The organism is Yersinia similis (genome assembly GCF_001053095.1).
Lineage (GTDB): Bacteria > Pseudomonadota > Gammaproteobacteria > Enterobacterales > Enterobacteriaceae > Yersinia > Yersinia similis.
The window spans coordinates 115344-230686 of the sequence record NZ_CGBP01000004.1 but is presented as its reverse complement, the minus strand read 5'-3'; the positions used below and the strand labels follow the sequence as shown (position 1 = coordinate 230686).

Sequence of the window (115343 nt, the reverse complement as noted above, 5' to 3'; positions counted from 1 at the left end):
CAAAAATATCATAACGAACAGCGGCTTCTGCCAGTTGTTTGTCATCCATATGCTCCAGTTGGTTGCCAGTGATGGAGTCTGTACCGTTGCCAATACCCAACATGGCCCCGATCGCCATCGCCGTTTCCTGATGATCGCCAGTGATCATTTTCACCCGAATGCCGGCCTGTTGGCAGGTGGCAATCGCATCGATAGCTTCAGGTCGTGGTGGATCCATCATGCCGGCGATACCAACAAACACCATGCCTTGTTGGATATCTTTGTGATCTAATTCGTTGACCGGTTGGTCCGTTGGGCGGAATGCCGCTGCCACCATACGCAAGCCTTGTTTGGCATAGCGCGCCATTTCTGCTTCCCAATAATCACGACGGAACGGCGCAACACCGCTGTCGGTCAGTTCTTGTTGGCAGAAGGTGAACAAGACATCCGGTGCACCGGTTAGGAAGATACTGTTATCTGACTGAACCTGATGGCTGGTAGCCATGTATTTATAGGCAGAGTCGAAAGGAATTTTGCCGTGTTGGGTAACGTGTTCCAGCTTGATCCCAGATTTTGCCGCCAGAACTTTCAGCGCCCCTTCAGTTGGCCCACCAGTAATGGTCCAATGGCCTTGTTCGTTTTTCTGAATCTGGCTGTCATTACATAGATTGACCGCAGTAATAAATGTTTTTAGCGCCTTATTGGTGCCCAACTCAGCTTGCTGCTCACTACCTTCTGGGTAAATATTACCTACTGGCTCATAGCTTTCACCTTCCACGCGGTAGCAATGATCTGCCAGAATCACGGCTTTAACCGTCATTTCGTTCATCGTCAGCGTACCGGTTTTATCGGAGCAAACGACGGTCATGGCACCTAAGGTTTCTACCGTTGGCAACTTGCGGATAATTGCGCGGTTGCGCGCCATCGCTTGCACACCCAGAGACAGAATAATCGAAATGATCGCCGGTAAACCTTCCGGTACTGATGCGACAGCCAAGCTGATTAAGGCCAGCAGCAGTTCATCGACCGGTAGGTCACGTAAGATAAAGGCGAAGACGAACAATATCGCCATCATCACCAAAATCAGGATGAAAATGGCTTTTCCCAGACGGTCCATCTGTTGTAACAAAGGGGTGCGGGTCGACTCCACGGTCGCCATCATCTGATTGATATGGCCCAGCTCGGTATCTCCACCGCTGGCGATGACGACGCCTTTGGCCGTACCGGCACTGATGGTGGTGCCCGAGAATAGTAGGTTCTTGCGATCACCGATGACGGATTCACTCTCAATGACGCCGATCTGCTTTTCAACAACCGTAGATTCACCGGTCAGAATAGCTTCTTCAATCTGGAGATTATGGGCCTCCAGTAAACGCAGGTCTGCGGGGATTTTATCCCCTGGTCGCAAGGTGACAATATCTCCCGGCACCAGATTCTGCGCATCAATAGTTTGTGCCTTGCCATCCCGAATGACCACGGCTTTGCTGGAAAGCATGTTTTGGATGCTTTTCAACGATTTTTCAGCTTTATTTTCCTGAATAAAGCCAATTAACGCGTTAATCACCGCGACACAAAGGATAATAATGGTATCAACTGAGTGCCCCATCAAACCTTTTACTAACGCTGCGGCCAACAGAATATAAATCAGGACATCGTTAAAGTGTGCTAAGAATTGCAGTAGAGGATGTTTTGTTTTTCTGGCTGGTAGTGCATTGGGACCATATTGCGCGAGGCGCTCTTGTGCCTCTTTCTGGCTTAATCCTTCTTCGCGGCTATTTAGATGCTGCAAAGATTCTTCCACAGTAAGTTGATACCAAGCCTTACCATCTGGAGGGGGGGCGGCACTTTTAGGGTTTGATGAGTTTTGCATTGAAAGAACCTTCTAAAAATTAATAAATCTATCTAACCGTTTTCATCTATTCAGCGGCACGAAAAAGGAAGAATAATCTTGACTCTCCCTTACAAAATTTTATTTCTGAATGATAAGACTTTTATTAAAAATCAAAAAAATTATGTTGAATGAGATATTTACAACAGCATAGTTATATTCAGCAAGGATAGTAGGTTTTTATCAAAATACTGCCTTGAGCTAAGATAATAAATACGAGGCACTTAGTGATGGCTATACTATAACTAAATGAATAATAAGTAATTAATAACTTCATTATCCCGCCAATTATCTTTTGTCTTGTTCTGAGTACTCTTACCTTGGTAAACCATAGCCCATAAAGATTAATCTTCCTTTTCTATTAGCTTGTGTAATCGCTGGCTATCAGGTGAAACTCTTAGTTAGTATGTCTTACTGCCTACCCGCGACGCGGGGATCAGGCGGTGTGAGTGCGGCAAGAAAGAAGATGAAACCGTAGTCGGTAAAGCATTCGGTAAAATACCGTGGCCGGTAAAATGTAGTGCCAACAACCAGTGAGGAAAAGGTAAATATGGGTAAGTGGCGATATCTGGCGATTGGCGTGTGTCTGATGGCGACTTCAGGAGTGACATTCGCCGACTCTCTTGATGCTCAGCGGCAGCGCTATCAGCAAGTTAAATTAGCTTGGGACAGCAATCAGATGGATACCGTGGCACAACTGATGCCAACGTTACGTGATTATCCTCTGTACCCTTATTTGGAATACCGTCAGTTGACGCAAGATTTAAGCCAGGTGAGTACGGCGCAAGTGAAGGATTTTCTGAACCGTCACCCCACATTACCACCGGCGAAATCACTGCCATCTCGCTTTGTGAATGAATTGGCTCGCCGCGAAGATTGGCGCGGGTTGTTAACGTTCAGCCCGACAGCGCCTAAACCGGTTGCCGCCCGTTGTAACTATTACTATGCCAAATGGGCCACTGGTGAGCAGTCCGTTGCTTGGGAAGGGGCCAGTGAAGTCTGGCTCAATGGCCAGTCATTACCGGGCAGCTGCGATAAACTATTCAGTGTCTGGCAACAAGCCGGGCACCAGACACCACTGGCAACACTGGCACGTATGAAGCTCGCGCTTAAAGAGGGTAATGCCAGCCTGGTGAGTTACTTACTCAAACAACTTCCTGCGGATTACCAAACCATGGGGACTGCGCTGGCAAAACTGCAAAGTGACCCCAGCAGTGTAGAAAACTTTGCCCGCACCGTCGGGCCGACCGATTTTACCCGTTCAGCGACAACAATTGCTTTCACCCGTTTGGCACGACAGGATGTGGAAAATGCGCGATTGATGATCCCAACATTAGCGCGGTTACAAAAAATGAGTGACAGCGAGAAGCTGGAACTGGAGGAAGTCGTCGCTTGGCGTTTGATGGGTAATGATGCGACTTACGAACAAGCTAAATGGCGGGATCAGGTTGCATTACGCAGCCATTCAACCTCGCTGCTGGAGCGTCGTATCCGTATGTCACTGGGCAGTGGTGATCGGCAGGGGCTGGCAACTTGGCTGGCTCGCCTCCCGCCAGATGCGCAAGATAAAGATGAGTGGCGTTATTGGCGTGCATCGTTGTTGTTGGAACAAGGGAAAAAAGCGGAAGGTGAGGCGATACTGCGTAGCCTGACGAAAGAACGGGGTTTCTATCCGATGGTGGCAGCCCAAAAACTGAATATTCCTTACCCGATTAAGGTTCAGGTGGCGACCAAGCCAGATTTGTCGCTGGCGCAACGGCCTGAAATCGCCAGAGTTCGCGAGTTAATGTATTGGAATATGGATAACCAGGCGCGCGCTGAATGGAGCTATTTGGTGGCCAGCCGTAGTAAAGCTGAGCAAGAGGCTCTGGCACGCTACGCATTTGACCAGAACTGGGCTGATCTGAGTGTGCAAGCTACCATTGTTGCCAAGCTTTGGGATCATCTGGAGGAGCGATTCCCAATGGCATGGACGAAAGAGTTCCGTCAGTCTACGGAAGATAAGGGGATCACGCCGAGTTATGCGATGGCTATTGCACGTCAGGAAAGTGCCTGGAACCCGAAAGCACAATCACCAGTAGGAGCAACGGGGTTAATGCAGGTGATGCCGCGTACCGCAGAACATACCGTAAAACGAAATAATATCAGTGGGTATCTGAATAGCAGCCAGTTGCTGGATCCGGTGACTAATATTGAGATAGGTACCTACTATCTGGAGGAGGTTTATCAGCAATTTGGGCGTAACCGTATTTTATCCAGCGCGGCTTATAATGCGGGTCCGTCACGGGTGAATACTTGGTTGGGTAACAGTGGTGGGCAGGTGGATGCAGTGGCTTTCATTGAAAGTATCCCGTTCTCTGAAACACGTGGCTACGTGAAGAATGTGTTGGCTTATGACGCTTTTTACCGTCACTTTATGAATCGCCCCGCAAAAGTGCTGAGTGACGCCGAGTGGCAGAGGCGTTATTGATCGATACCCATTGTCTTTATTGATACCTATTGTCTTTATCGATACCTATTGTCTTTTAAGTTGCAGGTGTGTTGGCGGGTGTTAGTTACTTGCCTATCCACGGGCCTCGTCGTTACGAGGCCGTTGCAAGCAGCGTCCAATCTGTTTGTCGTAGTTAACTAAAATTGCACCTTCTTACATCTTGAAATCTATTGGGTATAGATAACTCTATGGTATGCTTGCTGTACTAGTTAAATAGTACTTTTGGGGGCCTATCATGACAAAACAATCTTTGACTGACGAAAAGCAAGTGTCGAATTTACTTAATGTGCAGACGGCTGGGAACCATTACTCCGTCGCTGATCCGGCATTGTCTGCTGAAGATAATCAGCAGTGGTTGAGCTTTGTGGCGCTGCTGCAAAACGCGATTACACAAGATCTTCATCTGCCTTTACTGCAATTGATGCTAACACCTGATGAGCGAACCGCCTTGGGGACGCGTGTGCGCATTATTGAAGAGTTAATGCGCGGTAAGCTAAGCCAGCGTGAGCTGAAAAGTCAGTTGGGTGCAGGTATTGCGACGATCACCCGTGGTTCTAATAGCCTGAAAACGGCTCCACCACAGTTGAAAAGCTGGCTCGAAGCCCAGTTGCTAGCCAACAAACGCTAAATGGCCGGTTTAGAGGGCGATAGGTGTTGGTAAATCTCATTGTGGAACGGCACCAGTGCCAACAATAGGGCCTGGTGATAGACACTGGTTCGGGTTAATTTACCTTGGGTAAAAATCCCGATCGCGCCGCCTTGCTGTTTTACATTTGAAATACCGCTTAAAGCCGCCATTTCGTCGCCCAGCTCACGTCCTTGGCGGATCCCTTGTAATATAATGCCAGGCAGCATTAAGCTGGCAGAACGGGATTCTCCCCGTGCCTGCAAGTGTTCAATTACCATCCACGCAAAGGTCATATTATCTTCAATGCCCGCTTCAATCCCAACCCAAAAATCAGCCTCCGGGCGAGCCTGGCGCGCGTTCTTAACCCGTTGACGGGCACCAATACGTGTCTCAGTGCTGCCTATGGGTTGCAGGGGAACACCGCTGTCGACATTGACACCTTCAATGCGATATTGGCCTGGGCCGTAAACATCATCAAAGGCGAGGGTAATAGCTTTAATTTTTGCAGGATTGGTAGTTGCAGCGACAACATGGTACATAATGAGTGTGAGTATCCTTAAAAGCCTATTTAAGATAAATTTTATCTAAGATAAGTTTTGTGCTTATTTTACGCAGTATAACGGAAAAATGACATGTTACAGGTATACCTCGTGCGTCACGGCGAAACCTTATGGAACGCGGCACGCCGTATTCAGGGCCAATCAGACAGTCCACTGACCGAGATTGGTATTCGTCAGGCTCACTTAGTGGCGCAGCGGGTTCGTAACCAAGGTATCACGCATATTATCAGCAGTGATCTTGGGCGTACTCAGCAGACGGCAAAAATTATCGCCGATGCTTGCGGGCTAACAATGGTGACAGACCCTCGACTACGTGAGTTGAACATGGGGGTGTTGGAAAACCGTCCTATTGACAGCCTAACACCCGAAGAAGAGCAATGGCGTAAGCAAATGATCAACGGCACCGAGGGGGCTCGCATCCCCGAAGGCGAATCAATGACGGAACTGGGGCGGAGGATGCATGCCGCGTTGGATAGCTGCCTAGAGTTACCTGCTGGCAGTAAACCGCTGTTAGTTAGCCATGGTATGGCGCTGGGGTGTTTGTTGAGCACGTTGCTGGGGTTGCCTGCTCATGCTGAGCGGCGTTTACGTTTACGCAACTGCTCGTTATCCTGCGTTGATTATCAGGAAAGCCCGTGGCTGGCGTCAGGTTGGGTGATTGAAAGTGCTGGCGATACCGCTCATTTAGATATGCCAGCACTTGATGAGTTACAGCGTTAACGGCGAATAGGAATGAGATAGTCACATTTCAGCGTAGTAGGAGGCCCGTCTTTCGGCCTCCCCTGCGGGAAGAAACGTTCAATATCATAGCCATGTCTGCGGATCAGAGCCAACTGAGGCAGAATAGTGCCATACAGTGTCAGTATGAAATTTTGTAACCCATCGAGCGGCCCATCATAGCTGAACTGTACATACTCACCTCCCTGCAAGATAACCGGCTGACCCTCGGGTACGTTACACGGAACATGCTGTGGCTCAATTGCCGTCGTGTAGAAAATTTCTTGCTCGTCATCTTTCTCCGGACTTGGCCGGGAGTGATGTAATCCATAGAGAACTGGGGGTAATTGATCGGCTTCGCCGAGGTATTCTTGCCAAAAACATAAGCGTAATTCAGCACGGTGTGTTGAAATTTGTTCAAGCGTACAAGAATAACTTTGGGTTATCCCTACCAAATGTTGCTCGGGTAAGGTAATAAATTCAGGTTGAGGTAGGGTATATGTTCCCAAGCGGATAGGTGGGCATATTCCAGATGAGTGCCAGTCTTCAGCCCGTCGGTATAATGCGGGAGTCTGTGCAAATTGTTTTTTAAACGCACGGGTAAACGTTTGCTGCGAATCAAAACGATATTGCAGAGCGATATCCAAAATAGGGCGACTGGTTAAACGTAACGCGACAGCGGCTTTTGATAGCCTTCTTGCACGGATATAAGCACCGATAGCATTTCCGGTGACATCCTTGAACATTCGCTGCAAATGCCATTTCGAATAACCCGCTTTGGCAGCAACATTGTCCAGAGCTAAAGGCTGGTCTAAATGACTTTCTAGCCAGCTAAGCAAGTCACGAATGATACTGGCTTGATCCATAAAACTTCCTCGTAAAACAGCTTAAATTTAGGGTATTAGTAATATGAACAGAATAGCTCTGGCGCATAGTAGCAACTTTTTATGTTCCCGACTGCTTAAGAATTTACTGGTACAGTGTGTTAAAAAGCGTCTAGATTTTAATAGAAAGGCTTTTAACAAGTCCTTAATTACGAGTACAAAAAAATTAACGTTGAATAACGTTGTTCAATGGAATGGAGTAAGTGTATGAAAAAAAGTTGGATATTCCTTGGCGGTTTACTTTCTTTGGTGGCGATAACTGCTCATGCGGAGGAAATTGGTTCAGTTGATACGGTATTTAAATTGCTGGGACCCGATCATAAAATCGTAATTGAAGCCTTTGATGACCCAGATGTTAAAAATGTAACTTGTTATATCAGCCGGGCAAAAACCGGCGGTATTAAAGGCGGATTGGGGCTGGCAGAAGATACGGCTGATGCGGCAATTTCCTGCCAGCAAGTTGGGCCGATTGAGCTAAGTGATAAAATTAAGAACAAAAAATCAGAAGGTGCCGTGGTGTTCCAAAAACGCACGTCTCTGGTATTTAAAAAGCTACAGGTTGTCCGTTTTTACGATCCCAAACGTAATTCATTGGTCTATCTGACATATTCGGATCGAATTGTTGATGGTTCACCGAAAAATGCTATTAGTGCCGTGCCGATCATGCCTTGGTAATAAAATTAGCCAGGGCGATACCTGCCATATTTTAAGTTACCTTCGTTAGAGGTTTTGATTCACCCCAGTGATATCATCGATGTGGGCTTCTGGGGATTGGCTCTGCCGCCTTGATATAAAGACAAAAAAGCCCAGACTGCTGACAAACCCCGATGACGCGATCTTGAACGGTGAGGATAGGCAGAGGAGTAAAGAGTCCGCGCCAAGGATGGCGCGGCTCGAGCCTACATGGATGTATTTACGGCGTCTTTACGATCTGCCTGTTCTCTCCGTCGCGGGCACTTTGTCAATAACCTCAAAGCCAGCATCTGTGTGCTGGCTTTTTTAGTCTATATTTGCGAAAGATTACTCTTCTAGATCGCCACAGAAACGATAGCCTTCACCGTGGATGGTGGCGATAATTTCTGGTGTATCCGGTGTAGATTCGAAGTGTTTACGAATACGGCGGATAGTGACATCGACAGTACGGTCATGAGGTTTCAACTCGCGACCGGTCATTTTTTTCAACAATTCACCGCGGGATTGAATTTTCCCTGGGTTTTCGCAGAAATGCAGCATGGCACGGAATTCACTACGTGGCAGTTTGTAATGCTCACCCGTAGGGCTGACCAGTGAGCGGCTGTTGATATCCAGCTCCCAACCATTAAATTTGTAGCTTTCAACCAAACGGCGTTCTTCACCTACACTGCTCAGATTCATGGTGCGTGATAGCAGGTTACGGGCACGGATGGTTAATTCACGTGGGTTGAAAGGTTTCGTGATGTAATCATCAGCACCAATTTCTAAACCAAGGATCTTATCAACTTCGTTATCACGACCAGTGAGGAACATCAGAGCGACACTGGCTTGCTCACGGAGCTCCCGTGCCAGCAACAGGCCATTTTTGCCTGGTAGATTAATGTCCATGATCACTAAGTTGATGTCATTTCCGGACAGGATATGGTGCATTTCTGCCCCATCATTGGCTTCATGAACAACGTAGCCTTCCGCCTCGAAAATGCTCTTCAGTGTGTTGCGAGTGACTATCTCGTCTTCTACGATCAGAATGTGGGGGGTCTGCATGTTTGCTACCTAAAATTGCCAACAAAATAGAAATAGGAAGTACAGAAGTCTTTGTTATATCAGGATTTTTATTGACTGATTACTCGTCATCCCATTCATCACATGACTAAAGTACGTAAACGCGTTCTTGATGCACTTTCCATCAACGTCAACAACATCGCTAGCTTGGTCAGGGTGTTACTCCCTACAGCCCCAAAGGTGACAAAAGCGGCGCATATCCTAACCTTATTAACAGCAATATAACAGTGCGAACCGAATTTACCACCCAACAAAATTACGCTTTGTTGACATATATCAAATTCAATTGTAGCACGTTAACACTTTTGTGAAAAAGACTTACAAGAATACTAGCTTAAGGGATAGTAGACTAAATTATGTGACTGATTTTCACTACTATTAACATTAAAATCAGAAGTTCACTCATATTCAGAAAGAGTGATTTCTAATATATTGATTTTTATTGGTAAAAATCAATATTCTCTTGGCATTATGGCTATAAGTAGTTTTATCTCTTCAGTACCTTATTTAGCACGAAAGTGTAAGAGAAATTATTGCTAATGTTAGAGGAATGTAAAGGTAATAGCAGGGTATCTTATTTTACTATTTTTAAAATCACTAACGCCAATAAGCCTTCTTGGCACGTCAATGGTTCTGAGTGTGAGTAATATATTTTCAGTAAATAGCAGTAAAAAAAGTTAAAAAAATATTATAGGGAATAATCGACTTAGAATGGATTTATCATCTGCTTTTTTGGGGTATTTTTTCATCAAATCCCCTGATAATTTCCTGCTGGTTAGTGAATTACGCAGAAATACCCTCTTAATTTATTTGGCTGTTTAGATGAAAAAATTTGACTTGAGGGGGCGATTGCTTTAACCAATAGGGGGACAGCTTCAATAATGAGACAGACAGATAGCATGCGATACATCAGCCTGAACACAACAATTATTACCACCACCGAAACCACAGGTTACGGGGCGGGCTGACGCGTATAGGAACAACAGAAAAAAGCCCGCACCTAGACAGTGCGGGCTTTTTTTTTCAATCAAATCTTTGCAAAAAAGTTTGCGATAAAAAGCGCGAAAGCGGGAGAGAATCAGAAATGCGAGTGCTGAAATTTGGCGGGACATCAGTGGCAAATGCAGAGCGCTTTATGCGTGTTGCCGATATCATCGAAAGTAATGCGCGTCAGGGACAAGTGGCGACGGTGTTATCCGCTCCCGCGAAGATAACGAACCATCTCGTTGCCATGATCGATAAAATGGTCGCAGGGCAAGATATCTCCCCGAACATCAGCGATGCTGAGCGGATTTTTGCTGAGCTATTGCGTGGATTAGCTGATGCTCAGCCAGGCTTTGATTACGATCGCCTAAAAGCCTTGGTCGCCCATGAGTTTGCGCAACTCAAACACCTACTACACGGCATTTCGTTGTTGGGGCAGTGCCCGGACAGCATTAATGCTTCAATCATTTGCCGTGGCGAAAAACTCTCCATCGCCATTATGGAGGCGTTATTTCAGGCTAAGGGCTATCATGTTACGGTGATTAATCCAGTCGAGAAATTGTTGGCGCAAGGCCATTATCTCGAATCCACTGTTGATATCACGGAGTCTACCCGCCGTATCGGTGCCAGTGGTATTCCATCTGACCACATTATCCTAATGGCAGGCTTTACCGCGGGTAATGATAAAGGTGAATTAGTGGTGTTGGGGCGTAATGGCTCTGATTATTCTGCCGCGGTGCTAGCTGCCTGCTTACGGGCAGATTGTTGTGAGATCTGGACCGATGTTGACGGAGTCTATACTTGTGACCCACGTACCGTACCAGATGCCAGATTACTGAAATCTATGTCATACCAAGAGGCAATGGAGCTTTCCTATTTTGGTGCTAAAGTTCTTCACCCCCGCACTATCGCTCCTATCGCCCGCTTCCAAATCCCTTGCCTGATAAAGAATACCTCTAACCCGCAAGCCCCCGGTACTTTGATTGGTGGCGAAAGTATTGATGAAGACTCCCCAGTCAAAGGTATTACCAACCTGAATAATATGGCGATGATTAACGTTTCAGGGCCTGGCATGAAAGGGATGGTCGGTATGGCCGCCCGCGTTTTTGCGGTGATGTCGCGCAGCGGTATTTCAGTGGTGCTAATAACTCAATCCTCTTCTGAATACAGCATCAGTTTTTGTGTGCCACAAGGTGAGTTATTGCGCGCCCGCAGAGCGCTGGAAGATGAGTTTTATCTGGAGTTGAAAGATGGTGTCTTGGATCCTCTGGATGTGATGGAACATCTGGCGATTATCTCTGTAGTCGGTGATGGTATGCGCACCTTGCGCGGTATTTCTGCCCGTTTCTTCTCGGCTCTGGCGCGCGCCAACATCAATATTATTGCTATCGCTCAAGGCTCGTCTGAGCGCTCTATTTCTGTGGTTGTTAATAATGATGCGGTCACCACCGGGGTGCGAGTTTGCCACCAGATGCTGTTTAATACGGATCAAGTCATTGAGGTGTTTGTCATTGGTGTGGGTGGTGTGGGGGGGGCATTAATCGAACAAATCTATCGTCAGCAACCGTGGTTGAAACAGCGTCATATCGATTTACGTGTTTGTGGTATCGCGAATTCAAAAGCTATGCTGACTAACGTGCATGGCATTGCATTAGATAACTGGCGTCAGGAACTGGCTGAAGTCCAGGAGCCATTTAACCTGAGTCGCTTGATCCGTCTGGTTAAAGAGTATCACTTACTGAACCCAGTCATTGTTGACTGTACCTCAAGCCAGGCGGTTGCTGATCAATATGCTGATTTTCTGACCGATGGCTTCCATGTGGTGACGCCAAACAAGAAAGCCAACACTTCATCAATGAATTATTACCGCCAAATGCGCGCCGCCGCGACAAAATCGTGCCGTAAATTCTTGTATGACACTAACGTTGGGGCTGGGCTACCGGTGATCGAGAACTTACAGAACCTGCTCAATGCGGGTGATGAGCTGATGCGCTTCACCGGCATTCTGTCCGGGTCACTTTCCTTTATCTTCGGTAAATTGGATGAAGGGATGTCATTGTCAGAGGCAACACGGCAAGCCAAGGCGCTGGGGTATACCGAACCCGATCCACGTGATGACCTCTCTGGTATGGATGTCGCCCGTAAATTGTTGATTTTGGCCCGTGAAGCAGGGTACAAACTTGAGTTGGCTGATATCGAGGTTGAGTCCGTCTTGCCAACAAGCTTTGATGCTTCAGGTGATGCTGATACCTTCCTGGCGCGCCTGCCATCACTGGATGCTGAATTTACCCGCTTGGTAGCGAATGCTGCGGAGCAGGGCAAAGTGCTGCGTTATGTCGGGGTGATTGAAGACGGGCGTTGTAAAGTGCGGATGGAGGCAGTTGACGGTAACGACCCGTTGTATAAAGTTAAGAATGGCGAGAATGCGTTGGCTTTCTATACCCGCTATTATCAGCCAATTCCGTTGGTGCTACGCGGTTATGGCGCGGGTAATGACGTGACTGCCGCTGGGGTGTTTGCCGATCTTTTACGCACATTATCATGGAAGTTGGGAGTTTAAATATGGTTAAAATCTATGCTCCTGCATCGATTGGCAATGTCAGCGTCGGCTTCGATGTATTGGGTGCGGCGGTTTCGCCGATAGATGGCACATTGCTCGGTGATTGTGTCAGCGTAACGGCCGCAGAGCGTTTTAGTCTGCATAATGAAGGCCGTTTTGTCAGCAAATTGCCTGATGATCCCAAACAGAATATCGTTTATCAGTGTTGGGAACGCTTTTGCCAGGAGATGGGCAAAGAGATCCCCGTCGCCATGGTGTTGGAAAAGAATATGCCGATCGGATCGGGGCTAGGTTCCAGCGCCTGTTCAGTGGTCGCAGGCTTGATGGCGATGAATGAGTTCTGCGGTCAACCGTTGGATAAAGTCACATTACTCGGCATGATGGGGGAACTGGAAGGGCGGGTCTCGGGCAGTATTCATTTCGATAATGTCGCACCTTGTTATTTAGGGGGCATGCAGCTGATCCTTGAGCAGGAAGGTTATATCAGTCAGGATGTTCCTGGTTTTAGCGATTGGTTATGGGTGATGGCCTATCCGGGGATCAAAGTGTCTACCGCAGAGGCGCGGGCGATTTTACCGGCGCAGTACCGCCGTCAGGATTGCATCACTCATGGGCGTAATTTGGCGGGGTTCATTCACGCTTGCCACACTCAGCAGCCAGATTTAGCCGCTAAAATGATGAAGGATGTTATCGCGGAACCTTATCGCACTCAATTGCTGCCAGGTTTTGCTGCTGCACGACAAGCAGCACAAGATATCGGTGCGCTGGCCTGTGGTATTTCCGGATCCGGCCCCACGTTGTTTGCCGTCTGTAACGACCAGGCAACCGCACAACGCATGGCGGGCTGGCTACAAAATCATTACCTGCAAAACGACGAAGGTTTTGTTCATATTTGCCGTCTGGATACCGCAGGCGCACGACTACTGGGATAACGCATGAAACTGTATAACCTTAAAGATCATAACGAGCAGGTCAGCTTCGCACAGGCGATCAAACAAGGCTTGGGCAAACAGCAGGGGCTATTTTTCCCGTTGGAGTTGCCCGAGTTCGAACTGACTGAGATCGATAAACTGCTGGATCTGGATTTTGTGACCCGCAGTAGCCGCATTTTGTCGGCTTTTATTGGTAGCGAAATCGCACCAGATGTCTTAACCAAACGTGTACAGGCGGCTTTTGAATTCCCAGCCCCTGTTGCACAGGTTGAAAATGATATCGCCGTTCTGGAGCTGTTCCACGGCCCGACCTTGGCGTTTAAAGACTTTGGCGCACGTTTTATGGCACAGATGCTGGCCGAAGTTGCTGGCGATCAACCCGTCACTATTTTAACGGCAACATCGGGTGATACCGGTGCGGCGGTGGCCCATGCATTCTACGGGCTGAAAAATGTCCGAGTGGTTATCCTTTATCCACGTGGCAAGATTAGTCCGCTGCAAGAAAAGCTGTTTTGTACTCTGGGCGGTAATATTCACACGGTGGCGATTGATGGCGATTTTGATGCTTGTCAGGCACTGGTTAAGCAAGCTTTTGATGATGAAGAACTGAAAACCGCGCTGAGTTTGAATTCCGCTAACTCAATTAATATCAGCCGGTTACTGGCACAAATTTGTTACTACTTTGAAGCTATAGCCCAGTTGCCACAAGAGGCGCGCAACCAACTGGTTATCTCTGTACCAAGCGGTAACTTTGGTGATTTGACTGCCGGTTTGTTGGCAAAATCTTTAGGGCTACCGGTGAAGCGCTTTATTGCAGCCACTAATGCTAACGACACCGTGCCACGCTTTTTGGTTAACGGCCAGTGGCAGCCAAAGCCAACTGTTGCCACGTTATCGAATGCCATGGATGTCAGTCAGCCAAATAACTGGCCACGTGTGGAAGAGCTATATCGTCGCAAAATCTGGCAGTTGAAGGATTTAGGGCATGGCGCGGTTAGCGATAAAACCACAAAAGATACGATGCGTGAATTAGCTGGTTTGGGGTATATCTCTGAGCCTCACGCGGCGATTGCTTACCGTGTATTGCGTGATCAGTTGCAAGATGGTGAATTTGGCTTGTTTATCGGAACCGCACATCCCGCGAAATTCAAAGAGAGCGTAGAGGCAATTCTGGGTCAGGAATTACCTTTACCAAAACCACTGGCCGTGAGAGCGCAATTACCGTTGCTATCCCATGATTTGCCCGCAGACTTTGCACAAATGCGGGCATTTTTGATGGCATTGCCGAAGTGATCGGTTATTAGCGTTAAAGATTCTGCCATTAGCGTTAAAAGATAAAGGAGCCATTGATTGGCTCCTATAGCTCAGAAAGTAAAGGGGTCACCGCACATTTTAGTGCTGTTCAGCCCGTTTAAACACGAGTTCGTTTTTCGCCGATAATCCCGCATCAAATTCATAGCCTTCCAGATTAAAATCAACCAATTGCTCTGGTTTGGTTAACTTATTCTGAATAATAAAGCGGCTCATCAGGCCACGGGCTTTCTTCGCGTAGAAACTGATTATTTTGTACTTACCGTTTTTCTCATCCAAAAATACCGGTTTAATCAGTGAACCGCTTAATTTAGCGGGTTTAACAGCCTTAAAATACTCATCGGACGCCAAATTAATCAGAATATTATCGCCTTGCAGTTCCAGCGCCTGATTAAGTTTCTCGGTTATCTGATCGCCCCAAAAGGCATAAAGATCTTTGCCGCGTGGGTTAGCCAGCTTAGTCCCCATCTCTAAACGATAAGGTTGCATTAAATCTAGCGGGCGCAGCAGACCGTATAAACCTGACAACATACGCAAATGCTGTTGTGCAAAGTCAAAATCAGCTTCACTAAAACTTTCGGCCTGCATCCCGGTATAGACGTCGCCTTTAAAAGCCAGAATAGCCTGACGCGCATTTGCGGGTGTGAAATCAGGCTGCCATTCACTGAATCGAGCGGCATTTAAACCTGCCAGTTTATCGCTAATCCCCATAAGGCTACTGATTTGAGCTGGGGTTAGCTCGCGGCATATCTCAATCAATGCTTGTGATTTGTCCAACATTTCAGGTTGGCTAAATTTCGTTGTCGCTAAGGGGCTTTGATAATCAAGCGTTTTGGCCGGGGAGATAATAATAAGCATCACGACATCCTATTTATACCGTCATACTTCAAGCTGCATATGCGTTTGGCGATCTTCGTTTATCCCAGTCACTTGACTTAAGTCAGCGCGCTAGGGTTCGCTCTGTTGCTATCTGCCTGCAATTCGAATTATTTAGGGTATATCCAAATAATACACTGTAGCAAAAAGTACCGGCTAGCCAAAAAAAGATTAGACGATTGCTAAGATAGGCAAGCGGGTGGGTAAGAGATGATATAGTTTATCGTAAATATAGCTTGGCTAAATCGTCTCAGCACAGCAATAGTGGACGAGTTTGCTATTAACCTACTCGTTTTCAGCTATTTTAGTCAGCGAAAACGGTTGCGAGCGGAAAACGACAAAATTGGTTTTTTTTTAATCAATTTAACGGCCTTGCACCAAGGCTTCCGCATGTTATTATCAAGACAAGGCAAGGCTTCGAAATCGCCAATATTGCGAAATGGCTAACATTTCGAAAGGCCAGAATGTAATGACATGCCAAAAGTTCATGCACAAACGATGAGAAACGACAACATGACCGATAAACTTACTTCCCTACGTCAAATCACCACTGTAGTCGCCGATACTGGGGATATTGCGGCGATGAAACTGTATCAGCCGCAAGATGCAACGACTAACCCATCGATTATTCTGAATGCTGCCCAGATCCCTGAATACCGTAAATTGATCGATGAAGCTATTACCTGGGCGCGTGAACAAAGCAGCGAGCATGCTCAGCAGATCGTTGATGCGACGGATAAACTGGCGGTAAATATTGGTTTGGAAATTCTGAAACTGATCCCAGGCCGTATTTCTACCGAAGTTGATGCTCGCTTGTCTTATGACACCGTCGCCAGTGTGGCAAAAGCCAAACGTCTGATCAAGCTGTATAACGAAGCCGGTATCAGCAATGATCGCATTCTGATCAAATTGGCCTCAACCTGGCAGGGCATCCGCGCTGCGGAGCAACTGGAAAAAGAAGGTATCAACTGTAACCTGACACTGTTGTTCTCCTTTGCGCAGGCACGTGCTTGTGCTGAAGCGGGTGTGTTCCTTATTTCTCCTTTTGTTGGTCGTATTCTTGATTGGTACAAAGCCAATGGCGATCAAAAAGAGTTCGCACCAAGCGAAGATCCAGGTGTTGTTTCCGTCACCGAGATTTACCAATACTACAAAAAACACGGTTATAAGACTGTGGTGATGGGCGCAAGCTTCCGTAACTTGGGTGAAATCATTGAATTAGCCGGTTGTGACCGTTTGACTATCGCGCCTTCACTACTGAAAGAGTTAGCAGAGAGCGAAGGCCCGGTAGAACGTAAACTGGCTTACACCGGTGAAGTTCAGGCGAAGCCTGCTCCATTGACTGAAGCGGAATTCTACTGGCAGCATAATCAGGATCCAATGGCGGTTGATAAACTGGCAGACGGCATCCGGAAGTTTGCTATCGACCAAGGCAAACTTGAGAAAATGATCTCCGACTTGTTGTAATTGACACCGCTGTGGGTTACTTGCAGATCAGTATCTGAATGAGGTGGCGCAAGCCACCTTTTTTATTGCCGATTTACCGGTTCAGGTGGCTTATGAAGCCAGCAAAAATAGGCTAAATACAGCTATGCTTGCATTAATACGGTTTTTTTATCCATGTAATGTCATCGCTGAATAGTGAATTTTGTGAACGCCAGCGGTTGAGCTAATCCGGTCACGTAGTATCATCCACTCCAGATAAAAAGGCATTTCGTTGAGGTAATTACATGAATATATTGCGTATAGGTTTAGTCTCAGTTTCAGATCGGGCATCCAGTGGGATTTATCAGGATAAAGGTATTCCCGCATTGGAAGAGTGGCTGACGAGTGCGTTAACCACACCTTTTGAAGTAGAAACTCGTCTTATTCCCGATGAACAAAGCCTAATTGAACAAACACTCTGTGAATTAGTCGATGAGATGGGCTGCCATTTGGTATTGACGACAGGTGGAACTGGCCCGGCAAGGCGTGATGTCACTCCCGATGCGACATTGGCTATTGCAGATCGGCAGATGCCAGGTTTTGGCGAGCAAATGCGTCAAATTAGCCTGCATTATGTGCCAACCGCGATTTTATCCCGTCAGGTAGGTGTTATTCGTAAACAAGCACTTATCATCAATTTGCCGGGGCAGCCTAAATCAATTAAAGAAACCTTAGAAGGTGTTAAAGACGCTCAGTCTAACGTGGTGGTGGCTGGTATCTTCGCCAGTGTGCCTTACTGCATTCAACTCTTAGATGGGCCTTATATAGAAACTAATACTGATGTGGTAGTGGCTTTTCGCCCAAAAAGTGCCATTATCGATATAAAAAACTAAATAGAAAATTTCTATGATATAAGATGCCATTGTGTGCGTGTGGGGAATTTTGTACGGTATAGTAATGTTAACTTTACAAAGAGTAGAAAACTTTTTCTTCCCCAACTCTGGCTTACAACGGTGTCATATGTCTCAAGATCACAATTCATCTCAAGTCGGCTCATCCCAAATCGACTCATCTCAACATCATGTTGATCAACAACATAATCATAATCGTCGATTGAATAAGCAAGATTACAAAACACTCACCTTAGCCGCATTAGGTGGAGCGTTAGAGTTCTATGATTTTATTATTTTTGTCTTCTTTGCTGCGGTTATTGGTGATCTTTTCTTCCCGGTTGACATGCCTGAATGGCTCCGTCAGGTGCAGACGTTCGGTATTTTTGCTGCTGGTTACTTGGCTCGCCCATTGGGTGGCATCATCATGGCGCACTTTGGTGATTTGGTTGGGCGTAAAAAGATGTTTACCCTTAGCATCTTATTAATGGCGTTGCCAACACTGGCTATTGGCATGTTGCCGACATATGCCACTATCGGTATCACAGCACCTTTACTGCTACTGTTAATGCGGGTATTACAAGGTGCTGCTATTGGTGGCGAAGTTCCCGGTGCATGGGTCTTTGTGGCAGAACATGTGCCACGTAAACGTATTGGCATTGCCTGCGGTACCTTAACCGCCGGTCTGACTGCTGGGATTTTGTTAGGATCGCTGGTTGCCACAGTGATGAACACTACGCTGGGCCATCAGGCTATTTTGGAGGGGGGTTGGCGTATACCGTTCTTCTTGGGCGGTATTTTCGGTTTGTTTGCCATGTACTTACGCCGTTGGTTGCAGGAAACCCCGATCTTTAAAGAAATGCAGGCGCGTAAAACATTGGCTGAAGAATTGCCGCTGAAATCGGTGGTGGTAAACCATAAGAAAGAGGTGATTGTTTCGATGCTGCTGACTTGGTTACTTTCCGCTGGCATCGTCGTCGTTATTTTGATGACACCAACCTATCTACAGAAGCAATTTAATGTACTGCCAGAGTTGGCATTGCAGGCAAACAGCTTGGCGATTATCGCATTGGTTATCGGTTGTGTGGTTGCCGGATTGGCAATTGACCGCTTTGGGGCCAGTAAAACTTTTATCGTTGGCAGCCTGATGTTAGCGATATCGACATGGGCGTTCTATCATACCAATCTGACCAATCCAGCTCAGTTATTTCCCCACTATATGTTGGCTGGCTTCTGTGTCGGTATTGTTGGTGCAGTGCCTTATGTCATGGTGCGTGCCTTCCCGGCAGAAGTCCGCTTCACGGGCATCTCTTTCTCGTACAATGTGGCCTATGCCATTTTTGGTGGTTTAACGCCTATTCTGGTGACCTTATGGATGAAGTCATCTGCAATGGCTCCGGCGTATTACATGCTGGTGCTATCGCTGGTGGGGTTGTTATTGGGAATTTATCTGCGTAACGACATTAATAGTGAAGTGAAAGTTCAGATGCCTAAGAGGGTGATGAACTGAGTTAATTAAGTCAATTCTCCTTAAAAAGCCCATAATTTTATCAATAAGTTATGGGCTTTTATCTTTTCTGCTATACCTTAAAATTCTGATTTAAAGGTAAATCCGACTTTTTGTTTGACACGGGCTGATGGCTGGGAAATAGTCTCAGAAAATAATGTCTTGGCACCTTGTTGTTGTAAGTATCGAGCTAGTTCGTAAACTGCGGCAGTGCCTGCCCCTCTTACTGTACCTTCATTATCGGGCGATAAGACATAGTCAGGCAACGTTGCTGAGGCTACCAGTTCAACTTCATCCCTATTATTAAAACGATCTGCCAAGACAATTGCGATTATCTCTCCCCTTAATTTTGCCACTACATAAATTTCCCCAGGGCGGTTAAGAATTAATCTACGATGAATAATGCCAGTAACAATATGTCCGGCATGGAGAAGTTTACTTAAGGCGGCATTTTCATCAGAGTTGATCTCTGTATCAACATCATCATTTATATGAGCACCTTGGTACTGCTGCCCCCATTGAGCGATAGTTTCACTGATTTTTTGTCGCAATTCTCGGGCATGTTCAATTTCAGTATCGGAAAGTCTTGCATCTTCAGGGAATGGGCTTGGTGAAATTTCTATTTCAAAAGCTAACTCATTTTGTTCTACTCGTTCGCTATTTTCAATAATAGTTGGTGGTATTGGTCTATAGATGAACGATGATAATAATAGCTCATAGATACCGAGTGGTAGTTGTTCTACCTGAGATGGCGTATCTTCTGACATATAAAAAAGGTTATAGTCAAAGTAAGTTAGCTGAGCATAGTCAAATGCAGTCTTAATGTGGTCAAGAGTGCTATCTATTGATAGTGACATAATGGATTTTTTTACCGCATGACTGAGCCTTTTTTCTGCCTCTGTATTTTCTACTGCAACACCGGTACTTCCTGTTGTAATAATAGACTGTATAATTCTACCGAAATATTCTGTATTCCAAGTCCGTAGACTGCTACCGAATAATAATGTGAAGTCAGTCATTATTTCTAGCGTCCAATCGATACACGGAGGTCTAATTTGGCGAGTCTGGCGCGTGCTAAGTAGAGAGTGAATCGATACCCCACAAGTTTTTGCAACAGCAGGTAAACTGAGCGACTGATTGTTATTTACACTGTCAATATAAGTTAACATCATTTTATTTTTATGTCGCCCATCAGTGCTTGCTTCTGTTAATAAACTAGGTTTTAATGGGAGGCTTTTTCCTGCTATATGTAACGTTTTTCCTTTCGTATTACTGTTGAAGTATTGATCTGCGTTGAAAATAATTCCATCTAGTTGTTGGCATGTTCCTTGTACAATATAATTATAAAGGTTTAGGAATGGAGTGAATGCACATATTATTTTACTTGTATTTGTGATATCTCTCTTGTCCCAGTTTCTATCACCTGTATCTGCGGTAATAATGGATTTGTTAAGAATTAATGGGGTGTTTGTATTTTTATTTGTGAAGGTTAGTATGAGTGTATTACCAATCGTGTGTTGCCATTTAAATGAGATAATAGGTGATAGATCGATTAGTTGATCATCTAATGTTTGGATATATTGAACTTGCACGATATCTTTTTCTATTTGTAAAATAAATGAAAGTTTATCCAATTTATCAATGCGATCAAAAGAAAATTTAGTAATCATATTATAGTCAGAAAAAATAATTTCATTTTTTAATATGCTAATACTAGGGCCATTTGTTAAATTAATTGTATAGTCATCATTAATTCCATTTTCTTGACTATTAAAAGACAGTATAACTTGTTTGTTTACTAAACGAGGATCATGCCAGTACTCACCGAAAGCCTCAGGTAAATTTATTTCGTGTTTTTCTAAAATAATACATTTTTGATTACAGTGTAGACCTTTTATTTCCGATGCCTTAAGGCTTGTGAGTTGGTTATCCATATCCAGAGTTTTTAATGTTTCTAAGTTAATACTTTCTGTTAATTCGAAGAAAGGAGCATTGAAATGGTCATGCTTATATATTGTTGTCATCATTCCAGGAGGAACTTTTATTGATTTTATGCTGTCATTATTAATAGGTAACACGATACGATTAGAGTTAGCAAACCCTTCTGTATCACTATATAAATCTATATGTTGACTTGACGCTAAACAAGTACTGTCTCCTTGAAATTCATCTTCTGTATAAAAACATACTGCAGGTTCTATACGATATGAATTTATTTTGTTATATAACCCAAATGTTTTTATATCATTAAGATTAGTGTCGTTTTTTAATTTTTTTTCGACTCCAGAAAAATTAATGCCATCATAAAGAGTGATTACCATCCCTGGAGGAATTGAAATTGATTTAATTTTGTTGTCAAAATCACTATTGATAGGGGATTGTGATTCGTTCTCATAGGCGCAAAATGATTCACCAGAAAAATTTTCCAACTCATAAAAACAGACCTTTGCATCATTTATATCATTTGAGTAAGCTGAGAATGATATTGCGGAAACAATACTGATTAATAGTTTGTTGGTTGTTTTCATCGGCGCTCCTTGTCTGTGTTAGTTTAAATATTACTTTTCGCTATCGAGTCGCCGAGGATTATATGATGATTCGTTTTTTTTACTTTATCTATTTTTCGTTACTAGGATTGACTATTCTATAGTGTGTTTGCCATTGGGATGTTAATTAAGTGGGGTTGTACTTGGATTTGATAGGTAATTAATGGGGGCGTATTTTAAATGGCTGATAGGGAAAGTAAAAGCACCTTGAGTATTAATTTTTACCTAACATTCAAAGTGCTTTGTAATACAAGCTTTCTAATTGTGTTGTAATTAAATTACAGCTTGGGTTTGTAAGGTTTGGCTCGGTTCACCAATAGGTAATATAGTACGGCCATACTGTTCGTTCAGTACTTCTGCCATTGCTAAATAAATCGCGCTGGCGCCACAGATAATGCCTTCAAAACCGGCGAACATTAACAGCGCATGATTATCGGTGAAGTTCCCCACGGCCAATAGAGCAAACAATATCGTCAGGCTGCCGAAAACAAACTGTAATGCGCGGTTAGCGGGTAATGTGCCGATGAACATAAACAGTGTGAAAATACCCCACAGACCTAAATACACGCCCAAGAACTGGGTATCAGTAGCTTCTGCCAAGCCCATTTTAGGCAGCATCAACAGGCCGACTAAGCTTAACCAGAATGCGCCATAAGAGGTAAATGCGGTAGCGGCAAATGTGTTGCCTTTTTTATACTCCAATAGACCCGCGAGAATTTGTGCCAGGCCGCCGTAAAAAATACCCATGCTCAAAATAACAGAGCTCAGTGGGAAGAAACCTGCGTTGTGCAGGTTTAGCAAGACGGTAGTCATCCCAAAGCCCATAAGGCCTAATGGGCCAGGATTCGCCAACTTGATGGTGTTCATAAGTCCTCTGCAATTAACAGAACGCTAAAAAATGGATATTTATCCGAATAAGTATAAGGCTACTGAATGAACGAAAAGTCGTCGAAATCCCTCAGTGCGCGCCGCATCATAATGATCCGCGTCGCTAGAGACAATGATCTTGAGTGGGATAAAAAGTAATTTTTTTTCATCATCCCCCTTGATGCTGAGTTTCGTGGCCCCATCTTATTTCCAACCACAAGGACTAATCGTGGATCAGCGGATACATACATCAGTAAAATGCTGGGTGTGAAAAACATTGATTATGAGAATGCGGGCAGTTGAAAATAAACAATCCGCCCATATATAGATTAGTAACTTGACCGAATATGACTTTTTAGTGGAGGCGTTTTAGATGGGTAAAATTATTGGTATCGACTTGGGTACTACCAACTCTTGTGTAGCAATTATGGATGGTACTAAAGCACGTGTGCTGGAAAACAGCGAAGGCGATCGCACAACGCCTTCTATCATCGCTTATACCCAAGATGGTGAAACTCTGGTTGGTCAACCGGCTAAGCGTCAGGCTGTCACTAACCCTCAAAATACACTGTTTGCCATCAAGCGTTTGATTGGCCGTCGTTTCCAAGACGAAGAAGCACAGCGTGATAAAGACATCATGCCGTACAAAATTATTGCTGCAGATAATGGTGATGCTTGGCTGGAAGTTAAAGGCCAGAAAATGGCACCGCCGCAGATCTCTGCTGAAGTGCTGAAAAAAATGAAGAAAACGGCTGAAGATTATCTGGGTGAGCCAGTAACTGAAGCGGTTATTACCGTACCTGCTTACTTTAACGATGCGCAACGTCAGGCAACTAAAGATGCGGGCCGTATTGCAGGTCTGGAAGTAAAACGTATCATCAACGAACCAACCGCAGCTGCACTGGCATACGGTCTGGATAAAGAAGTTGGTAACCGTACTATCGCGGTCTATGACCTCGGTGGTGGTACTTTCGATATCTCAATTATCGAAATCGACGAAGTTGATGGCGAAAAGACCTTCGAAGTATTGGCAACCAACGGTGATACCCACTTGGGTGGTGAAGACTTCGATAGCCGTTTGATCAACTATCTGGTTGAAGAATTCAAGAAAGACCAGGGTATGGATCTGCGTACCGATCCACTGGCAATGCAGCGTTTGAAAGAAGCCGCTGAAAAAGCAAAAATCGAGCTGTCTTCTGCACAGCAGACCGATGTTAACCTGCCGTACATCACGGCGGATGGCAGCGGTCCAAAACACATGAACATCAAAGTGACTCGCGCTAAATTGGAGTCACTGGTAGAAGATTTGGTAAACCGCTCTATTGAACCACTGAAAGTGGCTCTGCAAGATGCTGGTTTGTCTGTTTCCGACATTCAGGACGTTATCCTGGTGGGTGGTCAGACTCGTATGCCAATGGTTCAGAAGAAAGTGGCTGACTTCTTCGGTAAAGAACCACGTAAAGATGTGAACCCAGATGAAGCGGTAGCAATTGGTGCCGCTGTGCAGGGTGGGGTTCTGTCTGGTGAAGTGAAAGACGTTCTGCTGTTGGACGTTACTCCACTGTCACTGGGTATCGAAACCATGGGTGGTGTGATGACTCCGCTTATCACTAAAAACACCACTATCCCGACCAAGCACAGTCAGGTGTTCTCTACTGCTGAAGACAACCAGTCTGCGGTAACTATCCATGTGCTGCAGGGTGAGCGTAAACGTGCTCAGGATAATAAATCTCTGGGTCAGTTCAATCTGGATGGTATTCAGGCTGCACCTCGTGGCATGGCGCAAATCGAAGTCACCTTCGATATCGACGCCGACGGTATTTTACATGTGTCTGCTAAAGACAAGAATACTGGTCGTGAGCAGAAGATCACCATTAAGGCCTCTTCTGGTTTGAACGAGGAAGAGATTCAAAAAATGGTACGTGATGCTGAAGCAAACGCAGAAGCTGACCGTAAGTTTGAAGAACTGGTTCAGACCCGTAACCAGGCTGACCACCTGATCCACGGAACTCGTAAGCAGTTGGAAGAAGCCGGTGATAAATTACCAGCAGAAGACAAAACCGCTATCGAAGAAGCAATGAAAGGCTTGGAAGCTGCACTGAAAGGTGAAGATAAAGCTGAAATCGAAGCGAAAACTCAGGCTCTGGTACAGGTTTCCGGGAAATTGCTGGAAATGGCTCAACAGCAACAAGCTGCCGCAGGCGGCGATGCTGGCGATACCAGTGCCAAGAAAGAAGACGACGTTGTAGACGCCGAATTCGAAGAAGTAAAAGACAAAAAATAATCGCCCTTAAGCGGGCACGGCAGTGGTAGACCTTACTGTTGCTGGAAACCAGCACGGGCGTCGAGGAAACTCTACGCCCGTGCACGCATGTTAAGGGTAGGAAAAAAGAGAATGGCGAAGAGAGATTATTACGAGGTTTTAGGCGTCAGCAGGGACGCCGAAGAGCGTGAAATCAAAAAAGCCTATAAACGCCTGGCAATGAAATTCCATCCGGATCGTAAATCGGAGGATAAGAACGCCGAAGAGAAGTTTAAAGAAGCCAAAGAAGCCTATGAAATTCTGACCGACGCACAAAAGCGTGCGGCATATGATCAATACGGTCATGCAGCCTTTGAACAAGGTGGTATGGGAGGCGGTGGTTTCGGTGGTGGTGGCGGCGGCGGCGGTGCTGATTTCTCCGATATCTTCGGTGATGTTTTTGGTGACATTTTTGGTGGTGGCCGGCGTCAGCAGCGTGCATCCCGTGGTTCAGATCTACGTTACAATATGGATCTTACACTGGAAGAAGCCGTACGTGGTGTAACCAAAGAGATCCGAATCCCAACGCTGGATGAATGTGATGTTTGTCACGGTAGCGGCGCTAAACCGGGGAGTTCACCGGTCACTTGTCCAACTTGCCATGGGGCAGGTCAGGTACAGATGCGCCAAGGGTTCTTTACCGTACAACAGGCGTGTCCTCATTGTCATGGCCGTGGTCAAATCATTAAAGACCCGTGCAACAAGTGCCATGGGCATGGTCGTGTTGAGAAATCTAAAACGCTGTCGGTCAAAATTCCGGCGGGTGTTGATACTGGTGATCGCATTCGCTTAAGTGGTGAAGGTGAGGCGGGTGAGCATGGCGCACCGTCAGGTGATTTGTACGTCCAGGTACAAGTTAAGGCGCATCCAATCTTCGAGCGCGAAGGCAACAATCTGTATTGTGAGGTTCCTATTAACTTTGCAATGGCGGCATTGGGCGGCGAAATCGAAGTCCCTACATTGGATGGGCGGGTTAAGTTGAAAATCCCTGCTGAAACCCAAACAGGTAAAATGTTCCGCATGCGCGGCAAAGGCGTTAAGTCTGTTCGTGGCGGTAGCCAAGGCGATTTGTTATGCCGAGTTGTGGTTGAAACGCCGGTTAGCCTGAGCGAAAAACAAAAACAACTGCTGCGTGAGCTGGAAGAGAGCTTTGTAGGTGCTGCTGGTGAAAAAAATAGCCCGCGAGCTAAAAGCTTCTTAGATGGCGTTAAAAAATTCTTTGACGACCTGACACGCTAATTGCGTGGTTAATTAGCGGCTAGCTAGCTAATAAAGTAAAATTAAAGAAATCCTCGATTTATATCGAGGATTTTTTTCATTATTTGAATATGGGTAAAGTGATATGCGTTATCAATAGATCGGTTTTTACGATCATTGTGCGTGATAAAAATGAATTTTTTCGATCTGATAATTATCTTAAAATTCGTGACTTGATTTGTCGAGCAACAGCTCTCTGTCCGATGTAAGGAGTTATTCATTGTGACAAATATCATTCGTCAATTTTTACGCCAAGAGGCAGCCGGCGGCCTGATTCTGATTATTGCTGCCGCTATCGCGTTGTTGATGGCGAACAGCTCCCTACAAGGGGTTTATCAATCATTTCTTGATATACCCGTCTCGATAAAAATAGCTTCGCTGGATATCAGTAAGCCGTTATTGCTGTGGATTAACGATGGTCTAATGGCTGTGTTTTTCCTGGTGGTAGGGCTGGAAGTTAAACGTGAGTTGATGGAAGGCTCTCTGGCGGGCCGCGATAAAGCAGTTTTCCCCGCGATAGCTGCATTGGGGGGGATGTTAGCCCCAGCGCTGATTTACTTACTGTTCAATGGAGCTGATGAGGTGACTCGCCAAGGGTGGGCGATCCCGGCAGCGACTGATATTGCGTTTGCATTGGGAGTGATGGCGCTATTAGGTAACCGGGTTCCAACCGGGCTGAAGGTCTTTTTACTGGCATTAGCCATTATTGATGACCTTGGCGTCATTATTATTATTGCGTTGTTCTATACCCAGCAGGTTTCATTGCAATCCTTGGGTATTGCTGCTGCGGCTATTGCTTTGCTGGCGTATATGAACTGGCGTGGTGTAGGGAAAACATCAGCTTATCTGCTGGTCGGCTTGGTGTTGTGGGTCTGTATTCTTAAATCGGGTGTACATGCGACTTTGGCTGGGGTGATTGTTGGCTTTATGATCCCGCTGCATACCAAAGACCAACGATCTCCTTCTGAATCGCTGGAGCATGGTTTACATCCGTGGGTTGCCTATTTAATTTTGCCACTGTTTGCTTTTGCCAATGCGGGTGTCTCTTTACAAGGAGTCTCTCTTGCAGGGCTGACGTCACTACTGCCGATGGGGATTGCAACAGGTCTGTTTATCGGTAAACCGTTGGGAATTTTCGCTTTTAGTTGGCTCGCGGTTAAGTTAGGGATTGCTAAACTGCCCGATGCAATAAACTTTAAGCAAATTTTTGCAGTTTCAGTGTTGTGTGGGATCGGCTTTACTATGTCGATATTTATCGCATCACTGGCATTTGAAGGCACAGATATCGCTCTGACGACCTATTCCAAACTAGGTATATTACTAGGCTCTACTACCGCGGCTGTTGTGGGTTACAGCTTACTGCGTTTGGCTTTACCCGCTCGTCGGAAGGCCGTTAACGTAAGGTAATGTACCATCACGTTATTGATCCAGCATTGCTGCCAATATGCAGGCAGCAATGCCTGGTGGAGTTTTAGACTCTCGTTATGCGTAGTCTCATAACAAAGATGGTTTGTCGTGCATGAGGCCATGTATCTGGCTTGGCGGTATGTTAAGGAGATAACAACATGCGAATGTCACATATTAATTTCAATCATCTTTATTATTTTTGGCAGGTTTGTAAAGAAGGCTCGGTTGTTGGAGCCGCAGAGGCACTGTTTCTGACTCCACAAACAATCACCGGCCAAATTAAAGCGCTGGAAGGGCGCTTAGGCGGTAAGTTATTTAAACGGCGGGGGCGGGGATTGGTCCCTTCAGAACTGGGGCAACTGGTTTTCCGCTACGCGGATAAAATGTTTATGCTTAGCCAGGAAATGCTGGATATCGTTAACTACCGTAAAGAATCCCACCTGTTATTCGATGTCGGCGTCGCCGATGCATTATCGAAGCGTTTAGTGAGTCAGGTACTGGAAACTGCTGTGGTTGAGCATGAAAAAATTCATCTACGCTGTTTTGAATCCACCCATGAGATGTTGTTAGAACAGCTCAGCCAGCACAAATTGGATATGATTTTGTCTGATTGCCCGGTTGACTCCAGTCAGCAAGAGGGGTTGTTTTCAGTAAAATTGGGGGAGTGCAGTGTCAGTTTCTATTGTCGCCAGCCTGTCCCTGATCTACCTTTCCCTGCCAGTTTGCAGCAAAAGCGTTTGTTGATCCCTGGCCGCCGCTCAATGTTAGGGCGAAAATTACTCAACTGGATTAACAGTAAAGGCCTGCAGGTAGAGGTTTTGGGTGAATTTGATGATGCTGCCCTGATGAATGCATTTGCTGTTTATCACGATGCTATTTTTGTCGCCCCAACGATATACGCCGCTGATACTTATGCTAAAGATAGTGAAATTATTGAAATTGGCCGTTTAGATAACGTACAGGAAGAGTACTACGTTATTTTTGCTGAGCGCATGATCCAACATCCGGCAGTACAGCGGGTATGTAACAAAGATTTTTCAGCGTTGTTTAACTGTTAAGTCAAGTCGTTGTAAACAGGCCCACTGCTGCTGAGTGGTGGGAACATCACTGAACATCGTAATGGCCAAACGATAGATATAAAAAAACCGGCCTAAGCCGGTCTTTTTACAAGCACACTCAATGTAATGCAATTACTGCATTGCGTTGATTTGCGCGACCAAGTTTGACTTATGACGCGCTGCTTTGTTTTTGTGGATCAGACCTTTACAGGACTGACGATCCACGATTGGTTGCATTTCATTAAATGCTTTTTGCGCTGCGTCTTTATCGCCAGCTGCAATTGCCGCATACACCTTCTTAATGAAGGTACGCACCATTGAGCGACGGCTAGCGTTATGCTTGCGGCGTTTCTCAGACTGTACGGCGCGTTTCTTAGCTGATTTGATATTAGCCAAGGTCCAACTCCCAAATATATTCTATTGAGGACAATTCAAAGGCCGAGGAATATGCCCTTTTAGCCTTCGTTTGTCAATGGATTTGTGCAAATAAGCGCCGTTTGTACGGGCGGCACTTGCTACGTTGTGATGGAGCGGGATTTTACCAGCTTCGCGCTGCGGAATACAGTCTTTCGAAAGAAAATTCCACAGTTCACTGCCTCGAAGGGATTCGACGGTGGTTCTTGTAAAAATCTCAGCCTGCTTCTGTATTCAACGGCGTACGTATTCTACAGGATAAAGTGAGTAAAAGGGATTTTACCTGCAGATTATTGGCAAAATGGTATGACTTTCGGTTAAAGGTGCCAATCGCGGGTTAACCTTAACCGCTGTACAAGGTATAATCCGGCGATTTCCACTGTTTTGAGCCAGCTATGGAGCTAATTCGCGGTATACATAATATCCGGGCACGCCACCATGGTTGCGTGCTGACTATCGGTAACTTTGATGGTGTCCACCGTGGACATCAGGCTTTATTAGAGCAACTAAAGCGCGAGGGGCAGCGTTTAGGCTTACCCGCTATGGTGATGATATTTGAACCGCAACCACTGGAATTGTTTGCAGCAGATAAAGCACCAGCCCGATTGACACGCTTGCGTGATAAAGCCAAATATCTGGCTCAGGCTGGGGTTGATTATTTATTGTGCGTTAAGTTTGACCCACGTTTTGCCGCCAATACAGCACAAGCTTTTGTTGCTCAGTTGCTGGTAGAGAAGTTGGGTGTTAAATTTTTAACGGTAGGTGATGACTTCCGCTTTGGCGCAGGGCGTCAGGGGGATTTTCAACTACTGCAGCAAGCCGGTGCTGAGTTTGGTTTTGATGTTATCAGCACCGACAGTTTTTGTGATGGCGGCTTGCGAATCAGCAGCACCGCGATTCGTCAGGCACTGCATGATGATGATTTGGTGTTGGCCGAAACGTTATTGGGTCACCCGTACAGTATTTCGGGCCGAGTGGTTCACGGTGATGAACTGGGGCGGACGATAGGTTTCCCTACGGCGAATTTGCCGTTAAAACGTTTAGTTGCTCCGGTGAAAGGGGTGTATGCAGTAGATGTGTATGGCTTGGATTCAACGCCATTGTACGGTGTCGCGAATATCGGCACCCGGCCTACCGTTGCTGGCGTCCGTCAGCAGCTTGAGGTTCATCTGCTTGATGTAACTATGGATCTTTATGGGTGCCATATTGATGTGGTGCTACGCGCAAAACTGCGCAACGAACAGCGTTTTGCTTCGCTCGATGCCTTAAAGCAGCAAATCGCCAACGATGTGGTGACGGCCCGAACATTTTTCGGGCTAAAGACACCGGTTTAATATTTCTAGCCGAAACGGAACCGAGAATCTAATGAGTGACTACAAGAATACCCTGAACTTGCCTGAAACAGGGTTCCCGATGCGCGGCGATCTGGCTAAGCGTGAACCTGACATGCTGAAACGTTGGTATGAGCAGGATTTATACGGGATTATTCGTGCGGCCAAGAAAGGTAAAAAGACCTTTATTTTGCACGATGGCCCCCCTTATGCGAACGGCAACATTCATATTGGTCACTCTGTTAACAAAATTCTCAAAGATATTATTGTTAAATCAAAAGGAATGGCTGGATATGATTCACCGTATATACCCGGTTGGGATTGCCATGGTTTGCCGATCGAACTAAAAGTTGAACAATTAATTGGTAAGCCGGGCGAGAAAGTCAGCGCTGCGGAGTTCCGTACTGCTTGCCGTAAATATGCCGCTGAGCAGGTTGAAGGCCAGAAGAAAGATTTTATTCGCCTGGGCGTGTTGGGTGATTGGGACCATCCTTACCTAACGATGGATTTCAAAACTGAAGCCAATATCATCCGCGCATTAAGCAAAATCATTGATAACGGTCATCTGCATAAAGGTGCCAAACCTGTGCATTGGTGTACCGATTGCGGTTCGTCGCTGGCTGAAGCAGAAGTTGAATATTACGATAAAACGTCACAATCTATTGATGTGCGTTTTAACGCGGTTGATACGGAAACTGTTGCGGCCAAATTTGGTGTGTCTGCCGTTAACGGCCCAATCTCACTGGTTATCTGGACTACCACGCCATGGACTCTGCCTGCTAACCGGGCTATTTCACTGAATGCCGAATATCTTTACCAGTTGGTTCAGGTTGAGGGCGAGTGCCTGATTCTGGCAGCCGATCTGGTTGAGAGCGTCATGAAGCGCGCTGGCATTACTCAGTGGGTTGTGTTGGGAAGTTGCACAGGCTCAGATCTGGAACTGTTGCGCTTTACCCATCCCTTTATGGGCTTTGATGTTCCAGCCATTTTAGGTGACCACGTTACATTGGATGCCGGTACCGGTGCGGTTCACACAGCACCAGGTCACGGCCCGGATGACTTTGTTATCGGCCAAAAATATGGCTTAGAAGTGGCGAACCCTGTGGGTCCAAACGGTTGCTATCTGGCGGGTACTTATCCAACGCTGGACGGCCTGTTTGTGTTTAAAGCCAACGATATAGTTGTCGAGTTACTGCGTGAGAAAGGCGCGCTGCTGCACGTTGAAAAACTGCTCCACAGCTACCCATGCTGCTGGCGTCACAAAACCCCTATTATCTTCCGTGCAACGCCGCAGTGGTTTATCAGCATGGATCAGAAGGGTTTGCGTAAGCAGTCACTTCAAGAGATCAAAGACGTGCAATGGATCCCGGATTGGGGTCAGGCGCGTATCGAAACCATGGTAGCAAACCGCCCAGACTGGTGTATCTCTCGTCAGCGTACTTGGGGTGTGCCGATGTCTCTGTTCGTTCACAAAGAGACCGAACAACTTCATCCACGCAGTATTGAACTGATGGAAGAAGTGGCCAAACGTGTTGAGCAAGATGGCATTCAAGCGTGGTGGGATCTGGATCCGGCAGAGATTTTAGGTGCCGATGCAGCGGATTATGTCAAAGTGCCAGATACGCTGGACGTATGGTTTGACTCTGGCTCCACCCATTCTTCGGTCGTTGACGCCCGCCCTGAATTTGGTGGTCATAGTCCGGATATGTATCTGGAAGGTTCTGACCAGCACCGCGGCTGGTTTATGTCTTCACTGATGATTGCTACCGCGATGAAAGGCAAAGCGCCTTACCGCCAGGTACTGACCCACGGCTTTACGGTGGATGGTCAGGGTCGCAAAATGTCCAAATCCATTGGTAACACCATCAGCCCACAAGATGTAATGAATAAGCTGGGTGGTGACATTCTGCGCCTATGGGTGGCATCAACCGATTATACCGGTGAGATTGCCGTTTCTGACGAAATTCTGAAACGCTCTGCAGACTCCTATCGCCGTATCCGTAATACTGCACGTTTCCTCTTAGCTAACCTAAATGGTTTTGATCCGGCACAGGATCAAGTGAAACCGGAAGAGATGGTTGTGGTCGATCGCTGGGCGGTTGGCCGTGCGCAAGCAGCTCAGGCAGAGATTATGGAAGCGTATGAGAATTACGATTTCCATTTGGTGGTACAACGGCTGATGCAGTTCTGCTCGGTTGAGATGGGGTCCTTCTATCTGGATATCATTAAAGACCGTCAGTACACCGCGAAAGGCGACAGCATCGCACGCCGTAGCTGTCAGACAGCATTGTTCCATATTGCAGAAGCGTTGGTTCGCTGGATGGCCCCAATTATGTCCTTTACTGCGGATGAAATCTGGAATCATCTACCAGGCGAGCGTCAGCAATATGTCTTCACTGAAGAATGGTATGACGGTCTGTTTGGTCTGGCGGACAACGAAAGTATGAATGATGCTTTCTGGGCTGAATTGTTGAAAGTGCGCGGCGAAGTGAACAAAGTGTTGGAGCAGGCCCGTAGCGATAAACGCATTGGTGGCTCATTAGAGGCAGCCGTGACGTTATACGCAGAGCCTGAACTGGCAGCTCGTTTGAATAGTTTGCAAGATGAACTGCGCTTTGTTCTACTGACTTCTGCCGCTAAAGTGGCCGCTTATGCTGATGCGGGCAATGATGCTCAGCAAAGTGAATTAATTGCCGGATTGAAAATTACCTTTAATAAGGCTGACGGTGAGAAGTGCCCACGTTGCTGGCATTACACGCAAGATGTCGGTTTGGTAGCAGAGCACGCTGAACTGTGTGGCCGCTGTGTCACTAACGTTGCTGGTGATGGTGAGGAGCGTAAGTTCGCCTGATGAATAAATCTATTTGCTCGACCGGATTGCGCTGGTTATGGCTGGCAGTTGTCGTTGTCATCTTGGATATCAGTAGCAAGCAGTGGGTCATGGCCCACTTTGCTCTGTATGAATCGGTGCCACTGATTCCTTTTTTCAACCTAACCTATGCGCAGAATTTTGGCGCAGCATTTAGCTTCTTGGCGGATAAAAGTGGTTGGCAGCGTTGGTTCTTTGCCGGTATTGCGATAGGCATCTCCGTCGTATTAATGGCCATGATGTATCGCTCAACGGCAAAGCAACGCCTGATAAATTGTGCTTATGCATTAATTATCGGTGGTGCACTCGGGAATTTATATGACCGTTTAGTGCATGGCGCAGTCAACGATTTTCTCGATTTTTACATCAATAACTGGCATTTCCCGACGTTCAATCTGGCCGATGTGGCGATATGCATTGGTGCAGCGTTGGTTATCTTTGAAGGCTTCTTAAGTCCGGCAGAAAAAAACGCGGTGAATAAAGATGAGTGATATGTCTGAATCTGTACAAGATACCGAATCGGTACAACATACTGGAACGGTAAAAACGACTGAATCGGTGCAAAATAATAGCGCTGTTTTAGTGCATTTCACTCTAAAGCTTGAAGATGGTTCAACGGCTGAGTCAACACACACTCACGGTAAACCGGCGCTCTTTCGTTTAGGTGATAACAGCCTTTCTGATGCACTGGAACAGCAATTGTTGGGGCTGACCGTGGGCGATAAGCACGCTTTTACATTACGGCCTGAAGATGCTTTTGGTGTGGAAAATCCGGATCTTATTCAGTATTTCACCCCACGTGATTTTTCTGAGACCGGTGTGCCTGATGCCGGCACCATCATGTTATTCAGCTCTCGCGATGGCAGTGAAATGCCGGGTGTCGTGCGGGAAGTCGCAGAAGAGTCTATTACTGTTGATTTTAATCACCCGTTGGCTGGGCACTCTGTCAGTTTTGAACTTGAAATACTGGAGATTGACCCCCAACAGGAGGTTGTCTATGCAGATATTGCTGGCTAATCCACGTGGCTTTTGTGCCGGTGTTGACCGGGCTATCAGTATTGTTGAACGCGCGATAGAAATGTATGGCGCGCCAATTTATGTACGCCATGAGGTAGTACATAACCGCTATGTAGTTGATAGCCTGTGCGAGCGCGGTGCTATCTTTATCGAGGAAATTTCAGAGGTGCCAGATGGCTCCATTTTGATTTTCTCGGCCCATGGTGTGTCACAGGCTGTTCGGGCAGAGGCCCGTTCGCGTAATTTGACGATGCTGTTTGATGCGACCTGTCCATTGGTTACCAAAGTCCATATGGAAGTTGCCCGTGCGAGCCGTAAGGGTAAAGAAGCTATTTTGATCGGCCATGCAGGTCATCCAGAAGTAGAAGGGACTATGGGGCAATACAGCAACCCTAACGGGGGTATGTATTTGGTTGAATCGCCTGATGACGTTTGGCAGTTGAACGTCAAAGATGAGAATAATCTGTGTTTTATGACGCAGACCACCTTATCGGTCGATGATACCTCCGCTGTGATCGATGCGTTGAACACGCGTTTCCCAAAGATAGTCGGCCCACGCAAAGATGATATTTGCTATGCCACAACCAATCGGCAAGAGGCAGTACGTAATCTGGCAAATGATGCCGATATCGTATTGGTCGTGGGGTCGAAAAACTCCTCTAACTCTAACCGATTGGCCGAGCTGGTACAGCGAATGGGCAAGCCCGCTTATCTGATTGATTCTGCCGCAGATATTCAGGAATTTTGGTTACAGGGTGCCAAGTGTATCGGTGTTACCGCTGGCGCATCCGCCCCCGATATTTTGGTACAGCAAGTGATTGCACGCTTAAAAGATCTCGGCGCTGGTGAATCGATTGAACTCAGTGGCCGCGAAGAAAGTATTGTTTTTGAAGTACCAAAAGAATTACGTGTTGAGGTTAAACAGATCGACTGATTAAGGTGTTTCTTTGCCGATCAGATAGGTGTTTACTCGATATGTATTTACTGATGAAAGCAGCCCTTTGCGGCTGCTTTTTTATTGGAGCACTAAGGGGAGATTGATATTGTCCCTGTGGAAATCTAACCATCATGTAGATGCGGCATGAAAAAATAGTGTGCAAAATAATTGCATGAATATGCGAAATAGCAACAAAAGGCATATAAATAGTTGGAGAGCCTTAGCAGAATAAAGAAGGTCTTTACTTACCCGTAAAATTTCACTAACTGCTGTTTATTCAGTGTTATGTAACGGATTGAGTGGTTTCACTGATAAAAATGCACGAGTATCATTTTTTTCTAATACAGATTAAATAGGCTGGTAGAGTCAATAGCAGGCGGCTAATCTGAACCCTGGTCAGGGTAGAGGACACATTTTAAGGGGACGTATGACTGATTCAACAATTCGTATTGCTATTGTCGGCGCGGGCGGACGGATGGGGCGGCAATTAATTCAGGCAGTTACGCAGACGGAAGGCGTTGTATTAGGGGGGGCTATCGAGCGTAAAGGGTCCACGTTGATAGGCAGTGATGCGGGAGAACTGGCGGGTGTTGGCTTGTTAAATGTCATTGTCGGCGATGATTTATCCCAACTTACTGATAATTTTGACGTACTGATCGACTTTACCCGCCCAGAAGGTACGTTGGAACATTTAGCTATTTGCCGTCAGCATCGGAAAGCGATGGTGATTGGTACCACAGGTTTTGATGATGCAGGTAAAGCGGCCATTAGTGAGGCTGCAGCAGACATTGGTATTGTATTCGCAGCGAACTTCAGTGTTGGGGTGAATGTGGTACTGAAATTGCTGGAAAAGGCCGCAAAAGTCATGGGCGATTATACTGATATTGAAATTATCGAAGCCCATCACCGCCACAAAGTAGATGCACCATCAGGAACGGCGCTGGCAATGGGGGAGGCGATTGCTGATGCTATGGGGCGCTCCTTGAACGATTGTGCAGTTTATAGCCGTGAAGGCTATACCGGTGAACGTAAACCGGGGACTATCGGTTTCGCGACCGTGCGTGCTGGCGATATTGTGGGTGAACACACGGCGATGTTTGCTGATATCGGCGAACGGGTTGAGATCACTCATAAAGCGACGAGCAGGATGACTTTTGCCCATGGGGCGGTTAAGTCTGCCATTTGGCTTGGTAAGCATGATAATGGCTTGTTTGATATGCGTGATGTGCTGAATCTTAACGAGCTTTAATGCTGTAAAATACGGCCAGTGATGTGGTTTTTTATCATAATCTATTGATTGTAGGGCAATATTTTATTGTCCTTTTTTATTTTAAATTTAAAATAAGCACTTGGTGTGCTTTTAGTTAAATAATGTATTTTTTATTGTGTTTAATCTCGATTTCATCTCTTTAAACCCTTCGTTTAAGCCATCGGGTGTATTTTTGACTGCTTAGAACGATATTTTTCAGTGAGCCGCCATCGCAACCGTTTACTATGCTAAGTTAGCTTGTGTTTTTACCGCTATAATCCGCACATTTTGATGAGAACGGCAAAAAATAGAGAAAAAATGGTGCTTTGGCTAGACAAAAGCGTTACTCATCATTAAAATGCGCCCAATTTGCCAAAAATTAGCTTTGAGAGCAGTTTTTGCATTGATTTAGAACACTAGATATGAATTAATATGCAGATAATGTGACTGTTTATTCCCCTGGAGGATGTTTTGATTAAGTCAGCGCTATTGGTTCTCGAAGACGGAACCCAATTCCACGGTCGGGCCATCGGGGCAGAAGGTACGGCAGTGGGGGAAGTGGTCTTCAATACGTCGATGACCGGTTATCAAGAAATCCTCACTGATCCTTCCTACTCCCGCCAAATCGTTACTCTTACTTATCCTCATATCGGCAATGTCGGCACTAATGCCTCCGATGAAGAATCCTCCGCAGTACACGCCCAAGGTCTTGTTATTCGTGACCTGCCATTGATTGCCAGCAACTACCGTAATGAAGAAGGCTTATCCGAGTATCTCAAGCGGCACAATATTGTGGCGATTGCCGATATCGATACTCGTAAGCTGACTCGCTTGCTGCGCGAAAAAGGGGCACAGAACGGCTGTATTATTGTTGGGAGCTTGTCCGACGCGGCCCTGGCATTGGAAAAAGCGAAAGCATTTCCAGGCTTGAAAGGGATGGATCTGGCGAAAGAAGTGACCACCAAAGAGATGTATCACTGGTTGCAAGGCAGTTGGACACTGGAAGGTGATTTGCCTGCGGCGAAGCAACCAGAAGATTTGCCATTCCATGTGGTAGCTTACGATTATGGTGTGAAGCGTAATATTCTGCGTATGTTGGTTGATCGCGGTTGCCGTCTGACCGTTGTTCCGGCGCAGACACCCGCTGAGGACGTTCTGAAACTGAATCCAGATGGCATCTTCTTATCCAATGGTCCTGGGGATCCAGAGCCATGTGATTACGCGATCGCCGCCATCAAGCGCTTCCTGGAAACGGATATCCCGGTATTCGGCATCTGTCTGGGCCACCAATTGCTGGCGCTGGCGAGTGGTGCTAAAACAGTAAAAATGAAGTTCGGTCACCACGGAGGTAACCATCCGGTGAAAGATCTGGATGCTAGCTGTGTGATGATTACTGCGCAAAACCATGGCTTCGCAGTTGATGAAACCTCATTGCCGTCCAACCTGCGGACTACGCATGTCTCTTTATTTGATGGTTCTCTGCAAGGGCTTCACCGTACGGATAAAGCGGCGTTCAGCTTTCAGGGGCACCCAGAAGCCAGCCCCGGCCCGCATGATGCCGCGCCATTGTTTGATCATTTTATCGAACTGATTGAGGCTTACCGAGCTTCATCCGCGTGCCTTAACCGTAGTAACAGCCATAAATAATCAGGAGCGAAGACCATGCCAAAACGTACAGATATAAAAAGCATCCTGATTCTGGGCGCAGGCCCGATCGTTATCGGCCAGGCTTGTGAGTTTGACTACTCAGGTGCCCAAGCGTGTAAAGCACTGCGCGAAGAGGGCTACCGTGTCATTTTGGTGAACTCCAATCCGGCGACTATCATGACTGACCCGGAAATGGCCGATGCAACTTATATTGAGCCAATTCATTGGGAAGTGGTGCGTAAGATTATCGAAAAAGAGCGTCCAGATGCAGTTTTGCCTACGATGGGTGGCCAAACTGCACTGAACTGTGCATTGGAACTGGAGCGTCAGGGCGTTCTGGCAGAATTTGGCGTCACCATGATTGGTGCGACCGCTGATGCCATTGATAAAGCTGAAGACCGCCGTCGCTTTGATATCGCGATGAAGAAAATTGGTCTGGATACAGCCCGCTCAGGTATCGCGCATAACATGGAAGAAGCACTGGCTGTTGCAGCCGATGTGGGCTTCCCGTGCATTATCCGCCCATCCTTTACTATGGGGGGCACTGGTGGCGGTATCGCTTATAACCGTGAAGAGTTCGAAGAGATCTGCGAGCGCGGTCTGGATTTGTCACCAACCAAAGAGTTGTTGATTGACGAATCGCTGATTGGCTGGAAAGAGTACGAGATGGAAGTTGTTCGCGATAAAAACGACAACTGCATCATCGTCTGTTCCATTGAGAACTTCGATGCTATGGGGATTCACACCGGCGACTCTATCACTGTCGCACCGGCTCAGACCCTGACTGACAAAGAGTACCAAATCATGCGTAATGCCTCTATGGCGGTACTGCGTGAAATCGGGGTGGAAACCGGGGGCTCTAACGTACAGTTCTCAGTCAACCCAAAAAATGGTCGTTTGATTGTCATTGAGATGAACCCGCGTGTTTCCCGCTCTTCAGCGCTGGCCTCTAAAGCAACCGGTTTCCCGATTGCTAAAATTGCCGCAAAACTGGCTGTCGGTTACACACTGGATGAATTGATGAATGACATCACCGGTGGCCGCACCCCGGCATCCTTTGAGCCTTCCATCGACTATGTTGTTACCAAGATCCCACGCTTTAACTTTGAAAAATTTGCGGGTGCCAACGACCGTTTGACCACGCAAATGAAATCTGTGGGTGAAGTGATGGCCATTGGCCGCACGCAGCAAGAATCACTGCAAAAAGCACTGCGCGGGCTGGAAGTGGGCGCGACCGGTTTTGACCCGAAAGTGAGCCTGGATGATCCAGAAGCACTGACTAAAATTCGTCGTGAACTGAAAGAAGCGGGTGCAGAACGTATCTGGTATATCGCTGATGCTTTCCGTGCGGGCATGTCGGTTGATGGTGTGTTCAATCTGACCAATGTTGATCGCTGGTTCCTGGTACAGATTGAAGAGCTGGTTCGTTTGGAAGAGAGCGTAGCAGAACTTGGTATCAACGGCTTGACTGCTGAATTTATGCGTCACTTGAAACGTAAAGGTTTCGCCGATGCTCGTTTGGCTAAATTGGTCGGCGCAGCAGAAAGTGAAGTCCGTAAACTGCGTTACAAATATGGTTTACACCCGGTTTATAAGCGTGTCGATACCTGCGCGGCAGAGTTCTCGACGGATACGGCTTACATGTACTCCACCTACGAGGAAGAGTGCGAATCTAACCCAACCAGCGATCGTCCGAAAGTGATGGTGCTGGGTGGTGGCCCGAATCGTATCGGACAAGGTATTGAGTTCGACTATTGCTGCGTACACGCTTCACTGGCACTGCGTGAAGACGGTTACGAAACCATCATGGTGAACTGTAACCCTGAGACGGTTTCAACCGATTATGACACCTCTGATCGTCTCTACTTTGAGTCAGTCACACTGGAAGATGTGTTGGAAATCGTCCGTATTGAGAAGCCACAGGGCGTTATCGTGCAGTACGGTGGTCAGACACCATTGAAATTGGCCCGTGAGTTGGAAGCGGCTGGCGTACCCATTATTGGGACCAGCCCGGATGCCATTGACCGTGCCGAAGACCGTGAGCGTTTCCAGCAGGCGGTAAATCGTCTGGGCCTGAAACAGCCAGCGAATGCCACCGTAGCGACTATCGAGCAGGCAGTGGAAAAAGCCACTGGTCTGGGCTATCCACTGGTCGTACGCCCTTCTTATGTTTTGGGTGGCCGCGCGATGGAAATCGTTTATGACGAGATTGACCTGCGCCGTTACTTCCAGAATGCCGTCAGTGTATCGAATGATGCGCCGGTATTGCTTGACCGCTTCCTTGATGATGCCGTTGAAGTGGATGTCGATGCCATTTGTGATGGTGAACGCGTGTTGATCGGCGGCATTATGGAACACATAGAGCAAGCCGGGGTTCACTCTGGTGACTCAGCCTGTTCATTGCCTGCTTACACCCTGAGCAAAGAAATTCAGGATGTGATGCGCCAACAAGTGGAAAAACTGGCCTTTGAACTCTGTGTCCGCGGCCTGATGAATGTGCAGTTTGCGGTGAAAAACAACGAAGTTTACCTGATTGAGGTTAACCCCCGTGCTGCCCGTACTGTACCTTTCGTGTCTAAAGCGACCGGTATGCCACTGGCAAAAATTGCAGCTCGTGTGATGGTCGGTCAGTCACTGGCGGAGCAGGGTATTCTGGAAGAAATTATCCCGCCTTACTACTCAGTCAAAGAAGTGGTACTGCCGTTTAACAAATTCCCCGGCGTTGACCCAATTTTAGGGCCAGAAATGCGCTCTACCGGTGAAGTCATGGGGGTTGGCCGTACCTTCGCTGAGGCGTTCTCTAAAGCGATGTTGGGCAGTCAATCTGGCATGAAAAAGAGTGGGCGTGCGCTATTATCCGTCCGTGAAGGGGATAAGCACCGGGTGGTAGATCTGGCAGCGAAGCTGCTAAAACAAGGCTTTGAACTGGATGCAACACATGGCACTGCGGTTGTACTGGGCGAGGCGGGGATAAATCCACGTTTGGTTAATAAGGTGCATGAAGGTCGTCCGCACATTCAGGACCGTATTAAGAATGGCGAGTACACCTATATCGTGAATACCACCGCTGGGCGTCAGGCGATTGAAGATTCCAAGCTGATCCGTCGCAGTGCTTTACAATATAAAGTACATTACGATACGACCTTGAACGGTGGCTTTGCCACGGCGATGGCATTAAATGCGGATCCAACCGAGCAAGTGATTTCGGTGCAAGAGATGCATGCTAAGATTAAGAATATGAAAGCGTAATTGACGTTTTCATCCGTGGCGAAAATCAAGGGCGATGGCGACATCGCCCTTTTTTACGTCCGCAGTTTAGCCATGGTGTGTGTGGCAATACATGGTGTGTGTAGCAATAAAGGCAAGATTTCTCTTAAGCAACCTTGGTGAAGATCAATGTTATCGCCAACACTATTGTGGATAGTAGACAGTCATTGTAGACGGCCATCTCAATAGTGGAATGCTTTACTCAGATTTAGCGGTGTTAACCCAATGCGACTTTGATGCCAAGGCCGATCAACAGGCCACCTAACACTTTATCGACAATTTTTTGTGTTTTGGCTAAACCGCGGCGTACTGGCGCGCTTTGGATCAGGATCACCAGCAAAGGCCACCAAATTACGGCCAGTACCCAGATGATTGAGGCATACCATAGTTTTTCTCCTATGCCGGAGTTTATCTGCAATATTTGCGTGAAAACGGCGAGGAAGAAAAGAGTCGCTTTTGGATTTAATAGATTGCAGAGGTACCCTTGCAAAAATGCGGCTTTGAGCGAGATGGGATACTGTGTAGCGTTATCAATACTAAGCTTACTTTCTCCCCGTGATAGCAGTGCTTGAATACCAATCCAGATCAGGTAGCAGGCCCCGGCATATTTCAGCAAATTGAATAACCATGGCGTGGTTGTGATAACGACCGCCAGACCGGCCACACAGTAAGACATATGCGTCGCAACACCCAAAATCACACCAAGTGCCGTCATCATGGCGGCAGTGCGGCGATAGCGAGCAGCGTTTTTGATCACCAGAAAAAAATCAGGTCCGGGGGAGAGCATCCCCAATGTCGCGAGTGTCGCGACAAATAACGAAGTTTCAAGCATCTTGATTACCGAATGGGTGTGAAGCAATCTGGCGATAATAACGCCACTTAGCATTCCTTGCATTATTCTTATTGGTTATCTGATGCCATTTTGTTGTTAGCAGTGACGGGATTTAGCATTTATGTCTTTTTGACTGGACTTGACTTGACGTTACAGCGCAGCGAGCAGCTAAATCACCGATATGAGTCAGTTTATTGAAATTAATGAATTTTATCCTATGGGCTAGCATAAATGTGGTTCAAATAGGTTCCTGACGATTTGTCATTCGCTTGCTGTAATGCCAATAACGTTGGAGCTCTCTTCTACTCTTTTGACGGATAGTGATGCACAAATATGAGCCTGGGGAATGTAATAAACAGTGATGTGCCGCATCATCAGCAGCGAGATATTACTCGGTTATGTATCAAATGTGCCTTATTGCTGTTGCAACATGGTGCGGAAAGTATGCTGGTTGAGCAGTTATCGGCGCGTCTTGGTATGGCTCTGGGTATGGATAGCGTTGAAAGTTCTATTTCGGCCAATGCGGTGGTGCTAACCACGATTAGCCAGGGAAATTGCCTGACATCAACCCGCAAGAATACGGATCGTGGCATTAATATGCAGGTAGTCACTGAGGTCCAGCATATTGTGATCCTCGCAGAGCACCGTTTGCTGGATGCGAAAGACGTAGAGAAACGTTTTGAAAATATTAAACCTCTACGTTATCCGCGCTGGCTGGTGGTCATCATGGTAGCGCTCTCCTGCGGTTGTTTCAGTAAATTGAACGGCGGTGGTTGGGATGCCTTCTCTATCAGCTTTGTAGCCAGTGGGCTGGCGATGTTTGTACGCCAAAGCCTGACGGCCCGCCATATGAATCCATTAATTAATTTTTGCATTACCGCTTTTGTGGCGACATCAACCTCTGGTCTATTAATGCGCTTACCGTTTTTCGAACAGGCTTCCAGTGTGGCGATGGCGGCCAGTGTCTTGCTATTGGTTCCGGGCTTCCCACTGATTAATGCGGTGGCAGATATGTTTAAAGGACATGTTAATACGGGATTGGCGCGTTGGGCGATGGCCAGCTTACTGACCCTATCAACTTGTATTGGGGTGGTATTCGCGATGGCACTTTGGGGTTTGCGGGGGTGGGCGTGAGTTTACTGTGGGCATTACTACAGGACATGGTGCTAGCTGCGATCCCGGCGTTGGGCTTTGCCATGGTATTCAATGTACCGGTCCGTGCGCTGCGTTATTGCGCACTATTGGGTGCAATCGGTCATGGTTCACGTATGTTGATGATCCATTTTGGTATGAATATAGAGCTGGCTTCACTATTGGCTTCAATTATGATTGGGGTGATTGGGATCAATTGGTCACGTTGGCTGCTTGCACACCCTAAAGTTTTCACCGTTGCGGCTGTCATTCCCATGTTCCCTGGAATTTCCGCTTATACCGCCATGATATCGGTGGTTGAGATTTCTCATCTGGGTTATACCGAAGCATTAATGTCCACTATGGTGACGAATTTCTTGAAAGCCTCATTTATCGTTGGAGCGTTGTCGATTGGTTTATCATTGCCAGGACTATGGTTATATCGTAAACGCCCTGGTGTATAAGGCTTTTTTTTAAATCGGCCGCTACACTAGGCTAAGAGCAGTCCTATATGTATCATTCGCTTACTTATCGCTATCGACGCTTGATTAGGCTTTACGTATAGTGTGAACAATTTTTCGGGACTGGCTCTTGCAGCCTACAGGGTTTAACAATGATTATCAGCCTGATCGCTGCATTAGCAGCAGATCGCGTTATTGGTATGGAAAACGCTATGCCATGGCATTTACCGGCTGATTTAGCGTGGTTCAAACGTAACACGCTAAACAAACCGGTAATTATGGGTCGTAAGACCTTCGAATCTATTGGTCGTCCCCTGCCGGGAAGATTGAATATTGTCATCAGTAGCCAACCTGGTTCTGATGAACGTGTGACATGGGCGGCCTCAATTGAAGAAGCATTGGTGTTTGCCAGCGATGTGGAAGAAGTGATGGTCATGGGCGGTGGCCGTGTCTATCAGCAATTCTTAGACCGCGCAAATCGTATGTATCTCACACATATTGATGCGGAGGTTGGTGGTGATACTCACTTCCCTGATTATGAGCCAGACGAATGGGAAAGCGTATTCAGTGAGTTTCATGATGCCGATGAAGCTAACTCACACAGTTATTGCTTCGAAATTCTAGAGCGCCGCTAATAATATATTCACATCAAAACAATTAGAAAACAGGCCCATTAGGTAATAATGGGCCTGAGGTTATTGACAAAGTGCCTGCAACGGAGAGAACAGGCAGATCGTAAAGACGCCGGCTTCCCTGTATAAAAATAGCCTTCCCTGGGGCTCGAGCCGCGCCCTCCCCTGGCGCGGACGCTTTACTCCTCTGCCTATCCTCACCGTTCAAGATTGAGTCATCGGGGTTTGTCAGCAGTCTGAGGCCCATTAGGTAATAATGGGCCTGTTTCATTTAGAAAAATAAATTTATTACTTAATGGATAAACGTCATTATTATTTAATATTTTTAGCTTTCGTTCTACATGATAAATTCTAATTTCTGGTTTACATAAGGTTTTAATTCTATTTTTAATTCTATTTTTAATTTTATTGCCAATGAGGTGTAAAATGAAAAAATCAACATTACTAACACTATCATCTTTATTTTTACTTTCCCCTTTTACTTCTGCTATAGAAATAACAAGATGCCCAGAAGCGAATGAAATTAACCATGTGTTGAGCGATTATAAATCGGCTAATCTACGTTGGTATGGTACGACGCAAGGAGGTGAGAATAAAGGTAATGTAGCTCATTTTTTGCAAGCATTTTATTATCCTCATGGAGGGAATGATCGGGCGCTAGGTGTTTTAGTTCAATGCAGTTACCTGCTGGATGCCGGTATTTTACAAATGAAAATGAGAGATAATAAAGTTCTGGTAAATAAAGGATTGTATATATCTATTGTTGATAATCCAACGTGGATAAAAAATACAGATAATGTTCCCTATACAAGCTACACCTGTAGTGCGGATAAAGCCGAAGACTGCTCTTTTACACGTCCATCTGATGCGAAAATTGCAGAAATCGCGCCAGATATTCCGGTCCTCTTGCCTAGGGTGACTGCCGAGTAATAATGTTAACAATATCACCACAAATAAAATAATCTTATTATTCAGTTAGATAATTTAAATTATTAATTCTATTAAATTGAAATGATTATTTTTTATGGGGTAAATAATAAGTGTGAGGAAAATAAATGAAAAAATCTATGCTGTTTTTATCTCTAATATTGTCTGCGCCATATGTTATGGCGAATGAACTCTCTTCCTGCCCAAATAAATCTGAAATAAATCATCAGAAGGGGGTTTATACAACACCTGATGGTAAATGGTTAGGGGGGGCTGTTGGCGTGGAAAATAGCGGGGATGTACGACATTTCCTATATGTAAAGTATATTCCTTATAATGAATTTAATATGGATATTGGCAAGTTAAACAATTGCACTTACGCTTTAGAATCAGGCAGTGTTGATATGTATTTTCATGATGAGCGAGCATTAGCTCTCGAAGGTGTATTTGTTTCACTTATGGGGCATATGTTCTGGGAAAAAACAACCACATCAGGTAAGGAATATTATATTTGTACTGGAACATCAGTAAATGACTGTACATTTACACGGCTTGACGATGATATTGTAGATGATTATAAAAATAGACAGTGATGCTGTTAATTATAGGTGAAATCTAAAGACGCATAGGCTCATGCGTCTTTAATTAGCGTCTTTACAAGATTAATTTGGCATTACACCAATTAGTGTTGTACTTTTTCGCCCGCTGCAAATCCATTGCTATTATTAATTTCAGCCTCGGCTTTGAAAGCGCGCTGTGTGAAATAACGTTTATCTTCCCAACGAAGTAGGGTTAAATCCCCTCCCCAGCAACAGCCAGTATCCAGTCCATATATCCCCTCTGGTACACCTTTACCTTCCAATGATGCCCAATGACCAAAAATAATTGAATATTCAGGGTCAACGAGCCTTGGTAGTTCAAACCAAGGTTTGAGAGGGGCTGGCGCATTTTCTGGCGTGTCTTTGCAAATCATATCAAGTTGCCCATTCGGGAAGCAAAAGCGCATCCGCGTAAGTGCATTGGTACTAAAGCGTAAACGTGCCAGCCCTGTGAGCTCTGGTAACCAGTTGTTTGGCATATCGCCGTACATCGCATCCAAAAATAGCGGATAACTGTCACTGCTCAATACCGCTTCAACTTCTCGAGCGCACATTTTGGCTGTTTCAATATCCCACTGTGGTGTGATGCCTGCGTGGGCCATAATCAATTTAAGCTGGTCATCAACTTGCAAAACGGGTTGGCGACGTAGCCAATTAATCAGCTCATCAGCATCGGGTGCATCCAGCAGTGGGGTAATACGATCTTTCGGTTTATTACGGCTGATACCCGCGTAAACGGCCAGCAAATGCAGGTCATGGTTACCCAGCACCATACGAACAGCGGGTCCTAACGAACGTACATAACGTAAAACATCCAATGAAGCGGGACCACGGGCAACTAAATCGCCCGTCAGCCATAAAGTATCCTGCTGTGGATCGAAGTTCACCTGGGCTAAAAGCGCAAGTAATTCATCGAGGCAGCCATGAATATCACCAATAAGATAAGTAGACATAGTTAATTAGTCAGGGTTAATGGATCAGGGCTGGGATCGCTAAGCGGAATACCGGAATTGCAGTACGGAAGGCCTGTCCAAGGTGATCAATCATTTCGTAATGCCCTTCCATAGTACCCAGCGGGGTTTCCAGAACAGCACCGCTGGTATATTGAAATTCATTACCTGGCAGGATAAGTGGTTGTTCGCCGATAACCCCTTCTCCCTGAACTTCAGTCTGGCGGCCATTGCTATTGGTGATTAACCAATAGCGGCCAAGCAGTTGCACGTTTGAACGCCCTAAATTACGAACGGTAACGGTATAGGCGAAGACGAAACGCTCCTCTTCGGGTATCGATTGCGTTTCCACATAGATACTTTGTACCTGCACACAAATACGGGGCTGTTCAATCATGATGTGCTCCTGCTTATTTTTGCGGTGTCGATTGAGCTGAAAGCCAGTTAGCTAGCTTACAGTACTGCGCTACCGAAATATTTTCTGCCCTGAGTATCGGGTCGATACCTAATTCGATTAATTGCTCTGAAGTGAATAAATCACCTAAGCTATTGCGCACCGTTTTTCTACGTTGGTTAAATGCTTGCGTAGTAATACGGCTCAGCATACGAACGTCACCGACCGGGTGAGGCATTTGCACATGTGGAATGAGGCGCACAACTGCGGAATCAACTTTAGGGGCTGGAGTAAACGCAGTCGGCGGTACTTCCAAAACTGGGATCACATTGCAATAGTATTGCGCCATGACGGTCAGACGGCCATAAGCTTTACTGTTGGGGCCAGCAACCAAGCGGTTAACAACCTCTTTTTGCAACATGAAATGCATGTCGCGGATAGCATCAGTATAGCTGAAAAGATGGAACATCAGCGGTGTAGAAATATTGTATGGCAGGTTACCAAATACCCGTAATGGTTGCCCCGCTTGCTCTGACAGTTCGGAGAAGTTTACTTTCATCGCATCTTGCTGATGAATGGTTAGCTTATCTTTCAGTTGAGGATGGCTAGCCAGGCGTGCCGCCAGATCGCGATCCAGCTCAATGACGGTCATGTGATCCATACGAGCCGCGACGGGTTCGGTTAAGGCACCTAAACCGGGGCCGATCTCAACGACCGCTTCGCCAGGAACTGGGTGGATCGCGGAGACAATACTGTCGATGACAAACTGATCGTTTAAAAAGTTTTGTCCAAAGCGTTTGCGGGCAAAATGCCCTTGGTGGACTCTATTATTCATTGCTGTTATTTATCATTTTGATGGCTAAGTTTAATGCCGTAATGAAACTGCCAACATCGGCAGTACCGGTTGCGGCGAGTTCTAAAGCGGTACCGTGATCCACAGAAGTGCGGATAAAGGGCAAACCGAGAGTGATATTGACGGCTCGGCCAAACCCTTGATATTTCAATACTGGCAGTCCCTGATCGTGATACATAGCGAGAACGGCATCTGCATGTTGCAGATATTTCGGTTGAAACAGGGTATCTGCCGGTAGTGGGCCAACGAGGTTTATCCCTTGCTGACGCAGTGTATTTAGGGCAGGAATAATCGTATCGATCTCTTCATGGCCCATATGACCACCTTCGCCAGCATGAGGATTAAGCCCACAAACATAAATCTGCGGCTGAGCAATACCAAACTTGGTTTTTAGGTCGTTATCAAGGATGGTGATTACTTCATGTAAGCTGGCTTGCGTAATGGCACCTGGCACCGCCAATAATGGCAAGTGGGTGGTCGCTAAAGCCACGCGCAACTCTTCAGTTGCCAGCATCATCACCACCCTCTGGCAGTGGCTGCGGTCAGCAAAGAATTCGGTATGCCCAATGAAGGGGATGCCGGCATCATTGATAATACTTTTTTGTACCGGGCCCGTGACCAATGCAGCGAATTCACCACTGATCGCGCCATCACAAGCCTTGGCTAAGGTCTCAACAACATAGTGACTGTTACCGACATCAAGCTTGCCAGGGACTACATTAACGGCTGTTTTTACAGGTAAAATAGTCAGTGACCCTGCTTGCTGTGCTATTGCAGGCTGGTCAGCTTGGTACTCACGCAATTGCAGGGGCAGATTAAGTTGGCTGGCTCGGGCCAATAGTAAGGCCGGATCCGCGCATACTATCAGTTCAACGGGCCAATCCTGTTGAGCCAGAGCAACGGCTAAATCTGGCCCAACCCCGGCTGGCTCGCCGGGGGTGATGACTATACGATTATTGTGGTTGTGCATTACTACCATCAAGAATTTTTACATAAGCAGCAGCACGCTGCTCTTGCATCCAGGTTTGTGCTTCTTCAGCAAATTTACGGTTGAAGAGCATGCGGTACGCCCGATCTTTCTGTGCGGCATCCGTTTTATCTACTTGACGGGTATCGACAACCTGAATGAGGTGCCAGCCGAAGGAAGAGTGAACAGGGGGACTGATTTCACCTTTCTTCAGTTTCATCAATGCATCACGGAATGCTGGATCGTAAATATCGGGTGATGCCCAACCCAGTTCCCCGCCTTGCATCGCGGATCCGGGATCCTGCGAAATTTCTTTGGCGATAGTCGCGAAGCTTGTTTTTCCGCTTTTAATCTCAGCGGCGGCGGCTTCCAACTTAGCGCGAGCTTGCTCGTCGGTCATCATTGGTGAAGGCTTCAACAGGATGTGCCGGGCATTCACTTCAGTAACCGAAATGGTTTGATCCGCACCACGCATGTCATTCACTTTCAAAATATGGAACCCGACACCTGAACGGATAGGGCCGACAATCTCGCCTTTACTCGCCGATTGCAGTCTCTCGGCAAACAGTGAAGGTAACTCCTGCAATTTTCCCCACCCCATTTGGCCACCTTTCAGGGCTTGAGAGTCAGCTGAGTTCGCGATAGCTAATTTACCAAAATCCGCGCCACCTTTAATGTCAGCAACCAATTTGTTCGCCAGATCTTCAGCTTGATCAACTTGCTGCTGCGTTGGGTTTTCTGGCAATGGAATCAGGATGTGGCTGAGATTCAGTTCGGTATCACCACTGACTTGATTACCCATCTGCTTAGCCAGAGATTCAACTTCTTGTGGCAAAATGGTTATCCGGCGACGTACTTCATTGTTACGGACTTCTGATGTCAGCATTTCTTTGCGGATTTGCTCACGGTAAGTCTCGTAACTAAGGCCATCAGCGGCTAAGCGGCTGCGCATCTGAGCTAGCGTCATGCGGTTTTGGGCCGCAATATCTGCAATGGCCTTATCCAGCGCCTGATCAGTGATGGTAATCCCCATTTTCTTGGCCATCTGCAGTTGGATATTATCCATGATGAGGCGTTCAAGAATTTGGTGGCGCAATGTCGAATCATCCGGAACCTGCTGCCCAGATTGTTGCGCGTTCATTTTTACCGATTGTAGCAGGCCGTCGATATCACTTTGTAACACAACACCGTTATCAACCACCGCGGCAACTTTATCAACTTCTTGTGGTGCTGCGAACGCGGTATTGGCACAAATGACCAATCCGAGAATAAGCGTTCTCCAGTTCTTCATACCTTTTCCATTTATGTAATCCGCTATCGCGGGTTAAAATTCACTGTATTCAGTGTGTTAAACAGTATCAGAATGCACTTTGATAAGGCAGAATACCCGAGTTCAGCATTTGAGCCGTACCAAGGCTATGGCCGCCGCTCAAACCACGTAATTCGATGTTAAAGCCTATTTTGTTGTCGTACTTACTGGTTTGGGCTTGTGCATTCCAGCCAGTTATTTTGCGTTCGTAGCCAAGGTTTACCGCCCAGCAACAGGTGTTGTATTGTAGGCCAACTAACTGACTGGCAGGCTGTTTGGCTTTGGTATCGTAATAATACGCCCCGACGATCGCCCAACGGTCAGCTATTGGCCAACTGGCAGTGGTACCTACCTGAGAGATGCCTTGCTGGTAGTCAGGGTTGTATACTTTAGGGACAGCAGCCTGAATATATTTTGGGCTCGCGTAGCGGTAATTCAATTGAATCATACGATCAGCGTCTTTTCTATATTCCATTATAGCGTTACCTAAGGTCAAACTCCCCAGCCGCGTATCATACTGTGCGCCGCCCTTCAGGCCCAGTTGATCGTTGATCCGCCAAAAAGTATCACCAGCCCAAACTAGGCTCCCTGTATCGTTACTGTCATCGATGGCTTCGGTATTACCTGTGCGTGATCGACTAAAGTAATAGATTTGACCTACAGAGACATTAAAACGTTCAACCCGTGCATCATCATATATGCGAGAGGTTAAACCGGTAGATACCTGATTAGCCGATGCAATACGGTCCAAGCCACTATAGGTACGATCACGGAACAGGCCAGAGTAGTCCGACTGCATCAACGTGGTGTCATATATATAGATATCATCTTGGTTCCGGTAAGGGACGTAGAGATATTGTGCGCGAGGCTCCAATGTTTGGGTAAAACCCGTCGCCCAGTCCATTGACCTATCGAATACCACCTTACCATCCATTTTAAACTGTGGTAGGACTCGGGTTACTGAGTCTTTCAGTTTGGGGTTGCTAGCATTGTCAGCAAAACTGGCCGGAATATCCTGTTGATAATGGGTGGCCAACAGCTTGGTTTCTGTATTTATGCTTCCCCAGCTATTAGATAAGGGTAGGTTAACCGTAGGTTCAATATGGAAACGGCTGGCTTCCGGGTTATTCGGATTGACACTAGTGAATTTGGCCGCCTGACCATAGACATGCATATCAAATGGACCAACATCGTTTTTATAGTAGTTCATGTCCAACTGTGGCTGGGCACGGTAGGCATTGCTGTTACCTGCAGCAGTAAATACCTGGAACTGCTTGGAAGACAGAGTCGCATTCCAGTTTTCATTGGCATAGCCGGCAGTGAATATTTGTGTCGCGTAGCCATCGGTTGTCGAACCGTACTGAGAGGTTAAATCAGTAAAGTAAGCGGGGTCGCTGACTCGGGTATAGTTGATGTTGAAGCGCCAAACTTGATCCATCACACCAGAATGGCCCCAGTAGTATAACCAGCGGGTGGCATTTTTATCTGTGCCGTCAGGCCCTGTATAGATACGGTCATTGGGCAACCAGTCTAATGCCATGGTGCCTGAACCCGGTGCCAGCAAATAGCGGAACTCGTTTTGCCATTGCAACCCGCGCCTTTCCATATAGTGTGGCGTAATGGTGGCATCAAAGTTGGGGGCAATATTCCAGTAATAAGGGAGTGAAAACTCAAAACCATTGTTACTGGTGAATTTAGCATTTGGGATCAAGAAACCCGAACGGCGTTTATCACCTACTGGCAATTGCATATAAGGGCTGTAAAACACCGGGACTTTGCCAATTTTAAAACGAGCATTCCAGACTTCAACCACTTGTTCTTCGCGGTCATGAATGACCTCTGAGCCAACCACGCTCCAACTGTTATCTCCGGGTAGGCAAGAGGTAAATGTGCCGTTTTCCAAAATGGTGTAGCGGCTCTGATCGCGCAATTTCATCAAATCTGCATCACCACGGCCCTGACGGCCCACCATCTGATATTTACCTTTGTCCATATCAGTATCTTTGGTGTTCAGATTTGACCAGCCTTTTGGTCCTTTCAGTTTGATTTGCGGATCGTCATAGTTTACATCGCCGGTGGCGGTAACGGTACGAAGGGGAATGACTTCACCGGGTTTCTGTACCTGTGTCAGTTCCACCTGGTTCGCCGTTAGGGTGCTATTGCCTTGCTGAACAATAACATTGCCAGTAAACAGGGCGTTATCCGGATAATTCGCTTCGGTTTTATCCGCATTAATACGGACCGGCAGTTGATTCGGATCACCTGTGACCAGTGGTTGATCATATGTTGGTACACCGAGCATACATTGCTCCGCAAGGTCTGCCAGTGTGTGTTGACTATATAGTGCCGTCCAAATCAATGTGGCCAGCAGTGTTGGGAATCTTTTTTTCATACGCGGTTTTGGTGTTCCGTCATCGGGGGGCATCATGCCGGCAAACGGTTTGAGACTATATCACTCATCACAGTTGCGCTAGTGTTAAATCTGACCGTTTACTCGTCTCGCCGTTAGGCGCTGAGCTAATTGCCGAGTATGATAATGCAAATTTTGGCTGACGGCATGGTGAATTGAGGAGTATATGCGGTATTGGGGAAAACTGCTCGGTCTGGTATTGGGCGTAATGTATGCTCCTGGCTTTATTGGAGCGCTATTGGGGCTGCTTGTTGGCCATATGGTAGACAGGGCGCTTGGCGCAAAACGCCGCGGTTTTTTTGCTGATCAACAGACACGGCAATTACTTTTTTTCCGTACCACTTTTCAAGTCATGGGGCATTTAACCAAGGCTAAAGGGCGTGTTACGGAGGTTGATATCCAGCTCGCTAGCCAATTAATGGATAGGATGCAATTACATGGCGCAGCCAGAACAGCGGCACAGCAAGCGTTTCGTGAAGGGAAAGAAAGTCACTTTCCGTTGCGAAAGACGTTGCAGGAATTTCGCCGTGTTTGCTTTGGTCGCTTTGACTTAATTCGGATATTTCTGGAAATTCAATTACAGGCCGCATTTGCCGATGGCTCTTTGCATCCAAATGAGCGTCAGGTGCTGTATGTGATTGCTGAAGAGTTGGGGATCTCCCGTGGTCAATTCGATCAATTCCTGAGCATGTTCGATGGAGGGCGTCAATTTGGTGGTCATGGGGGGGGACAAGGTCAGTACTCCCAAGGTGGTTACCAGCGAGCGGCCCAAGGCCCGACTCTGGAAGATGCATGTAAAGTTTTGGGGGTAAATAGCAGTGATGACAGTGTGGCCATCAAGCGTGCTTACCGTAAGCTTATGGGGGAACATCACCCGGATAAGCTGGTTGCCAAGGGGTTACCCCCAGAGATGATGGAAATGGCGAAGCAAAAAGCGCAGGAAATTCAGGCTGCGTATGATTTGATCAAACGCGAGAAAGGGTTTAAGTGACTTTTTTATCGGTAATTAAGATAATTTTCATCGGTGATTAAGACAATATACCCAAAATAATTCGAGTTGCAGGAAGGCGGCAACGGAGTAAGTCCCCAGGCTCTTACATCAGTAAGTGACTAGGGTGAACGAAAGCAGCCAATACACAGGCAGTTTGAAATATGACGGGTATATAGTGATCGGTTTCAGTTGCTGGAGCATTGTGTTCTGACAACTGAAACCTGATCTGTTCTTAGCGTCGCTGATGCGGTAGGGCGCTGATAGGGTGAGGATAAAACCTAAGCTCTACATTTGGTGCTCATTTCCTGTGCCCTGCGATGCCTTTTGCTGCACTGCTATATCTCTCGCGGCACGACAATATCAAAACTCCGCTTCACAGTGGAAATGCATTGGCGTCCCAAACTCTGGATGGGTAATACATAACTGCTGTGCATGTAGCTGCAACCGCGGTGCCATCGCTTTAGCTTCTGGATGGGCATAGAAACCATCACCGAGGATAGGGTGCCCCATGGCTAACATATGGACCCGTAATTGATGCGAACGCCCTGTAATGGGTGATAGCTTCACTCTGGTGCTGCCGTCGTCATCACGTGAGATCACTTGGTATTCTGTTTGCGCAGACTTACCGGTTTCATAGCAGACTTTCTGTTTTGGCCGATTCGGCCAGTCACAAATTAAGGGTAAATCAATCAGCCCTTCATCTTGAGCTAAATGGCCCCAAACCCGTGCAATATAGGTCTTCTTGGGTTCACGCTCACGAAACTGGCGCTTAAGCTCACGCTCAGCGGCTTTGGTTAATGCAACCACTATCACACCACTGGTCGCCATATCTAGCCGATGTACAGACTCTGCGGTGGGGAAATCACTCTGAACACGCATCATGACGCTGTCTTTATTCTCTGGTGCGCGACCCGGCACGGAAAGCAACCCACTGGGTTTATTGACTACCATGATGTGCTTATCTTGATACAAAACGATCATATATACCCATTTTTACATGCTTATATACCCGTCATACTTCAAGTTGCATGTGCGTTGGCTGCCTTCGTTCAGCCCAGTCACTTACTGATGTAAGCCCCTGGGAACTCCCTCTGTTCGCCTTCCTGCCACTCGAATTATTTTGGGTATAACGCATTAAATTAATTTACTTATTTAGACTTTTAACGAGTCAATAAAGTTTGAGCGGTTACTCTTGTTCGAGAGTATATCATTAAATAATAAAATTTTTTATAGGTTAAAATGTAGGTTTTAAAATGAGTTAAAATCAGCATGTTACATTTATATTTCTGATTAATTCAAGTGATAACAAAAGAGTAATATCGTCGATAACCTGTGCAGAATAGCATTGTCGCCAGTGACGATTATTTATTTTAGATGCTATTATTGATTAGAGAAACTGTAAATAAAATAGCCTGATTAAACTAAGGGAGACAGTAGAGTAATACGTTCAAGCCACAAGAAAATAAAATGTATACTGCAACATATTCCTCTTTTTATTTGTCTTTAGGTAGTCGAGTTTGCCATGTATTTCTTGTTGAATATTAACTTAGTTAAACCTTATTAATAAGTGACCATAATTGAATTAAAAATGATATGTAGCCTAAGTTGTTATTCCAAAGTGCACAATGCTGTCATTCAACTCTTTAAATTATTAATTAAAATAAATGTCATTCCAGATTATAGGCGGAATAAATGTAATGTTCCATTTAATATACTTCTTTATTTATAGCGCAGTGTATAATATGTCATACCAATTTTAACTTAATTAGGTCAAACAAAAATGTAGTCAAAGTCTGGGGATAATTTATCGAGTCGAATAATGAATTTTTACCTTCTTTTTATAAAGATGATAAAAGCATTCACTCTGAGGATAGCCGCGCAGTTCGGGCGCTGAGAGACTGTGGGCCATTTTTATTTATTACTATGTGGCCTTGGAGAGTGGATAGCACCAGGGAGCTTAATCCGATAAGTTTTAACGTTGGCAGAGAGGTGAGATTAAGCTGACGCTGAATGTATATATTTGGGATAATAGTGTCCATAACAATAATGGACACTATTTGTCAGATACGTGTATGACCAAAAGCGAGGTATTGGGAGATTATACTATTGAAATGACTAATTATATCCAGTGATAATACCTCTTAATATCCAGAGATTTTAGATCCTTTTGCATGCCAGATAGGACACTAGAGGAAGTTCAGGTAGCCGTAATTAATAAGTGCATTCGCCTTCTTTATACGATAGCGGATTTTTGCTCTGACCCAACTGTCAGCAGACCATTCATTTTTTACCAGTTCCTTACCAAAAATATCTGAAGCGATATCCCGGTGTGAGAAACCTTGTTTTCTGTCATCGATGGTCTTCAAAAGACCTAAGTATTGCTCCTCTTTGCATTCCACCTCTATCTTGTGATTGACAATACTCTGTAATAACTCAATATTTTTAGCGAAAACATCAGATTCAAGGTTCAAAGGGATATAGATATAGAGGTTTGAATCATCTTTTAATGCATCTGCACTCTCGATAAAAAGCTGAAAGTACCCATTCTGACTAAATATTTTTACGCACAGTGTATTGTCATGCATTAGAAGACGTTGATGTTTTACTCCCGGTAGGTTGGACATATCTCCCCATGTATATCCCCCTTTGACGTTTCCAGTATTACTGAGTTTAACTCTGACTGAACGGTTACTTAATTTTAGTGACCAAAAAACATTTGTTGGGTCAGAGTTATAAGGGTCAATATATTTCATCACTCCCCATTTTTTTTCCGCATTCAAATCTAGCTCTGATTGGATTAATTCAGAATCATCTGGTATGCCCCCTCTATTAGTAAGAGTATTTTTCATAAATAATTCCCAATCGCTGATATATTGTGGATTTCGCCGCAGGCATTCCCACGCGAAGTCATTATATAGCTTCTTTCTCATATCTATGTCCTCTTATTTTGGCTATTCATCCACGTCATCGTGCTAATGGTTATGTAAATTTAATAAATGTATGAAGGGTGAAAAAATCTGCGAATAAGTTTATCCCTACTACTGTTTTTTGTCCTAGGTTATTTCTTAAATAAGAAAAAAATAAAGACATAATAGCTATAACCTATGACAACAGAGAATAGCTATAACCTATAACAGGTATCTTAATCAGGATGATTATAAATTATACAAACAGGGAGGTTATAAATCATGTACTTGACTTTTAAATCCTACATAAGGTTAGCCTCAACCAGCGAATAGCAAGGAATAGCAAGCTATTTTTGATTTTAAAACGGATGGACAATAATATGAGTGATATATTTCCTCAAGCATTATTTGGCGTTGAATATGATCCGGCCTATGGCGAGATTGAGTCCATCCTCTCTCAATTAGATGAGTCTGCGGACCCGCTTTCTCGCCCGCATGAACCTCCCCAAATAAACTGGCACCATATCAGTGAACAAGCCAATAAATTGCTAGAACAATGTTTTGACTTACGTGTAATGCTTTGGTTTATAAGGGCTAATATTCATATAAAAGGAATATCGGCCCTCTATGATGGCTTTATGCGCATCAATGCACAAACCCAAGATACTGATGTTGTTATCTATCCTCAGTCGGAAGAACCACCGTTAAATAGCGGGCATGCCGCCGCATTAGGTTGGTTATCTACAGCACAATGTATTGCAGAGTTTAAAACTGCACGCCTTACAGAAGAGCACCCTTACATTTTACAAGATCTTATTACGATGGAAGCATTGCCAAATGGTCAGGAGCGATATTTTGTTACATCTTCGACATTACTTTTAACTGTCAATAATTATTTCCAACAGAATGGATTGCCAGATTTAAAAGACCAATTGACAAAAGTAGATATGTTGTTGGAACAAATTGAGTCATATGCAAATCAATCCACAGAGAGTTACCAACTGCATTGTGAACAATTACGTATTTTCTTAAAAAATAACATTTCTCAGCTTTCACAATTGAATGCTCCAACACATGACGATCCAGAAACTGTTTATCAAAAAATAGATAGTCATGAACCTCTTGATACTCAATCCTTTAATTCAAATGATAGGAGCATTCGCTCTCGGCAAGAGATCATTATGATGCTGGACCGTATTCTGGAGTACTTTCAACATTATGAGCCTAGTCATCCAGCTCCAATATTCATTCGCCGCACCAAAGAGATGATAGGTATGGATTTTTATTCCATTGTTGAAGAAATTCTGCCTGAAGCTGTAATTACATTAAAACAGTTTACCGGAAAAACTAACCTACCGTTTCGATGAGGGTATTTAAATGGCCAAAGATGCGAGCTCGCAAAAATTTATTGGTAGAAATAATGCACCTAGAGTGCAAATTGAATATGACGTCGAAATATATGGTTCAAATAAGAAAGTAGAGTTGCCTTTTGTTACCGGCGTGATGGCTGATCTTTCTGGCCACAGAGCAAAGCCTCTTCCCGCCGTTGAAGATCGTAAATTCCTTACTTTTGATCAGGACAATTTCGATGCCCGGATGAGAGCAATTAAGCCTCGCCTTAAATTCTACGTCGATAACACCTTGAGTGAGGATAACGAACTCCTGGATATCGAACTGGATTTTGAGTCAATGGATGATTTTTCTCCCGGATCGTTAGCACGGCGTATTCCTCAAATGGAAAAACTGCTTGAAGCACGTACCCATCTGGCTGAATTGATCACCTATATGGATGGTAAAACCAGTGCGGAAGAGGTGGTTAAACAACTGCTTGAACAACCTGATTTTTTACAAAATCTTGCGACCGATGCACAGGGAACGATTTCGAAGCTCAGCCAGGATGATGATGCTTTAGTGGAAGATGACGACGGAGAAAAATAGTGGAGAACATGCAGAAAGCCCAACTCAATGACACGCCAGACATCAACGTCGATCTTGCTGAAAACGAGTTAGATGACATTTTAAAACGTTCTTTTCGCCCTCGAACTGACGAAGCTTCCGCCACAGTACGTCGTGCTATAGGTACGCTTGCTGCGTATGCCAATAAAGGTCAGGTGAAAGTCAATCGTGATGTGGTACTGACCATTGAGTCTTTAGTCGCTGAAATTGACGAAAAACTTTCCGAGCAAATGAACCTTATTCTGCACCATAAAGAGTTCCAAAAGCTGGAGTCAGCTTGGCGAGGGCTTAGCTATCTTGTTGATAATACAGATGCTAATGAAACCTTAAAAATACGGGTACTTAATATTAGCCAAGATGAGCTAGGGAAAACGCTTCGCCGCTATCGTGGCTCTGCATGGGATCAAAGCCCGATATTTAAACAGGTCTATGAACATGAATATGGGCAGTTTGGTGGGGAACCTTTTGGCTGCATGATCGGCGATTATGAGTTCGATCACAGCCCACAGAGTGTGGCTCTGCTGACTGAATTAGCCAAGGTGGCCGCCGCCGCTCACTGTCCTTTCATTACCTCTTCTTCCCCAAGCATCATGCAGATGAATAACTGGAGGGAGCTGGGTAACCCTAGGGATATCGGCAAAATCTTTACCACACCTGAATATGCGCCATGGAGACGTTTACGTGAGAGTAATGACTCCCGCTATCTGGTACTGACTCTGCCACGTTTTCTTTCGCGTCTGCCGTATGGTGCCAAAAATCATCCTATTGATGATTTTGCCTTTGAAGAAGTGGTTAGCCCTCATGCCAGTGAGGATTTCACTTGGGCGAATGCGGCCTATGCCATGGGCGTCAATATTAACCGTGCCTTCAATGAATACGGTTGGTGTTCAAGGATCCGCGGTATTGAGTCGGGTGGTTCCGTGGAAGAACTTCCGGCCTATGCTTTTCCTTCTGACGAAGGCGGATATGAACTCACTTGTCCGACAGAATTGGCAATTTCGGACCGTCGTGAGAACGAGTTATCCAATGCTGGATTTTTACCGCTGGTCTACCGTAAAAACTCAGACTTCGCCGCCTTTATCGGATCGTGCACCTTGCATGCACCGGCAAACTATGATGACCCCGATGCGACGGCGAACGCCAGATTATCGGCCCGTTTACCTTACATTTTTGCCACCTGCCGTTTCGCCCATTACCTCAAATGTATTGTGCGCGACAAAATCGGTTCGTTCCGCTCGCGGGATGATATGCAACTTTGGCTTAACGACTGGGTGATGAACTACGTCGATGGTGACCCCTCCATTTCAACAGAAGCCACTAAAGCTAAACGCCCACTGGCCGCTGCTGAAGTTCAAGTTGAAGACGTAGAGGATGATCCTGGTTTTTACCGCGCTCACTTCTATTTACGTCCTCACTACCAACTTGAAGGTATGACGGTTTCTCTACGGCTGGTTTCTAAACTTCCATCCAACAAGGAAAGCGAAAAGAAATAAGCGCTGTGAATATCACTCGCTTCTTAGAGAGGAATATAAACATAAATATCAAGGAGGTAAGGCCAAAATTAAATAGGAAAGTACATTTTTGACGGGGCAACTTTTGGTTGCCGAATACTGATTTAACCCAACTTTAATGACATTAATTCAGGAGTGAAAAAATGGCAGCTTTAGTCGATTACTTTCTCCATATCGAAGGTGTAGATGGTGAGTCTCCCGATCAGCAGTATAACGGATGGATCCAAGTGCAGGCCTGGCAGTGGGCCGAGGAAAATGCGGGGCGCTGGGGACTAGGTGGCGGTGGTGGTTCTGGGAAAGTCGAAATGAAGGACTTCGAATTTCGCATGGTGAGTAACAAAGCATCACCAAAACTATTTTTGATGTGTGCCATCGGTGAACACATTCCTCAGGCCAAGTTGGTGTGTCGTAAATCGGGTCAGGGTCAACAAGACTTCCTGATCGTTACCTTCAGTAACTGTCTGGTGTCCTCTTTTAAGACTGTCGGCAACATGCCTATTGGTAAAGGGGACGCAGTATTCACCGACACGGTGCTGCCAACGGATGCCATTAGCCTTAACTTTGCACGTATCGAAGTGGAATACAAAGAACAGCAACCTGATGGCTCTATGGGGGCCGTGATTAAGGCTGGTTACGATCTGAAATTGAACAGCCGCATTTAAGTCAGAAATGCATTAAGACTGCTCTCGCGGGTTAGGAGAGCAGTCTTCCAAACGGGATTGGGGAGGGCTAATTATGGACATTTCAGCACCGATACTTTTTGACAAATTAAGTCTCCGTCATGAACACGTTCGCTTACCTCATTGGCGTGAAGTGATTGTGCGCGATATTGAATCTTTATTGAATGACTCCGCACACAGTGCCCGGTTGAAGTTAAAAAAGTATCCGCATTGTGAGTCTTCCGTATTGAATTATGGGCTGCCTTCGCTCAGCCAGCAGGTACCGGTAATCACCGACTTGCTGGAACTGGCCAGACATATACAGCGGATCATCGCCACGTTTGAGTCACGTCTGGATCCGCGCTCAATAAAAGTGGTGCCGCTGATTAATAAAGGCGAAACCTGGGTGCTGGCCATCCTGTTTGACATCCATGCCCGGTGCAACCTACCGGGCGAAGAGCACTTGGTCAATTTACGCATCGCGCTCGATTACTCCTATGGAATGGTTCGCGTTCTCTAAATAACGCACAGAGATAAAACAGGGAAACCGTCATGCCCAACGAAAGTTTTCTGGCTCTATACAACGAAGAGTTGCGTTATCTGCGCGAAGATGGGCAGCGCTTCGCTCATATGCATCCGCAAGTCGCCCAACACCTTGGGTTACATGCTGATGGTGTGCTCGATCCTTTCGTCGAACGGCTACTAGAAGGCACTGCCTTCTTGAGTTCCCGTATCCAACAGCGTTTGAACAACGAGCATCCTGAATTTGCTTTGCAAATGCTTGGGCGTTTGGCCCCACTTTGGTATACGCCCCTGCCGTCGATTGCCACCATTGCCATGGCTCCAGATCTCACGTCACCGCAATGGCACTCGCGCGTTGTATTGCCTAAAGGTAGCCGCGTGACACTGAGTGACAGTTCGCTGAACAACCGGTTGGCGAATTTCTCTACTGGCCGCACTCTGAAAATACAGCCATTGGTCATTGAAAATGCCGAGTGTGCCAGCACGCCACCGGCGTATTTACCGCAATCTGTGGCTTCACAATTGCAAGCTGGTCAAGCCCATTTGCGTCTACGTCTGACCACTCAGGGGGTCGCTTCTTTATCCGAGCTGGATTTCGCCCCGATGAACCTGACGCTGGCGGGGGGAATAATTCAGTCAAATCAGTTACTCACGACACTGTTGAATAACACCTTACACATTGTTTTGTGGGCCAACACGGATGGGAAACCTCTGGTCAAAGTTCTTACCAAAGAACATCTTCGCCAGGGAGGGCTGGATGAGCAAGAAGCACTTTTACCTGTGGCGATCAGCGAAATGCCTGGAAACCGTTTACTACGGGAATATTTTGCTGCTCCTTCGCGTTTTTTCGATCTGGAACTGCATGGCCTCAACGACTTCCTGCAACAAGGGGACGGCATTCATACCTTTGAGGTGCTGTTTGTACTGGATCAGCGTCCCCTACATTTGATTGACAGGGTCACTGGCAATGACTTCCGACTCTTCGCCACACCTATTATTAACCTGTTCAAACGCCGTTGTAGCCCGGTGCTGATTAATGGTGAACATACCGAATATCCCGTCATTGTTGACCCACTGAACCCCCGCTTGTACGAAGTCCATCATGTACTTGGGGTCAACGGTTTGTTGAGCGAAGGGGGGAGTGTGCAGTTTTCTTCCCTTCATGGCCATGCCCGTTTTGATGATGACGATAAAGTGGCGGGTTACAGCATTCGCCGTCGCCGTGACTTCACGGATAAAAATCATCAGAAAAATTCACCTTTACCTCATGACAGCTTATTCATTTCCCTTTCACCGGGGACCAGCGGGATTGATATTGATCACGTCAAGTCGCTGTCGATTGAAGCCATGGTGTGCGAACGCCACTTAATTCCCAGCCAATTACAGCATCCGGAATTCAAGCTGGAAATTGCCCTGCCAGTGGGGCAGATAGAAATGCTGCGCCACCCGGCAAAACCACAAGGTGTGCCGAATATTGATCAAGCCTGGCGGGCGTTACAACTGATTGCTAACAATCCGCTGCGTTATGCGCTGCCTGATGTCACCGATTGCTCGCCGCTGCTAAAAGATTGGCTATCGATATTTTGTCAGCATGAAGAAGCTAGCCAGCATAAGAGGATCACTAGCCTGACTCACGCCAGTGTGGCGCATAATTTTGAACGTCATACCGCTCCAGGGCCGATAGCCTGGAGCCGGGGGGTTGAAGCCACACTGGATTTCAACAGCAGCCACCACAGTGATAAAGGCGCATTCCTTTTTGCGCGGATCCTGCATCACGCGCTGTCAGAATATTGTGAATTAGGGCAGACCCTGAGATTGCACATGCAGGTTGATGGTGAAACCTTCGCCAAATGGGGGCCTGTCAACTATGGCTAGCCTCCAGACGCTGAAAAACACGTTTCTGCCGGGTATCTCGGCCAGTCAGGACTTTTTCGAGTTGCTGCGTCGGATTGAGCGTGCCACTCCAGAGCAAGGCCGGCTTGGTACCCAACGTGATCGTAGCCATCTGCGGCTACGTATTATTCAGCCTGCCGATATGGGATTTGCACCGCGTGAAGTGAGTGATATCAGGCAAACGCTGAACACTCATCAGCACCTGGCAGAGATCACCATTTTCTGCCGCCATTTTGGTTTATTTGCCCCGTATGGCCCGTTGCCAATACATGTTACCGAACATGCTCGTAACGAAGCGTTGGCTAAACGTAATCAGGCCTTTGAACATTTTGCGGGCATTCTCAGCCAGCGAATGGCGATCTTGCATTATCGCTCTTGGGCCCAAATGCACGTCGCCGTGGGGCATGATCGCGCGTCAGCCAATCCCTTTATGAACCATGTGCGTCAAATCGTGGGCCTAACACCACAGCAAGCGCTGAATTCACATGTGGATCGGGTACGGCGTTGCTTTCCGGGGGTGTATCTGCCGGGAAGAGGGTCATTACGCAAATTACAGGAGATCCTGAGCCTGTATTTCTCGGTTCCTATCCGTGTTGAAGCCCACAAAGGATTGTGGATTGACGACTCGCGCAATGTAGAAAGTCAACGCATGGGGCGGTTGGGTAACACGCGTATTGGCAGCCGTTTCTTCGATGTGCAGCACAGCCTGGTGTTATCTATTGGTCCGGTATCTGACCCCCAATATCTGGATTTTCAACGCAACAGCAAACGCATTAACACTCTGGTGCAAATCTGCCATGACTTTGTCCGCCATCGGATGGTGCTGGACGTGCAATTAATCATACAGACCTCACCCAATATGGCTTGTCGTCTTGGCGGTGGAACGCTCAGCCGCCATAGCTGGTTAAAGCCAGGCTCAGCCTTGAGTATACAGCCAATTTATAGAACGGTTACCTAGCTATGGGAGCGATAACGGTGTATCAACGCGAACGTCTTTTTAATCGATTGGGCACTTTTGCCTATAAAACTTTTGTTGAAGCCACCCGTCTTTGCCGCAGTCATCGGCATGAGTATGTGGAGCTTGAACATTGGTTAAAAATTCTCATGGATCAACAGCGTGGGGATATTCCTGCTCTACTGACGCATTACGGACTGAGCCAAACGGTTATCTCCACGCAATTGGATCGCATTATTCAGCATATGCCCGTCACCAAAGCATCGGTGCAGGATTTATCATCACGCTTGGAGTCCGTGGTCGAAGGCGGGTTGGTGTTGAGCCAATTGATGGCGTCACCTTCTCCTATCCGTACCTCACATATTTTGCTGGCACTATTGCAGGATACCCAGCATCAGCGCTGGTTATACCGCCTGTGTGATGAATTCAAAAAGCTGCCGGTTCCACAGGTTGCAGAGGAATATGAAGGCCTGCTGGTTAACTCCATTGAACATACCAACGAGGTTCAGGGAGGCGATACATTAGTGACAGAAACGCACAGCAGCTCGTCAAAAGAAGCGCATGCGGCATTGAATAAATGGTGTAACGACCTTACCCAGCAAGCCCGTGACGGTGAGATTGACCCCGTTATTGGTCGTGAAGCAGAACTACGTCAAGTGATTGATATTTTACTCCGTCGCCGTCAGAACAACCCTATTTTGGTTGGGGAAGCGGGGGTTGGTAAAACGGCGGTGGTTGAAGCGCTAGCGCGAAAACTGGCCAGTGGCGATGTACCTCCGCTGTTGCAAGGGGCTCGTCTGCTTTCTCTGGATTTGGGGAGGATGCAAGCCGGTGCCAGTATGCGCGGTGAGTTTGAGTCACGTCTTAAATCCCTGATAGATGGCATCAGCCAATCGGATACCCCGGTTATTTTGTTTTGTGATGAAGCCCATACGTTGGTGGGGGCTGGTGGGCAGGCGGGTACGGGTGATGCGGTCAACCTGCTTAAACCTATGCTGGCGAGGGGCGCATTGCGCATGATCGCCGCCACCACCTGGTCAGAGTATAAACAGTTTATTGAACCTGATGCCGCGCTGACCCGGCGTTTCCAGCGGGTATTGATTGGCGAGCCAAACGAATCTACCGCCGTCGATATGCTACGGGCGATTGCGCCACATTTTGCTCAACATCATAACGTCACTATCCGCGACGGTGCTATTCACGCGGCGGTGCGCCTGTCATTACGCAACCTGCCTTCCCGGCAGTTGCCTGATAAAGCTATCAGCCTGCTCGACACCGCTTGCGCGCGGGTCGCGCTCAGCCAATATGCCCAACCACAGGCGATTGAACAGCTATCAGCCCAACTGGATGTGCTCAAAACCGAGCATCAATATCTGGTACGGGAGAAGCAACTGGGCGAAGCGGTTGATCAACGGCTAGATGAAGTTCAGACACAGATTCAGGCGTTTGAACATGAACTGACCGTCTTGCAAAGCCGCCATCTGCATGAGCAACAGCTAGTGAGGGATGTTCTGCCGGAGACAGAAGGCAGTGGCATGATGACGGAAAATGCCCGCTGGGGTGAACTGATGGCGTTACAGGAAGAGTCGCCACTGGTCTATCCATGGGTTGATGAGCAGAGCATCGCCGCGGTGCTTTCCGATTGGACCGGGATCCCTTCCGGCAAAATGTTGCAGGATGATATTGAATGCGTGCTGAATCTTGAACAGCGTCTCGGTGATCATATTTTCGGGCAACGCAACGCTATCAAAGAGATTTCACAGGCGATACGTATTGCTCGGGCGGGCATCCAGTCTCAGGAGCGGCCACTTGGAATCTTCCTGCTGGCGGGGTCAACCGGTACGGGCAAAACAGAAACGGCCAATGTACTGGTCGAAACCTTGTATGGCGGTGCCCATAACCTTATCACCTTCAATATGAGTGAGTTCCAAGAGGCGCATACCTTATCCACGCTGAAAGGCGCACCTCCGGGCTATGTCGGCTATGGCAAGGGGGGGAAATTAACCGAAGCGGTAAGGCGCAAACCTTACTCGGTCATCCTGCTTGATGAGTTTGATAAAGCTCACGCCGATATTCAGGACGCCTTTTATCAAGTCTTCGACAAAGGGTGGATGGAAGATGCCGAAGGGCGTCGGGTCAGTTTCCGCCAGTGTTTCATCTTACTGACCTGCAATCAGGGCGCTGAAGAGATCGAACAGGCTTACCTCACTGCCAACGATATCAAACCAGGTGCATTAAAACCGTTGGTATACGACGCCCTGTTGCGCCGCTTTGCGCCAGCGCTGTTAGCCAGGGTCAATATCATTCCTTATATCCCATTAGATCAGGACGCTCTGGCACAGATCGCCTCTCATCATCTTGCGCGCTTACAAACGCGACTGTGGGACGAAATTGGTGCCACTTTGGTGACAGAGGGGGATATCCCCGCCTGGATAGCCTCACGGGTTTGCAGCCATCCGAACCATGGTCGTGCGGTGGAAGAACTCTTGCGTCAAACCTTACTTCCCGCTGTTGGCAATGAAGTGTTGAAGCGTCGCCATGAGGCTGAACCGCTGAGAGAGATACGCCTGATTGTTGAGGATACAGAACTGAGTATTGAGTTCGCGTAGCTGATGTTTAGTCGACAACGGTTGTTGAGCTAAAAGCTGCCGTTGGGCTGACGTGAGTACACATTTATTTTAAACGGGGCCGTTATGCAATTAATTGAGATAGAGAATGAGGTTTTATCGGGCCAGGATGCTTTTCCTCTCTCCTTCAAGACCCAGGAAAAAGTGTCAGGGAATCCATCCTACCAACTGGTATTTCAGGTAGCAGAAGCGGACCTCGATCTGGTCAGTCTGCTGGGGGAAATCATCAAAGTCAGGATTGAGTTACCTGACTCAGCCGGCTACCGGACCTTTTTTACCTATGTGATCGCCGGTGCTGATGAAGGGCAACGGCAAGACAAATTTGTTTACAGCCTGGAACTGAGTACCTGGACGTGGTTTTTGATGCAAAACCGTAACTGCCGGATATTTCAGGACCTGAATATTATCGATATTATCGAACAGGTATTTTCCAAATATAACTTTGCGGATTACCGTTTTGATATTGTCGGTAACTATCGGTTACGTGAGTACTGCGTACAGTTTGCAGAAACCGATTTCGACTTTGTTAATCGTCTGATGGAAGACGAAGGTGTTTGGTATTACTTCGAACATAATGAAGATAAGCACACGCTGGTCATGACAGATCAGCAACAATTCCCCGTATTGGAAGGGAATTATGCAGAACTGAGTTTCCTGCCTGACAGTGAAGAGATGCGCGCCATCCGTGAGGGGATACAGCGTATTCAACGCTCACAACGCATCCACTCCAGCGAAATTGTCTTACGTGACTTCGATTTCCTTAATCCACGCAATACATTACAAACCCATATCGAAGAAAGCCGCCAACACCTGCAAGGCGTGCCACTGGAATGGTATGACTACGCGGCGGGTTATACCGATCCCCAGCATGGTGAGAGCATCGCCCGTTTACGCCTTGAAGCTATACAGAGTAATGGGCAGCTCTTGTCTGGTGAAAGTAATGCCACAGGATTAGTGCCAGGGCGCTCTTTTGCTCTGGTACAGCACCCTGATAACAACCGTAATCGGGGATTCAAACTGATCAGTTGTGACTACAGTTTTGTCCAGGATGGGCCGGACAGTGCGAGCCAGGGCCGTAATGTCGCCTGTAAGTTTAAGGCATTGAATGATGACGTCGTTTATCGTCCACAATGTGTCACGCCACCGCCAAAGGTCCCTGGTGTGCAAAGTGCCACGGTGGTCGGCGCGCGTGAATCAGAAGTGCATACCGATAAGTTCGCCCGTATTCGTGTTCACTTTCACTGGGATCGTTATAAAACCACTGAAGATGATAGCTCCTGCTGGATCCGCGTAGTACAGGCGTGGGCCGGTAAAGGCTGGGGCGTCCTGGCGATGCCTCGGGTTGGGCAAGAAGTGCTGGTCAATTACGTTGACGGCGACCTTGATCGCCCAATGGTGACCGGGATCGTCTACAACGGCGAGAATCCACCGCCTTACCGTTTACCAGACCACATTAACTACTCAGGTTTTGTTTCACGCTCACTGCGCTTTGGTCAGCCACAACACGCCAGCCAGCTTACCTTCGATGATAATCGGGGCAATGAGCGGATCATGCTACATGCTGAGCGCGACTTACAAAGAACCGTTGAACGTAACAGTGCGACGGCCGTTGGTCAGGATAAATACGACACGGTAGAACGTACGGCCACGGAGTGGATCAACAACCATATCTCCTACAAAGACTTCAGTTTCTCGGTGACGGGCATGAGTGTCTCCGCGACTGGCATCAGTGTATCGACAACGGGAACGAGCTTATCTGTCACCGGAATGAGCACCAGCGTCACGGGTGTCAGTGTCGGTTTCACCTTGATAGGTACCTCTTTTACTGGCGTGAGCGCGTCGTTTACTGGTGTCAGTACCTCTTTCACCGGGGCCAGCAACTCGCTAACCGGTGTCAGCAACTCGATGACCGGGTGTAGCTCCTCGTTTACAGGTACCAGCAATAGCATGACAGGCAGTAGCCATAGCATGACTGGAATGAGCACCAGCATCACCGGGCATAGTATGAGTCAGACGGGTTCCAGTAGCAGCATCACCGGTGATAGCACCTCCTTTACTGGCAGCAGTGTCAGCAGTACGGGCAGCAGCGTCAGTACTACTGGTGTCAGCACCAGTACTACGGGTAGCAGCACCTCTACTACCGGTAATTCAGTCAGCATGACCGGTAACAGCACCAGTACCACGGGATGCAGTATTTCCACGACGGGCAGCAGTATAGGGACGGTAGGAAGCAGTATCAGCACCACGGGCAGTAGCGTCAGTACTACCGGTAGCAGTATCAGCACCACGGGATTATCCGTCAGTTATACCGGCGCTCAGTATTCCGATGTGGGTGTCGATCTGAAAACCGTTGGCATGCAAAGCAAAAACTGAAAAGGAAGCATTATGCGCATCATTCGCCCGCAACAGCTCGTGGTCCTGAAAAGCAGTTACCAGATAGGCCATGAAAGCCATATGGGGATCAGTGTCGTTGCTGGCTGTTATCTCTCTAAACCTGAGCATATGGTGACGGAGTCACAGATCTGGCAGGCATGGAAAGCGGCACCGCTCTCTTTCCGCATGTTGGACACTGCTGAGCCAAAACCCTTTGCTGAGTTTTTGCTGGCCGGTCATGCCGGTATTGGGGAAGAGGTTACCTCGCTGAGTGCAGAGGTTAGTGTTGGCTCACTAACCCGGCGCTGGTGTATTGAGGGCGAAAGCAACAAAACGGGGCTGGTCATTAAACCTTTCTTACGTATGTCGATGGACCATACACAAAGCTGGGGAGGCAAAGGCTGTAAGGAGAATCCACTGGGACGTGGGTATAACGATGAGCGAAAACCGACGATTATGTCTTTAGGCTTGGACGGCTCTGCTATCGTTCGCTCACCGCTGGCGTCCCCGTCACCAGTACCCCATGATTTCCAACTGCGTAAAGTGCATATCAATGAGGTCGCCTCGACCATGACCGATCCTCAATATCTGGAAACATTTTATCCCGGTTTGCCACCGAAAATTGACCGTCGTTATTTCCAAATGGCTCCGCCAGGGCAGTGGCTGAAGAAAAGCGCCTGGCCTGATAACGTGCCGTTCAAACTCACCGGCTTTCGCCCGGACAATGCGGAGATCAGCGGCACGTTTCCTGCGGTCAGTGCGAGGGCGTTTGTTTGGGATAACCCTTCAGCGCCACCTAGTGAGGTGACCTTGCTGCGGAAAACATTGTGGCTGTTACCGGATAACGACATGGGGCTAATGGTGTTTACCGGTAGCGTGCCACTGACCCACCTTTTTGATGAGCCTATCGATACGTTGCTGGTGGGATTGGATTACTCCCATTCGCTACGTGAGTTGGAATATTACCAACAGGTCTATAAAAGTCGCAGCGTTGAAGGTGTCGCGAGTTTTGAATTCCTCAAAGATCCGCAACTGATGCCAGAAGGTATGTCGCTGAACGTGATTCGGGATCTGGCAGATCACCCAGACTCGCTGCGTTATAGCGCCTCCGCCATGTCTGAAGCAGAGTCCGAACGTTTCTATCAGGATGTTCAGGATGCTATCGATCGGCAGGAACAGCAGAAGAGTGAAGAACAAGAGACGCTGGGTGATTTGAACGTCCCCGCCGCCGGTAAAGAGGAAGCGGGAACCCAATGGCTGGAAAGCAAAGAAGATACGGCAACCAACGTCACATTTTTAGGGACTGACTTCTCTGGAATGACCTTGGACAACAAGCAGTTCCGCTATTGCATGTTTACCGGTTGCCATTTCGATAAGACGACATTTAAAGACTGTACCTTCGAGCATTGCCAGTTTACGCAAAGTGATTTTGAAAACTCCCGTTGGAACAATGTGCATTTAAGTAGCTGTTTGTTTAAACAGGCTGAGTGGCAAAAAGCTGCCTTTACCCACTGTAAATGGGAGAAATCTACCTTTGAGCATGGGTTGTTTAAACAGTGTCATTTTATCGACAATACATTAGATAACTGCCTGATTAACCACAGTGACTTCAGCCTTGGCACGTTTGAGCATTGTACGCTGAATGGCTGTTTCTTATCCGAAACACATTGTGATCAAACACAATTTAATCAGGTCATCATTACGTCTTGCATATTTGAAAAATGCGACGGTTCGAAGGCTTGTTTCTCCGAAAGTACGATAGAGAAAACCTCGTTTATTAGCAGCAGTTGGGTGGGCGCGCGCTTGAGTCATTGTTATCTCAACAGCCTGACTACGGGCCTGAATACCGATCTCTCTGAATCGCATTTTGAGCAGTGCAGCCTGAATAAAATGGGCTTCCTCAAGGTCAATTTACAATCCAGTACCTTTATTAATTGTTCGATGTTGGAGAGTTGCTGCGATAAGGCTGATTTCTCGCAGGCGACGTTGATTGCCTGTGATATGACCGCGGTGCGGCTGAAAGACGCCAACTTAGTCCATAGCCACTGGCAGAACACCAGCTTACAGCAAAGCATGTTTTACAACGCTGATTTACGTGATGCCAGTTTCCAGCGCTGCAATCTGGCGGGCGCCAATCTGGCAATGATCAGCCAAAACATGGACACCCGATTTGAACATTGTTTGACGGAAAAGACGCACTGGATCCCGCGTCGTTACACCGTCCCGGCATAAATATCATGTTTCAAAGGAGCATGGAATGACACCGTCTGACACCCCTATTATGCCTCCCGACGGCCCACGTCGGATCATTGGCCGGCACTTTACGCAGCGTCAGTTGCAGCAGTTTACGCTGTCCGAGGTTTATTTTATTCAATGCACCTTCACGGATATTTCATTTGCCGAGATTGCGGTACGCAATATTCATTTTGAAAGTTGTCATTTTACGCACCTGCGACTGGACGGTGGCAGAGTGGAAAACTGCAGTTTCCGTTTCTGTAAATTCAATGACGTTTCAGCGCAAGGCGTTTCTATACTCAATGCCTCATGTATAGAGGTGCAATGGCAGGGATGCTACCTCACGGGGTGCTTAATTGAGCGCTGGTTGCTCACCAGTTGTCAGCTCGATGATGCCCAATTGCAGGATATCCAGCTTAATTATTGGACAGTGCAAGACACCCCGATGACTCACCTGACGATGAGTGATAGCAAAATGCAAGATTCCAGCTGGCATGGATGCACTATCCAACAGTCAGTGTGGAAAAACAGCGATCTCATACGTCAGGTGATGGGCAGTTGTGTACTGAAAGAGTGCCAATATCAAGCGATTCGTAGCGATACGGTGGTATGGAGTCAGTGCCAACTTGAGCAAGTGGATTTTCGTCACCAGCCGCTAGAAAACAGTAATTTTCACAAAAGCACGCTAACACAGTGCGGGTTCAGTGACGCTAATTTGGCCGCCGCGCTGTTCAGTGAAGCGACACTCGAGGGCTGTGACTTCAACATGGCGCAATTAGCGGCGGCGCAGTTTGTTGATGCCACATTGCGCGATTGCAATTTTGACACCGCCGATTTGCAAAACGCCTCTTTGCTACGGGCCAATCTGACGCGATGTCACTTAACGCAGGTCAATTTAACCAAAGCTGATTTGCGCAGTTGCATGTTGAGCGAGTCGTCGTTACAGGCCAGTAAACTTAGCAAAACCCGTATCCACGGCGCGCAAATACCCACGCTGGACACACCGCTACAAATGCCGGATCCCTTGCTGAGCCAGATTGATAACTGGTATGGCCATCATCAACCCGGTCCAAAAAATAACCCTAAATTTCCTTCGATACCTTCAGGAGCCAGCCGCTATGTCTAGATTAACCACGTTGCTAAAACCCAAAAATCCGTTACCCAACTATCTGTCTTATTCGCCACGGACGCCGTTGCCAGCCGTATCTGCACCACCACAGGTGATAACCGCGAAGGTTATCCGCCCAGGTAACGCCAGCGTATCACTGCTCGGGTATGAAACGTTGCCCGTAATCACGGCGTCCAGTTGTCTATTTCAGCCAGAAAACGGTGATCTGGTCAGTGCCGTTATTGACCAGCAGCAGATCTACATTACGGCCATTTTATACCGTACCAGCCCTGACGCTCCGTTGGTGATGAACAGTGGTGACGTGCCTTTGCACCTTGTTACCACCGCATTAGAGATCCACAGCCCGGATCGCGTTGAGATCCACACGCGTCATTTTTCATTGCTGACTCGCACCACCCTATGGGTGGCTAAAACGATGCATCAGGTTGCTGACTCTCTATTCGTGAGAGCCAAGCAAGCGAGTCGAGAAGTTGAAAATACCGACGATGTACATGCCCGCCACATTAATCAGTTAGCTGATCAAAGCTTGATGATTAATAGCCGTATCGGATCATTAAATGCCTCTGCCGTGCTTAAAATCGACGGCGGACAGGTTCATATGGGGTAATCACGATGACAGCAGCCAATACTCGCGCAGGTGGGATCAGCTTTACCGGTAGTGACCCGATGATCCCGATATCTGCTCCCAACACCGCGCCCAACGCCAATGGTATTCCTAATGTCAGTAACTATTTTTGCTGTGGGGGTAACGAACAGAATCTCAACACCATTCGTCCAGCAACGATAGACGGAGGATCTGTGATGGGGGCGGCCTCGGGGACACATTCGGCCAAGATGGATCCTATGCAGGGATCAGGAAAGTATTTCATTCAGGGAAGCCCAGCAACACGTTTAGGAGATATGAGTATGACCAATAATTACAACGCGCCTTCGACGCAAATTGCACCCAGCCAGACCAAGTATTTTGTCAATGCGTAGCCTCTTTCGTGTGTTGCCTATTTTTATCCTGACAGGTTGCGTCCTGCTCAGCGGCTGTAGCTGGTTTTCCTCGTCCTCGGAAGCGGCGTTACAGAAACGGCGGATTGACTTGCAGGTTATTGCGGCTCCTCTCATCAATCCTGGGCCCAACGGTCAGGCACAGCCCTTGAAGGTGTGCATTATTGAGCTGAATAAAGAGGGGTGGTCACCCCCTGGTTTGTATCAGGGGACGCTATGCAGTGGCATCAGTGTAGGAGGTGAAGTCGTTAGCGTGACGGAATACATCCTTGCGCCGGCGGAGGAGCGTCAATATTCCCGCGATGTTCCCTTTGAACAAGAGCGCTGGTGGGCAATCGCGGCTGAGTTTCAGGAGATGAGTAACGGTAAAAGCCTATTAATGCTGAAATCTGATGCCCGTGCTGATTTCAACCGTGTGGTGCTCGTTGATGGTAAGGCCCTGTCATTAAAAGCGTCAACAAAGTAGGTCATCAAAAGCGTCAACAGACTGGCAAGTGTCAACAGACTGGAAAGCGTCAATAGACTAAAAAGTTTCAACAGACTAAAAAGTTGCAAAGGACTTATAATATGCTGCCAAAACAACGTGTTGCTTGGGTGGAAGGGATGCTGATGGAACCCCAGCATTTTCAACAACAGGAACGATATCTAGAACATTTAACTGAAATGCGGGCGCGTAGCCTCAGCGCGCTGGCGTGGGGCTTCCATAGCCTGAGTATCAATCAAGGGCTGCTGGATCAGGGCAAGATCGCCCTCAATCAGGCCAGTGGTGTTTTCCCTGACGGTACACCTTTTCATATGGCGGGTGATGAGCCATTACCGCTGCCCTTTGATCCGGGGGAGAACTGCCAAGGCAGTGTCGTGTGCCTTTCGGTCCTGATGGATATACCCGGCAATACCTATATAGATCTGAAAAAGAGTAACCAAGGTAGCCGTTTCGTTGCGCTGGATGCTGAAGTTCAAGACCGAAACCATGGCGTCGCTGCTGAAGGAACGCCATTGATCGCCACCCTTCAACTGGGGCAATTGCAATCCAAGCTCAGCTTACGTGCCAGCGTCAGTGATGCAGAGTCGATGCTGCCTGTAGCCTATATCAAAGAGCGCACCCGCGATGGGCGTCTGATTCTGGATGATAAATTCCTGCCCCCGATGTTGGATTTTCGCGCCATAGGGTGGATCGATAATGCGGTAACCGAATTGCTAGGGTTGATCGTTCAGCGACTGGAGTCGGTTTACCGGCCAGATGTGACGCTCTCAGTCGGTGGGTTATCGGAGTTACTGGAACTGCTATTACTGCAAACACTCAGTGAATATAACCTGAAAATTTCACATGTGTTGATGCAAAAACAGGTACACCCTGAGCAGTTGTTCCAATTATTGCTTGGGTTGTTGGGGCGTCTCAGTACTATCCCCGGCGGAGAAAAACCTTGGTCGAGACAAGATCTGCTTTATACGCATCATGAACCGCACAACGGGTATTTCTCGCTGTTTGCCGCCTTACGTCGCGCACTCTCATTGGTGATCGAAGCACCGGCAGTGGCTCTACCGTTTATCGAACGTGGCGACAATATTTACCTGTGCCAGAACGATTCACAACTGCGTCTGGAAAAACTGATCTTCACCGTCAGTTCCAAACTGCCTTCCGAGACCATTCGCACTTACTTCCCGGCGCAAACCAAACTGGGGCCGGTGGAGAAAATTGTACAATTGATCGACCTACAATTGCCTGGCGCACGGATGATCCCGATGTCATCACCGCCAAGATATATTCCTTATTACCCGAATAGCGTCTATTTCGAAGTTGACCATGATGATCCTATGTATAAAGAAATGATGTCTGGTTCAGCTATCGCACTCAGCATCGTGGGTGATTTCCCAGAGTTGCGTTTTGAAGTATGGGGCTTGCGACAAGGAAGGCTCGGATGAACGAATTTGAACGCCAGATCCGTGCAGCCATTTCCGCAGCACGCAATGGCGCAAAACATGCGGAACAGTCACTGACTACACCAATGTGGCAAGCCAAAAGCACCGTAGCCTCATTGGGTGGGATTGTCCCTAGAAGTGGCTCTTCGTCAACGTCACAGGCGGAGAACTATGAGGAAGATCTCGCGGACCAGGCTGCCTCGGGCAACAACATGGCGCGCACGAGTGCGCCACCGGTAACTTTGTATCAGCAACAGCCAAATGCGAATAACAACAATCCAAATGCGAATAACAACAATATAGCGAAGGTACAGCGTATGCCGCATGGCATTTCCAGGGGCTTATATGAGCGCCCTGGGATGTTATTGGGTGCCTGGGATAACGCCTATATTGCTGCGGCTATGCCTTTGCTGCTGCTGGTAGAAAATATCCGTAGCTGGCCGACGCGTAACGCCGCAGAGGTCAGGCCACCGATTGTGCGGGAATTACAATATTTCCAGCAACATTTGCAGAAAAAGAACTACCCGCAAGAAGACATTAACCACCTGTCTTACCTGCTATGTACCTATATCGATGGCATTTTTAACGGGCTGCAAACCCCAGACTCCTACAACCAAAGTCTGTTAGTTGAGTTTCACCGTGATGCCTGGGGGGGTGAGGACTGCTTCGAACATCTGCGGGTCTATATGAACTCGCCGAAACAGTACCGGGAAGTTCTGGAATTCTATGATCTGATTATGTGCCTTGGTTTTGACGGTAAATACCAGATGATAGAGCACGGTGCGGTTCTGCTGATGGATTTACGCAGCCGTCTCCACACGCAACTTTACGGCCAGGACGCCACACAATCTTTGGCCATCGCGCAAGCGGTTAAAGGTTCTCCGCGTCGCCAATATATCAAGGCGCTGAAAATCTTCACCTACGGTTTCGCACTGTGCCTTTGTGCTTACGGCGTCACGGCGTGGTATCTCCATCAGCAATCCCAACAGATCCGCAGCAACATTCTGACTTGGGTACTACCTGAACCGCGGAAAATCAACATCATGGAGACCTTGCCGAATCCTCTATCCAATATCCTGAATGAAGGGTGGTTGGAGGTCAGGAAAGATCCGCGTGGATGGCTATTAATCTTCACCTCCGACGGCGCGTTCCGCACGGGTGAAGCGACCCTCTCGGAAGAGTTTATCAACAAGAAGAATATCGAACGTCTTGGGCAGGCATTAGCCCCATGGCCGGGAGATATCGAGGTTATTGGTCATACGGATAACAAACCGTTCCGCAGCACTTCCGGTAACAACAACCTCAAACTTTCCGCGGCCAGAGCATCGGTGGTGGCAGATAAACTGCGGGAATCCACTCAAATCAACGAAACCCATCAACGAGAAATAAGTGCCATCGGACGGGGGGAGAGCGATCCTTTAGCTGACAATGCAACGGAAGAAGGACGCAAGCGTAACCGGCGTGTGGATATCCTATGGAAAATTGGCCAGCGCGATGCCGATAAGGCCATGAAGCAATTCCTGGAGAACCCGACACCAGAAGTTCAAGGAACGAATACCCAACAATAGGAATTGCTATGATACGCAGAATGTTGATTTTAATCATTGCCCTAGTGCTTTGTTATATTGTGTGGTGGATAGGGCCGCTGATCGCTATTGGCCCCTATTTCCCTCTGGGGGGGGTATGGGTTCGTAAGATCATTATTGCTCTGATTTTATTTTGGGCACTGTGGCCATTTGTTGCAATTTTCTTCAGTTGGATTTTTCGTTATGCTCGTGCGCCGCTTCCCAAGCGCAAGAAAAAAACGGTTCAGCTTGATCGCGTTTCTGCACGTTTTCATGATGCGATGCTCACCTTGCAACATGCGGATCTTTCGAGCCAGAAAACACGCTGGCAGCGCTGGCGTCAACGGCGTAAGCGCCAATATATCGATGCTAAACCGTGGTTTCTGGTCATGGGGCCACCCGGATGCGGTAAAACGTCGATAGTCTATGAGAGTAGCGAGAAGTTCCTACTCTCAGAACAGTATGGTTTAGCGCAGACCACGGATATTGGGCCAACACAGGACTGTAATTGGTGGCTGACGGATCGTGCTGTTTACATCGACACGGCGGGGGAATGGATCCTGCTGCATGGTCAGAGCGAAGAAGCTGGAACGGCTCGGCAAAAATTGTTCTCTATGATCCGCAAATATCGCCGTTATCCGGGGGTTGATGGGATTGTTCTTTGCCTTGACGTCAGCGTGCTTTTGAACTCTTCGGTGACTGAACGTAAGTCACTGGCTGATACGTTGCGCCTGCGGATCCTGGAAGTTGCCTCGACATTTCAGGCCGATATTGCGGTGTACTTGCTCCTCAACAATATCGATAAGTTACCCGGTGGCGAAACCTTCCTCTCGCTAATGAATGACGAGCTTCTGGCTGGAGGGCTTGGGATTAGCATGACCCATAATGAAAAGGGTCAGAACAATTTCGTTGCCGATGAAGAACGTTACCGTGAACTCCTGACACGTGTTAGCCGCTATGTGTTGGAAATACTACACGATTCGCCCAACATGGAGATGCGCCACCAATTGCTGCTGTTTACTGAAAGCCTGGGAGCGCTACAAAAACCCCTGTTTGGCTTATTCGAACAAATGTTTCCGGCGACACCTATTGGCTATACCGGTTGTTTGCGGCAGTTCTGGTTTGGCAGTACCCAAAATCTGACATCATGGGAGGCGTTGTATTACCCGTCATCGACCAGCACCTTTGAAAGCCGGCCTGCTGGGCAGATGTATTTCCCGGCACTGAGTCAAGCGATCACCGAAAGGGGGGTATTACACGCCACCGGCCCAATGCCTCTGCGAAATCGTCTGTTAAACATCGGTAAGTATGTGTTCGTGGCCCTTGTGCTCTGCATCTTATTGTTGATGCTGAGCGCCCGCTATTTTTGGGAATATGACTATATTGGCTATGCGACAGCTCGGTTTGAAGAAACCCGACGGATCGTGCGTGACATCCCAATAACGAATCAGGTCAACGATAATCTGGTCGCAGCTTACGAACAGTTGGGGTATATCAACACCCATTATCTGGAAAGCTCTCCGCCACTGCTGACACCTTACTTCGAGCACCGTTTACTGAATCAGGCGATGTTGCAGACCTACCATCGTCACCTGAATAAAGTATTCTGGCCTGCGGTACAAAACTATGTCACCAACGAGCTGAAAAAGGACACTCAATCTCCTGACGGTGACAACTATGACACGCTGAAAGTTTACCTGATGCTCGGACAACCTGATCACCGCTCTCAGGAGGCATTGGTGCAATGGTTTATGTCGCGCTGGGAAAGTTTTGCCCCTCAGGGATATGGGCAAAATGACCGCAAACTCTTCAGTTATCATTTGAGTGAACTGTTTTCTGACACCGCCTCAGCGGCCCCGAAAGTTAAGCTGAATGATGAGCTGATCCGTGAATCACGCATTAAAGCGATGAAAACACCGATACACATCCGGGTGATTAATCGTATTCATGACGCCCCACTGCCCGCGAGGATTGAGGATCTTAGTCTGGCTGATGCAGCCGGCCCTAGCGTAACACTGATGCTGAGACGTAAAAGCCCCAGTACAGTAACGGATTTGGCGATCCCTGCTTTCTACACTCGGGCCAGCTACCACGATGTGGTTAACCCACAACTTCAGGACGCATCGGAAGCGATGATTAATGAGGAAGCGTGGGTGTTGAGTGACGGTAAAGCTTCGGTTAGTCAGGTCAGTTTACTGGCTGCGGCGCAAAAACTGTCCGATGAAGCGCGCAAGTATTATCTGATGGAGTATGCCAACCAATGGGATGCATTCTTCAATGATATCAGGGTGCGCCCGATCAACGGACTTGATGATGCGGCCCTGCTGGCAAGGCAACTCTCAGACCCGTCATCCCCGTTGGCTAATCTGGTGCGTTTCTCTACACGTGAAATAACCCTGACCACTGACAATAATGGTAAAGGGGCGATGTCGTCAGGTTGGTTCAGTATCCAACGTAATAAACTCACCACTGCCCGTCGTAGCATCATTGACGAAATGTCGGGTGAGCGTTCTCGTTTTCGACTGACGCCAGAAAAAGCGGTGGAGGATCGCTTTGAACTGCTAAGACGTCTGGGATATGCCCTGCAAAGTGCGTCTACCAGCAATTCTGATCCATTGGGCCGAACCTTCGAGCAGATTTATAACCAGTTGATAACGCTCTCGACCTCCCTTCGGGCAGGGCAGATTTTGCCGCAAAATAACGATTTTAGTCGCTTGCAAATCGATATGGCCCGTCAGCCAGAGCCGGTGCGCAGCATTATGATGGATCTGCTGTCCGTCGGACAAACACAAAGTCTGCAACAAAGTAAGGCCAACCTCAGCAAGGGCGTCTCTTCAATTGCCTCTGATTTATGCAGCAACGCCGTCAGTGGCCGTTATCCCTTTAATCGTTTGGCCCGCGAAGAGATAGGTATTGGCGATTTCAACCGTATGTTTGGTCGTTCTGGGGCGATGCAAAGCTTCTTTGATCAGAATCTCGCACCGTATGTCGATACTAACGGCAACCGCTGGAAGGTGAAACCTGACAGTAATGGTGTGGTGACCCCTAAAACTCTGCGTTCGTTTGAAAACTCAGCACAAATCCGCGACACCTTCTTTGATGCCTCCGGCAAGATGGCGATGTCGATGATCATTCGCCCTATCTCACTGACGCCATCAATTTTGGAAGCGGTTCTTGATGTCGATGGCCAGATTATTAACTACAGCCATGGTTCTAACCAACCGGTAAAAGTTGATTGGCCAGGACCGAAAGGTGGGGTGTATATCCGCCTGACGTTCAAAACTCAGGATGGAAATGTGGAAACCGTTAGCTTCAATGGTCCGTGGGCTATTTTCCGCATGTATGACGTTAGTAACCCTAGGCCACTCGGGGTCAATAGCCGTGAACTCATGATGGTGATGGATAACGTGAGTGGCGTCTTCAAAATTGAGTTGAGTTCCACCATGAAAGATTATCCGCTGTGGTCAAAAGCATTGGCACAGTTCTCATGTCCTAAGAATCTCTAACCGCGAAATAAGGAAATGCAAATGCTAGATCCTAAAAACATCCAGAATGTATTGAAGTCATCTACTGACCTTGGTCAGCAATCTCAATCTGATTTGCAGAAACCTTTTGTAAAAGGAATGCAAAATATGGAGATGTCAGGGGCCGATGCCGCTCGCAGTATCATGCAATCGGTTAATCAATCCTGCGAAACCATGATGAGCGATATGAATAAGATATTGGGAGGATTGCAGGACAATGTTGATGCTCACCAGAAAATGCAAAGTGAGGAGCGTCCGAAGGACTTCGAGAGAGCCATGAGTGATCTTCGCAGTACACTCTCCAATGGTTTCCCAGAGGAAATGAAAAGTATGTTTGATAAATTGCCCAAAATGTAGCGGGCAGTCGTCAGACAAAAAAATATCCGGGGGAATGCCCCGGATATTTCAGATTGCTGACAAACCCCGATGACTTACTCTTGAACGGTGAGGATAGGCAGAAGAGTAAAGCGTCCGCGCCAGGGATGGCGCGGCTCGAGCCTACATGGATGTATTTACGGCGTCTTTACGATCTGCCTGTTCTCTCCGTCGCGGGCACTTTGTCAATAACCTCGGATATTTTCATTGATGCCAAAGAGCGATTTTATTTCAAAGAACTACTGATGTGTTACCACCACCAGCCGGATAGCATCTAAACGCCAGCCTGCTTGATTCAAGTTTTCCAGCACCATCTTACGGTTATGCTCAAGCGCCTCTATTTCGTCATCACGAATATTCGGGTTAACCGCTTTCAACGCTTCCAGACGCGCCAGTTCAGTACTCAACTTATCATCGGCCTCGCGTTTTGCCGTTTCAATCAGAGCCTGCGCTTGCGCTTCTACCAGTGCTTCGGCTTGTTGCAACATGGTGTGAACTTCTTGCTGAACCGCATTGACCAGCTTGCTGGAGGTATGGCGGTTTACCGCATTCAGTTGGCGATTGAAACTTTCAAATTCAACCTGTGCCGCCAGGTTAGTGCCGTTGCGATCCATGAGCATACGCACGGGGGTCGGTGGCAAGAAACGGGTCAGTTGCAAGTGTTTCGGTGCTTGTGCCTCGACCACGTAAACCAACTCAGCCAGCAGGGTACCGACGGGTAAGGCTTTATTTTTCAATAAAGACACCGCGCAACTGCCGGTATCGCCAGACAGGATCAAATCCAACCCATTACGGATGATGGGGTGCTCCCAACTGACAAACTGGGCATCTTCCCGCGAGAGCGCCTGTTCACGATCAAAGGTGACGGTGCAGCCATCTGGTGGCAAACCGGGGAAATCGGGCACCAGCATGTGATCGGACGGAGTCAGCACGATCAGGTTATCGCTGCGATCTTCCTGGTTGATCCCGACAATATCGAACAGGTTGAGTGCGAAACTGACTAAATTGATGTCATTATCTTGTTCAGCAATAGTCTGTGCCAGCTCCTGCCCATGTTCGCCGCCGTTAGAGTGCATCTCCAGTAAGCGGTCACGGCCCTGTTCCAACTGAAGTTTTAACCCTTCGTGCTGCTGACGGCAGGTGTGGATAAACTCATCCAACCCTTCCTGCTCACTTGGCGTGGCCAAATAGCTAATCAGTTCCTGATAGCTGCTGTCATAAATGGTACGACCCGTTGGACAGGTGTGTTCGAACGCATCCAAACCTTCGTGATACCAACGAACCAGTATTGCCTGCGCGGTGTCTTCCAAATAAGGCACCATAATCTGGATTTCACGGTTCTGGCCGATACGATCCAAACGGCCAATACGTTGCTCCAGCAGATCTGGGTTGAATGGCAAATCGAACATGACCAATTGGCAGGCAAATTGGAAGTTACGCCCCTCTGAACCAATTTCGGAACACAGCAAGACCTGAGCACCATCTTCTTCTGAGGCAAAATAGGCGGCGGCACGGTCACGTTCAATCAGCGATAAACCTTCATGGAAGACGGCGGCCCGAATAGCTTCACGCTCACGTAACACTTGTTCAAGCTGCAAAGCTGTAGCGGCTTGTGCGCAGATCACCAACACTTTCTCACCCCGGTTGGCAACCAGATAGTTGAGTAGCCATTCAACCCGTGGGTCAAAGTTCCACCAGGTGGCGTTTTCGCCTTCAAACTCCTGATAGATTTGTTCGGGATAAAGCATATCTTTTGCACGTGCATCAAGGGTTTTCTTCGCCCCCATGATGCCAGAGACCTTAATTGCAGTTTGGTACTGTGTCGGTAATGGCAGCTTAATCTGATGTAAGACGCGGTGCGGGAAGCCTTTCACCCCATTACGGGTATTACGGAACAGTACCCGGCTAGTGCCGTGCCTATCCATCAGCATGGTGACTAATTCTTGACGCGCTGCTTCACTGTCTTCACGTTGGCTATTGGCTGCCTTCAGTAGTGGCTCAATATCTTGTTCATCAATCAGTTCGCCTAACAGATTCAGCTTATCATCGGTTAAACGCTCGCCCCCTAACAGCAAGGTGACAGCATCGGCGATTGGCCGGTATTTCTGCTGTTCATTGACGAACTCTTCGTAATCATGGAAGCGATCTGGATCCAGCAAACGCAGGCGGGCAAAGTGACTTTGTTGGCCCAATTGCTCTGGTGTTGCCGTTAATAACAACACGCCGGGGATATGCTCGGCCAATTGTTCAATCACTTGATATTCACGGCTTGGAGCCTCTTCGCTCCAGGCCAGATGGTGCGCTTCATCCACCACCAGCAGATCCCAGGAAGCATCGGCCAGTTGTTCTAACCGCTGCTTATTCCGACGAACAAAATCCAGCGAGCAAATCACCATCTGTTCGGTATCAAACGGATTGCTACTGTCCAACAAGGCTTCGGAATAACGGCTGTCATCAAACAGTGAGAAGCGCAGGTTGAAGCGGCGTAACATCTCTACTAGCCACTGATGTTGCAGGCTCTCAGGTACCACGATCAGCACCCGTTCAGCACGGCCAGCCAGCAGTTGCTGGTGGATAATCATCCCGGCCTCGATGGTTTTACCCAACCCCACTTCATCGGCCAGTAATACCCGTGGCGCGTGGCGCTGACCCACTTCATAAGCGATATGTAGCTGGTGTGGGATCAGGCTGGCACGGATACCGCGCAGGCCGCTCCACGGCAAACGGAACTGCTCGCTTTGATATTTACGGGCGCGAAAACGCAGGGCAAAGCGATCCATACGATCGATCTGACCGGCGAATAAGCGATCCTGTGGTTTACTAAAAGTCAGTTTGCTATCGAGCAAAACTTCACGCATGGCAACGCCGGTTTCCTCAGTATCCAAACGGGTACCGATATAGGTAATCAGCCCATTTTCTTGAGTCACGTCTTCCACTTTCAGCTGCCAGCCTTCGTGGTGAGTGATGGTATCGCCTGGATTAAACATGACCCGGGTGATTGGCGAGTCATTTCTGGCGTAAAGGCGGTTTTCACCGGTTGCAGGGAACAGTAAGGTGATCATGCGTACGTCAATGGCAACGACGGTACCCAATCCAAGTTCGCTTTCTGTGTCGCTGATCCAGCGTTGACCAAGTGTAAAAGGCATAAATTATCGGCTCGATTTTTTTGTTGGACAGTGAGTTAGAGAATTCTTTGTCGATCAATGTCTTATAGAACAATTTTGGGGTAAAACAATCTTTTTGTAGAACAGTATCTTATATAGCAACGTCTTGTAGAAAACTCTGGGTAAATAATCTCTTATAGAGAACGGTACTAAAATGGCTGGCGATAGCTTTTTATCCACGCAACTCGCTTTTATCCATGCAACTAAATTTTTATCCGTGCAACTGGCTTTTTATCTATACAAATAGCGTCCTATCTGCACAAATAGCGCGAACCACGGCAATAGTCTTCTATCCGCGATAGTCTTCTATTATCCGCATAAGTGGTGCGGCCTGAATGTCTGTCTGAGAAGGTACGGTTCACAGGCAGAATCCGGTTGCGCGGATAACAACGATCAGTCGGTTATGTAAATATGATTGATACAAATTTTGGCAAGGGCGCTATGGTAAAGGAAGGCGAGCGCTTCGTCACCTCTAAAACAGCTCTATTATCATTAAAAAAGTCCCATCTGGCCGGTGATCAGTGTGGTGAAATCATCCTGAGTGAAGGGAAGTATAGCGTCTGCTACGGGTTGTAGCTGGCGTGTCAGATAGTGATCATAATCGATGGGCGATTGCCGCGTTTCTAAAGGTTCGGGGCCTGCGGTGGTCATCACATAGCTGATCCACCCTCCATTTTGATATTGCAGTGGCCGGCCAAGCTTACGGTTAAACTCATCGGCCAGACGTGCCGCCCTAGCGTGCGGAGGGACGTTGCGCTGATAGTCATCTAACCGTCGGCGCAGGCGTTTGCGGTAAACCAGTTGCTCATCCAACTCGCCATTCAGGGTACGGGCCACGTAATCCCGCACATAATCTTGATAAGGTTGTTGCTGAAAGATACGCAGATACAGCTCGCGCTGGAATTGCTGTGCCAGTGGGGTCCAATCGGTACGGACGGTTTCCAGCCCTTTATAAACCATTTGATCTCCAGTTGGGGTGGAGATCAGCCCCGCATAGCGTTTTTTACTGCCTTGCTCCGCACCCCGGATGGTAGGCATTAAAAAACGACGGTAGTGGATTTCAAACTCCAACTCTAATGCACAGGGCAGATTAAAGTTTTGCTGTATATGGTTTTGCCACCATTGATTCACCAACTGTACCAGCTCGTTACCGATGCGTGTTGCCTGCTCCTCGCTGTGGGCGCTTTTCAGCCAAACAAAGGTTGAATCGGTGTCACCATAAATCACCTGATAGCCCTGTGCTTCAATTAACTCACGGGTTTGGCGCATGATCTCATGACCACGCAGGGTAATGGATGACGCCAGCCGGGGATCGAAAAAACGGCAGCCACTGGAACCCAGTACGCCATAAAAGGCATTCATAATGATTTTCAGCGCCTGTGACAGCGGCTTGTTTTGCTGGCGTTTTGCCGCTTCCCGTCCTTGCCAGATTTGGTTAACAATGGCGGGCAGGCAATGTTTCTCGCGTGAGAACCAGGCCCCACGAAACCCCGGTACCGAGTGCTGAATATCAGGTTGCTGCATCCCCGCCACCAGACCGACCGGATCGATTAAAAAGGTGCGGATAATCGATGGGTACAGGCTTTTATAGTCAAGTACCAGCACTGAATCATACAAACCGGGCTGGGAATCCATTACAAAACCACCGGGGCTGTGCTCTTCCGGCAATTCACCTAAATTGGGGGCAACATAGCCGATACGGTGCATTCGTGGCAGATAAAGGTGGGTAAACGCGGCTACCGAACCGCCACTGCGATCGGCTGCCAGCCCGGTCACGGTTGAGCGTTCAAGTAAGAAACTTAGCAACTCCGTTTTGGCAAAAATCCGCGTGACCAACTCACAGTCTTTCAGGTTATAACGGGCCAGTGCCGGTTTATCATGGGCGAAGCGCTGATTAATTTCATCCATCCTCTGATAGGGGCTATCGCTGGCTTTGCCCTCGCCAAGTAAAGTTTGCGAGACAGATTCCAGACTGAAGGAAGGGAAGTTCCACGTGGCGGATTTCAGTGCTTCAATACCATCAATAATTAAGCGCCCGGCGGCGGAAGCAAAAAAATGCCCTTGCTTAAAGCCGTGCTCACGCCACTCGAGCAGGTTACCGCCACGGCCAAAGCGCAACGGGATTTGGTAGCGATCCGCGTGTTTCTGTAATACCCGTAAATCGAACTGCACCAGATTCCAACCAATAATGGCATCGGGATCATGCACTGCCAGCCATTGGTTGAGTTTTTCTAATAGTAATGGGCGGCTGGCAACATATTCCAGATTAAAATCGAGCGAGGTGGTACCCGTGGTATCCCCATTGGGTGGCCCCAACATGTAGACCTGACGTTGTCCACACCCTTCCAGCCCAACACAGTACAGTTCGCCATGTTCACTGGTTTCGATATCCAGGGAAACCAGTTTGAGGGTTGGGCGATAGTCATCAGCGGGTTTTAGTTGTGTATTGAGTAGTGGGCCATGGCCATTTTCCTGTCCACTAAACCATACGGGGGCAGTAATAAACCGCTCCATCAGAAAGCGTTCTGGCGGGCGAATATCACCTTCGTAAACATTCACGCCACTTTCGCGTAGCAGTTTTTCCAGGCGGATCAACTGGCGATGCTGAGTGCAATACAGGCCAAGAACCGGGCGTTGGTGAAAATCAGTCAGCGCGAGAGGGCGCAGTTGCCAATGGCGTTCTGCGCGTAATAGGGTTTCTACCCGTTGCCGCTGTTCGGCTGGGATAAAGGCGACCGATGGCTGGGGTGGCAGCCTGACATGCTGTGGCCCTTCATCCGTTGCCAACCAGAATTCAACTTCGGTGCCTGCTGGTGTATCCCGCCAGTGGCGGGTTAGCAGGAAGCCCTGACGGGTTTGCCCCACGCTGTTACCTTAAATAAGATGTGAATGAATAACGCCTGAAGATTTATACTGTATTAGTATGGGTTTTTATACAGGTATTGTCTATTTCAATAGCAAATTGAAATCTATTTACGCAAATCGCTGATTGACTCATTTCGCGTTGCGCTGGACAATCCTCGCGCCTCAGTCCTGAGTGCTAACTAACGGACAACTTTATGGAAGCCTATTTATTACATTTATTAACGCAATCCCTGGCTTTTACGCTATTTATCGTCATGTTAGTCACTTTTCTCGAATCTTTAGCGCTGGTGGGCATGTTATTACCGGGAACGGTGATGATGACCAGCGTGGGCGCGCTGATTGGCAGTGGCGAAGTGGATTTTTATTTCGCTTGGGCTGCCGCGACCTTCGGTTGCCTGTTAGGGGATTGGATATCGTATTTCATTGGCCGCCGTTTTAAAGCGCCGCTACACAATTGGTCTTTCCTGCAAAAACATAAATCGTTGCTGAATAAAACTGAGCATGCATTGCATAACCACAGCATGGCAACGGTACTCTTGGGGCGTTTTATTGGCCCGACACGGCCCATCGTACCCATGGTGGCTGGGATGCTGAACTTGCCAACGGCAAAGTTTGCCTTACCCAGTGTGATTGGTGGCCTGACATGGCCGCCGATTTATCTCTTCCCCGGTATATTGGCTGGGGTTGCCATTGATATCCCGCCGAGCAGTAATAGCTTTATGTTTAAGTGCCTACTGTTTGTGGTAGTGGTACTGATTTGGCTGTCGTTGTGGTTATCATGGCGCTGGTGGCGTTTTGGTAAGCGCAGCCCAGACCGCCTGAGTGTGTGGCTCCCCTTGGCCCGCTTGCGTTGGGTGACGCTGTTAACCATTGCGGTCGCTATCGCCAGCTTTATCTGGCTACATATGCAGCCACTGATGCCAATATATCGCCATCTTTTGTGGAAAGTCTTGGCTGGGTAAACCCCGGACACGGTGACTGACAACCCTATTCTATCGTGTGTTAGTCGCCGAGGTTACCGCAGCGAGGGATCAAGAGATAACGGCACTTTTGATACCCAGTACGCTGGCTTTCGCCGCACTGCCGTCCACCAAGGCCTGTGTGGGGCCATCGTAGTCAATACGGCCCTCGACAATCAACAACGTGCGCGGTGCAATACGTGCGGCATCATCTAAATTGTGTGACACCATCAGCAGCGTCAACTGGCGGTTTACGCACACCTGATCAACCAATTGCAGCATTTCATTACGCAGTGCCGGATCCAGCGCTGAAAAAGGTTCATCCAGTAACAAAATAGGTTGGCTACGCACCAGGCAGCGGGCCAATGCCGCCCGTTGGCGTTGCCCCCCCGAGAGTTGTGCGGGTAGCCGGTCGAGGCAGCTTTCCAATCCAACTTGCTGGGCAATTTGTTGTAACAGCAATTGCTGTTCACCACTGAGCTTCAACCCCGGATGTAAACCTAGCCCGATATTCTGTTCGACGGTGAGATGTGCAAACAGGTTATTCTCCTGAAACAGCATCGATACCGGTCTTTTGGCAGGGGCGCTGGCTGTATGATCTTGATTATTCAGCAGCATATGACCACCGGTCGGGGCGAGAAAACCGGCAATCAAGCTCAGCAGAGTACTTTTACCTGCGCCGCTTGGGCCAAGGATCGCCACCCGCTCGCCGGGTTGAATGCGCAGATCAAAACACATTGGTAAGTGGTCATACAAATAGGTGATTTTCTCAAGCTTTAGCATGGCGGCTCGGCAGTCGTTCAATAAGGGTAAACAGCAGGAAGCAGAGCATCAATAGCAACAGCGCAGTCACTGCGCCATCATTGCTGCGGTAGGAACCTATTTGCTGATAAAGATAAAATGGCAGGGTGCGGAAGTGTTCATTACCAAATAACGCGACTACGCCAAAATCACCGATAGATAACACACTGGCAAAGGCCAGTGCCTGAGCCAATGGGCGTTTCAGGGCGCGTAGCTCGATATAACGTAAACGGTGCCAGCCACGGATATCCAGTGATAAACATAACGGTGTGTAGCGCTCAGCCAGATCACGCATCGGGTTATCCAGCACTTTTAATGCGTAGGGCACGGCCATCAGGGCATTGGTGAGGATCACCAACCCATAAGGAGATTGCGGCAATCCCAGCGTATCATTCAGCAACAAGAAGAAACCGGTTGCCAACACAATGCCGGGCATCGCCAGAATAACCATGCCGCTGACCTCCAATGCCTGACCGTAAGCCGCGCGTTGGCGTAATTTCAGTTCGCGGCTACTCCATAGCAGCATCATGGTTAGGGTGACACACAATAGCCCAGCACCAATAGCGATGGTCACTGAAGTAAAGAACGCCTGCCAGAGTGCGGGCTGTTGTAACACGGTCAGCATTGTTTTATTACTGCCATCAATCACAACTGCTAGCAATGGCGGTACCATCAAGAGTAATGCGCTGCAAATCAGCAGGGTATCGCCAAGGCGCGCCCAGCCGCTGTCTTGCGGATTACGCCATATTTGCCCATGCGTATTACCTACCGTCAACACGCTGTTTAGCCGCTGACTGAGTACCACTAAACCCAGGCAGCAGCCCAGTTGTATCAGCGCCAATAATGCGGCACGGCCTAAATCATAGTCGTAGCTCAATGCCTGATAGATGGCCAGTTCAATGGTCGTTGCCTGTGGCCCGCCACCCAGTGACAGCACGGTGGCAAAGCTGGCAAAGCACAGCATAAATATCAAAGCGGCAGTGGGCAGGATTTGACGACGTAGATAAGGCCACTCTACCCAGCGAAAATGCTGCCAGCCGTTCATGCCCAGTTGTGCGGCCAGTTGGCGTTGTTCCACGGCGATGCCTTCTAGCGACTGTAACAACAAGCGGGTTGCCAGTGGCAGGTTAAAGAAGATATGCGCTAACAAAATACCTTGCAAGCCATAGGGGGAGAAGCGGTAATCCACCCCCAGCCAGCCAAACAGATGAGCCAGCCACCCCTGACGGCCATAGACCGTCAGAATGCCGAATAGCGCGACTAACACTGGCAGAACCAACGTCATGGCACATAAACGCAGCATGAACTGGCGGCCAGGAAAGTTACGGCGGTACAGCGCGCGCGCCAGGAAAATGGCGGGTATCACCGACAGTAGGGCAGATAAAAATGCCTGCCAGAAAGTAAAGCGGATCACGTGCCACAGATAACTGTCATGCCAGACACTTTGCCAATCTGCCGTGGGTGCATGGTGCCAGATAGCGGCGAACGCCAGCAAGGCGACCACGACAATCAGCCCGGCGGCCAGCACCCCCGGCCATAGCCAGGGAGCGATTAACGGCTGACGGCGGATTGCCATGCCTGAATCCATTTACTGCGGTTATCCGCCACGTCTTTAGCATCAAATTGCAACGCTTTTTGTGGCACGGTCAGTGTCTCGAACCCGGCGGGTAGATCCATTTTGATCACTGGATACATCCAGTTGCCGGTTGGAATGTAGTTTTGGAATGCAGGGGTCACGATAAATTGCATAAAGCGCTGCGCCAGTTCAGGTTGTTTACTGGCGGCCAGTTGACCGGCGACTTCTACTTGTAAATAGTGACCTTCACTGAAATCGGCGGCTGCATAGTTGTTATTCTTTTCTGCAATCAAATGGTAAGCCGGAGACGTGGTGTAGCTCAGTACTAAATCCGCTTCCCCCTTAAGGAACAAGCCATATGCCTCGCTCCAGCCTTTGGTGACCGTGACAGTTTTTTGCGCCAGTTGTTGCCATGCTTGCGGGGCTTGATCGCCATAGACTTTTTGCATCCACAGCATCAGACCCAGACCCGGAGTGCTGGTACGTGGGTCTTGATAAATCACTTTCCACGGTTCTTTACTGCTGATCAATTCGTGCAGACTTTTTGGCGGGTTTTTCAGTTTTTCTTTGTTATACACAAAGGCAAAATAGCCATAATCATAAGGGACAAACGTCTTATTCTGCCACGGTTCTGGCAGGGTCAGGTTACGGGTATCAACCTGGCTTGGGGTAAACAAGCCGGTTTGTTCTGCCGCCTGTACCAGATTGTTATCCAACCCTAAAATCACATCGGCCTGGCTGTTTTTACCTTCCATCCGCAGGCGGTTCAGCAGTGAAACACCATCTTCCAGTGCCACAAATTTTAGCTGGCAATCGCATTCAGCTTCAAAGGCTTGCTTAATCGCCGGGCCTGGACCCCAATCTGCAGCAAAGGAGTCGTAGGTATATACCGTCAGAGTGGGTTTCTCTGCGGCAAGCACGGAGGTGGCTGATATCAGTAATAAGCAGGAAATAATGTGTTTAAACACTTTGCACTCCTTGAACATAAAGGTGGCAAAGGTATCTGAGGCGGTAGTTAACATTGGTATCCGTGATGATACGGTCGTTATCATTCTCAAATCCCTCCGCCGGGGTTAACCGGATCAGGTTCGACGGGTTTACTCTCAGCGAAAAAAATTGCGGCGGTTAGGTGGTTCCAGTATTGAGCAGTATGGGTGATCCGCGCATCGCCATGATTGATAAAGTCATGGTGTATGTTCCGGTCACTCCGCGCTGTTCGCCACTGTCATAACCCGGTTCGCTGGGTTTTGACACCTGCGATACCGAGTTAAACCGAGCTGGCAATATTTTGCACCCCGTTGAGACGACGCCATTGTAGAGTTTAATCCAAGCCGGTGAAAGGGCGATGTTTGTGCGGAGGAGGGGGTGTAGGGGGATTTCCCTCATTCGAAAATGTCTCATCATCAACCAGATGTATCTCACCTTGAGGATTACCGTAATATCAGGACAAAACTAAATAGTTACTATTGTTGTGGGTTGATAAAGAAATATCTGAAAAATGAAAAATTTACATGATTGAACTGTAGTCCCTCCGGTTTTAGTACCACTGCCATTGAGGGTTCCCGGCCAGTTTTCTGTTAAATGCCGTACTTCTGATAGTATTCGGAACCTGAGGAATCCCCACAAAAAAAGGAAATAATTGGGGGGCACTTTTACATCATAATTCCCCGATCTCTTTGGTCTACTTTTGCACAATATTTAACACTTTATTACTGGCACTATCGATCAATGATGATAAAAAGTATTTTAGGCGTTTTACCTCGCATTGCTTAATGCCTTGGTGGATTTCAATGCTGGCGAGGAGCTGTCGAATTGTGTGAATAATATAAAATTTGTATTAATGTAAGAATGTGTTAAACAAAAGTGAGTTAAATTATGAAGACATTTTATCAATTTCGTGATGAACAAAAGAAAAAGCTTGAAGAACATGTTTTTTATGATCTGATTAGCACAGATAAAATCGAATTCAATAATAAACTTATGTTTATGCCTGCTATGGTTCATTTTATCATGAATTTTAGAGATATGAATAAATGGGTTATTAGATTTGAGACTCCTGATACTAGTTTCAAATCGGTAATCAACGGTGGCACCATTGAAGATGAAACACACTCCAGATTATTTCTTGAGGACTGGAGGAAGCTACATATTGATGATAAGTTAAAATGGAATTCCAGTGATATTATTTACTGGTTATTTATCAGCTCGGAGATGGAGTGTTTCAGAAAATATGGAATTGATTTCATGAGGCTCTGTATAGATGATGAAAGTGATCCTATTTTACGTTATGCTCATTCTGAATCAGGAGAAACATGCGGTAACGTGTTTTTTTCGAGAATAAGTCCTATTGCCGATAGAATAGCTGTGAATTTAAATATATCACTTCGTTACTTTGGAACATTTCATCTCAATCTTGAGAATGGACATGTCTGGGAATCGGAAGGTGTGTTCGAGAATATAGTATTGGAGCAAGATGCCAATGAAAAAGTCAGGAGCCTCTCACAGCGCATGTTTGATATTTTTCATGGGATTCACAATGCATTTTACAATTATACGTCTAATTATATTCTGACACAGTCCTACCCAAAATTCCCAGAAATGTTAACTATTATAGGTAACAATGAGTACCCACAGTATCCTGACCTTTTCCTTATCACCGGGAATAACCATAGTAACGATATAATCCAACATATAAATAATTATCTTGAACAGATATCCAAGCATCCATTTTATGAATGGCTAAAATCTACTTCTATTAATCCGTTAATAAAGTTAAAAAGTTTTATCCCTCTGTGGACCGTGGACATTATGGGGTACAGAGATATTAACAGGTACGTCTTTCCTTATGAGCGGATAGAATCTGAGAGTGAAAGACTCATAACTGAATATGCATTACTTCTTTCAGAGCATAGTTATTTATTTTATAATGATTGGAAATCACTGCAGCTTGATGAAATGTTACGTTGGACAGCAAGTGACACACTTGATTTTATATTTCTTAATGCAGATATGGATACCCATCGAGAAAACTTGGTTAAGTTTTCATTGTGTGGGTTAAAAAATTCAGAACCGTTAATCAGATTCTGGTTTATGATGATCCTTGAGTTAAGTGGTAAATCATTCTTTTCGTATGTTGGTAATGTGGCTAAATTGGCAGAGAAGGAATATAACATCAGTCTCCCATATTTAAGTGGGAAACACTCATCAGTAAAAGAACTTAATGTTTTTAACGAGCTCTATACTCATTTTATCTCACAGGAACTAAACCAGGAACAAAAAATAAAAATCAAGGAAATAGCTGATATGGTGCTGACAGCTTTGTTAAAGAATCTCGATATATCGTACAAATATGCAGTAAATAATCTATTTGCTGCTCGTTGACTGCTCCCGCTGTCTGTAATTCCAATATGCACTTGCTCTGGATGTTGAGTGTCGCGTTAATATCGCGGTCACGTTCAGTGTCACGGTAAGGGCATTGCCAGATACGTGTATAAAGAGAACAGCTAGCGAGCGCTGGCTGTGAGGTTATTGACAAAGTGCTTGCAACGGAGAGAACAGGCAGATCGTAAAGACGCCGGCTTCCCTGTATAAAAATAGCCTTCCCTGGGGGCTCGAGCCGCGCCCTCCCTGGCGCGGACGCTTTACTCCTCTGCCTATCCTCACCGTTCAAGATTGAGTCATCGGGGTTTGTCAGCAGTCTGACAGCTAGCGAGCGCTAGCTGTTAAAATACTTAATGGTGGATTTGCGCCAAATCGTCTTCGGAAAGGCCGGTCGCTTCTTGTGCCGATTCGCGCAACATTCCCATTTTTAGCAAACTGTGCGCTACTTCGAGTTTACCTTCCTGTCGACCAAGCTGAATGCCCTTCTCGATACCTTTCTGTTCGAGCTGCTGTGCGATGGTCATAAGTGCGTCTCCGTGTTGCAGCACACGCTGTGCCAGTTCGCGTACCAGGACCATTATTCATCCGCATTTTCAGCGAATACCTACGATTTGCCACGTTCCTGTCCAGCACACACAACCCGTTGTGCCGGAATATTCAGGTCAATTTCAATAGCCAGAGCTTCGTGGTTAAAGTCATCCACGACATTGAACGTCCTGAATCGTCTGCCACAGACCAGTGCATCATGCATAAAATCAATCGACCAGCTCTGATTCAGCTGCTCCGGCGTTGCCAGTGATGCCGGATTACGCACCGGCAGGCGTTGTTTTCCCTTCCGACGAAAATTTAATTTCAGCAGACAATAAATTCGGTGAACTCGTTTATGGCTCCAGCGTTGACTCTGCCTGCGCAGTATCTGAAACAGCTTCTTAAAGCCGTATCGCGGATAGCGTTCTGCTGCCTCTGTTAACCCCTGAATCACCGGTTCATCATCGCATATAAAAAATTTTACAATAAAAAATGAGAGTATTTAAATACATCTCATAAATGGAGTTATTGAAAGGGGGTAGTGCAGCCCGTTTGTATAATAAATTCAGGGGGAGCGCAGTGTAAGTCAACGCCGCCCTATGCCTCTGGTGGGGTAAACCATGCGGATTTAAAATCAAACCAGCCGAGTGTATTCATACGCACTCCCCGCATACTGTGTTGACCGTATAATTCTAACCAATGATGAAATAGCGGATGGAATTGATGCTGGCTTACCAGTCGTTGGCACCAATCGGCCATGAGTAAAGTGTTATTACGCCAGGATTCAATATCTTGATGCAGTTCTTCGTTCAGACAATGTTGTAGCAGTGGCAATTCATAGAGGGTGGAAAATAGTGAGAACTCCAGTGGCAAGTAAAAGTTAGCACTGCCGAGCCAGATATCGCTTTGTGCATCCCCCTGATACCAGCGGGTGTAGTCCAAGACCTGTATCTTTAACATCACGCCCTGAGCGGCCAATAATTTTGTGAGTGTCTGGCTGATGGCATCAAACTCTGAATGTTCGCTGTAAAACGTCAGTGTTAGCTCGGTCAGCTCTTCGGGTTTTGGCTCTTGAGTGGTCAGTCGGTTATGGTGCCAGCGTGGTAACATGCCATAGGCCGGTGACCAATAACGTTGATAAAAGGGGTCTGCGTGGCTGAGTAGCGCTATCGGTGTGATCAACTCACATAACCAACGGCGGATTTCCGGGGTGCAGGCCTGAGGGGAGCGCTGGTCGAACAGTAAGAAGTAGCAACCTTCCTCTAAACGGCTCTCCAGCTTATTTTTACCGGTATCGTCGGCTTGCAATTGTACCCCGGAATACACCAATTCTTCTGAGAGTTCTGGGAGCACCCAGATATTGACCTCGTCAATCAGTGCTCGGAAACCAAAATAGTTATCGAATGCCTGAATTTTCAACTGGCTGTGATGATTGCGGATCACGGAATAGGGGCCGGTACCAATAGGCTGCCGGTGAAAATCGGGCTGAGTTTCCCACTCTTGCGGCAAAATCATCGCGTGAACGCTGCCCAGTAGCCATGGCAACCAGTGATCTGGCGAACGGAGATAAACATCAATCACATAAGGTGTCGGTGAACGCACCTCCGTAATATGAGAAAACAGGGGCTGGGGGATCAGGCGGGTCAGGCTGCTAATCACATCACTCATTTCCAGTTCTCGTCCATGGTGGAAATGAATGGCTGGTCGCAAATAAAAGCGCCAATGTAAGGGAGTGATAGCTTGCCAGTGATGAGATAAGTCTGGTTCGAGTTCCCCATTTTCCTCATTTATCCGTGTCAGCCCGTTAAAAATTTGCCGCACCATATGGGTTTCAGATCGGCGTAGGGCCGTGCCGGGTAATAAGTTCTCGAATGGGCGGTAATAGAGCACCCGCAGAATATGTTTTCCTTGCCGGAAGCTACGTCCCAACTGGGATAGCAACATTTGGCGTACCGCTTTTTTATCGCCGACCAACTGGACTAACTGATCAATATGATCCTGCTCGAGCAACTCTTCAGCCCGTTGTTGTTGCAACGCTAGCCCGGAACGCAAGAAGATCAATTGTGAGCGTTTTCCTCGGCCAGCTTCAGCCTGCCAGTCGAGCCAGCCCGCTTGTTGCATCTTGCCCAGCAGAGAACGTACATAGCGGCGTGAACAATTAAGTACCTCTGCCAGCGCCTGCAATGTGGTTTCCGTTGACTGGCCGTTATAGCGTTGCCAGAGACGAATAAATTGTTGTTGCAGGCGCGAAGTAGACATAAAAGAGGAACTCCTTGGGAAATCTCATCAGTTTTTCTTTCCCTATATTACGCAGATACTAACCCCCAAGAAAAGCGGGTTATCGTGACAATGTCTATGCAGTCACAGCCGAAAGTAATGAGTTGCCCCCTGTCCTACCGAATACCCAACAAATTCTGAGTAATGGTGTTTTTCACCAGCCAGTAGGTTTTTCTGCTGGCTTTTTTCTCTTTCCCCTTCGGCCTTGACGCTGCAGGGTTGTTAGCTGTGCGCACTCACCCGAATCACTTACTGGTTGTTGACCTTAAAATAAATAGCCTCATCGGGATTATGAGCCTCATCAGAGTCTCACCCTGCGGNCCAGCGCAAGCGCTGTTCAAAATGGTTGAACCAATTTGTCGTTTGCTGGCTGCCCCATGTGTAACGCCAATGATTTATATATAAAAGCCTATATCACTTCTTTATGTATAAGAGCTTCTGTAGCATAGGGCACCATTATGATTATGCTAATAATAGCTTTTTCTGGCGCTGGAGCCTGGAATGAGATCTGCACGAGCCTTTTCCCGTCGTATCAACCCGGTTTTCCTCGCTTTCTTTGTGGTGGCTTTTCTTTCCGGCATCGCGGGTGCGTTGCAAGCCCCGACATTAAGCCTGTTTTTAAGCACCGAGTTAAAAGTGCGTCCGCTGTGGGTCGGATTGTTTTATACCGTGAATGCCATTGCCGGTATCACCGTAAGTTTCTTACTGGCCAAACGCTCAGATCTGGGTGGGGATCGGCGTAAATTAATTCTGGTCTGCTATCTGATGGCGGTTGGAAATTGCCTGCTATTCGCCTTTAATCGTGATTATCTGACCTTGATCACCTTAGGTGTTCTGATGGCCTCGGTGGCGAATACCGCGATGCCGCAAATTTTCGCCTTGGCGCGGGAATATGCTGATAACTCTGCGCGTGAAGTGGTGATGTTCAGCTCGATTATGCGTGCGCAATTATCATTGGCTTGGGTTATCGGGCCACCGCTGTCATTTATGTTAGCGCTGAATTATGGCTTTACGCTGATGTTTAGCATTGCCGCCGGTATTTTTGTCATTAGTGCGCTGATGGTCTGGTTTATCCTACCGTCGGTTAAACGGCCTGAACCAGTAGCCGATGCTCCCGTGGTGGCACAAGGCAGTTTGTTCGCCGATAAAAATGTCTTACTGCTGTTCATTGCCTCGATGCTGATGTGGACGTGTAATACCATGTACATCATTGATATGCCGCTCTATATTACCGCTAATTTAGGGCTGCCTGAACGGTTGGCTGGCTTGTTAATGGGGACCGCCGCCGGGCTAGAAATTCCTATCATGTTGCTGGCGGGTTACTCGGTTAGGCGTTTTGGTAAACGTAAAATAATGCTGTTTGCTGTGATGGCGGGGGTGCTGTTTTATACCGGGTTGGTGCTGTTTAAATTCAAAACCGCGCTGATGCTATTGCAGATTTTTAATGCCATCTTTATCGGCATCGTCGCTGGTATCGGTATGCTCTATTTTCAGGATCTCATGCCAGGCCGGGCAGGTGCTGCAACCACGTTATTTACCAACAGTATTTCTAGTGGGGTGATTTTGGCCGGGGTACTGCAAGGCGTATTGACCGAAACATGGGGACATAATGCGGTTTATGTCGCTGCGATGGTGCTGGTTATTCTGGCGTTGATCATTTGTGCCAAAGTGAGAGAAGCTTAGATGAGAGCAGTTTAGGTCAGAGCAGCTTAGCTGTTTGCCCCTGCTTAGCGCCAGAAGCGGCGGGGGGGTAAGCTGGCTGTAGGATGAGTTAAACGTGTTACTTGTTGGGCCGGTACGACCCGGCACCAACAATCCATTTTACTTAACAATCTATTCCACTAACAATCCATTCACTACTAACAATCCATTCACTACTAACAATAACGATATATTCACTAAATAGGCTGACATTTTAGTTCTGCTAGCCTTAAAGGTTATTTAACGTAGAAATTCAGGCTGTTGTTTTTCGTATGCTGAAATATTGTGCTCATGCTGCAACGTTAAGCCAATGCTATCCAACCCATTAATCATACAATGGCGGCGGAAAGGATCGATTTCGAAAGCATAGCTTTTACCACCGGCATTAACCATTTGCTGTTCCAGATCAACCACAAACTCAATACCTTCATTATCTTTCACCAATTTGAATAAGGTATTAACATCCGCTTCGCTTAATGTCACTGGTAATAATTGGTTATTAAACGAGTTACCATAAAAAATATCAGCAAAACTCGGGGCGATAACCACTTTAAAACCAAAATCCGTCAGCGCCCATGGTGCATGTTCACGTGAGGAGCCACAGCCAAAATTCTCACGGGCTAACAAAATAGTTGCACCCTGATAGCGTGGCTGGTTCAGGACAAAGTCAGGATTCGGTACCTGGCCGGCATCATCCAGAAAACGCCAGTCGTTAAACAGGTGTTGACCAAAGCCAGTGCGAGTCACTTTCTGCAAAAACTGCTTAGGGATAATCGCGTCGGTATCGACGTTTGCTGCATCTAACGGCGCAACCAAACCAATGTGTTGAATAAATTTTGCCATGGTGGTGTCTCCGGTTAGTGGGTGGCGGTGGATAATTCGCGAACATCAGCAAAGTGGCCACTGACGGCAGCGGCAGCGGCCATTGCCGGGCTGACTAAATGTGTGCGCCCCCCACGGCCCTGACGGCCTTCAAAATTACGGTTGCTGGTGGAGGCACAACGTTCACCTGGCTCCAGACGGTCATTATTCATGGCCAGACACATAGAGCAACCGGGCAGACGCCACTCAAAACCTGCGGCGATAAAGATCTTATCCAAACCTTCCGCTTCTGCCTGCGCTTTCACCGGGCCGGAGCCTGGCACCACGATAGCTTGCACGCCCTTGGCGACTTTACGCCCTTGGGCAATAGCCGCTGCCGCACGTAAATCTTCAATGCGTGAGTTAGTGCAAGAGCCGATAAAAACTTTATCTATCGCCACTTCAGTCAACTTAATGCCGGGGCGCAAGTCCATATAAGCCAAAGCTTTTTCTGCTGATGCACGTTCGACCGGATCGCTGAAAGACTCAGGGGCAGGGATGATTTGATTAACCGCAATGACCTGACCCGGATTGGTTCCCCACGTCACTTGTGGCGCGATATCTGCGGCATCCAGTGTCACGATGGTATCGAATTGGGCATCAGCATCAGATTTCAGGGTACGCCAGTAGGTAACACCTTGTTCCCATTGCTCGCCAGTTGGGGCGAACTGACGGCCTTTCAGATAGGCAAAGGTAGTGTCATCGGGGGCAACCAAACCCGCTTTAGCCCCCATTTCGATTGCCATGTTACATAATGTCATCCGGCCTTCCATGCTCAACGCTTCAATCGCGCTGCCACAGAACTCCACTACATGACCAGTTCCGCCTGCGCTACCGGTTTTACCGATAATAGCCAGCACGATATCTTTGGCTGTTATGCCCGCGCCGACCGTGCCATTCACTTCGATTTTCATGGTTTTGGCTCGCCCCTGCTTCAGGGTTTGGGTTGCCAAAACATGCTCAACTTCTGAGGTGCCGATACCAAAAGCCAAGGAGCCAAATGCGCCGTGAGTGGCGGTATGTGAGTCACCACACACGATGGTCATGCCCGGTAACGTCATGCCTTGTTCAGGGCCAATAACATGCACTATCCCTTGGAAAGGGTGGTTCAGGTCATATAATGAGACACCGAATTCAGCGCAGTTTTTAATTAACTCCTGCATCTGGATACGGGCCATTTCACCACTGGCGTTAATGTCTTTTGTTTGGGTAGAAACGTTGTGATCCATGGTAGCGAAAGTCTTACCCGGTTGACGCACCGGGCGGCCCATGGCACGCAAACCATCAAAGGCTTGCGGTGAGGTGACCTCATGCACTAAATGGCGGTCGATATACAGCAACGGGGTTTCATTTGGTGCTTCATGCACAATGTGCGCATCGTACAATTTTTGGTATAACGTTTTGCTTTGAGATGACGTTGTGCCCATTTTATACCCCCTCAACCACGAATTTAGCGATGATATCGCCCATTTCGTGAGTGCCGATTGCGTTACCATCCCCGGCTAAATCTGCAGTGCGATAGCCTTGTTCCAATGCCTGATTGATCGCACGCTCAATGGCGTCAGCGGCGTCATCTTTACCTAAGCTAAAACGCAGCAGCAGAGTTAATGACAGGATCTGAGCGATAGGGTTGGCAATGTTCTTACCCGCGATATCCGGTGCGGAACCACCTGCGGGTTCATATAAACCAAAACCTTGTTCATTCAAACTGGCTGATGGCAACATGCCCATGGAGCCGGTGATCATGGCACACTCATCGGACAAGATATCGCCAAACAAGTTAGAGCACAGCAACACATCAAATTGGGAAGGATCTTTGATTAACTGCATGGTGGCGTTATCAATGTACATATGGGACAACGCAACATCCGGGTAATCCGCCGCAATCCCGTTGACCACTTCACGCCACAAGATTGAGCTTTGCAACACGTTGGCTTTATCAATGGACGTCACTTTACTACGACGTTTGCGGGCTGATTCGAAAGCAATACGGGCGATACGTTCAATTTCGAAGCGATGATAAACTTCGGTGTCAAAGGCTCGCTCGTGCATGCCTTGGCCTTCCCGGCCTTTCGGCTGACCGAAATAGATACCGCCAGTTAATTCACGGACACACAGGATATCAAAACCTCTGGCAGCGATATCACTGCGCAACGGACAGAAATCCTCCAATCCTTGATACAAACGGGCAGGGCGCAAGTTGCTGAATAATTTAAAATGTTTACGCAAAGGCAACAATGCGCCACGCTCAGGTTGTTCTGCTGGGGGCAGGTGTTCCCATTTGGGGCCGCCCACGGAGCCAAATAAAATGGCATCAGCCTGTTCACACCCAGTGACCGTTGCTGCCGGTAATGGGCTACCATGACGGTCAATGGCGGCACCACCAACATCATAAACACTGGTTGAAATCTTGATGCCGAAGCGCTGACGCACCGCATCCAATACTTTACTTGCCTGAGCCATTACTTCAGGGCCAATACCGTCGCCGGGCAACACCGCAATATGATAAGTCTTCGTCATGTTCACACCATTTCCTGATTATTTTGTTGCAGACGCAGCTTCTCTTTTTCTACCTGATGGGCGCGCCAGATGTTATTTAATACGTGAACCAACGCCTTAGCGGATGACTCAACAATGTCAGTTGCCAAACCCACACCATGGAAGCGACGGCCCTTGTGGTCAACCACGATATCAACCTGACCCAATGCGTCTTTGCCCTGGCCTTTGGCAGACAGTTCATATTTCACCAGTTCAATTGGGTAGTCGGTAATGCGATTGATGGCCTGATACACCGCATCAACCGGGCCGTTACCGGTGGCTGCTTCTGATTTTATTTCTTCACCACAGACCAATTTTACTGAGGCAGTCGCCATGACACTGGAACCTGACTGGACGCTGAAATAGTCCAAACGATAATATTCAGGCTCTTCCTGCTGCTTATTAATGAAGGCCAATGCTTCCAAATCGTAGTCAAAGACCTGACCTTTTTTATCGGCTAATTTCAAGAAGGCATCGTACAAAGAGTCTAAATTGTAATCTTTATCCTGATAACCCATCTCTTCCATCCGGTGCTTCACTGCCGCACGACCTGAGCGGGATGTCAGGTTCAATTGGACTTCTTTCAGACCGATGGATTCCGGGGTCATGATTTCGTAGTTTTCACGATTTTTCAGGACACCATCCTGATGAATACCGGAAGAGTGAGCGAATGCATTACTGCCAACAATGGCTTTATTGCCAGGAATAGGCATATTGCAAATTTTACTGACCAACTGGCTGGTACGGTAAATTTCCTGATGATTGATATTGGTGTGCACGCCCAACATTTCATGGCGTACTTTAATGGCCATGATCACCTCTTCCAATGAACAGTTGCCCGCACGTTCACCTAAGCCGTTGATGGTCCCTTCGACCTGACGCGCCCCGGCTTGTACTGCGGTAATGGAGTTGGCAACGGACATGCCCAAGTCATCATGGCAATGAACAGAGATAATGGCTTTATCAATATTGGGAACACGTTCATACAACTCAGTGATGATGCCACCAAATTGATAAGGAGTGGTGTAACCGACGGTATCCGGGATATTGATCGTGGTGGCACCGGCCGTAATCGCGGCCTCGACGACACGGCATAAGTTATCAATTGGAGTGCGGCCTGCATCTTCACAAGAAAACTCGACGTCATCAGTATAGTTGCGAGCGCGTTTCACTGAGTGGACCGCCATCGCCAGTACATCGTCAAACGAACGCTTTAACTTGGACTCGATATGCAATGTTGAGGTCGCTAAAAACACATGAATACGGAAAGCTTCCGCAATTCGCAATGCCTCCGCCGCGACATCAATATCTTTATCCACACAACGTGCCAAGGCGCAAACCCGGCTATTTTTCACTTGCTGAGCGATAGTGCGAACCGACTCAAAATCACCAGGGGAGGAGACAGGGAAACCCACCTCCATGATATCAACCCCCATTCTTTCCAATGCCAGCGCGATTTGCAGCTTCTCTTTCACACTCAGGCTGGCTTGCAATGCTTGTTCGCCGTCGCGCAATGTTGTATCGAAAATAATGACTTGTTGGCTCATGGGTTGTTCCTTTGTTTACATCTGCGCTCAGCGGATAAAAAAAAACCCGCGCATTTGCGCGGGCTTGTTAATCTTGATGACTGAATCAGTTCTGATTTCCGTCCACCAACATACCGCGCAAGAGAGATGCGTTAAGTAGTAGGCTTAGTAGACGGGTTGAGTAGAACATAAATTTCAGCTTCTCATCAGTTAAAATATTGCGTTGCCTAAATTGATACGTGAATTCTATGTTTGTGTCAACAATTGTTTAAAATGGCGACTTCAACTGGTTGGGCCGATTTAAACTTCTTTGAATTAGGATTAAAATCTAAAACAACCCCATTATAAGAACTTTATTCTGCAAAAAACGCTCATTGTTTTTTTATTATTTGGCATAATTACCATTATCTGGGTTATTGTGCTTCCTGTTTTTTTATTAGGCTACTTATCGCCCTGCCCAACATGAATGCTGATGATTTTTCATATTCGATTCGATTTTTTTATGGGTTAATGAGAGTGATAGGGCAGTGTTGAGATGTATAAGATAAGTTGATCTATGTAAAACATGACTCTTTATTCATTTTATTTCGTGATAATTTTTAAGGATGAATAACATATTTTATATGAGTTGTGTATTTATCGCCTTGATATTTTTTGACTAAATAAATTAATTATAATTAAATCAAATGAAGTACTTTTAGTTATTCAATGAGTTTCTGCGTAAAATTAAGAAATGATAAGTTTTAATTGATGAATTTATTATTTATTAATGGCATAGTTGTCAATCATCTCATTTTGTGATGTGATCATCTCGTTGATTTTATTATTGGTGATTATAATTAAAATATTTATATTGCCAATATAAATTGGTTGTGATGACTATATAAATGACTTTGTATAGGTTTTTTGTTTATGTGTTTTTTATGGAGACTTACTGACAACAGAATGCATTAGGTGTGAACCGTATCTCACATTTATACAAGGATGAAACTCAAATTTACCCTACAACGGTAATACAAGAGAACATTGGTGTTATTAATAGTAAGAGATTAAGGATATTGCAACAGCGTCTACCCATAGCCATTGGTGTTACAGCAAGAAAAAATGAGCGAATTTCGATGCGCTAACTCACGTGAGTGAGCGGCACGAGCAACGCTGAAACGTTGAAGAATAAGGGTATGTCAATATCAGAGAAGTCCTTTTATTAATCGCGCCATCTGCATAAAGCTTAGTGGAGTTAAGCATGTCTGAATACAACTTAGTAACTAACAGTCAAGCAACTAAAAAAGAATCTATTGATGTCCATTTAAGAAGTGTCGACCTAAATTTGTTGACTGTTTTCGATGCTGTGATGCAAATGCAAAATGTGACACGTGCGGCACAGTCTCTTGGTATGTCCCAGCCTGCTGTAAGTAATGCTGTTGCCCGTTTGAAAGTCATGTTCAATGATGAGCTCTTTGTCCGTTATGGTCGTGGTATTCAGCCTACAGCCAGAGCCCGTCAGCTCTTCGGGCCGGTACGCCAGGCATTGCAGTTAGTACAAAATGAGTTACCAGGTGCAGGGTTTGAAGCGAAAAACAGTGAACGGCTGTTTAATCTGTCGATTTGTAGCCCGTTAGATGTTCGGCTGGCGGCTCAGATTGTTCAGCGGGTAAAACAATCAGCACCTAATGTTCAACTGGTCATCAAATCTTATCTTAATGACAACATTGAGCATCAGCTACGTTATCAGGAGACCGAGTTTGTCATCGGCTATACCGAGTTCGACCGCCCAGATTTTCATCGCATCCCTTTATTTAAAGATGAATTAGTGCTGGCCGTTTCTAAAGATCACCCACGTATTAATGATTCAATTACTGAAAATCAACTCCTTTCCGAATCTCACGCTGTTGTGTCATTAGATAAAAAAGGGTCATTCAGTGAGCCTTATTACGACTCGACAGCCAGTACCCAATCTATTGCTTATGAAAGTACTGATATGAACAGTGTGCTGAATATTGTTTCTCAGACTTATTTTGTGGCTATTGCCCCCCGCTGGTTGGTTAAAAAATACAGCGAGGCGCTGAATCTAAAATTAATTTCATTACCTTGGGAAAATACTTCGCGCGCCTGTTATCTCACATGGCATGAATCTACGGATAGAGATAAAGGCCATCAATGGATGAAAGCGTTACTCGGGCAATTTAGTACACCCGTTTAATTATTTATTATTAAGTTCTGATCATTAAGTCCTGCTGCTGAGATCATCTTGTTATTGGCAGCAGGCAATCATTCCCTAACCGTATCTCATCTTTCTGTCTCAAAAAATCGCATCGCTCACGGCAATGCATACTGTTTATCGAAACTGATATCGTACACAACAACTCATATTGCACATGGCAGCTCGTACAGTTCAATGCAATGACGGTGACGCCCTCTAATCTATCGCCCAGACCGTTGTGTTTTTCATCAAAACCACATCTCCAAGCTGAATATTATTTGCCATAGCGCACAGAGTGAGTAGACTGCGCGAAAAAAAAGTGAACACCTGTACGCTGAATGTTGTCGTACAAATCTTACAGTACACTTTAATGAATATTTCACCAGCGAGCGGTAATTCTTTATGATTCATAAATTACATCAATATCACCTGGTACGTAGGTTGCGTCAGCAAGTCAGTGACCGCTCAGAGCAGATAGCCTTTCGTGAATGGTCACCAGAGGGTGAAAAGCAGCTCAACTGGCAGCAAATTGACGAGCATGTCACTCGGATTTCTACTGCATTGCTCTCTTTGGGGGCTGCAATACAAGAGCGCATTGGTATCTTTGCTAATAACAGTATGGCGTGGTCACTTGTCGATCTGGCTATTTTACAGCTACGTGGCGTCAGTGTTCCCTTGTATGCCACCAATACCGCCACTCAGGCAGCATATATCGTCAATGATGCTGATGTGCGGATTTTGTTTGTCGGCGAGCAATCCCAATTTGATGTTGCCATTACGCTGCAACCTCTCTGTCCGCAACTGGCCCATATCATTGTATTGAATCCTTCGGTGGACCTACGTGGCTGTGAGTACGCCCAGCACTTGGCTGACTTTGAGCAGCAACCCGATACCGTGCAACAGCACCTGTTAACTACGCGCATTGAAGGCTGTGATTTAGACGATCTGTTTACGCTGATTTATACATCGGGTACCACGGGAGAGCCAAAAGGCGTGATGTTGGATTACCGTAATATGGCAGCGCAACTCTACTTGCATGATCAGCGGTTAACCCTCACACCACAAGATGTGTCCCTCAGTTTCTTACCGTTATCTCATGTTTTTGAAAGGGCATGGAGTTTCTATGTGATGCATACCGGTGCTCAGAACGTTTATATCTGTAATACGGATTGGGTGCGCTCCGCTATGCAGGTAGTGAAACCGACGGTGATGTGTGCGGTGCCTCGCTTCTACGAGAAAGTATTCAGCGCGATTAATGACAAAGTCGCCTTGGCAAAGTGGCATCGACGCGTGCTATTCCACTGGGCGGTGGGGTGCGGTGAACGTAAATTTAAACGTTTGCAGCAGGAGCAGCCATTACCTTGGTTCTCAGAGCAGATGTACAAACTGGCAGATCGTTTAGTATTGAGCAAATTACGCGGTGTGCTAGGGGGGCGGGTACGTTTCCTACCCGCGGCTGGCGCACGGTTAGATGACAATATCATCCTGTTTTTCCAGGCGATTGGGGTCAATATTAAATACGGTTATGGCATGACTGAAACCTGTGCCACGGTTTCTTGTTGGGAAGAGCAAAACTTCCGCTTTGGTTCTATCGGCAAGCCATTACCGGGTATTGATGTCCGCTTAGGGGCGGAGAATGAAATTCAGGTGCGTGGGCCTATCGTGATGCGTGGCTATTTCAATAAGCCACAAGAGACGCTAGAAACCTTCACTGAGGATGGATGGCTTAAGACGGGGGATGCGGGTGCTCTGGATGCTCAGGGTCATCTATTTATTACCGAACGTCTGAAAGACTTGATGAAAACATCAGGGGGTAAATATATTGCCCCGCAAATGATTGAAGGCACACTCGGACAGGATCGTTTTATCGAGCAGGTAGCGATTATTGCGGATACCCGCAAGTTTGTATCGGCGTTGATTGTCCCAAGTTTTGAATCGCTGGAAGAGTATGCCCGTTCCATCAATTTGAAATACCACGATCGGTTGGAGCTATTGCGCCATAGCCACATTGTTAACTTGTTTGAGCAACGGCTGAAAGAGATACAAAAAGAGCTGGCACTGTTTGAGCAAGTTAAACGGTTTACGCTGTTACCTAAGGCGTTCACTATGGAAACCGGTGAGTTAACGCCTACGATGAAGTTGCGGCGGAAAATAATTCTTCAGCGCTATCAGAATGAAATTGACTTGATGTATAGCGATTAATTTGTTCACCATTCTCTCCAAGAGCGACCAGTGTTAAGTCTCACTCTGGTTGCTGCCGTCTTTCTGACCATTCTGCTGTGTTTAGCCGTTAGCCTACCTATTTCTGTGTAACCCTCATCATTTTACTGAGTCCAATGTATGAAAATTATTAGCCTGATTTAGTTCCATAGTTATTCACTGATTCGACGTTATAAGCCGGTTTTAACTTGTTTATTGGTGAATTGTTCCTTTAATCGGCGTAAGTTCAGAGAGTGACCAATATAATTATCTTTAGTGCGGAGAATTGCTGTTTGCCTGCCAGAAATTCTGACGTTATGTTAATAAATTCGTTACGTTAAAAACGCTCAACAAGTAAGAAGCCACGAATAAGAATAAAGAGGCGTTGTGCCTTTACTACAGGATATTGTGGAAATGAACTCCCGTTATCCAATGAGCAAACTAAGCCCGGAGGCAAAACCCATGGAGATGTTGTCAGGAGCCGAGATGGTGGTCCGATCGTTAATCGATCAGGGCGTTAAGCATGTATTCGGTTATCCCGGCGGGGCCGTACTTGATATTTACGATGCCCTGCACACGGTCGGAGGCATCGATCACGTGCTGGTGCGCCATGAACAAGGTGCGGTTCACATGGCCGATGGTTATGCACGGGCAACGGGCGAGGTCGGTGTTGTACTGGTCACGTCTGGTCCTGGTGCAACCAATGCAATTACCGGTATTGCGACCGCCTATATGGATTCAGTACCAATGGTGGTGCTTTCAGGCCAAGTGCCAAGCTCATTGATTGGTTTTGATGCCTTCCAAGAATGTGACATGGTGGGGATCTCCCGCCCAGTGGTCAAACATAGCTTCTTGGTTAAGCGCACAGAAGACATCCCGATGGTGTTGAAAAAAGCCTTCTATCTGGCATCCACTGGCCGTCCCGGCCCGGTGGTTATCGATTTGCCAAAAGACATTGTCGGCCCGGCAATAAAAATGCCTTATGCCTATCCAGAGCAAGTCAGTTTGCGCTCCTATAATCCTACGGTGCAAGGCCACCGTGGACAGATTAAACGCGCACTGCAAACGATTATGGCGGCTAAACGGCCCATTATGTATGTCGGTGGTGGTGCGATTAACGCTGCTTGCCATAAAGAATTACTGATATTGGCAGAGAAACTGAACTTACCGGTAACCAGCTCTCTGATGGGGTTAGGTAGTTTCCCTGGTACGCATCGCCAAAGTGTCGGCATGTTGGGGATGCATGGCACCTTTGAAGCCAACATGGCCATGCACAATACGGATCTGATTTTTGCCGTCGGAGTCCGTTTTGACGATCGAACCACCAATAATTTGGCGAAATATTGCCCTGATGCCACGGTGCTACACATTGATATCGATCCGACATCGATCTCGAAGACGGTCACAGCCGATATCCCGATAGTGGGTGATGCCAAACAAGTACTGACACAAATGCTAGATTTGTTGTCGCAGGTCGGTTGCACACAAGATTTTGATAGCTTGCGCGATTGGTGGCAATCCATTGAACAATGGCGCGCCCGTAATTGCTTGGGGTACAACAAAGACAGTGGAAAAATCAAGCCACAGGCGGTGATTGAAGCCTTACATCGCCTGACTAAAGGCGATGCTTACGTTACCTCTGATGTGGGTCAACATCAGATGTTTGCGGCCCTTTACTATCCCTTTGATAAGCCACGTCGTTGGATTAACTCCGGTGGCTTGGGCACGATGGGCTTTGGCTTGCCAGCGGCGCTTGGGGTTAAATTGGCTTTACCTAATGAAACCGTCGTTTGTGTGACCGGTGATGGCAGTATCCAGATGAATATCCAGGAGTTATCGACCGCACTGCAATATAACTTGCCCGTGTTGGTGTTAAATCTGAATAACCGCTATCTGGGGATGGTGAAACAATGGCAGGACATGATTTACTCAGGCCGTCACTCTCAGTCGTATATGGATTCGTTGCCTGATTTTGTCAAATTGGCTGAAGCCTATGGTCATATTGGTGTGGCTATTAATACGCCGGATGAGCTGGAAAGTAAGCTGGCAGACGCACTGACACAATTATCCGAAACCAATCGTTTGGTCTTTGTGGATGTGACTGTCGATGAAACAGAACATGTTTACCCGATGCAGATTCGTGGTGGTGGCATGGACGAAATGTGGCTAAGCAAAACGGAGAGGACTTAATTATGCGCCGTCGGATTTTATCAGTACTGCTGGAAAATGAGTCAGGTGCACTCTCACGGGTTGTGGGGCTGTTTTCTCAGCGTGGCTATAACATCGAAAGCCTGACGGTCGCACCAACCGATGACCCAACGCTTTCCCGAATGACCATCCAGACCGTGGGTGATGCCAAGGTTCTGGAGCAGATTGAAAAACAGTTGCACAAGCTGGTGGACGTCTTACGTGTCAGTGAGTTGGTTGCTGGCTCACATGTTGAGCGCGAAATCATGTTGGTGAAGTTGCAAGCCAGTGGCTATGGGCGTGAAGAAGTGAAGCGTTGTGCAGAAATCTTCCGTGGGCAAATTGTGGATGTGACCGCAACGCTCTATACCGTTCAATTAGCGGGTACCAGCGAGAAGCTGGATGCATTTTTGAATGCGGTGCGAGAAGTTGCTGAAATAGTGGAAGTTGCTCGCTCCGGGATTGTCGGCGTATCGCGTGGTGACAAAATCATGCGTTAATTAATGCTGATTACGTTCTAATTATCAGGCTCAGCGCATGGCGTTGAGCTTTTTTCTTATTTTTAACCTAAGTAGCGTTATATAACCGTTAAAGCGGTTGCTCAATAGTGTGTTCTGCGGTTAGATCTATAATGGGTTATATCCATAGTTAAACTATGTCTATAGCCTTCTTATCTGGAGATCAAATTGTTTTGGAGATCAAATTGTTCTGAAGGACAGATTATTGGCTAGTGGCTCTTGCTCACTTAAATCATTTGATCTAAATCAGTTCATCAGGATCGTTTGCTTGCTGTCTGGCTGCAACGCTGATAACTCTGGGTAGGCAAATTTTTTAGGTTCACTTATCATCCTCAGGGTTGATAAGTTCGGCTGAAAAGGCACAGGGATGCTGGCTCTCGGCAGAGCGCTCTGCTTTTCATCACTTTACTGGGTTTATAAGGGGTTAACGTGAAACTGGATGAGATCGCGCGCCTTGCGGGCGTTTCGCGCACAACGGCCAGTTATGTCATTAATGGCAAAGCGAAACAGTACCGGGTCAGCGATAAAACAGTAGAGAAAGTTATGGCAGTTGTCAGGGAACATAACTATCACCCGAATGCTGTCGCGGCAGGTTTGCGCGCGGGCAGAACCCGCTCGATTGGTTTGGTGATCCCAGACCTGGAAAATACCAGCTACACCCGTATTGCAAATTATCTGGAGCGTCAGGCTCGGCAACGCGGTTACCAGTTGCTGATAGCCTGTTCAGAAGACCAGCCGGATAATGAAATGCGCTGCGTTGAGCACCTGTTACAGCGCCAGGTTGATGCAATCATTGTGTCGACGGCATTGCCGCCAGAACACCCTTTCTATCAGCGTTGGGCCAAAGATCCATTCCCGATCATTGCCTTGGATCGGGCGCTTGATCGTGAGCATTTTATCAGTGTGGTCGGGGCGGATCAGGAAGATGCGCAGATGTTAGCGCAAGAACTGCGCTCCTTCCCGGCTGAATCGGTGCTTTATCTGGGAGCGCTACCTGAGCTGTCGGTCAGTTTTCTGCGTGAGATGGGCTTTCGTGAAGCGTGGAAGGACGATCCGCGCAAAGTGGAATACCTATATGCCAACAGCTATGAACGCGAAGCCGCAGGTGTGTTGTTTGCTGAATGGCTGAAAACGCACCCAATGCCACAGGCACTGTTTACCACGTCATTCCAACTTTTACAGGGTGTTATGGATGTCACCCTAAAGCAAAGTGGCCGCTTACCCAGCAATCTGGCCATTGCGACTTTTGGTGATAACGAGCTGTTAGATTTCCTTGAATGCCCAGTATTGGCAGTGGCACAGCGCCACCGTGATGTTGCTGAACGGGTGCTGGAGCTGGTATTGGCCAGTCTGGACGAACCCCATAAGCCAAAACCGGGGCTGACGCGGATCCGCCGCAATTTATTCCGCCGTGGCACTCTAAGCCTAAGCCGTAAGTAAGTAGTTCACTATAACGAATCAGGGCTCCCGCCCTGATTCAGATCGCTGACAAACCCCGATAACGTGATCTTAAAACACTGATGATAGGCCGGGGAGTCATGCGCCCATGCCATAAAAGATAACGAATAGGTATATCAAACATAACCTGCAACGCGGAATAGCCGGCGACAATATTCCAAAAAATAGCCATAAGCCACCCCCATAACCATAGAAACCAAGGTGTTACTGGCGACCGCTGATATAATTTGCTCGAAATCAGCCCCAACCGACCACAAAATCATGGCATAAACCGGTGATTGGAAACTGACATAAGCCAATAAATCAGCCAAATTACGTGCCCAAAAACGTTGGCCAGCATGGTGGTGGGCAAAACGTATAAAAGCATCCCGATACATGCCATAAGGCCAGGCAATAAGAATATTGACGGGTATCGAGACCAGGCGCGAAGAAAGCGATTGCTGAAAGGTCATTCCCGAGATAATCACTTCAATTATCATACCGATGACAAAACAGTACACGACGAGCGCAAAGGTATCGGCTACAGCGCCACGCAAACGAGACTCAGTTGAAAACATTGTCATAAACTCCATGCTTAGGAGATAAATCGGCCAAAAAGCCTTTCATCAAAATAATTATCAAGATTTATATTTTGATTGCCATTTAAATTTTGGATTATTATGTTGTATTTTTGCTGATAATGTAGTCTACATTACCGCCATGGCTAATATAACTAGCGTAAAATTTTTATTTTTAACATTTGACTGATTTTTATACTTTATCCTGCACGGAAACGTGCTTTTTTTGGTGATTCAAACAACAGGGAATAAGATTTTCTTTAAAAAACAGTTGGTTGTTGTTTTTATAAAGAACGCGGGTATTTCCCTCCGTTTAAGTCAAACTGCAAACAGAAGAAGATAAAACACACACATATTTAGCCTGTTTTTTAATTTAAGATTTATCTGTCTGAAGGGATTCATATTTCAATCGTGACAAAAAATATGCACTAATAATTTATTTCAAAATAGATAAATCCCTCGGCGGCTAATTGACGTAAAATGACGCCGCTGTAATGCTGATAATCTGCAAGGGTATTATTCTGTAAGCGTGGTTTTGAGCGTCAGTTTCTGCGGATGCGCATTAGGGAAGGCCAGTATTAACAGGATTTGCACTCAGTTCGCTTCATTTCGAGTAGTGTAATTTTCATGCTGAAAGTGAGACCTTCCTTGCAGAAGGAAATAATGAGACAATTAATTGACAATTTATTGTTTATTTAAGTAGCCAGAATTAATGGCGGAAAAATAGCCCGTTTATCATGACGTTATTTTCTATTTCATCCCTTAAAATATCCTCTTCTATGGGATATATCGCAAAAACAACCCATAAATATTGTTAAACCGCATCGGCTCTGGCTTGACAAGGTTTTCATACCATCCGTAAACTCTTAAATGTGGGGATTTGTGGGGTAAAGTGGTGAATTGGGTCGTGAAGGGGTAACTCAGTCATGTTTCGTGGTGCAACAATGGTTAACCTCGACAGTAAAGGGCGGCTTGCCGTACCTACCCGTTATCGGGAGTCACTGAATGAGGAATCGCAAGGCCAAATGGTCTGTACCATAGACCTTCACCAGCCATGCCTGTTGCTTTACCCACTGCCTGAATGGGAAGTCATTGAACAAAAGTTATCGCGTCTGTCGAGCATGAACCCTGCTGAACGTCGAGTTCAGCGTTTGCTGTTAGGGCATGCCAGTGAATGTCAGATGGACGGCGCAGGGCGCTTACTGATTGCAGGGACACTGCGTCAGCACGCCGGGCTAAACAAAGAAGTGATGCTGGTTGGGCAGTTCAATAAATTTGAGCTGTGGGATGAACAGACCTGGTATCAACAAGTCAAGGATGACATCGACGCAGAACAGTCAACTCAGGAACCTTTGTCTGAGCGGCTACAGGACTTATCGCTATAAGCATGGTAGACAACAACAAAATTGTAGATAACAACTACAAACATACCAGTGTATTGCTGGATGAGGCCGTAAAGGGCCTGAATATCCGTGATAACGGTATCTACATTGACGGCACTTTTGGCCGCGGCGGCCATTCGCGTTTGATTTTGTCCCAACTTGGGTCAGAAGGTCGCTTGATCGCAATTGATCGTGACCCAGAAGCTATCGAAGCGGCGAAACTGATCACCGACCCCCGTTTCTCTATCGTACATGGTCCTTTTTCTGATTTAGCACATTATGTGCGGGATCTGGATTTAGTCGGTCGTATAGACGGTGTATTGCTGGATTTGGGCGTTTCATCACCACAACTTGATGATGCTGAACGCGGCTTCTCTTTTATGCGTGATGGGCCGCTGGATATGCGGATGGACCCTTCCCGTGGTCTGTCTGCCGCTGAGTGGCTGATGAAAGCCAGCGCTGATGACATTGCCTGGGTGCTGAAAACCTTCGGCGAAGAGCGCTTTGCCAAGCGTTTGGCCAAGGCGATTGTTGAGCGTAACCTCACTCAGCCCATGACACGGACCAAAGAGCTGGCTGACCTGATCGCTAATGCCAGTCCGTTTCGGGATAAACATAAACATCCAGCCACCCGTAGCTTCCAGGCTATCCGTATTTACATTAACAGTGAATTGGAAGAGATCGAACGTGCACTCGATGGCGCGCACGAGGTTCTGGCCCCTGAAGGTCGTTTGTCAGTGATCAGCTTCCACTCCCTTGAAGATCGTATTGTGAAAAACTTTATTCGTCACCATAGCCGTGGGCCACAGGTTCCCGCGGGCTTGCCATTGACGGAGGCACAACTGCGCAGTATGGGGGGGCGCACACTGAAATCAGTTGGCAAAATGATGCCAGGAGATGCGGAAATTTCCGAAAACCCACGCGCTCGCAGCTCGGTATTACGTTTTGCTGAGAGGATCGGTGAGTGATAGGCAACGAGCGTCATGGTTTAGTCGGGGTCATTGGGGCAGATCTTATCCGCAATGCCAAAATCCCGTTAATCCTACTGGTCGCGGTGTTGGTCTCTGCCGTGCTCGTCGTGACCACGGCGCATCGTACTCGCTTACTGACCGCCGAGCGTGAGCAGTTGGTATTAGAAAGGGATGCGCTGGATATTGAGTGGCGCAACCTGATTTTAGAAGAGAATGCATTAGGCGATCACAGTCGCGTTGAAAGTATCGCTATTGAAAAACTGAAAATGCAGCATGTCGATCCATCACAAGAAAACATTGTGATTAAATAATAGGTTGTTTTTTAACCAATACAGGAATCAGTGACCATCATGACTCGCAGTCGCCAAGGTAATACATGAAGACGGCGCGCCCCGGGAAGTTAAAGCGTCAGGAAGAACAAGCCAGCTTTATTAGCTGGCGTTTTGCGTTGCTGTGCGGTTGTATTTTACTGGCATTGGTCGGGCTGATGATGCGTACCGCATACCTGCAAGTGATCAACCCCGATAAGCTAGTGCG

General features: G+C 47.2%; 91 protein-coding genes, 3 pseudogenes and 1 other annotated feature (2 of these 95 cut by a window edge). Of the genes and pseudogenes, 63 read left to right on the top strand and 31 right to left on the bottom strand.

What is annotated here, in order from left to right; all coding sequences use genetic code 11:
• Window positions 1-1849, bottom strand: partial view of a cation-transporting P-type ATPase gene (locus AC971_RS05285; protein WP_025382511.1) — the 5' portion only. 878 nt of this gene lie to the left of the window's left edge; 1849 of the gene's 2727 nt are visible here — the first part of the coding sequence; the start codon lies at window positions 1847-1849; its stop codon lies beyond the left edge, outside the window.
• A gap of 568 nt (window positions 1850-2417) precedes the next feature.
• Between AC971_RS05285 and sltY the strand changes: the two genes are divergently transcribed.
• On the top strand, window positions 2418-4337 hold the full coding sequence (gene sltY / locus AC971_RS05280) for a murein transglycosylase (protein ID WP_025382512.1): 1920 nt from the start codon (window positions 2418-2420) through the stop codon (window positions 4335-4337).
• A gap of 256 nt (window positions 4338-4593) precedes the next feature.
• Window positions 4594-4986, top strand: coding sequence for a trp operon repressor (gene trpR, locus AC971_RS05275; RefSeq protein WP_025382513.1), 393 nt, complete (start codon window positions 4594-4596; stop codon window positions 4984-4986).
• On the opposite strand, the gene yjjX is transcribed toward trpR, so the two are convergent.
• Window positions 4983-5525, bottom strand: coding sequence for an inosine/xanthosine triphosphatase (yjjX, locus tag AC971_RS05270; protein ID WP_025382514.1), 543 nt, complete (start codon window positions 5523-5525; stop codon window positions 4983-4985). The genes trpR and yjjX overlap by 4 nt on opposite strands.
• A gap of 93 nt (window positions 5526-5618) precedes the next feature.
• Between yjjX and gpmB the strand changes: the two genes are divergently transcribed.
• The gene (gene gpmB, locus AC971_RS05265) at window positions 5619-6266 is read left to right on the top strand and encodes a 2,3-diphosphoglycerate-dependent phosphoglycerate mutase GpmB (protein ID WP_025382515.1); all 648 of its coding nucleotides are present in this window, start codon (window positions 5619-5621) and stop codon (window positions 6264-6266) included.
• On the opposite strand, the gene robA is transcribed toward gpmB, so the two are convergent.
• A complete protein-coding gene (gene robA / locus AC971_RS05260; RefSeq protein WP_025382516.1) occupies window positions 6263-7129 on the bottom strand; it encodes an MDR efflux pump AcrAB transcriptional activator RobA in 867 nt (288 codons plus the stop codon). The two genes, gpmB and robA, sit on opposite strands and share 4 nt — an antisense overlap.
• A gap of 225 nt (window positions 7130-7354) precedes the next feature.
• Between robA and creA the strand changes: the two genes are divergently transcribed.
• Both creA and AC971_RS25720 read left to right on the top strand, forming a co-directional pair.
• Window positions 7355-7822, top strand: a complete 468-nt coding sequence (gene creA / locus AC971_RS05255; protein ID WP_025382517.1) for a protein CreA — start codon at window positions 7355-7357, stop codon at window positions 7820-7822.
• A gap of 228 nt (window positions 7823-8050) precedes the next feature.
• Window positions 8051-8179, top strand: a complete 129-nt coding sequence (locus tag AC971_RS25720; protein WP_071825468.1) for a gluconate 5-dehydrogenase — start codon at window positions 8051-8053, stop codon at window positions 8177-8179.
• Here the strand turns inward: AC971_RS25720 and arcA are convergent.
• Window positions 8168-8884: a two-component system response regulator ArcA gene (gene arcA, locus AC971_RS05250; protein ID WP_025382518.1), complete on the bottom strand. Its 717-nt coding sequence runs from the start codon at window positions 8882-8884 to the stop codon at window positions 8168-8170. The two genes, AC971_RS25720 and arcA, sit on opposite strands and share 12 nt — an antisense overlap.
• 102 nt (window positions 8885-8986) lie before the next feature.
• Here arcA and yjjY point away from each other — a divergent pair, with 102 nt between their 5' ends.
• From yjjY to thrC, 5 genes are all read left to right on the top strand, one after another.
• Window positions 8987-9127 (top strand): YjjY family protein, encoded by a 141-nt coding sequence (gene yjjY / locus AC971_RS25040; RefSeq protein WP_002231506.1) that lies wholly within the window; start codon window positions 8987-8989, stop codon window positions 9125-9127.
• 656 nt (window positions 9128-9783) lie between these two features.
• A complete protein-coding gene (gene thrL, locus AC971_RS22730; RefSeq protein ID WP_071825469.1) occupies window positions 9784-9870 on the top strand; it encodes a thr operon leader peptide in 87 nt (28 codons plus the stop codon).
• Window positions 9809-9926, top strand: a sequence feature (Thr leader region). Its footprint overlaps the gene before it by 62 nt.
• A gap of 60 nt (window positions 9927-9986) precedes the next feature.
• The gene (thrA, locus tag AC971_RS05245; RefSeq protein WP_025382519.1) at window positions 9987-12446 is read left to right on the top strand and encodes a bifunctional aspartate kinase/homoserine dehydrogenase I; all 2460 of its coding nucleotides are present in this window, start codon (window positions 9987-9989) and stop codon (window positions 12444-12446) included.
• Between the two features lie 2 nt (window positions 12447-12448).
• Window positions 12449-13378 (top strand): homoserine kinase, encoded by a 930-nt coding sequence (thrB, locus tag AC971_RS05240; protein ID WP_002209238.1) that lies wholly within the window; start codon window positions 12449-12451, stop codon window positions 13376-13378.
• A gap of 3 nt (window positions 13379-13381) precedes the next feature.
• Window positions 13382-14671: a threonine synthase gene (gene thrC / locus AC971_RS05235; RefSeq protein ID WP_025382520.1), complete on the top strand. Its 1290-nt coding sequence runs from the start codon at window positions 13382-13384 to the stop codon at window positions 14669-14671.
• 99 nt (window positions 14672-14770) lie between these two features.
• On the opposite strand, the gene yaaA is transcribed toward thrC, so the two are convergent.
• Window positions 14771-15547: a peroxide stress protein YaaA gene (yaaA, locus tag AC971_RS05230; RefSeq protein ID WP_002209240.1), complete on the bottom strand. Its 777-nt coding sequence runs from the start codon at window positions 15545-15547 to the stop codon at window positions 14771-14773.
• A 282-nt stretch (window positions 15548-15829) separates the two neighbouring features.
• Between yaaA and AC971_RS22725 the strand changes: the two genes are divergently transcribed.
• The 4 genes from AC971_RS22725 to AC971_RS05215 all read left to right on the top strand — a co-directional run bounded on the left by AC971_RS22725 (window position 15830) and on the right by AC971_RS05215 (window position 19390).
• Entirely contained in the window at window positions 15830-16012 is a 183-nt protein-coding gene (locus tag AC971_RS22725) for a hypothetical protein (RefSeq protein WP_071825470.1), read from the top strand.
• A 66-nt stretch (window positions 16013-16078) separates the two neighbouring features.
• Window positions 16079-17032 (top strand): transaldolase, encoded by a 954-nt coding sequence (gene tal / locus AC971_RS05225; protein ID WP_025382521.1) that lies wholly within the window; start codon window positions 16079-16081, stop codon window positions 17030-17032.
• 263 nt (window positions 17033-17295) lie between these two features.
• Window positions 17296-17883 carry a molybdopterin adenylyltransferase gene (gene mog, locus AC971_RS05220; protein WP_025382522.1) on the top strand — a complete coding sequence of 196 codons (588 nt, stop codon included), beginning with the start codon at window positions 17296-17298 and terminating at the stop codon, window positions 17881-17883.
• Window positions 17884-18010: 127 nt separating this feature from the next.
• Window positions 18011-19390: an MFS transporter gene (locus AC971_RS05215; protein ID WP_025382523.1), complete on the top strand. Its 1380-nt coding sequence runs from the start codon at window positions 18011-18013 to the stop codon at window positions 19388-19390.
• A 77-nt stretch (window positions 19391-19467) separates the two neighbouring features.
• On the opposite strand, the gene AC971_RS05210 is transcribed toward AC971_RS05215, so the two are convergent.
• The gene (locus AC971_RS05210; protein WP_025382524.1) at window positions 19468-21915 is read right to left on the bottom strand and encodes a GNAT family N-acetyltransferase; all 2448 of its coding nucleotides are present in this window, start codon (window positions 21913-21915) and stop codon (window positions 19468-19470) included.
• A gap of 291 nt (window positions 21916-22206) precedes the next feature.
• The gene (gene satP / locus AC971_RS05205) at window positions 22207-22800 is read right to left on the bottom strand and encodes an acetate uptake transporter (RefSeq protein WP_025382525.1); all 594 of its coding nucleotides are present in this window, start codon (window positions 22798-22800) and stop codon (window positions 22207-22209) included.
• Window positions 22801-23173: 373 nt separating this feature from the next.
• On the opposite strand from satP, the gene dnaK reads away from it, so the two are divergent.
• The 4 genes from dnaK to nhaR all read left to right on the top strand — a co-directional run bounded on the left by dnaK (window position 23174) and on the right by nhaR (window position 28824).
• Entirely contained in the window at window positions 23174-25084 is a 1911-nt protein-coding gene (gene dnaK, locus AC971_RS05200; protein ID WP_012105698.1) for a molecular chaperone DnaK, read from the top strand.
• A gap of 111 nt (window positions 25085-25195) precedes the next feature.
• Window positions 25196-26341, top strand: a complete 1146-nt coding sequence (gene dnaJ, locus AC971_RS05195; RefSeq protein ID WP_025382526.1) for a molecular chaperone DnaJ — start codon at window positions 25196-25198, stop codon at window positions 26339-26341.
• A gap of 240 nt (window positions 26342-26581) precedes the next feature.
• Entirely contained in the window at window positions 26582-27766 is a 1185-nt protein-coding gene (gene nhaA / locus AC971_RS05190) for a Na+/H+ antiporter NhaA (RefSeq protein ID WP_025382527.1), read from the top strand.
• Window positions 27767-27924: 158 nt separating this feature from the next.
• Window positions 27925-28824, top strand: a complete 900-nt coding sequence (nhaR, locus tag AC971_RS05185; RefSeq protein ID WP_025382528.1) for a transcriptional activator NhaR — start codon at window positions 27925-27927, stop codon at window positions 28822-28824.
• Window positions 28825-28956: 132 nt separating this feature from the next.
• Here nhaR and rpsT read toward each other — a convergent pair whose 3' ends face one another.
• Window positions 28957-29220 carry a 30S ribosomal protein S20 gene (rpsT, locus tag AC971_RS05180; protein WP_002220715.1) on the bottom strand — a complete coding sequence of 88 codons (264 nt, stop codon included), beginning with the start codon at window positions 29218-29220 and terminating at the stop codon, window positions 28957-28959.
• Between the two features lie 413 nt (window positions 29221-29633).
• Between rpsT and ribF the strand changes: the two genes are divergently transcribed.
• From ribF to carB, 8 genes are all read left to right on the top strand, one after another.
• Complete coding sequence (gene ribF / locus AC971_RS05175) at window positions 29634-30572, top strand: bifunctional riboflavin kinase/FAD synthetase (protein ID WP_025382529.1); 939 nt, start codon at window positions 29634-29636, stop codon at window positions 30570-30572.
• Between the two features lie 31 nt (window positions 30573-30603).
• Window positions 30604-33420: an isoleucine--tRNA ligase gene (gene ileS / locus AC971_RS05170; protein ID WP_025382530.1), complete on the top strand. Its 2817-nt coding sequence runs from the start codon at window positions 30604-30606 to the stop codon at window positions 33418-33420.
• Window positions 33420-33929 (top strand): signal peptidase II, encoded by a 510-nt coding sequence (gene lspA / locus AC971_RS05165; protein WP_025382531.1) that lies wholly within the window; start codon window positions 33420-33422, stop codon window positions 33927-33929. Before ileS ends, lspA begins: the two co-directional genes overlap by 1 nt.
• A complete protein-coding gene (fkpB, locus tag AC971_RS05160; protein ID WP_025382532.1) occupies window positions 33922-34455 on the top strand; it encodes an FKBP-type peptidyl-prolyl cis-trans isomerase in 534 nt (177 codons plus the stop codon). Before lspA ends, fkpB begins: the two co-directional genes overlap by 8 nt.
• Window positions 34436-35389, top strand: coding sequence for a 4-hydroxy-3-methylbut-2-enyl diphosphate reductase (gene ispH / locus AC971_RS05155; RefSeq protein ID WP_025382533.1), 954 nt, complete (start codon window positions 34436-34438; stop codon window positions 35387-35389). Before fkpB ends, ispH begins: the two co-directional genes overlap by 20 nt.
• Window positions 35390-35819: 430 nt before the next feature.
• Complete coding sequence (gene dapB, locus AC971_RS05150; protein ID WP_025382534.1) at window positions 35820-36641, top strand: 4-hydroxy-tetrahydrodipicolinate reductase; 822 nt, start codon at window positions 35820-35822, stop codon at window positions 36639-36641.
• Window positions 36642-37112: 471 nt separating this feature from the next.
• Complete coding sequence (gene carA, locus AC971_RS05145) at window positions 37113-38288, top strand: glutamine-hydrolyzing carbamoyl-phosphate synthase small subunit (RefSeq protein WP_025382535.1); 1176 nt, start codon at window positions 37113-37115, stop codon at window positions 38286-38288.
• Window positions 38289-38303: 15 nt separating this feature from the next.
• Window positions 38304-41537 carry a carbamoyl-phosphate synthase large subunit gene (carB, locus tag AC971_RS05140; protein ID WP_025382536.1) on the top strand — a complete coding sequence of 1078 codons (3234 nt, stop codon included), beginning with the start codon at window positions 38304-38306 and terminating at the stop codon, window positions 41535-41537.
• 235 nt (window positions 41538-41772) lie between these two features.
• On the opposite strand, the gene AC971_RS05135 is transcribed toward carB, so the two are convergent.
• Window positions 41773-42387 carry a LysE family transporter gene (locus AC971_RS05135; protein WP_025382537.1) on the bottom strand — a complete coding sequence of 205 codons (615 nt, stop codon included), beginning with the start codon at window positions 42385-42387 and terminating at the stop codon, window positions 41773-41775.
• 333 nt (window positions 42388-42720) lie between these two features.
• Here AC971_RS05135 and AC971_RS05130 point away from each other — a divergent pair, with 333 nt between their 5' ends.
• From AC971_RS05130 to AC971_RS05110, 5 genes are all read left to right on the top strand, one after another.
• On the top strand, window positions 42721-43521 hold the full coding sequence (locus AC971_RS05130) for a threonine/serine exporter family protein (RefSeq protein WP_025382538.1): 801 nt from the start codon (window positions 42721-42723) through the stop codon (window positions 43519-43521).
• Entirely contained in the window at window positions 43518-43982 is a 465-nt protein-coding gene (locus tag AC971_RS05125) for a threonine/serine exporter (RefSeq protein ID WP_025382539.1), read from the top strand. Before AC971_RS05130 ends, AC971_RS05125 begins: the two co-directional genes overlap by 4 nt.
• A 149-nt stretch (window positions 43983-44131) precedes the next feature.
• Complete coding sequence (gene folA, locus AC971_RS05120) at window positions 44132-44614, top strand: type 3 dihydrofolate reductase (RefSeq protein ID WP_025382540.1); 483 nt, start codon at window positions 44132-44134, stop codon at window positions 44612-44614.
• A 411-nt stretch (window positions 44615-45025) separates the two neighbouring features.
• Entirely contained in the window at window positions 45026-45541 is a 516-nt protein-coding gene (locus AC971_RS22710; protein ID WP_309598771.1) for a DUF3757 domain-containing protein, read from the top strand.
• 125 nt (window positions 45542-45666) lie between these two features.
• Window positions 45667-46131, top strand: a complete 465-nt coding sequence (locus tag AC971_RS05110; protein WP_025382541.1) for a DUF3757 domain-containing protein — start codon at window positions 45667-45669, stop codon at window positions 46129-46131.
• A gap of 89 nt (window positions 46132-46220) precedes the next feature.
• Here AC971_RS05110 and apaH read toward each other — a convergent pair whose 3' ends face one another.
• From apaH to lptD, 6 genes are all read right to left on the bottom strand, one after another.
• Window positions 46221-47090 (bottom strand): bis(5'-nucleosyl)-tetraphosphatase (symmetrical) ApaH, encoded by an 870-nt coding sequence (gene apaH / locus AC971_RS05105; RefSeq protein WP_025382542.1) that lies wholly within the window; start codon window positions 47088-47090, stop codon window positions 46221-46223.
• 16 nt (window positions 47091-47106) lie between these two features.
• On the bottom strand, window positions 47107-47484 hold the full coding sequence (apaG, locus tag AC971_RS05100) for a Co2+/Mg2+ efflux protein ApaG (protein WP_025382543.1): 378 nt from the start codon (window positions 47482-47484) through the stop codon (window positions 47107-47109).
• A 13-nt stretch (window positions 47485-47497) separates the two neighbouring features.
• Window positions 47498-48316 (bottom strand): 16S rRNA (adenine(1518)-N(6)/adenine(1519)-N(6))-dimethyltransferase RsmA, encoded by an 819-nt coding sequence (gene rsmA / locus AC971_RS05095; protein ID WP_011191710.1) that lies wholly within the window; start codon window positions 48314-48316, stop codon window positions 47498-47500.
• On the bottom strand, window positions 48309-49304 hold the full coding sequence (pdxA, locus tag AC971_RS05090; RefSeq protein ID WP_025382544.1) for a 4-hydroxythreonine-4-phosphate dehydrogenase PdxA: 996 nt from the start codon (window positions 49302-49304) through the stop codon (window positions 48309-48311). Before pdxA ends, rsmA begins: the two co-directional genes overlap by 8 nt.
• A complete protein-coding gene (surA, locus tag AC971_RS05085; RefSeq protein WP_025382545.1) occupies window positions 49288-50592 on the bottom strand; it encodes a peptidylprolyl isomerase SurA in 1305 nt (434 codons plus the stop codon). Before surA ends, pdxA begins: the two co-directional genes overlap by 17 nt.
• A 67-nt stretch (window positions 50593-50659) precedes the next feature.
• Window positions 50660-53002: an LPS assembly protein LptD gene (lptD, locus tag AC971_RS05080; protein WP_025382546.1), complete on the bottom strand. Its 2343-nt coding sequence runs from the start codon at window positions 53000-53002 to the stop codon at window positions 50660-50662.
• Window positions 53003-53186: 184 nt separating this feature from the next.
• On the opposite strand from lptD, the gene djlA reads away from it, so the two are divergent.
• Window positions 53187-54011 (top strand): co-chaperone DjlA, encoded by an 825-nt coding sequence (gene djlA / locus AC971_RS05075; protein WP_025382547.1) that lies wholly within the window; start codon window positions 53187-53189, stop codon window positions 54009-54011.
• A 360-nt stretch (window positions 54012-54371) separates the two neighbouring features.
• Here djlA and rluA read toward each other — a convergent pair whose 3' ends face one another.
• Together rluA and rovC are read right to left on the bottom strand one after the other, a co-directional pair.
• Window positions 54372-54992 carry a bifunctional tRNA pseudouridine(32) synthase/23S rRNA pseudouridine(746) synthase RluA gene (gene rluA / locus AC971_RS05070; protein ID WP_025382548.1) on the bottom strand — a complete coding sequence of 207 codons (621 nt, stop codon included), beginning with the start codon at window positions 54990-54992 and terminating at the stop codon, window positions 54372-54374.
• Between the two features lie 1205 nt (window positions 54993-56197).
• Complete coding sequence (gene rovC, locus AC971_RS05065) at window positions 56198-56941, bottom strand: hexameric transcriptional regulator RovC (protein WP_025382549.1); 744 nt, start codon at window positions 56939-56941, stop codon at window positions 56198-56200.
• A gap of 329 nt (window positions 56942-57270) precedes the next feature.
• Between rovC and AC971_RS05060 the strand changes: the two genes are divergently transcribed.
• The 19 genes and pseudogenes from AC971_RS05060 to AC971_RS25035 all read left to right on the top strand — a co-directional run.
• Window positions 57271-58284, top strand: coding sequence for a type VI secretion system protein TssA (locus AC971_RS05060; RefSeq protein WP_025382550.1), 1014 nt, complete (start codon window positions 57271-57273; stop codon window positions 58282-58284).
• Between the two features lie 10 nt (window positions 58285-58294).
• On the top strand, window positions 58295-58855 hold the full coding sequence (gene tssB / locus AC971_RS05055; protein WP_025382551.1) for a type VI secretion system contractile sheath small subunit: 561 nt from the start codon (window positions 58295-58297) through the stop codon (window positions 58853-58855).
• Between the two features lie 8 nt (window positions 58856-58863).
• Window positions 58864-60366, top strand: a complete 1503-nt coding sequence (gene tssC, locus AC971_RS05050) for a type VI secretion system contractile sheath large subunit (protein ID WP_038402545.1) — start codon at window positions 58864-58866, stop codon at window positions 60364-60366.
• Window positions 60367-60527: 161 nt separating this feature from the next.
• A complete protein-coding gene (locus AC971_RS05045) occupies window positions 60528-61046 on the top strand; it encodes an Hcp family type VI secretion system effector (RefSeq protein ID WP_025382553.1) in 519 nt (172 codons plus the stop codon).
• Window positions 61047-61119: 73 nt separating this feature from the next.
• Window positions 61120-61563, top strand: a complete 444-nt coding sequence (locus AC971_RS05040) for a type VI secretion system baseplate subunit TssE (protein WP_025382554.1) — start codon at window positions 61120-61122, stop codon at window positions 61561-61563.
• Between the two features lie 32 nt (window positions 61564-61595).
• Entirely contained in the window at window positions 61596-63440 is a 1845-nt protein-coding gene (gene tssF / locus AC971_RS05035; protein WP_025382555.1) for a type VI secretion system baseplate subunit TssF, read from the top strand.
• Window positions 63433-64416: a type VI secretion system baseplate subunit TssG gene (gene tssG, locus AC971_RS05030; RefSeq protein WP_025382556.1), complete on the top strand. Its 984-nt coding sequence runs from the start codon at window positions 63433-63435 to the stop codon at window positions 64414-64416. The genes tssF and tssG overlap by 8 nt, the downstream gene beginning before the upstream one ends.
• 17 nt (window positions 64417-64433) lie before the next feature.
• On the top strand, window positions 64434-67022 hold the full coding sequence (tssH, locus tag AC971_RS05025) for a type VI secretion system ATPase TssH (RefSeq protein WP_025382557.1): 2589 nt from the start codon (window positions 64434-64436) through the stop codon (window positions 67020-67022).
• Window positions 67023-67106: 84 nt separating this feature from the next.
• Window positions 67107-69413 (top strand): type VI secretion system tip protein VgrG, encoded by a 2307-nt coding sequence (vgrG, locus tag AC971_RS05020; RefSeq protein WP_048677413.1) that lies wholly within the window; start codon window positions 67107-67109, stop codon window positions 69411-69413.
• Window positions 69414-69425: 12 nt separating this feature from the next.
• Window positions 69426-71645: a DUF2169 family type VI secretion system accessory protein gene (locus AC971_RS05015; RefSeq protein ID WP_038402122.1), complete on the top strand. Its 2220-nt coding sequence runs from the start codon at window positions 69426-69428 to the stop codon at window positions 71643-71645.
• Window positions 71646-71670: 25 nt separating this feature from the next.
• On the top strand, window positions 71671-72774 hold the full coding sequence (locus tag AC971_RS05010; RefSeq protein WP_025382559.1) for a pentapeptide repeat-containing protein: 1104 nt from the start codon (window positions 71671-71673) through the stop codon (window positions 72772-72774).
• The gene (locus AC971_RS05005; RefSeq protein WP_025382560.1) at window positions 72767-73384 is read left to right on the top strand and encodes a DUF3540 domain-containing protein; all 618 of its coding nucleotides are present in this window, start codon (window positions 72767-72769) and stop codon (window positions 73382-73384) included. Before AC971_RS05010 ends, AC971_RS05005 begins: the two co-directional genes overlap by 8 nt.
• A gap of 5 nt (window positions 73385-73389) precedes the next feature.
• Window positions 73390-73755: a PAAR-like domain-containing protein gene (locus AC971_RS05000; protein WP_025382561.1), complete on the top strand. Its 366-nt coding sequence runs from the start codon at window positions 73390-73392 to the stop codon at window positions 73753-73755.
• Window positions 73748-74239: a type VI secretion system lipoprotein TssJ gene (gene tssJ / locus AC971_RS04995; protein ID WP_025382562.1), complete on the top strand. Its 492-nt coding sequence runs from the start codon at window positions 73748-73750 to the stop codon at window positions 74237-74239. The genes AC971_RS05000 and tssJ overlap by 8 nt, the downstream gene beginning before the upstream one ends.
• Window positions 74240-74340: 101 nt before the next feature.
• Complete coding sequence (tssK, locus tag AC971_RS04990; RefSeq protein ID WP_025382563.1) at window positions 74341-75696, top strand: type VI secretion system baseplate subunit TssK; 1356 nt, start codon at window positions 74341-74343, stop codon at window positions 75694-75696.
• Window positions 75693-77261, top strand: coding sequence for a type IVB secretion system protein IcmH/DotU (icmH, locus tag AC971_RS04985; protein ID WP_025382564.1), 1569 nt, complete (start codon window positions 75693-75695; stop codon window positions 77259-77261). The genes tssK and icmH overlap by 4 nt, the downstream gene beginning before the upstream one ends.
• 8 nt (window positions 77262-77269) lie before the next feature.
• Window positions 77270-80764, top strand: a complete 3495-nt coding sequence (gene tssM / locus AC971_RS04980) for a type VI secretion system membrane subunit TssM (protein WP_025382565.1) — start codon at window positions 77270-77272, stop codon at window positions 80762-80764.
• A 21-nt stretch (window positions 80765-80785) separates the two neighbouring features.
• Entirely contained in the window at window positions 80786-81139 is a 354-nt protein-coding gene (locus AC971_RS04975) for a DUF6277 family protein (protein ID WP_002210468.1), read from the top strand.
• Between the two features lie 145 nt (window positions 81140-81284).
• Window positions 81285-81353: pseudogene (locus AC971_RS25035) on the top strand (gluconate 5-dehydrogenase); the annotation flags it as partial.
• A 43-nt stretch (window positions 81354-81396) separates the two neighbouring features.
• On the opposite strand, the gene rapA reads toward AC971_RS25035, so the two are convergent.
• Both rapA and AC971_RS04965 read right to left on the bottom strand, forming a co-directional pair.
• Complete coding sequence (gene rapA, locus AC971_RS04970; protein ID WP_025382566.1) at window positions 81397-84303, bottom strand: RNA polymerase-associated protein RapA; 2907 nt, start codon at window positions 84301-84303, stop codon at window positions 81397-81399.
• Window positions 84304-84813: 510 nt separating this feature from the next.
• Window positions 84814-87186 carry a DNA polymerase II gene (locus tag AC971_RS04965; protein ID WP_025382567.1) on the bottom strand — a complete coding sequence of 791 codons (2373 nt, stop codon included), beginning with the start codon at window positions 87184-87186 and terminating at the stop codon, window positions 84814-84816.
• A 194-nt stretch (window positions 87187-87380) separates the two neighbouring features.
• On the opposite strand from AC971_RS04965, the gene AC971_RS04960 reads away from it, so the two are divergent.
• Window positions 87381-88148 carry a DedA family protein gene (locus AC971_RS04960; RefSeq protein WP_025382568.1) on the top strand — a complete coding sequence of 256 codons (768 nt, stop codon included), beginning with the start codon at window positions 87381-87383 and terminating at the stop codon, window positions 88146-88148.
• Between the two features lie 69 nt (window positions 88149-88217).
• Here the strand turns inward: AC971_RS04960 and thiQ are convergent, their stop codons facing one another.
• The 4 genes from thiQ to AC971_RS25480 all read right to left on the bottom strand — a co-directional run bounded on the left by thiQ (window position 88218) and on the right by AC971_RS25480 (window position 91776).
• Entirely contained in the window at window positions 88218-88928 is a 711-nt protein-coding gene (thiQ, locus tag AC971_RS04955; protein WP_025382569.1) for a thiamine ABC transporter ATP-binding protein ThiQ, read from the bottom strand.
• Window positions 88915-90522 carry a thiamine/thiamine pyrophosphate ABC transporter permease ThiP gene (gene thiP, locus AC971_RS04950; protein ID WP_025382570.1) on the bottom strand — a complete coding sequence of 536 codons (1608 nt, stop codon included), beginning with the start codon at window positions 90520-90522 and terminating at the stop codon, window positions 88915-88917. The genes thiQ and thiP overlap by 14 nt, the downstream gene beginning before the upstream one ends.
• Entirely contained in the window at window positions 90498-91490 is a 993-nt protein-coding gene (gene thiB, locus AC971_RS04945) for a thiamine ABC transporter substrate binding subunit (RefSeq protein ID WP_072081204.1), read from the bottom strand. Before thiB ends, thiP begins: the two co-directional genes overlap by 25 nt.
• A gap of 157 nt (window positions 91491-91647) precedes the next feature.
• Window positions 91648-91776: a hypothetical protein gene (locus tag AC971_RS25480; RefSeq protein WP_258179756.1), complete on the bottom strand. Its 129-nt coding sequence runs from the start codon at window positions 91774-91776 to the stop codon at window positions 91648-91650.
• A 621-nt stretch (window positions 91777-92397) separates the two neighbouring features.
• Here AC971_RS25480 and AC971_RS04940 point away from each other — a divergent pair.
• Window positions 92398-93903, top strand: a complete 1506-nt coding sequence (locus AC971_RS04940; RefSeq protein ID WP_025382572.1) for a hypothetical protein — start codon at window positions 92398-92400, stop codon at window positions 93901-93903.
• 350 nt (window positions 93904-94253) lie between these two features.
• Here AC971_RS04940 and AC971_RS22705 read toward each other — a convergent pair.
• From AC971_RS22705 to sgrR, 3 genes and pseudogenes are all read right to left on the bottom strand, one after another.
• Window positions 94254-94472 (bottom strand): annotated as a pseudogene (locus AC971_RS22705) (Rpn family recombination-promoting nuclease/putative transposase); the annotation flags it as partial.
• Between the two features lies 1 nt (window position 94473).
• A pseudogene (locus tag AC971_RS04935) lies at window positions 94474-94894 on the bottom strand (DDE-type integrase/transposase/recombinase); the annotation flags it as partial.
• A gap of 134 nt (window positions 94895-95028) precedes the next feature.
• The gene (gene sgrR, locus AC971_RS04930) at window positions 95029-96690 is read right to left on the bottom strand and encodes an HTH-type transcriptional regulator SgrR (RefSeq protein ID WP_025382573.1); all 1662 of its coding nucleotides are present in this window, start codon (window positions 96688-96690) and stop codon (window positions 95029-95031) included.
• A gap of 519 nt (window positions 96691-97209) precedes the next feature.
• On the opposite strand from sgrR, the gene AC971_RS04925 reads away from it, so the two are divergent.
• Window positions 97210-98391, top strand: coding sequence for a sugar efflux transporter (locus AC971_RS04925; protein ID WP_025382574.1), 1182 nt, complete (start codon window positions 97210-97212; stop codon window positions 98389-98391).
• 258 nt (window positions 98392-98649) lie between these two features.
• On the opposite strand, the gene leuD is transcribed toward AC971_RS04925, so the two are convergent.
• The 4 genes from leuD to leuA are packed head-to-tail and all read right to left on the bottom strand — an operon-like array spanning window position 98650 to window position 103355.
• Window positions 98650-99252: a 3-isopropylmalate dehydratase small subunit gene (gene leuD, locus AC971_RS04920; protein ID WP_025382575.1), complete on the bottom strand. Its 603-nt coding sequence runs from the start codon at window positions 99250-99252 to the stop codon at window positions 98650-98652.
• A 14-nt stretch (window positions 99253-99266) separates the two neighbouring features.
• Window positions 99267-100697, bottom strand: a complete 1431-nt coding sequence (gene leuC, locus AC971_RS04915; RefSeq protein WP_025382576.1) for a 3-isopropylmalate dehydratase large subunit — start codon at window positions 100695-100697, stop codon at window positions 99267-99269.
• Window position 100698: 1 nt separating this feature from the next.
• On the bottom strand, window positions 100699-101790 hold the full coding sequence (gene leuB, locus AC971_RS04910; protein ID WP_025382577.1) for a 3-isopropylmalate dehydrogenase: 1092 nt from the start codon (window positions 101788-101790) through the stop codon (window positions 100699-100701).
• Window positions 101791-101792: 2 nt separating this feature from the next.
• The gene (leuA, locus tag AC971_RS04905) at window positions 101793-103355 is read right to left on the bottom strand and encodes a 2-isopropylmalate synthase (RefSeq protein ID WP_025382578.1); all 1563 of its coding nucleotides are present in this window, start codon (window positions 103353-103355) and stop codon (window positions 101793-101795) included.
• A gap of 1222 nt (window positions 103356-104577) precedes the next feature.
• Between leuA and leuO the strand changes: the two genes are divergently transcribed.
• The 5 genes from leuO (at window position 104578) to cra (ending at window position 111878) form a co-directional block, all read left to right on the top strand.
• A complete protein-coding gene (leuO, locus tag AC971_RS04900; RefSeq protein WP_025382579.1) occupies window positions 104578-105534 on the top strand; it encodes a transcriptional regulator LeuO in 957 nt (318 codons plus the stop codon).
• A 402-nt stretch (window positions 105535-105936) separates the two neighbouring features.
• Window positions 105937-107736, top strand: coding sequence for an AMP-dependent synthetase/ligase (locus AC971_RS04890; protein ID WP_025382581.1), 1800 nt, complete (start codon window positions 105937-105939; stop codon window positions 107734-107736).
• 459 nt (window positions 107737-108195) lie between these two features.
• On the top strand, window positions 108196-109923 hold the full coding sequence (ilvI, locus tag AC971_RS04885) for an acetolactate synthase 3 large subunit (protein ID WP_025382582.1): 1728 nt from the start codon (window positions 108196-108198) through the stop codon (window positions 109921-109923).
• A gap of 2 nt (window positions 109924-109925) precedes the next feature.
• A complete protein-coding gene (gene ilvN, locus AC971_RS04880; protein WP_025382583.1) occupies window positions 109926-110420 on the top strand; it encodes an acetolactate synthase small subunit in 495 nt (164 codons plus the stop codon).
• A 447-nt stretch (window positions 110421-110867) separates the two neighbouring features.
• The gene (cra, locus tag AC971_RS04875; protein WP_025382584.1) at window positions 110868-111878 is read left to right on the top strand and encodes a catabolite repressor/activator; all 1011 of its coding nucleotides are present in this window, start codon (window positions 110868-110870) and stop codon (window positions 111876-111878) included.
• Between the two features lie 134 nt (window positions 111879-112012).
• Here the strand turns inward: cra and AC971_RS04870 are convergent, their stop codons facing one another.
• Window positions 112013-112453, bottom strand: a complete 441-nt coding sequence (locus tag AC971_RS04870) for an L-alanine exporter AlaE (RefSeq protein ID WP_025382585.1) — start codon at window positions 112451-112453, stop codon at window positions 112013-112015.
• 926 nt (window positions 112454-113379) lie between these two features.
• Here AC971_RS04870 and mraZ point away from each other — a divergent pair.
• From mraZ to AC971_RS04850, 4 genes are all read left to right on the top strand, one after another.
• Entirely contained in the window at window positions 113380-113838 is a 459-nt protein-coding gene (gene mraZ, locus AC971_RS04865) for a division/cell wall cluster transcriptional repressor MraZ (protein WP_025382586.1), read from the top strand.
• Window positions 113839-113840: 2 nt separating this feature from the next.
• Window positions 113841-114803 (top strand): 16S rRNA (cytosine(1402)-N(4))-methyltransferase RsmH, encoded by a 963-nt coding sequence (rsmH, locus tag AC971_RS04860; RefSeq protein ID WP_025382587.1) that lies wholly within the window; start codon window positions 113841-113843, stop codon window positions 114801-114803.
• On the top strand, window positions 114800-115117 hold the full coding sequence (gene ftsL, locus AC971_RS04855) for a cell division protein FtsL (protein ID WP_025382588.1): 318 nt from the start codon (window positions 114800-114802) through the stop codon (window positions 115115-115117). Before rsmH ends, ftsL begins: the two co-directional genes overlap by 4 nt.
• A 65-nt stretch (window positions 115118-115182) precedes the next feature.
• Window positions 115183-115343: the start of a peptidoglycan glycosyltransferase FtsI gene (locus tag AC971_RS04850; RefSeq protein WP_025382589.1), read on the top strand. Its footprint extends 1603 nt past the window's final position; the window shows 161 of its 1764 coding nt (coding positions 1-161); its start codon is at window positions 115183-115185; the stop codon falls past the right edge of the window.

Excerpts from the sequence above, each read along its gene's own strand:
- sltY (WP_025382512.1), top strand. The coding sequence starts at position 2,418 with ATGGGTAAGTGGCGATATCTGGCGATTGGCGTGTGTCTGATGGCGACT.
- trpR (WP_025382513.1), top strand. The coding sequence starts at position 4,594 with ATGACAAAACAATCTTTGACTGACGAAAAGCAAGTGTCGAATTTACTT.
- yjjX (WP_025382514.1), bottom strand. The coding sequence starts at position 5,525 with ATGTACCATGTTGTCGCTGCAACTACCAATCCTGCAAAAATTAAAGCT.
- gpmB (WP_025382515.1), top strand. The coding sequence starts at position 5,619 with ATGTTACAGGTATACCTCGTGCGTCACGGCGAAACCTTATGGAACGCG.
- robA (WP_025382516.1), bottom strand. The coding sequence starts at position 7,129 with ATGGATCAAGCCAGTATCATTCGTGACTTGCTTAGCTGGCTAGAAAGT.
- creA (WP_025382517.1), top strand. The coding sequence starts at position 7,355 with ATGAAAAAAAGTTGGATATTCCTTGGCGGTTTACTTTCTTTGGTGGCG.
- AC971_RS25720 (WP_071825468.1), top strand. The coding sequence starts at position 8,051 with ATGGATGTATTTACGGCGTCTTTACGATCTGCCTGTTCTCTCCGTCGC.
- arcA (WP_025382518.1), bottom strand. The coding sequence starts at position 8,884 with ATGCAGACCCCCCACATTCTGATCGTAGAAGACGAGATAGTCACTCGC.
- yjjY (WP_002231506.1), top strand. The coding sequence starts at position 8,987 with ATGACTAAAGTACGTAAACGCGTTCTTGATGCACTTTCCATCAACGTC.
- thrL (WP_071825469.1), top strand. The coding sequence starts at position 9,784 with ATGAGACAGACAGATAGCATGCGATACATCAGCCTGAACACAACAATT.
- thrA (WP_025382519.1), top strand. The coding sequence starts at position 9,987 with ATGCGAGTGCTGAAATTTGGCGGGACATCAGTGGCAAATGCAGAGCGC.
- thrB (WP_002209238.1), top strand. The coding sequence starts at position 12,449 with ATGGTTAAAATCTATGCTCCTGCATCGATTGGCAATGTCAGCGTCGGC.
- thrC (WP_025382520.1), top strand. The coding sequence starts at position 13,382 with ATGAAACTGTATAACCTTAAAGATCATAACGAGCAGGTCAGCTTCGCA.
- yaaA (WP_002209240.1), bottom strand. The coding sequence starts at position 15,547 with ATGCTTATTATTATCTCCCCGGCCAAAACGCTTGATTATCAAAGCCCC.
- tal (WP_025382521.1), top strand. The coding sequence starts at position 16,079 with ATGACCGATAAACTTACTTCCCTACGTCAAATCACCACTGTAGTCGCC.
- mog (WP_025382522.1), top strand. The coding sequence starts at position 17,296 with ATGAATATATTGCGTATAGGTTTAGTCTCAGTTTCAGATCGGGCATCC.
- AC971_RS05215 (WP_025382523.1), top strand. The coding sequence starts at position 18,011 with ATGTCTCAAGATCACAATTCATCTCAAGTCGGCTCATCCCAAATCGAC.
- AC971_RS05210 (WP_025382524.1), bottom strand. The coding sequence starts at position 21,915 with ATGAAAACAACCAACAAACTATTAATCAGTATTGTTTCCGCAATATCA.
- satP (WP_025382525.1), bottom strand. The coding sequence starts at position 22,800 with ATGAACACCATCAAGTTGGCGAATCCTGGCCCATTAGGCCTTATGGGC.
- dnaK (WP_012105698.1), top strand. The coding sequence starts at position 23,174 with ATGGGTAAAATTATTGGTATCGACTTGGGTACTACCAACTCTTGTGTA.
- dnaJ (WP_025382526.1), top strand. The coding sequence starts at position 25,196 with ATGGCGAAGAGAGATTATTACGAGGTTTTAGGCGTCAGCAGGGACGCC.
- nhaR (WP_025382528.1), top strand. The coding sequence starts at position 27,925 with ATGCGAATGTCACATATTAATTTCAATCATCTTTATTATTTTTGGCAG.
- ribF (WP_025382529.1), top strand. The coding sequence starts at position 29,634 with ATGGAGCTAATTCGCGGTATACATAATATCCGGGCACGCCACCATGGT.
- ileS (WP_025382530.1), top strand. The coding sequence starts at position 30,604 with ATGAGTGACTACAAGAATACCCTGAACTTGCCTGAAACAGGGTTCCCG.
- lspA (WP_025382531.1), top strand. The coding sequence starts at position 33,420 with ATGAATAAATCTATTTGCTCGACCGGATTGCGCTGGTTATGGCTGGCA.
- fkpB (WP_025382532.1), top strand. The coding sequence starts at position 33,922 with ATGAGTGATATGTCTGAATCTGTACAAGATACCGAATCGGTACAACAT.
- ispH (WP_025382533.1), top strand. The coding sequence starts at position 34,436 with ATGCAGATATTGCTGGCTAATCCACGTGGCTTTTGTGCCGGTGTTGAC.
- dapB (WP_025382534.1), top strand. The coding sequence starts at position 35,820 with ATGACTGATTCAACAATTCGTATTGCTATTGTCGGCGCGGGCGGACGG.
- carB (WP_025382536.1), top strand. The coding sequence starts at position 38,304 with ATGCCAAAACGTACAGATATAAAAAGCATCCTGATTCTGGGCGCAGGC.
- AC971_RS05135 (WP_025382537.1), bottom strand. The coding sequence starts at position 42,387 with ATGCTTGAAACTTCGTTATTTGTCGCGACACTCGCGACATTGGGGATG.
- AC971_RS05130 (WP_025382538.1), top strand. The coding sequence starts at position 42,721 with ATGAGCCTGGGGAATGTAATAAACAGTGATGTGCCGCATCATCAGCAG.
- folA (WP_025382540.1), top strand. The coding sequence starts at position 44,132 with ATGATTATCAGCCTGATCGCTGCATTAGCAGCAGATCGCGTTATTGGT.
- AC971_RS22710 (WP_309598771.1), top strand. The coding sequence starts at position 45,026 with ATGAGGTGTAAAATGAAAAAATCAACATTACTAACACTATCATCTTTA.
- AC971_RS05110 (WP_025382541.1), top strand. The coding sequence starts at position 45,667 with ATGAAAAAATCTATGCTGTTTTTATCTCTAATATTGTCTGCGCCATAT.
- apaH (WP_025382542.1), bottom strand. The coding sequence starts at position 47,090 with ATGTCTACTTATCTTATTGGTGATATTCATGGCTGCCTCGATGAATTA.
- apaG (WP_025382543.1), bottom strand. The coding sequence starts at position 47,484 with ATGATTGAACAGCCCCGTATTTGTGTGCAGGTACAAAGTATCTATGTG.
- rsmA (WP_011191710.1), bottom strand. The coding sequence starts at position 48,316 with ATGAATAATAGAGTCCACCAAGGGCATTTTGCCCGCAAACGCTTTGGA.
- pdxA (WP_025382544.1), bottom strand. The coding sequence starts at position 49,304 with ATGCACAACCACAATAATCGTATAGTCATCACCCCCGGCGAGCCAGCC.
- surA (WP_025382545.1), bottom strand. The coding sequence starts at position 50,592 with ATGAAGAACTGGAGAACGCTTATTCTCGGATTGGTCATTTGTGCCAAT.
- lptD (WP_025382546.1), bottom strand. The coding sequence starts at position 53,002 with ATGAAAAAAAGATTCCCAACACTGCTGGCCACATTGATTTGGACGGCA.
- djlA (WP_025382547.1), top strand. The coding sequence starts at position 53,187 with ATGCGGTATTGGGGAAAACTGCTCGGTCTGGTATTGGGCGTAATGTAT.
- rluA (WP_025382548.1), bottom strand. The coding sequence starts at position 54,992 with ATGATCGTTTTGTATCAAGATAAGCACATCATGGTAGTCAATAAACCC.
- rovC (WP_025382549.1), bottom strand. The coding sequence starts at position 56,941 with ATGAGAAAGAAGCTATATAATGACTTCGCGTGGGAATGCCTGCGGCGA.
- tssB (WP_025382551.1), top strand. The coding sequence starts at position 58,295 with ATGGCCAAAGATGCGAGCTCGCAAAAATTTATTGGTAGAAATAATGCA.
- tssC (WP_038402545.1), top strand. The coding sequence starts at position 58,864 with ATGCAGAAAGCCCAACTCAATGACACGCCAGACATCAACGTCGATCTT.
- AC971_RS05045 (WP_025382553.1), top strand. The coding sequence starts at position 60,528 with ATGGCAGCTTTAGTCGATTACTTTCTCCATATCGAAGGTGTAGATGGT.
- AC971_RS05040 (WP_025382554.1), top strand. The coding sequence starts at position 61,120 with ATGGACATTTCAGCACCGATACTTTTTGACAAATTAAGTCTCCGTCAT.
- tssF (WP_025382555.1), top strand. The coding sequence starts at position 61,596 with ATGCCCAACGAAAGTTTTCTGGCTCTATACAACGAAGAGTTGCGTTAT.
- tssG (WP_025382556.1), top strand. The coding sequence starts at position 63,433 with ATGGCTAGCCTCCAGACGCTGAAAAACACGTTTCTGCCGGGTATCTCG.
- vgrG (WP_048677413.1), top strand. The coding sequence starts at position 67,107 with ATGCAATTAATTGAGATAGAGAATGAGGTTTTATCGGGCCAGGATGCT.
- AC971_RS05015 (WP_038402122.1), top strand. The coding sequence starts at position 69,426 with ATGCGCATCATTCGCCCGCAACAGCTCGTGGTCCTGAAAAGCAGTTAC.
- AC971_RS05010 (WP_025382559.1), top strand. The coding sequence starts at position 71,671 with ATGACACCGTCTGACACCCCTATTATGCCTCCCGACGGCCCACGTCGG.
- AC971_RS05005 (WP_025382560.1), top strand. The coding sequence starts at position 72,767 with ATGTCTAGATTAACCACGTTGCTAAAACCCAAAAATCCGTTACCCAAC.
- AC971_RS05000 (WP_025382561.1), top strand. The coding sequence starts at position 73,390 with ATGACAGCAGCCAATACTCGCGCAGGTGGGATCAGCTTTACCGGTAGT.
- tssJ (WP_025382562.1), top strand. The coding sequence starts at position 73,748 with ATGCGTAGCCTCTTTCGTGTGTTGCCTATTTTTATCCTGACAGGTTGC.
- tssK (WP_025382563.1), top strand. The coding sequence starts at position 74,341 with ATGCTGCCAAAACAACGTGTTGCTTGGGTGGAAGGGATGCTGATGGAA.
- icmH (WP_025382564.1), top strand. The coding sequence starts at position 75,693 with ATGAACGAATTTGAACGCCAGATCCGTGCAGCCATTTCCGCAGCACGC.
- tssM (WP_025382565.1), top strand. The coding sequence starts at position 77,270 with ATGATACGCAGAATGTTGATTTTAATCATTGCCCTAGTGCTTTGTTAT.
- AC971_RS04975 (WP_002210468.1), top strand. The coding sequence starts at position 80,786 with ATGCTAGATCCTAAAAACATCCAGAATGTATTGAAGTCATCTACTGAC.
- rapA (WP_025382566.1), bottom strand. The coding sequence starts at position 84,303 with ATGCCTTTTACACTTGGTCAACGCTGGATCAGCGACACAGAAAGCGAA.
- AC971_RS04960 (WP_025382568.1), top strand. The coding sequence starts at position 87,381 with ATGGAAGCCTATTTATTACATTTATTAACGCAATCCCTGGCTTTTACG.
- thiQ (WP_025382569.1), bottom strand. The coding sequence starts at position 88,928 with ATGCTAAAGCTTGAGAAAATCACCTATTTGTATGACCACTTACCAATG.
- thiP (WP_025382570.1), bottom strand. The coding sequence starts at position 90,522 with ATGGCAATCCGCCGTCAGCCGTTAATCGCTCCCTGGCTATGGCCGGGG.
- AC971_RS04940 (WP_025382572.1), top strand. The coding sequence starts at position 92,398 with ATGAAGACATTTTATCAATTTCGTGATGAACAAAAGAAAAAGCTTGAA.
- sgrR (WP_025382573.1), bottom strand. The coding sequence starts at position 96,690 with ATGTCTACTTCGCGCCTGCAACAACAATTTATTCGTCTCTGGCAACGC.
- AC971_RS04925 (WP_025382574.1), top strand. The coding sequence starts at position 97,210 with ATGAGATCTGCACGAGCCTTTTCCCGTCGTATCAACCCGGTTTTCCTC.
- leuD (WP_025382575.1), bottom strand. The coding sequence starts at position 99,252 with ATGGCAAAATTTATTCAACACATTGGTTTGGTTGCGCCGTTAGATGCA.
- leuC (WP_025382576.1), bottom strand. The coding sequence starts at position 100,697 with ATGGGCACAACGTCATCTCAAAGCAAAACGTTATACCAAAAATTGTAC.
- leuB (WP_025382577.1), bottom strand. The coding sequence starts at position 101,790 with ATGACGAAGACTTATCATATTGCGGTGTTGCCCGGCGACGGTATTGGC.
- leuA (WP_025382578.1), bottom strand. The coding sequence starts at position 103,355 with ATGAGCCAACAAGTCATTATTTTCGATACAACATTGCGCGACGGCGAA.
- leuO (WP_025382579.1), top strand. The coding sequence starts at position 104,578 with ATGTCTGAATACAACTTAGTAACTAACAGTCAAGCAACTAAAAAAGAA.
- AC971_RS04890 (WP_025382581.1), top strand. The coding sequence starts at position 105,937 with ATGATTCATAAATTACATCAATATCACCTGGTACGTAGGTTGCGTCAG.
- ilvI (WP_025382582.1), top strand. The coding sequence starts at position 108,196 with ATGGAGATGTTGTCAGGAGCCGAGATGGTGGTCCGATCGTTAATCGAT.
- ilvN (WP_025382583.1), top strand. The coding sequence starts at position 109,926 with ATGCGCCGTCGGATTTTATCAGTACTGCTGGAAAATGAGTCAGGTGCA.
- AC971_RS04870 (WP_025382585.1), bottom strand. The coding sequence starts at position 112,453 with ATGTTTTCAACTGAGTCTCGTTTGCGTGGCGCTGTAGCCGATACCTTT.
- mraZ (WP_025382586.1), top strand. The coding sequence starts at position 113,380 with ATGTTTCGTGGTGCAACAATGGTTAACCTCGACAGTAAAGGGCGGCTT.
- rsmH (WP_025382587.1), top strand. The coding sequence starts at position 113,841 with ATGGTAGACAACAACAAAATTGTAGATAACAACTACAAACATACCAGT.